Below are 115,343 nucleotides of genomic sequence, written 5' to 3'. Positions count from 1 at the left end.
TCATCCGACACAATCGCCTTAACTTCCAAAAGAAATCTTTGAACTGAACCCAACCACCGGCGTTTCCTCGTACAGACTAGCTGTAATTGAGTCGTCTCACCTGGCTTCAGGTCTGCCACTTCAGGGATGATCTGCAAATGGAATCTCCGCCGATCTTCCGCATTGACTTCGCAACTTACTTGCTGAGTTAAATTGCTGGCATTCTCAAAATTGAGTTTGTAAGTTGCGGAGTTAGACTTCCATCTCGGCAGCCAATTTCGCGATGGAGGGATTTGCTGTAAGGCTGGGGTGCAACTGAAATCTATAAATCCCGCAGCAACAACCTTAATGGCTCCTGCATTCTTTGATGGAGGACCATTGTGCTGAGTACATTCAACGGAAAAAGGGTATACCTGGCTGGGAGCAAGGGTGGCAATGGGTATTTGGCATAAGAAACTTGTTTCTACCTTGCTACCGGGTGCAACTTGCAGCCGTCGTTCGGCACTCTCGGCTAGCCAAGTCGGCTCTATGCCCGCAAAATGTAGCACGACGTTGGTGGACAGTTGGCTGGGATTGTATACCCAGACTGGTATTTCGATCAAATCTGTCGGATGAACAACAAATTCTCGGACTGGCAGTTCAACCTGCATGGGGATAGAGCCAGTTCCCTGCTCAATGGATATCCTCAGAAGTTGTCTTTCTTCTTCCCGCAGTTCCATTGAGAAGATGCGGACGGTGATATTCATTTTGCCGACAAACCCAGGAACGGGCGTGTCAGTAATCGCTACATAAAACTTTGTACTATCTCCAGGGGGTGTTTTGGCGCTAATTCCTGGAGATAGTTTATACCAGGAATTAGCTAAACTAGAGTCAGCACCAGCGGCTAGTAGTTCTACTTGAAAAGTTGCAAATTGATTGCTTTCATTCGTAACTGTTACTTCAAAGGCAGCGGGTATCCCTCCCGGTTTGTATCGAAGTAGCTGGGTGGATAATTTAGCGTAGATTAAACTTTTATTTACCATCGAAAATATACCTTTTTAGCGATAGCAGTCTTATTTGATTGAGGAGAGCTACCTTTTTTATGAACCGAGAAGACACAAATAGCGCTAAGGAAGAAGGAAAGAAGAGAGAATTTTATGAGTTCATTAGAATTACTTTAGTACCTAAATATCTAAATAACTGTTATCCGTTGCTAGCAAAAAATAAGAACACCGGAAAGATGCCTAGTTTGTGTTTGGAGTAGAGAATCTTTTAAAATTGTAGTTTGTCAAAAATCGCTTGTTTGACAGAGGGTTTGGCAACGGTTGACACAGGATTGTCTGCCCTTAATAATTGGGTGATTTGCCGTTTGCGCCATGCGAAATGCAGAAGGTTTATTCCCAATTCTTGGGCGGTACGAATCGTTTCTCGCGGTAGTAAAAGCTTGTCATCTAATCCCCATGCTGCTGAGAGATTGCCAACGACTAAGATAATTCCTCCTCCATAGCCGAGTTGAATGGGCTGTTGATTTAAACTAGGTAAGGCTGCAAACAAGAAAGGCTGTGTCCGCAAGGGATGATTTCGGCTCAAGCGTTTGATATCCTTTAAGGGAGTTCCGAGTTGTTGAGCGATCGCCATGATGCTCTCAATCAGTTCTATGGCATCGGTGGCAGCATCGACTAGCAGGATACCCCCTGTCTCTAAATAATTTTTCAGGGCTTCAAATTCTCGATCGTTCAGATAGAGTGCCTGACGACCCGTGAAGTAAAGTAGGTCATAGCCTAAAGCGGCAAGCGGCAAAGACTTTTCGGCACCCAAAAAGGGAACTTGTCCAATCAGATCCGCTCCCTGTAAGCTTGGGTAAAGTGCAGGAACCGAATTGAGTAAGTACGAAAGATTGGAAAAACTGCGCCCATCGGCAGGTTGCTGCTGCGTGACTTGGGCAACACGGACAACTGCTTGAGGACGCGATCGCGCGATCGCTCGATAACGTAAATCTAAGCTATTAACTGTCGGAAAAAATACATCCTTGGGATTCTCTAATTCCTCGGACTCAGATTGCAGAAAAATTCGGCACAATTCCACTTCCATTTCACTCGGTGGAGTGGTCTTTTCATCTAGCCGGAAGGTTTCCTTTTCAAATTCACGAGACTCTTTCCGGCGCAATTTCTCCGGATCGACATAACTAATCGCTAGATAAACCATCTGAGGGTTCTCTGTCAGCGTCTCACCCGACACCCGAAATTCAATCGGTTCGGAAACAACAATCGGATTCCCCGCTAAATCAATTGCAATTCCCGGCTGAATTTGTACCCAACGTCCATCCCGGAATTGCGGCGCGACTTCCGCTGGTGCTGCGATCAAGCGCACGCCTAAACCGCAGACAATTCCTGGCTGATTGAGCGACTGATAATGGATATTCTGTCTCTGTCGGTGGTACTCATGTGCCCGACGCCAACGGTCGGCATTCATCAACAGACCATCAGTAACTTGAAGACGTTCTAAAGGATTCGTTGGGGGTGGTGGAAACATAATGATTAATGGCTAATTAATGATTGCTAATTATTAATGACTCATGGTTTTTTTACTCAGATTACCCACTACCGATTACCTCTGCGATATCCAGATCGTAAGTGCAGAAAGCCGGTTTTTCTTGGTCGATGATGTGCCGCACCAATCCTTCATCAACTTGACCAGGTCGCTCAGGTCGCAGGCGTACAATGAAGTGATAAGGACGCCCACCGCCCAACATGGAGTCTTCGCCAAGGCGGGTTTCTCCTAACAGGAAACCTTGACCAAAAATTTCTTCAATACTAATGTGCTTATCAGCTTCTTCAGGTAGATGGTCGTCTAGGGGCAAGTCTGTATACAGATGTAGATAGAGCCGCAACCCCCGTCGCGTTCCTCGCCAGCGATAAAGTTCTACCGCCTGACGAATTAGATATCGCTGCCGATTTAGACTCCAACGGGCGTCCATCGGCCATGCTACCCAGTGGGCAAGAAAGGGTAACAGCGTCGCTGGCGCAGTTAACGGATCTAAATAAGCCCACAGGAGATCCATTGACTGCACTGCGGGTTCAAAAGTCTCCTCAAAAATCTTCAAAAAGCGACCAATAAAGTCTACTTCCCGATAGAGACTGGGTAAGAAATCTAGGTAGAGACTGCGGGGACGGATATAGAGGTTGAAGGCTGCGGATTCGATCAGTTGTCTGGCTGGTGTGACAAGCCCGCCCGTGCCTCCTTGCTCTGTATAGTACACATGAAGGCGGCTATGATAATCGACGACTAGGGTTCCACCCGACTCTAAAGACTGGTTGTTTTCAAAGAAGTTGGCTGGAATTTGGAAATATAACACCGCATCCATCTGCTGACCTGGAGCAATTTCATGACCCTCCATCCCAATGCGATACCACTGGCTTGGGAAGTTGCCCTCAAGTTGCAGGTTCACCTGTAGAATTCGGGTTCCCAGGTTTTTTAGCTGCACCACCATTTCACTGGGTTCGCCTGGATACACAAGCAATTGATTGCTCGTCATGCCCTCGGTACTTACACTGCCACTGAGTGCCAGCGCATTGGCAGTGCTACTCGCCCCCACCGGCTGAACTGCCTCGGCAAGCTGCATGGGGGTGAGTGTCAGGTGTAAGATTTTACCGTGCGACGTGCTTTGAGTCATAGTCAGTGGTAAGTGCTGAAAATCAGGAGTAAGGGATGAGGAGTTAGTGAGGAATCAGAAAGTGAAAAGCCAGAAGTCAGCAGTCAAAAAGCTAGAGGAACTGATACTACTTTCTCATTCTCTTCACGCTTGCACTTAATCCGGGCTTCGCACCGCTTCGTTAACAGTCCTGCACCCCTCAGTCCTTTATTGAATCAAGTTGACAACATGACCAGAGCGCAGGCGACTGTTCAGCCAGGAACAGACTAGCCCTAAAGGACCGGGATCGATGACGGGGTTTTGAGGCAGTGTCCGAACCCAGGTTTGTTCCTGCTGACGCAACTCAAACAGCTGCACCACACCTAAATAGCGAACGCCTGGAATTTGCTGGAATAAGGTAACAATGTCTGAAGGATAAACGGGGCGTCCGAAGGGCCAACCTTTCCCATCCATGCCGCCAGTAAGTGGGTTGAGGAAACGGTACAGCGCTACCCGTAATTTCAGGAGAATTTCTTCTTGGGCGCGGGGGTTATTGTACTCTGGCTCCAATGCCACTTCAGTTTGAACAGACACTCCGACATATTCGGGTGCTTGCAGACGCACTTGCACTCCCAGCAGCCGTCGCTCATTCAGGTAAGCGTGGATTTGCTCGCTCAGTTGAGGGCTGAGGGAAAATAGGTCTGGGTGAATGCCTTCCCCCCGCGCGATCGCATCCGTATTCGCTTGGGGCACCAGCATCAGTCGAACGGTTCCTGCTTCGCTACTATCGGTAGGAGTCAGACAACGGGCACGAGCAACGCCACCACCTGCTGCCTGTAGCGCCAGTACCTCAAAATCTTCGGGGGTGACGGCGCGATCGCGGGTACGGAGCATTGCAGGCACTCGGATGACAGCGTCTTCCAAAGATTCGGCGTCGGCACCGTTGCGGGCGGGGGTATGGTTAATGACTCTGGCAACGTAGGGAACGGCTGACTTGGGGATAGTAATGGTTCCCCGTTGAACATTGCCTTTTCGACCTCCTCCCGTGCGGTAAGCGACCATCCGAATCGCAGAGCCTTTGGGCGGCACCGCACCATATTGACGCTCTAGCGATCGCACTTCTTCAGGACGGGCGCTAGCATTCAACAGGCGATCGCTCACAAGGTTCTGCATCTGCGTTCTTGCGCGCAACTGAGTCTGCTGCTGGAGTTGGGCGGGTTCTCGAATCAGGGGGCCAAACTGAACCATCCCAGTCCGCGAGTCAATCGTGTAGTGAAGATCCTGAGGGCCAGAATCAGCAAAGTCATTGACTTCTGTCCATATTTGAGGCAAGGCTCCAGGCGGACTTACCAAAATGTATTCATCTTCCCGCCGTGTCAAGACAGGAACGCCTTGCAATTGGAAAGTTTGACCAGGCGTACCCTCGCTTTCTCCCAAAAGTTCATTTCTAATCTGTTCGCATTGAGAAGCAAGGACGGTGCCACCAATCGCCCTCGCCGACAAACTCACAATCCGCGGAGAACTACTGTAACCTGGTTGCGTAGGGTCGATGTGACTATAAACGCAGCGCAGCCAGCGACCCTGGTAGGTGAGGAAGTGGCTCACAGGCCAGCGTTGGGGCAGATGTAGCACGACGTCCCCACTTTGGAGGGGATTGCTTCCAGTCCGAGCGAATTCGCTGAAACTAAATCCTTTCGTGCCATCATCAGCTTCCTGCAACAAAACCGGCTGCCAGTACGCGCCATTCCAAGCTTCCCAGCGGCGAGGAGGCGCGTCGGGATTAATCCCAGTAGATGTCGCAACTTCTCCTTTAAACTTGACTGCCAAAACATTCCCTTCGCATTCGTCCTCCGGGTCGAATACCAGATAAAAGCAATTTCCCGACTGGGGTTGCTCATCAAAAAAGGCTAATTCTCTGCCCATCCACTCACCGTCAGGGCGCAGAGTCCAAAGGTTCGTGAAGCGATCGCGTAACATTTGGGGAGTATCTTCAACCGTCTGAGCGGTTAGAAAATGTCGGATACTGGGCTTGCCAATCACCAGCGGCTGGTTGGTACTGAAGACAATCGCTTGCTCAGTTTCTGTCCTGACGGTCGCAATTTCTACCCCAGATGGAATCGTATATGGTTCGGGCAAAGCAGCACTCAGATAAAAAGTCAGGTCTGTCTGAGCGGGAACCGGAGCTTGCAGGCGAACCCCTAGTAACTCTAAAAAAGCAACATAGTTGCGACGGGGAACTTGATTGAACCGCAGCAACATTTGATCGGTCAGCCACGCAAATAGCTCAATCAGCGTGATGCCAGGATCGCTAGGGTTATAATTCGTCCACTCCGGACAATAGCGAGGAATCCGTAGAATGCACTCATCTACTAAATCTTTGAATGTCCGATCATCTAAATCAGACTTCGGTAACTTGGGTAAAAAATCAAAGTCCATTATTAATAAATAATCGGTAACTAGGAATTGGTAATTAGTAATTGGGCAAAAGTTATAGAAATGCGATAAATGAGTAGGGATTTTGAATTAAAGAATTCTCTTGTTACTCAGAACCCTCATGAACCATCACTCCTCTTTGCCGTTCAGATAGAAAGGATAGACCAAGCTCCGAGCATCATAAGTGCCCTTAGGATGGTATTCCACAATAATATCCACTCGGCCTCGGATGGGATCGGGGTCAGTCCGCACCAAATCGATGACAATGCGCGGCTCCCACATTTCTAGAGCTTCTTGGACGTGCAAGCGCAACAGGAGAAGGGTTTGAGTATTCATGGGCGCAAAGACCATCTCCGATAAGCGCGACCCAAAATTGGGTCGATACACCCTTTCTCCGATTTCAGTCCGCAGGATAATCCGAATAGATTCTTCAATATTCCGTTCTGCCGAACTGAGTTGAAGCCCTCCCTGTACGTTCACCCGTAGTGGGAAAGACCATCCCGTACCCAAGTGGCTGCGCTGCTTATCCGATCCTTCTGGCATAAAAGTGACTCTGTGCCTAGTATCGCAGCTACTTTACTAAAGCTGAAAGTCCCCGACTATTCGCCAAAAGTCGAGTTATCCCAAGCTGGCTGTAGCCCTAGGTTCTAGGGGCGGTGCCCTTCCGCCTCAAAGCGGGTTGTAGCCGAAGGCAACAGTCGCCAAGCGCAGCACATACAACATTGCTTAAATGACCTGAATCAGTTTGACACTGCGGGGTCTACCCCGTGTTTAATGGCTGACTAATCGTTGACTCTCTACCCAGTATCCTGATTTTGATGGAAATGGAGGTTTTACAAAACCGGGATGCTCCTTGTATGCGAGGCATACTCCAAGAATTAGTAATGTAATAAGTCGTGCTTGGACAGCACCCCAGAGCAAGTGTTTAGAGCGAATTGGTTAGCAGTTGAAGACAGAGGCTATTGTAGATCGGGATGCTTTTGATCGCGCAGCGTTTAAGGTTTAGGACGGGAAACTTTAGCGACTGAACAAGATTTTTGAGAAGTGATTAGAAGAGATTCTGCTGAAAATTAACACTAGTCTTTGGGAAAGTGCAAGCTCAAATATGTGGTTTTCTTACAGATATGATTTAGACCTCGAATTTAAGGTTTTTTTATTGTTATGACAGAACAAATAAGGGAAAAATTCGTCTATAACGGAGAAACCTACTATTTAGCTGGCTTAGAGCCTTCTTTAAAATATCCGGTTGATAAAATTAATGCTACAGCAGAAGAATCTGTAGATTTCGATAAAATAAAAGATAAAATATTTGATTTGTTGAATGAGGAATCAGTTCCCTCAAACGTAATACAAGAAGGAGTTTTAATTAGACCACGCGACTATGGAATGAAAGAGATTCTATTTTCTACAGCTTGCCGGAGAGGATTTTATTCAACCTATGAAATTGTTAATGAAGAATTGTTTTTGAAGGAAATGACTGTCGGTGGTGTTACGGGCGGTCATAAACCTATAGAAGGAGTTATGCCAACCTACGATAACTGTAGTGGTTTTTGTTATCGGAATCTTAAAATTTTTACCCGTTTTACTGGGAGAATCACCTTAGGTAAAGACTTCATTGATGGAATCTTCTTAAAACCTCTTTTGGGGATGACATTTTATCAAGGCAAATTAGTTGCGATTCAAGACCTTTCATTAGACATTTCCATTAGTCTTGCTGTTATCTTTGGCGGGTTAGAAGCTGTTAAGAGACGCTTGGCTAGAGCAGTGTCAGCGCAAAGAATTCTTGCATTAAGCGGTGCCCTCTATTATGGCGAATCAGGCTTGGATTTGGTGATTCCTGCTTTGCTGGATGAATCGGCACAGGTAATGTGGGCTGCGTACTCGCTACTGCGGACAAGGACAGAAACGAAAGTCAAAATTGCCTTGCAAGAATTCAATCCTTATCAATTTTTTGAATGTCTTTGTACCTTTGAGGGGCATTCTGACTATGTTAGTTCGGTAGCGATCGCGCCGGATGGTGAAACCATTGTTAGTGGCAGTGGCGATATGAATATCAAAGTGTGGGATATTCTGACGGGCAAGTGTAGGGGCACCTTCGAGGGGCATTTAGCCTCGGTTGATTCCGTAGCAATCGCGCCAGATGGTAAGACTTTTGTCAGTGCTAGTAGGGACAACAACTTCTGTGGTAGAGGGGGCTTAAAGAGTATCAACGTATGGGATATTCTGACGGGCAAGTGTCAGCGCAGCCTACAAATACTAGGAATATTCCCAGATGGTAAAACTTTGATTCATGGTCGTCAGTACAAAACCATCAAAGCGTTGGATATAGAGACGAGGGAGTGCCTCCGCATGGTAAATAAGTTTTTATGGGATGTTTATTTCGTAGCAATAGCCCCGAACGATCAAACGATTGTTAGTAGCAATGACGACAACATCCTCAAAGTGTGGGATATCGAAGCAGGTAAGTGGAAGGGTTCGCTACAGGGGCATTCACGCCGAGTTTATTCCGTAGCAATAGCCCTGGATGGAAGGACGATTGTGAGTGGCAGTAAGGACAATACTATTAAAGTGTGGGATCTCGTGACGTGCGAGTGTAAGGGCACGCTAGAGGGACATTCAGACTATGTTCTTTGCGTAGCAATAGCGACGGATGGTAAAACTATTGTCAGTGGCAGTAAGGACAACACCATCAAAGTGTGGGATCTTGAGACGTGCGAGTGCAGAGGTACGCTAGAGGGGCATTCAAACGCAGTGAGTTCCGTAGCAATAACCCCAGATGGAAGGACGATTGTTAGTGGCAGTTACGACAACACCATCAAAGTGTGGGGAATTCGATAAGGAAGTTTAAAGTATTCCCTGTTGAGGATGATTTGGGCAATTCAGGGATGCGTTCGTCGGGATTTGCCGACACACCTTAAAGAATAAGCGATCGCTAACCCAAACTAGAAATAACGAATTCTACCTCTTATAGTTGCTCATTAAGGAGCAACTAATACAGTGACTCCTGTGGCAATCACAGGTAAAGAAATGGGAACTGGAGGCACAGTAGGAGTTGCTCCCACTGCCATTGTGCCCATATGCGCCACTGGACGCCCGCAAGCCAGAACGGTTACAGAACAAGGCATCGCGAGAGCGCCAGCAATTGACGGACCCGTGACAGCATCTCCCAGACAAGCGATAGGTCGCCCCATAACTAAAACGGTTGGTGCCCCCGGTCCGATAATGGGGCTACCACTAGCGACATCGCCCAATACGGCTACTGGTAACATAAAACCTTCCTTAATCGTTAATCGAGAATGGCTAATTGTGTACCACGTTCCTATGGTTAGGCATTAGCCATTGGTCGCGATCGCAATTTCTTCTTTCTTGCTCCTTTTAATTGTTAGCAATTCAGCCGAATCAGCGGTGCGGTCATACTCGCTGTGGCAGCTGCCATAATCGCCACCGCAGCACCTGCTTGCAGGTTCAACGCTGCGCCAGACTGTACGCTTACAGCAGCAGCCGACTGCGCCGACAAAGCACCGCCGGATTGTAGCGACAACGCCGCACCAGCTTTCATAGTGGCAGCACCCCCAGACTTCAAGTCTAAAACTCCGCCTGCTTGAGCGCTTAACTTGGCTGCGGTTTGAAGTTCTATGCCAGCAGGTGCGAGTTTTATACTACTAGGGCCTGATTGCAGCAGAATTTCCATTGGTGCTGAAATACTCACTTTTTGCACTGCCTGCATCGTGATGGTGTTGGTCATGTCATTCATCAGCAACTTCTGACCGCCAGTTGTTGTGATATCCAGCTTCTTATTGAGATCGTCGATGAGGATCTTATGACCGCCTTTGGTTTTAATTTCGATCTTCTTATTTTGATCGTCTAGGCGCACATAATGACCGTCAGTCGTTTTAATTTCCACAAACTTTTCGCTGTCATTCATGTGACATTTATGAGCGCCTATCGTCTCAATGTAGACACCAGCCTTGCTAGTATCTTTATCCTCTTCCACAAACTGTAATTTATGCCCGGTACGGGTTTTAAATGTCCGCAGGCGGACTTTGCCTTCACCTGAAATTGTATTATCCACATCTTCCGGCGGTGCATCTGTACCGTTCCAGACACCGCCAATGACGTAGGGGCGATGAATATCGCCGTGTTCAAAGGCAACCAATACCTCGTCATTGACCTCCGGCAGACAGTCAAACCCGCGATTTACACCAGCTCCGGCTCCCACCACTCTTGCCCAGTTACTTTCGTGTTCCTCTGTTAAAGTGGGAAACTTTACTCTCACTCGACCCCATTTTTTGGGATCTTTGTTATTCGTGACAATTCCTACTAACAATGTTTGCCCTGCTTGGAGATGGGTTCGGGGAGACAGGGTTGCCAGAAGATCGTCTCCCCGCAATCCACGCACGCTAAATTCGGTAGTGTAGAACCGTTCCTGATAAACGTGACGGGTTGTCGTGACGTAATACTTGCCGCTGTATTTGCCCATACTTGCCAAGTCCACGACCCGTCCCGGTCGAATTCGAGGATCGCCTTCAGCTTTGGCATCAGCGTAGACAAATTCCCCCGATAACTCGTTATACAAAGCTTGCGCGATCGCGTCTGATTCTTTCTGAGAAGAGACTGGCTGATCGACAACAATCATCTTGGGGGTACTGCTAAAGCTAGTGCTAGTTGCTTTGCCCTTGCCTTGTTTGGTATCGGTAATGACTTGTGTTGTTTGACTGCTTTTAGTAGATGCAATCACCTGTTTACTTTTATAATCCCAAGCTCTTACCTCAACAGAATCTACCTGTTCGGCACTTGTTACCCGAACTTGGAAACTATGTATTTCTTGTAACCACTTGAGAGCCAAAGAAGCACCCGCTACCGGCTTGCGGAAGTGCAGTTTCCCATCTTGCACAAACAACTCAAAACCGTTCCGGGCTGCCCGTTCTCGCAAGAATTCCATGTTGGTTTGATTTTCTTGGAAAATATAGCCAACGGGATCGCCAAAGCCATAAGGCCCGCCACTTTCGTCAATGGTGCCTGCTGTAATCCCCAATTCACCGATAATTTGCCGAACAATATCGGTGTCGGTCATGTTTTGGAAAGAGCGGTTGTAGCGTCCCCGATGTAGGCGATGAGAAACGTCATACCCGCGAATCACGACCGGAGCTTGAGAACCACTGGTAAAGTGGGTTTCAATTGCTGTAATCTCGCCATTCAGAATGTTGCCCTGCTGTGTATCGTCAAAATCAGCATCTTCTGTAGTGCTGGATTTAAAGCCAATCTGGACGGGTTTACCAATTGTTAATAAGTTTTCGTAGCGCCAAAGTTCATCTCCTTCGCGCCCCGGAAAGTAGTCGTTCCGGATAACTAGGGTAAACATGGCTGGAAGATGGAGGCTTTCTTCTACGGAGATTTGAAGAATATCTTCCATCAAACTCGCAGGAGCATCATCTCCATCAATTTTTATTTGAGGATAGGATATATACTTTGGCATTTGTAGGCAACACGTAAATGATTTTAGCTTCTAAATTTTAGATTTTGGATAAAATCCTGACTGGCATTTTTTTTCAAATTTTTTATTCTTTGGTATTTGAACTATAGGGGTCTTTTGCCTTGTTGCCTGACAAATCTCGAATTTTTAGGCTAGATTTTGTAATCTCAAATTAGAACTGTGAGTTTAGTTGGGTAAAAAAACTCTCTGTCAAAACTAAGATTTTTTAAAATTATCAGGCGTTTTGTTAGTCAAGCAAGGTAATCTACACGCGGATAATTTCTCAATCACCGAGAGGATATTTAAACCCATGCAGACGTTCATCCAAATTCAAAATTTAGAACGCAAGTTTCAGCTAGTTTAGAAGAAACTCTACGCCCCCGCCCATTCTCCAAAGGTCGAACTACAATTTTTTTCTAACCTTCTGGTTCAGCGCAATCCAACAAATGATGACCGTTCATGTAGCTTTTCGAGTCTTGCTGCCTCGACTTTCCCCGACGCGATTCACGCTAGAAGGAGCTTCTGGAGAGCCTGGGGGGATAAGTACATCTACTTCGTGGAGGGTCAGGCTAGCTGAAGCACGCACGGGAGTCCCATCAGGTAGAAACATGGTCAGTTCGTAACTGAGTGATTGCACAAAGCAACGGAGGTATTCTTGGGCACCCCAAGTAAAGACATAGACGGGCGGGACATCTTGACCATCGGGAAACTCAACAGCTTTTTTTAGTTTGTTGATGTACCAGAGGACGCTGGTGCCTTCTTCATAGGTATCAAACAAAATTTCTGAGATAGTGAGTTTGTAAGGATCTATACTTTGGAAGCTGACTTTCGGCAGTCCTTTAGCAGTACGTGCGCCTTGAGGAGAATTGATTTGAACACTCCTGCTGAAGGAAAGCTTGGTGGGGTTGAACATGAACTCGATGGTGTCCACACCCTGTGCTGGAACCTTTGGAATAAGTTTTGCTTTGACCAAACGAGTGGTTGACATATTATTCTCCTTAATAATGGCAGTGACTTTACCAGGGCAGGCGTCCAGAATAGTTATTTCCTCGACGCTCTCGCTCTATTTCCAACCGTTGTCGGATAAAACTATAGACTTCACGAGCTAGAAGCTCTAAGTTGTCGGTGGCTTCTTCACTAGAGGAATCATCAACGGTAGATACGCTTTGATCGATTGCTCCTACTTGGCTATCAGCGTCCCCGATTAACTGTATAAGAGCTTCCATTCCAGAGGCTGATGTGCGACGCGAGGGCATGGAATAGGTCTGAATAACATTGCCCAAACTATTGTTTTGTGGGGAATTTATCAGGGGCTGGGAAACATTTGATTGGGAGCTGTTAGAGTCGGATGGTTTGGAAATTATCGGCTTTTGCGGTGCCTCCCACGTCCTCTGTTCTGAGAGAGGTTGTACAACGATTGATTCGCTTGCTTTAGGCGTATTCTCCCCTATTAATTCAGAAATACTTGACCAAGATGTTGGTATCTCTCTGGTGTTTGTAGAACTGTTTGAGGAAGGTAAAGTTTCAGGGGAAGAGGAAAAGGAAGAAGGTGCCATTTGCACTTGTTCTACACTGCTTGAAAATGCTGTAGCTTCTTGGTTATTCTGCCCTGAATCTTCTGGCATTCTCTGGATAGGAATAGGCGGCTCCGAAGCAGACGAGAAGTTTGAGGAGAGCGGTGCAAGAAAGGATTCCTCAACCTTATTGCTGCCCATGTCTGGAAATGGGGAAGCGAGAAGACTGGATTGTTGAGCTAGAGGGCTGAGAATGGATAGATTAGTCAGCACTTGAGGCAATTGAGGCAGTTCTTCGCTCTCGTCAAGCGACTCTGTTTCCACCAAAGGTTGTATAACGGTGGGTTCTGTAATTTGTGTGCTTTGAGGCACCTCTACAGGGGGATTGGCAAAGGATGTAGAAGCGATCGCTGTTGGTGCCAAGCCAGCCAAATTTTCACGTGCTGGTACGGTTTCTAATTTCGGTTGAATGAGTGTAGCGTCTGGCGTTGTTGTACTTTCAGGGACTTCTATGGAATCGGTGAAAGCGATCGCTTGTTTTGCCTCAAGCGGGAAATCTTCACTTGCCGGTTCGGTTGCTAATTTCGGTTGAATGACTGTAGCATCTGGCGTTGTTGTACTTCCAGGGACTTGTCTGGAATCGGTGGAAGCGATCGCGTCTGGTGCTAGCCCAGTCACCTTTTCACTTACTAGTTCGGTTGCTAATTTCGGTTGAATGACTGTAGCATCTGGCGTTGTTATGCTTTCAGGTACTTGTCTGGAATCAGTGGAAGCGATGCCTTGTTTTGTATCAACCGGAAAATCTTCACTTGCTGGTTCGGTTTCTAATTTCGGTTGAATGAGTGTAGCGTCTGGCGTTGTTGTACTTCCAGGGACTTGTCTGGAATCGGTGGAAGCGATCGCGTCTTGTGCCAATCCAACCACATCCTCACTTGCCGATTCAGGTTCTAATTTCGGTTGAATGAGTGTAGCGTCTGGTATTGTCGTACTTTCTGGTACTTGTATGGAATTGGTAAAAGCGATCGCTTCTGGTGCTAACCCAGTTACATCTTTACTTGTCGGTGCGGTTTCTAGTTTGGGTTGAATGGCTGTAGCATCTGGCGTTGTTATGCTTTCAGGTATCTGTATGGAATCGGTGGAAGCGATCGCTGGTTTTGCCAACTCAGTCAAATCGTCACTGATCAATGCGGTTTCTAATTTCGGTTGAATGACTATAGCGTCTGGCGTTGTTGTGCTTTCAGGTACTTGTCTGGAATCGGTGGAAGCGATCGCGTCTGGTGCCAACTCAGTTAAATTTGCATTTACTGGTTCAATTTCTAATTTCGGTTGAATGAGTGTAGCATCTGACGTTGTTGTACTTTCAGGTATCTCTATAGAGCCGGTAGAAGCGATCGCTGGTTTTGCTTCAAGCGGAAAATCTTCACTTACTGGTTGGGGTTCTAATTTCGGTTGAATGAGTGTAGCATCTGGCGTTGTGGTACTTCCAGGTACTTGTATGGAATCGGTGGAAGCAAGCGCGTCTGCTGCCAATCCAGCCAAATCTTCACTGACTGGTGCGGTTTCTAATTTCGGTTGAATGACTATAGCGTCTGGCGTTGTTGTACTTCCAGGTACTTGTATGGAATCGGTAGAAGCGATCGCTTTTGGTGCTAACCGAGTCAAATCTTCACTTGCCGATACGGTTTCTAATTTCGGTTGAATGACTGTAGCGCCTATAATCGGCGTACTTTCGGGCATCTGTAGAGGAGAGTCGGTTGATTCAGTAGGTGAAATCGCCAAGTTGAACGCTTCAGGTTCTTTTGCCGATGATTCTATTGACAATGGTAATTCAGCAATGGGTGCCAAGAATTCCGGCAACACTTCTCCCTTTGTTTGTGGAGATAATTCCCCCATCGGTTGTATTAGCGTGGATTCTGTAGGCGTCGTTTCTTCGCGTACAGATTTTGGAGCGATCGCAGAGGTGGAAATCGGGGGAGATGAGCTTACCTGTGATGGAAATTCAGCCTTTAACTGCACCGTAGGCTCAAATGGTTCCAGGACTTCTGGCACTGGTGTTGTTGAGTTAGACGGCTGTGAATTTAAGCTGGCTTGTACAAGGGTGGATATGTCAGGTGTAGTTTCAGGTAGTGCAGTAGCTGGTGTGGAAATCGAGGGTGTGGGGGCGAAGTTGTCAGTCACTTCTGAAGAGAAATTTTCCTCCATCCTTTGTAGCAGTGGGGGTTCACCTGGTTCTGTTGCTGTTGAAAGCGCTGGTGCCTTTTGAACTAGGGATTCTACCTTTGTTACAGGCGCTGTGCTGTCCGAGCGGTCAACTGTTATATTCTCAGAAGCGATCGCTGGCATTTCAACTGATTCCGCCTCTGTCACCCCAGAAAATGACATTGGTGACTCAATCGATTCCGTAACCTTCGATAACGTAGTTTCTGTGTGGTTTGCTGCTTTTGTTTCCGACAGAGGTTGTACAACAACTCGATCTGTAGTGACTTCTGGCACAGCCTTGGAAGTGGTCAAATTAGAGACTGCGGCTAAGTTTTCGTTTACGGCTGAAGAAAGTTTTAACTCAGTCTCTGGTGGCACCGATGCCGCTTGCGGTGCAGTTAACGGAGGCATTTGTACCTTTTGAACTTGCAGTTCAGCTTGTAACAGCGGTTGTTCTACGGTTGGTGCGATGGCGGCTGTATCTGGCTGCACAGATGAAGGCATAGTGGGTGAGGACGAATCAGCCAGAGGGTTTTTCACCTGAGTCATCTGTTCTGGCGCTGGTGCTGTAATAGATGACGTGAATTCCTCAACCGCTGGTGCCCTTTGAACTTGTGGTTCTGTATGCGAAAGGGTTTGTCCCAAAGTTGGTTGGCTATCAATGGGATCTCGCTGGCTAGCAATGGTGTCTCGGGGTGCTGATGCTACATTTGGTGCTATTTGTTCGTTAATTGCTGGTGCTTTTTGAACTTGTGGTTCTGTATCCAAAAAGGCTTGTCCTAACCTTGCTTCGGTTGCGGCTGTCTTAGTTGGCACCGATGAAGGTGTGGTTGAAGAGGGTGAACCGATCTCGTTGCTTCTTTCAGTTCCTAGTGCTGCATCTGGTTCCGTGGCAACCTCAATCGCCGCTGTCCTTTGAATTATGCTGGCTGAGGGTGAACTAGCGATCGCATTGCTTATCTCAGTTGCTGGTGCTTCAATGGGTGCCGTGATAGCGTCAATTGTTGGTGCCCTTTGAATTGTCCTGGGTGAGGGCGAACTAGCGATCTCGTTGCTTATCTCAGAAGTTTGTGCTGCGATAAGTGTTGTTGGTTCGTTAATTTCTGCTGTCCGTTGAATTGAGCTGGGTGAGGGCGAACTAGCAATTTCATTGCTTATTTCAGTTCCGGCTGCTTCAAGGGGTGCCGTGATAGCCTCAATCGCTTCTGTCCGTTGAATTGTGCTAGCTGAGGGCGAATTAGCGCTCTGATTGCTTATTTCAGTTGTTGGTGTTACACCCGGTGTGGAAGCCTCAATCGCTTCTGTCCGTTGAATTGTGCTGGCTGAGGGCGAATTAGCGCTCTCATTACTTATTTCAGTTGCTGGTGTTGAATCTGATGCCGTGGAAGCCTCAAGCGCTGCTGTCCGTTGAATTGTTCTGGCTGAGGGCGAATTAGCGCTCTCATTACTTATTTCAGTACCTGTTGCTTCAAGGGGTATTGTGCTGGCTGAGGGCGAATTAGCGATCGCATTGCTTCTCTCAGTTGTTGGTGTTACATCCGGTGTGGAAGCCTCAATTTCTGCTGTCCGTTGAATTGTGCTAGCTGAGGGCGAATTAGCGCTCTGATTGCTTATTTCAGTTGTTGGTGTTACACCCGGTGTGAAAGCCTCAATTGCTGCTGCCCTTTGAATTGTGCTAGGTGAGGGCGAATTAGCAATTTCATTGCTTATTTCGATTCCTGCTGCTTCAAGGGGTGCCGTCTGTTCGTCAATTGTTGCTGCCCTTTGAATTGTGCTAGGTGAGGGCGAATTAGCGCTATCGTTACTTCTCTCAGTTGTTGGTGTTACACCCGGTGTGGAAGCCTCAATTGCTGCTGCCCTTTGAATTGTGCTAGGTGAGGGCGAATTAGCAATTTCATTGCTTATTTCAGTGCCTGCTGCTTCAAGGGGTGCCGTGAGAGCATCTATTGGTGGCTGAATTGTGTTGGGTGAGGGCGAACTAGCGCTCTCATTGCTTATTTCAGTTCTTGGTGCTGTAATGGTTGCTGGTGTTGAATCTGGTGCCGTGGAAGCCTCAATCGTTACTGCCCTTTGAATTGTGCTGGGTGAGGGCGAACTAGCGATCGCATTGCTTATTTCAGTGCCTAGTGATTCAATAGGTGTCGTTTGTTCGTCAATTGCTGGTGCCTTTTGAATTGTGCTGGGTGAGGGCGAACTAGCGATCGCATTGCTTATTTCAGTGCCTGCTGCTTCAACGGGTGCCGTGAGAGCATCTATTGATGGCTCAATTGTGCTGAGTGAGGGCGAACTAGCGCTCTCATTACTTATTTCAGTTGCTGGTGTTACACCCGGTGTGGAAGCTTCAATCGCTGCTGCCCTTTGAATTGTGCTGGGTGACGGCGAACTAGCGATCTCGTTGCTTATTTCAGTTGTTGGTGTTACATCCGGTGTGGAAGCCTCAATCGCTGCTGCCCTTTGAATTGTGCTGGGTGAGGGCGAACTAGCGATCTCGTTGCTTATTTCAGTTGTTGGTGTTACATCCGGTGTGGAAGCCTCAATCGCTGCTGCCCTTTGAATTGTGCTGGGTGAGGGCGAACTAGTGATCGCATTGCTTATCTCAGTTACTGGTGCTGCAATGGGTGTCCTGATAGGACCAATCCCTACTGCTTTAGCTGGTGGTTCGGTAGCTAAAACGGGTTGCACTAATGTTGGATCGGTTGCCCGCATAACTGGCAAAGCAGCATTTGCCGAGATCGGTGCCGTGTCAACATCGACCGATTCACTTAATTGTGAGCTTTGAGATTCTGCGAAAAAGGGTGAATTCTTGAAAGGATTATCTGGCGGAAATTCATTCGCCACTTCCTCAGAGAAAAAACCGGAAGGATTGAAAACGGTAATCGATCTTGCTCCCAGCGGGTGCAAAAATTTAGGATTTAGTAAGTTCTGCCCTAACGGATTAGGTGGAAGCAAGGGGTTTTTGATACCAAGGGGTTCCTGGGGTATCGTTTCTCCATCGGGAAAATTGTTCCTTGGTTCTGTGCCCTCATGTTCCGCCATATTTTTGTTGTGTTAATTTCTAGGCAAAGTATCCCAAACTATCGCGTCCACCGGAAATTGAAGAGCCGCCATTGCGTGACTTATCAACCTGTAAACTCTCGTATGAAAGTGTTAACTCTTCAATTGCAACTGCATTGGAATCCGCGCTTAATGAGGCTGACTTCCAGGCAACAGGAACGGCACCAATTAGTGTCCAACACTGCATTGTTTCTCCTGCTGGGTTGAATACCAAAATATTAATGTTACGACGTTCTTTTTTCGGTAGATTATTGCCTTGATTACGCCCAACATCGCTTAATATTTTACTAATCCAATCCCAAAAAACTAAATCATTAGTGATACCCCGCTTGAGGGTCACATCTGAAAATTCTGCCTGACCTAGAAAAATTCTCTGTTGATCGTTGACACCGCCTTCATAGTGTTTTTGAGCCTTGATCGTCACGCCCAAGCCTTGGCACTCGGTGAAACAGGCAGTAATATTACTTTGAATTTCTACATAAAAACGATTGGCAGTAACGTAGTTTAGTTCGCGGACGCTAGTGCCATTTTTGTTCTGTCCATTATTGCGACTTGACGCAGACGACTGTGCTGGTGGCAGTGGGGCGGGCATCAGAAGTATCCTCCGTAGTTTCTACTGCGTTCCCTTTGACGACGTAAATCTTCAAGCATCAATTCATAAACGCGATCGCTCAATTGCCTCAGCAATAAAGGATCGCGCAGAACTTTAGCGGCTGTCTTTGATACCGCAGTTTGGTTATCTTTATCGTTACTGGGAACTAAACCCGGTGCTGCGTACCCAGCCGGACGAGTGCTACTCCCAATGGGTTGTAGATAAGATTGTGTCCCCAGATTAGCGATCGCGCCGGAAACCGCTTGTTGGGAAGAATACCTGTTCATAAAAAAACCAAAACTTCCTGTTATTTTAGGGCATCCGTTTTTGGCTGATTGCTAGACAAAGGTCTAAATTCAGCTAATAGCTATTCACCATTAACCTCTAGGAATCTAACCCACTCTAATCCAGCAGGTAATTATCTAAAAACTATTCTAGCGGTTGTAACGGGACCAGTCCGGCTTTGCTCAACAATCGCTGTGCCTCAAGAGTTCTCAGCAGCTCGGCGAACTTTTGACCGGCAGGGATAAGGCGGTTATCTCCAGAATAAATAACGGTTATCGGATATGCCAAGGGGTAGGTGCTATTTTTGAAAAATTCTATATTAGGATGATAACTTCCTTTATCATCACAGAGGTCTGTTGTTGGCTCTACAGGCTTCCCATTATCTTGAATTAACGCCTGGATTGCTGGTTTATTTCCGTCTTTTAAAGCTAAGGGATAAGCCGAACATTGACCGAAAACTTTGCTGATTGTGCCAAAGGCAATTCCTCCAACCTCATCATCCTCAAAATCCCGAATTACCTGTCGTAGAGTCTCGAAGGTTGACAGAGGCTTAATTTCTGGCTCGAAAGAGTTTTTAAACAAAGGAGGTGGTTGCTCGCTCTTTTGAATTAATTTTCTAAATAGAGCAATTTTTTGCTCATCTTTAAGAACTCGTTGCTCAAATATTCGTACCGCCTCAGTTTCTTTCGGAATATAGAGTTTTACAGGTAAATCAGGCCCTCCTAAAACTTGCCAATTAGTAATTTCGCCAGTGTAAAGCTGACGCAATTGCTCAAAAGTAATTTGACCCTTGAGAGACTGAGGAAGGCTTTTCTCTCGTTTGGCGTAGCTGAAGGCAACAAACACGACCAGCCCATCGTAGGCAACTGGTTTATACTTCAATTCGCTGGTCAAATCACTCACCAAGCTAGAAATCGCAAAGTCTACTTGCTGCGAACTGACTTTCGCGATCGCTTCCTCTCCGGAAGGCTCAGCTTGATAATTCAACTCTAATTTCGGCTGACGTTCTCGGAGCTTGTCTTCTAAAGTTTTGTTCTTTGAGATGAGATTAGCGTGGCGCAGGATATAGCTCCATGTTCCGTCTTTTTCTGCTGTGTAAGTAAACTTACCCGCAGGAATACCAGGGATTTCCTTGATGCAACAAACCAGAAAATCATCATCGGCGGCACGATTACCCGCTTGGGACTTCGGAATCAAAAACCAGATGAGTATTCCCAACAAAGTCACTCCCAAAGCACCCAACAGCAGCCAGGGAAGACGGCGCAGCTTGGTTTTTTGCTCTTCTAGCGGCACTGTGTCTACAACTACTAGATCGACTGGTTTCTCTGGCGGCAACTTCAACAGTGCTTGTCGTGCTTCCTCAGCACTCTCAAAACTGACATCTAGCCCTAAAAGGCGAAAAATGAACATTTTGAGGTGAGGTTCCACGACAGGCCATTGCTGTTCATCCTTGGGGTCAAGCAGCTGACCGGAAACGGGGTGAGTAGAGCGTCCTACTAACAGGTAGAAAGCCACGTATCCCAAAGCGATTAAGTCTTGGGTAACTGTAGGGATAATGGTTTGGGCAGTTGGCAGGTCGAACAGACGTTCCCAAAGCGCCAAATCGCATACATGGATAAAAAATTTCTGGTCGTCTGCCACCATCAGCAGACTATCTAAACTAATATTGCCGTGAGGAATTCCCTGCTGTACCTGACCGGAGGGCAGACTGAACTTTTGACCGTGAAGAAACTCCAGGGTTTGCAGGACTTGGTTGAGGACTTGGCGCACTTGCCGACTGGTCATCGCACCATTAGCGGCAAGGCAGGCGTTTAGAGTTGGATGCGTATCTAAATTGCTCGTGGTAACAAGATAGCAGCGTTCCTGAATCGGGTCAGAAATAGCGTCCCAAGGGTGACGCAAGCGAACATCTTGGACTCTTCCATCTGCTAGAGTCAAACCGGCTGCTAACTCGAAGGTTTGCTGACGCAGGCGGATTTCTTCCTCGTTGAAACAACGGTCGGGAAGCAGGTACTCTTTAATCACAACTGGCTGCTGATCGGCAACCTGAATTCCCTTGTACAGTCGTCCCATTCCCCGGCGTCCCAATAAGCCTACGATTCGATATCTTCCCCGACGTCCCCGGATCTCACTTTTCTCGGCTAAGGTAGCTGGGAAACTACATTCTGAGCAATATTTGGCGGTTGGATCTTGCTGAACCGTTTGTAGCGGTAAGGTGCAGCTTAAGGCTTCACTATACTTGCAACGGTACTGTCTGTAGAGGTGGTCAACTCCCTGAACCTGCGGGGTAAATTGAGGCGGCGGTACTTCTGTTAGGTCTGATGGAGTCGTTGGTTCTTCTAGCGTTAGCGGATCGAGTTCGGTTTTGATTTCATCAACGACAGGCGCAATCCATTGGTATTGACTCAACCAACCGTATTGGTGGAGTCTGAAATGGGGGGGGTTCCGCCTTAGATACTCCCTCAGAACAATTTTGGGAATGTTTGTCAGTGCCACCGAAAATTCTCCGGATAAGCGATAGGTGGATGGTAAGTTAACATTGATTTAACGTACTGGGAATATAAACTTATGGCAAAAGAGGAAGTAATAAAACTTTTTAGAGCTGTTCAAACTGACTCCGGCTTACGGGAAAAGCTCAACTCTGCACCCGACTTGGAAACATTAGTCAAAATGGCTGAAGAATGTGGTTATCACTTTACAGTTGAAGAATGGAAAGATACAACCGGATTTAAGGTAGAAGAGTTGGAAGGGGAATTGTCAGAAATCCCTGGTTTATAAGTTTAATCAGCTGTAAAGAATAATTAGCGCGATAGCGTTAGCGAAGCGAGGCGTTAGCCTAGCGCCGACCTGTCGGTTCGCTTTCTTATTTCACACCCAGCCTTTCACTTCCGCATCGGTGAGAGGTCTTTCCAGTTTGACATATTCGCTTTTTGCTGCTTGCAAAATGTGTTGCATCCCGACCGGCTCATTGGCATCTGCGGCGATAAAGGCTGCATTGAGGGCAATATTGCGAATGTTTCCCCCGGCGACGTTTAGCCGTGCTAGCTTCACAGGATCTAGCCCTTCAGTCGGTGTTTTTCTGGGGAAGATGCGCTGCCAAATCTCGGCTCTTTGGGTGGCATCGGGGAAGGGAAACTGAACGATAAAACGAATCCGGCGCAGAAATGCCTGATCGAGAGAACCTTTTAAATTAGTCGTCAAAATCGCTAAGCCTCGGTAAGCTTCCATGCGTTGTAACAGGTAGGCAACTTCAATATTGGCATGGCGATCGTGGCTGTCCTTCACTTCAGAACGCTTGCCAAACAGGGCGTCAGCTTCGTCAAACAGCAGAATTGCTCCCCCAGCTTCTGCGGCATCAAATACGCGCCGTAGGTTCTTTTCTGTCTCCCCAATATACTTACTGATGACAGAACTCAGGTCGATGCGATAAAGGTCTAGCTGCAATTCTCCAGCCAGTACATCTGCTGCCATTGTTTTGCCAGTGCCGCTGCCTCCGGCAAATAAGGCGCTAATGCCCAAGCCGCGTCCGCTGCCGCCAAATCCCCAGTTTTCGTATACTTTGGCACGTTGCCGAACGTGAGCGGCAATGTCGCGCAACACCTGTCGCTGTGCCTCTGGCAATACCAGCTCATCCCAACTGGCTCCTGGGATAATGGGTTGAGCCAGGTCGTTGAGTCTCTGGCGAGCTTGTGAACGGCATGTATCCCACAAGAGGGTGCTGAGCGTTTCTTGAGGACTGAGGGGTGAGGACGGAGGGATGAGGACTGAGGACTGAGGACTGAGTGAACAGAGAGATTCTTTATTATCTCCTCTACCTTTTGCCTCAGTACAAACAGCGTAAATAGAAGGGGCGCTAAGGCTGAAATGGGATACCAGCGTATCTAGATGTCCGTTCAAGCTTTCTGCTGCTTCACCCAAAGCATCTTGCCAGATAGCCCGTTGTTCGGGGGCAGTTGGCTTGCTAACATCAATCGTAATTGAGGGACGCTGCCGCGATCGCCGTCTTTCAGGACTGATGACGATTACCGGACTGGTAATTCCTTCAATCAACGTGGCAATGATATTTTCTCGTGCTGGATCGCTTGTGTCTACATCGTCGCAGTCGAGTAACAGGACACTCTCACTGAGAATCGCTTCCCGATTCCATAGCCGCAGAATGCTATTAAAGTCGCTAGGACTGGTGGGAATGACTTGGGCGGACATCGCATTTAAGTTGAGCTGCAAAAGAGCGCAAGTTGCAGATGCGATCGCTCGTTTGCTGGCAGTCTCATCTCCACATAGCTGCACGACAGGTAACGCCGAACCTTGTTGCGACGCCTGCAACCACGTCCCTGCCAGTTGTTCTGCAACTTGTCGGTGCGATGGCACCAAACTTTGAACCGATCGGTGCAATGGCTCGATAATCCCCATGAGCCGTTCATCTAGATGTTGCACGCCAGCGATGTAGTGCAATATTCGCTCGTCAATTCGCAAGGGACTGGAGGTGAGTGTAGTGCCTGTCCCAACTTCAATCAGTTGCCAGCGACGCAAAGATGCCGTGGGGGTTAGTGCATCCCAGTGGGAGGCAGGTAGAATCGCCAGCGCTAAACTCATTGTCGGATATGCCTGCCGCTCGTTGCCTTGAGCGATCGCGCATAAAGAAGGAAAACTGGGGTCAAGTTCCATCCCCACGCACAACAGCAGGATATCCCGCTCAAAATCTGACAAACCGAAGGTTTTGCACAGTTGTTCTAGTGTTGCTGGAGGCGAAAGGTTCGAGGTCAGAGGTGAAAAATCTTCTTCCTGGCCTTTTTCCTCTCCTTGCATCTTCGCAGCTTGGCGTTCTAACGCCTGACGCACGCGAGCAACTTCTCCCATGAAGTAGCGCTGATTAGCTGCTTGCCAGCGATCGCTAGTCGTGGTCATCATACAATCGCTACCTTTGGGTCAATATACTGCTGGAAGGTCGGGCTGTCTTTGTCCGTATCTACGCTCAACATACTTTCCGCTCCATCTACGTGTACCCGCACCAAATACTCTCCTGGCTTCACATCCCGAACCGGAATGATTACCGAGGTTGTATCGGCTCGACGCGGTAAAGCATCAAACAGATAAGCGCCTGGGTTATCGATTGACCGTTCGTTCAGCGCCACCACAACTCGCTGCTTGTTGCCGATAGTAAGATTTACTTGCAGTGTCAGGTTCGCCGAGCGCAGTTCATCTCCACTTCCCTGAATGTCGGTAATACTTACTTCTGTAATCGTTGGACGCAATACAAACGGTGCCACATTCGACTCCACACTGCGCTGGAGAGCAGGCTGGAGGCTTAACGCAGGGGTCGAGTTGCCTCTGGATATTGCGCCGTTAGATTCGACTCCACCGTTCGTCCTAGGGGCACTGGGGCTTGAGAGGTGATGAATCACCTGTAGACTTTGTACGCCTGCGCGGAGCGACTCGGCAGAGAAGGCACTTAGGGGCAATGTGACCTGGGTTTCGTGAACTTCTGAGGGCGTCGCTTCCACCTCACCAAGACGAACCCGCGTGATGTTGCTATTCAAATTTTTACCCCGAATCAGCAACGTACTGTCTGCCAAGATTGCCTGAAACCTGCCCGCTTGAGATACTACTTCCTGAATCACCGGCTGATTGGAAAACGGTACCACACCGCTGAACCTGTACTCGCGCACGGGTAAAGCTTTCTGGGCTGCTTCTTCCCCTTCTATCATGACTACGGTCGCTCGGTAAGCAACTGATAGGGTGTATGGGGTTTGGAAGAATACCGACCAAACTTTAGATAAATCTTCTAAAGATAAATCCATTGGCACGAAGCTAATTTCTTCGAGCTGTTCGGAGAGGTTAGAGTCCGCTAAGTAGGTAAAGTTAGAATCAGCGATCGTGTCCCAAATCATTTCCTGGGTTAGAGTTGAGCGATCTTTAAGGGTACGGACGACGCTGCCTAAAAGTCGTTGCGGTTCTAACTCAACCTCATTGCCATAGAGACTGATCATGTAATGCAGATCGAGAGCATTGTGCGATCGCTTTGCCATTTCGCCCTTACGATTGCGATTCCGCACATCTGCACTGCTGCGCCACACGGGATTGAGACTCACTTGATACAGGTAGATGTTCACTCCCGTCTCTGGGGTGCCACTCCCTAAGTTACTGGGTCGCACCGTTGTCACTCTTGCGCCATCCAGGTCTATTTGTACAACAGCTTGCAAAGTTCTTTGCAAAGCAGCAGTGACAGTAGCGATCGCTAAATAATTGCTCATAAAAAAAATTCAGCAATCAGCTTCGCAAAAAGCTGATTTATTCGTTTTCACAGTTTAGCTTGACAAAGGTTTCTTTTGATAATGACCAGATTCTGACCATTAAGCACTAACTAATCCCAGTTTTAAGGCTTTTACAATTGCTTGCGTGCGGCTGGTGACACTGAGTTTTTCAAAAATTGCTGTTAAGTGAGCTTTAACTGTAGCGACTGTGATGTAAAGGCGGCGGGCAATTTCTTCATTAGAAGATCCTTCAACGAGCCAGTGTAAGACTTCTCGCTCTCGTTCGGTTAAGTGAATGCTCCGACCGGAAAGATGCGATCGCCCTGCATAAAATTGAAACAATCGAAAGAAGCAAGCTGCAACTTCTGGCGATAAATACACTTCATTTTTCATGACGGTGTTAATTGCTTCGCACAGTTGAGTTGCCACCCGGTCTTTAAACACGTACCCGCTAGCACCCGCCTGCATCGCCCGAAACACCCATTCGTCTTCCCGGTGTCCTGAGAGAACTAACACTTTCCCCTTATAGGACATTTCTCCCAAACCAATCAAGGCGGTAATTCCATCTCCAGGGGGCAATTCCATGTCCAGCAAAATCATCGCTGGCTTTTGCTCAGCGGTTAATTTTAACGCTTGCTCTACAGAAGCCGCCTCTCCGACAATCTCAAATCGAAAAGAGCCGTTATTACTCAAGAAGTCAAGTAGAGTCCGTATCCCCGCTCGGAAGCGTGGTTCATCATCCACGAGTAAAATCGAAATTGGCGCTGGTGCGGACATTTTAGAGAACCTCAAGGCGACTGTTCGTTTTAGAGGGTGAGTAACTCATTTATCATTCCCACTGACTCACTGAAAATTGCTATCGAGGTAGGGTGAAGGAAAACTGTGCCCCACCAGAAGGCAAGTTTTCTACCCAAATGGTTCCTCGATGGTCGAGGATAATTTTTTTTGCGATCGCCAAACCCAAACCAGTACCGCCTGGACGCTTAGAATAAAAAGGTGTGAATACTTGTTTCAAGTCTTCTTCAGAAAGCCCGGAACCGCAATCGGAAACTTCAACGATTACTTCAGATTGAAAGACTTGCCAATTACAAGTAATCATTCCCCCAGGGGGGCTAAAATGAACTGCATTACTCAACAGGTTGTCAAATACCTGTTTCATCTGCCATCGATCCCCTGCCAGCGTGACCGGCTTCTCCGGATAGCGGATATGCAGTCGTTTTTCTTCTAACCAAGGTTGCAGACCTTGGATACTTTCAGCCAATGTTTTCCGCAGCTCATAAGGTGCTACCTGTAGTTTTGCCTGCTGTCCGCAATAAACCAAATCCGTTAAGTTTTCAATTAACTCATTCACGGTTTCGCGAACAATCCCAGCCTGCTCTTGCAAGCAGCCAGATGGCAACCCTAAACATAAATTTTCGGCGTAAAGACTAATCAGTGCCAAGGGATTTCGCAGTTGATGTTCTGTACGACCTAGCACTTGCTCAAGTAATTGAATCTCAGCTTTTTGACGGGAACACTCGCGAGACATCACCAGGTAGTGACTCAGTAATTGAGCCTGTTTTTCTACGCCTTGTTGTTGCAGCGAAGAAAGGGGATTTTTACTCCATAACAGCAAATACCCAACTTCTTTGGCTTTCTGCTCGCTGAGAGGGCAAACATAAGTGTTGTAGCTACAAGTGGCGTCAGCAGATGCACTTTTAGCGCGCTTGGTTATTTCGCTCAACTTCAGCGCAGGTAGGGAATCTTCCCACCCCACCTCAGCAAAAAATTTGGGCAACTCTGCGTAATTTCCTTGGCGCTCGTCTGGATAATAGGCTACTAATTGACGCTTTTGGGTATCTGAATCTTGGTAAACAATCCAGGCGGCTACAACAGGTAGTTGTGCGCCTATCTGTTCGAGATGGAGCTTGCAAATACTCCTAAGATCGGGAGGGTACGGTGTACCTAGCGAACCGAGTGTGGAGGAAGGTGGATGCACCTGTACAGCAAACCGTTTTATTCCAACCTTCATCTGTAACTCCCCGCCATACAGGATATTTCAGTAACGTTGAATCGGATGTAAGCACCACTGAATTTTCATTTTGCGGAGCTTGTCATCTTCCGCAAGAAATAAATGACAAATCTAGCTTAGTCGGGGATTTCAGTCTTCATCCGTATTTACACACATTTTTTAAAGTTTCGACCAAAGTCTAATAAACACTCTGGGGTTGTCTTCCTAATCTAGACCTATACAGCCTAAACACCCAGTCTTATGATCCCTGCTGCTGCCCAGACTTTGGCAGAAATCCTGGCTGAAGGGACTTCCCTGCTCAGTACAGAGCAAATTGATTTCAACCACCCTAGTATGCGGCAGGATGTAAGACCAGCACTGAACCTGTTCTGCTACAACATCGGGGAAAACAGTCAGGTAGACCACAGGATTAACCAGGAAAAACCGCATCCACCCACTTTTGGGAAGTATTCCCCATTATGGTTTGACATTTCCTTCCTAGTCAGTGCCTGGGATCGTACCGTCCTGGGAGAACAGCGTCTGCTGTCAGAAGCCTTGATGCTGTTGTTACGTTACCGCTGGCTGCCAGAAGAGCTGCTAGCGCCTTCACTACGGGGTTATGGCAACTTGTCAATGACCATTTCTGCCGTTGGGCTTATTGATGCCGTCGCTCTATGGCGTGCGCTGGGGGTTCCATTACGTCCAGCTTTATATGTAACCGTGACAGTTCCCTTTAACCAGCTAGGACAAGGAGAACCAATCACACCTATAGAAGTAGTAGGGAATGGGGTAGTAGGTAGTAGGTCGTAACAATTACCTACTACTCTAGGGGCGATCTAGCAGGTCGCCCCTACCAATTACCGATTACCAATTACCGATTACCCACCACTAATCAAGGAAGACTACGCTATGCCAATGGATTATTTTGCTCCTGGTGTCTACGTCGAAGAAGTAGACCGTGGTAGTCGCCCGATTGAAGGCGTAAGCATGAGTGTTGCTGGGTTTGTTGGCTTTACCGAGGATGTACGTGGTGATGCCGAACTGTTCAAACCCATGATGATTACCAACTGGAGCCAATACCTAGAGTATTTTGCCAAACAAGGCTCCGATGGTTACACAGACTTCAACGCCTACCTCCCTTTTGCCGTCAATGGCTGGTTTATGAACGGCGGTGGACGCTGTTGGGTGACTAGCATTGGTACCAAACTCCCCGGTTCGGAACCACCAGCACCGGAGGAAACAGCCACAAAGCTCAGAACCTCTGGAAATCGTCCCTCTTTGATGTTTGCGATTAAGGCATCCGAAGGCGAAGAGGATGGTAGCTCAGCTCTTGCCTTACCCGGTGGACGAGTCAATGTTTCGATCCTTCCCGATGAACCCAAAGCTCCTGAAGATCCAGAGGCAGAACCCCCACTCAACACGGGTGAATACTTTAAAGTCATCGTTAGTCGCGGTGGAGAGAAACTCGAAGAGTACAGCCACCTGACCATGAACCCGGACGTCGAGGCGCAAGTGGGTACCTATGTCATCACTGCGATTAATGAGGGGATTGGCGACCAAGAGGCATCTCAATTTTTGTCCGTCACCGATATGTCCACCAGCGGACAACCCCTGTCTCGACGACCTGTCAACGGCACCTATGAAGTCAGCCCTCCACCCGTCATTTCTAGCCCTGAGCGCTTTCCACGGGATGTAAATGGGGTGCGCGATGACCGCACGGGCGTCCAAGGGATTTTTGAAATTGACGAAGTTTCGATGATTGCTTGCCCCGACCTAATGCTGGCATACCAACGCGGCCTGCTGGATTTGGATCAGGTTCACGGCATCATGGAAATGATGGTTAGCATGTGCGAAAACAACGCACCCAGCCCCAACTATCGCATGGTGGTTCTCGACCCACCACCTTGCAAGGGAGGCGGCGAGCCTGTACCCCCTGAGCAACAAAAGCCTCAGCACGTAGCTCAGTGGTTAAGTAACTTCAATCGTCGTTCCATGTTTGGGGCGTTGTACTATCCCTGGATTAAAGTAGCGAACCCACGCAATGCCGGACGACCGATTTTGGTTCCCCCCTGCGGTCACATGATGGGGATTTGGTGCCGCACCGATGAGACCCGTGGCGTTTTTAAAGCACCCGCCAACGAAGTTCCTCGCGGTGTCTTGGGTCTAGCCTACGAAACTAACTTCCGCGAACAGGAACTGTTGAACCCGGTGGGGATTAACTGTATCCGCAACTTTGCTAACTACAACCGAGGTTTCCAAGTTTGGGGCGCACGGACTCTGGTAGAACCGGCTAATGTCCAGTGGCGCTATATCAGCGTCCGCCGCCTGATTAGCTACATTGAGCGCTCGATTGAAATCGGTACCCAGTGGGTTGTGTTCGAGCCTAACGATCAAGATTTGTGGGCGCGAGTTACTCGCACGGTCAGCAATTTCCTCGAACGGCTGTGGCGTGCAGGGGCGTTATTCGGTGGTTCGCCTGGTGAATCCTTCTACGTGAAGTGCGATGCCAGTATCAACACCCATGAGACGGTAATGCTGGGTCGTTTGTATGTCGAAATTGGAGTTTGCCCAGTCCGACCAGCGGAATTTGTGATCTTCCGCATCAGTCAGTGGTCTCCTAACCAGTAGGTTAAAACTCTCAGATATCAGCTCTTGATGAAGAGCTGATGTCTGAGCTGATATTGAAAAATTTGTAAGGAGGTTTTGAATAATGGCGATTATTACCGTTGAGAATTTTGAATTAGAAATTAAGGGCGTAGGTGACGGTTTACAGTTTAAAAGTGTTGACTTACCAGCATATAAGACTGACGTTCAACACGGTGATGCCCTAATGTCTGGTGCCAAGGGAGCTGTACGGCAGACTCTTACTAAGAAAAGGGAAGCCGCGGTTCAAATTACTTTAGTAACCCTAGCGAGTGGAGATGCAAAAAGCACTAGCTCACTGATGCGAAAGTGGTTGCTACAGTGTATGCCAAAAGCAGAGGATGGTGGCGGTTTTCCAACGAGTGCCAGGATGGCAGAAGGCGTAATAAAATCCTATAACTCAGCCGGAGAAATGGTGGACTCTTGGAAGATGAGCGGAGTTTGGATTTGTAAATATCAAATCGGGAAACTCAGTGCAGATGGCGGGTTGCTTGAAGAAACCTTTACGCTACAGGTTGACCAATTTGATCCAGCTTGATCTATCTAAGTCTGGGTGTTTGAGACAATATTCTTAATTTTGTTCGCTTTAAGAAGCGATCGCAAAAATCATTCCTTTGCACTTTGTAATTGATTGGAAGGTTATTTATGGCTGATGCTGTTGAGTTACTATCTAGTGATAACTACGATGTAGCAATTGGTGATATCAAAGACATCATTATCAAAGAAGTCAGTGGGATGTCAGTAGATATGTCCCCAAAGGGTGCTGATAATGCCATCGGTTCTGGTCCGAAGGGAAAATCGCTGGTTCTCAGTGTTCCAAGTCAACCGAAGTATGGCGAGATAACGCTCGTTTTGGTGCCAGGAGCGCATCAAGGCGGAAATGACGATAAGCTGTGGGAGTGGTACAAGGATTGTGCCTCGAAAGCTAACCTTGGGGAAGCTGCAAAAGCGCGAACTTTACGCAAAGAAATGACAATTAATGTCTATTACTCCGGTTCAGAGGGGAAGGTGGGGTTAACGTACAGCTTTGTAGGCGTGCTTCCCAATAGTTTTGATGTTCCTAAGCGGGACGCAGGAAGTAGCGAACTGGAAACTTGGACGCTTAAGCTTAACTACGAGCGGATGAAGTTTACTGTATCGGCGTAGAAAGAATTTTAAAGTCAACTCCCTGTAAAACTGCGCTGGTGAGGTGAGATGTTACACAGTCTTATTCACCAGTCATTGATTTATCAGCTCGAAAGCTCATTAGTTGTAAGGCGGTATCAACTGTGACAGACTTCCCTGAAATTCTCACCACTTGCCGATTTTTTCTAGAACTAAAACTAAATGGCAGCAATGATGCAGTAGACGGCTACTTTATGGATTGTAGCGGTTTTAAGTCAACCCAACAGGTGATAGAAATCTCAGAGGTGACACCTCAAAAGTGGGGAAAAGATGGGGAATCTAAGGGTCGAATTGTCAGTACAAAAATTCCGGGTAAGGTGAGTTACAGCAATATCACTTTGCGCCGGGGGCTGACTTGTTCGATGACGTTATGGAACTGGATTCAAGCTGTCCAGGATGGAGATTGGGCTGAACAACGACGAGATGGTTCTTTGGTGATTTATAATCAAGCGGCGGAAGAACAGTTTAGATTTGAGTTTCAACGGGCGTGGCCTACTAGCTATAAAATTTCTGATGTGAATGCGGCTGGGGGTGAGCTGGAGATTGAAGAAATAGAAATGACAGTTGAACAGTTAAAACGGATTCAAGTAGCAAGGAATGATTCAAACTGAGTTTGAATTTACTTTACCGAAGGGATATCTCGATGCGGATGGCAATCTGCACCGCAAAGGTGTGATGCGTTTGTCGAGGGCGATGGATGAGATTGTTCCTTTGCGAGATCCGCGTGTTAAATCAAATCCTGCCTACGCTACAGTGATTATTTTGTCCCGCGTGATTGTCCGCTTGGGAGCGTTGGAGGAGGTCACGCCTTCAGTTGTTGAAGGCTTTTTTGCTTGTGACCTGAATTATCTCCAGAAATTTTATCGTCAAATTAATGACCTAGAACAGGAAAATGCAGGATTGAAAGAAGCCACGAACCCCTCTGCAAATCCTGCACTGGCTTCTGATTCCGAGTAACCCGACGAGATGGACAGCGATCGCATCCAAACAGAATTTGAATTTGTCCTCCCTAGAGGATTGGTCGATGCTCAAGGGGGCGTTCATCGCCAGGGGGTGATGCGTCTGGCAACGGCAAAAGATGAAATGTGCGTCCAAAAAGACCGGGGCGTTCAGGATAATCCAGCTTATGGAGTCTTGGTAATGCTCTCGCGGGTGATTACCTGTATCGGTACTGTAACCGAGGTAACGCCTACACTGTTAGAGGGTCTTTTCTCGCGAGATCTGGCATATTTGCGGGAGTTTTACAATCGCATTAACCAGGAGGGGGAAGCTTACATTCCGGTTCAGTGTCCCCAGTGCAATCGTCAATTTCAGGTGGAGCTTTCTCTATCGGGGGAATTCTAGGCTACCCCTCGGACGTACTACGCCAAGAGGTAGCCTTGATAGCTTTTCACTTTCACTGGTCTTTAGAGGATATCCTCAATCTAGAACATCGCGATCGCCGGGATTGGGTGACAGAAATTAGTCAGCTGGTGCAGCCAGAATAAAGCAGGGGCAAGGGGAGAACCCTTGCCCCTGCTTCATCTACAATGCTTTATTTTAGGGCGTTGGATTCTGGCTGATGTCTACCTTCACTAAGGGTTCTTCAGCAACTGTGCCGAGATTAACTGACTTTAACAAGTCTTTCCAATCGCTAATTAAGCTGGAATCTTTAGGATTGGCGTTACGTAAGTCAGCTAGAGAGGCGACGGTATCAAGCCACATCCCCGCATCTGCATAGATTGCTGGGCGATCGCGCGGTGCTGCTTTCTTTAGATCATTCCTCAGGGCAACATTTGGTTGGACTCGTTGAATCCACCCTTCTACAGAAATATCTGCTCCCCGATCTTCAGCATCGCAAATCATTGATAACGACCAACGGTATTTTTTGCCAGCAACTAACGAGGGTGCATCCTTTTGAGGAAGGCTAACACTCACAACACCTCCTGTGCTAGGAATCGGCAATGTTGTTTCGTATATTACCTGCTGACTTGTTTCGCCGTCATACAGAATAAACTCTGCGTCCTGGGCGGAAGTTTTAGGAACAGCAACAAATAATGTCGGGCGAGCTGCTACAGTCAAACCTACATTTGTGCTGGGTAACAATGCCATGAGCGACTTTCCTTGGGCGGCGCAGCTGCTGCTACCACGCGATGCTCCCGGTTCTCTAGTTTTGGGTGCCCCAACCCTTGGCAGCCTAAATCTTAAGCGCCCTGCCACACGCATTTCCCTACGGTTCAGGCTGGGTTGTTGAATCGGTTTGCTTTTTGTGGTAGCGGTGGCTGGAAAGCTGGTAGCGATCGCACTAAGCCCCACAAACAAGGCTAAGGAGAGTGTTGTGAAATACACAGAAGACTTGTTCACCATAATCTTTAAGTTGTTGCAGTGGGTTTACCTAGCAAGCAGCAAGCGGAGTGCATACAAAGGGATCGAAACACTTTCCAAAGGGATCGCCTCCATGAGGCATCGTGCTTTGTAAATAAACTCGATCGCGACCGTAGTGGTTTTAGACAAAGACTCTTTAATCTTCAACAAAGTTTCCCACTTTTCCTGGCATATCTCTAGAAATTAGCGATTAATTTTGTCATGTTTCTTGCCTTAGTGGGTACTTAAAAGCGCTGGTTTTTGCTTAGTACAAAATTTGATGTTATAACTACTATAAAATTATCTCTCAAATTGGCACTTTTTCTTTTCTCAATCAAAAAAATTATCTATTTGTCCGATTTCTTCTCAAAAGCTTCATAAAGTTTTGTAGTCAATTAATTTTTTGGTTCTTGACGGCTCAATTTGCGGCTTAAACAATTTTCAAGGACACAAGGATACATACAAATTCTTAATCTTAATTTCCTCTGTTTAAGCTACACATTGAGCGAAGATTAAAACTCTAGCCCCTAGAGAGGAGGCGGCAATTATATGGTTTCTCAGCTCACTTCAAAGATTCGCTCCCTGCTATCAAACACAAACAACCTACGCACAGCAGCTTTAAATTTTGGTGGACAAGTTGTTCTCACCAGTGTGGTGGCGACAAGCTTGGTCGTGGGAGCTAGGCAACTAGGGATACTCCAAGGACAAGAGCTGGGTGCTTTTGACCAGCTGACTCGGATGCGTCGTGATGAAGGTCCAGATAATCGCCTGTTGCTGGTGGAGATTACTGAGGGAGATATCCAAACTGAGAAAGGGTGGCCTATCTCGGATGCCACAATTGCCAAAGCGTTAGAGAAACTAGAGCAGTATGAACCGAGAGGCATCGGTATAGATATTATTCGGGATGTTCCGGTCAAAGAGGGGAATGCCAATTTATTGAAGATCCTCAAAGGAAGCGATCGCATTATTACGATCTGCCAACTCAGTGATGGTAAACAGGCAGGATTTCCGCCACCGCCTGGAATCTCACCAGACCAAGTGGGATTTGCTGATTTTGTCAAAGAACCTGATGGATGGGTTCGCCGCAGTCTCTTAGTGGCAAATCCTCCAGTCCCGAATGCTCCCTTAGAGAACCCCCATCTTTGTAGCGATCCCGAAGAGCAACTCACCTCCTTGGATTTGACCCTAGCACTCATGTACCTGCAAGCTGAGGGAATCGAAGCAGAACCTTCAGATGACGGGAATCTGAAGATCGGTTCCATTCTCTTCAAAAGCCCCGATCCGAATGCTGGCGGATACCGGAAAGCCGACACGGAAGGGTTGCAGATGTTGATTAACTACCGTTCGGCAAATCTGCCTGCCCAAAAGATAACGCTTACAGATGTACTCAAAGGCAAGATAGATCCAGCTTTAGTCAAAGATCGGGTTGTTTTGGTTGGCTACACCGCAGTTAGCGTGAATGACGACTTCAACACGCCCTATAGTGCTGCTCAAGAAGGCACTCAGAAAATGCCCGGAGTGGTCATTCATGCTCAGGTTGTGAGTCAGATCCTCAGTGCAGTTCTGGATAAACGACCGCTATTTTGGTACTGGAATGAGTGGGGCGAAATTGGATGGATTTGGGCCTGGTCGTTGGTGGGAGGCTTAGTGGCATGGCGAATTCGGCGTCCCTTGCTCTTGGTGATTGCGGGAGGGGGAGCGATCGCCCTCTTGTTTGGAACTTGTTATGTTTTGTTTCTCAAAGCAGGATGGATACCCCTCGTGCCCCCAGCATTGGCACTGGTGACAACGGCAGTCGGCGTCGTTTTGATAGATAGAGGATACGCCAAAGCCATCTATCAAGGCGTCAAAGGGTTTTTAAAAATCGATATTGAGATTGACCAGGAAAAGAAAGAACGCCAAGTAGCGGAAATTACAGAAAGTGACTACTTCCAAGAGTTGCAAGAAAAGGCGAAAAATCTCAGGAGTCGAGAAAGCAATTCTTCTGAAAAAACAACTTCTAAATTAAAAGTCGAGAGGGCAGAAGCGGCTGAAACAACGGCAGAAACCGACTACTTACAACAGTTGCAGCAAAAGGGAAGAAGTTTCAGGAATCGATCCAATGATGGGGAAGCAGAAGCTACCACTGAGTCAACCGTTGAAATCCCAGAAGCCGCTGAAACAACCACAGAAATCGACTATTTACAGCAGTTGCAGCAAAAGGGGCAAGAGTTAAGAAATCGATCCAATGATGGGGAAGCAGAAGCTACCACTGAGCCAACTGTTGAAATACCAGAAGCTACACAGGCAAGCCAAGCCACTGAAACAACAGCAGAAATCGACTACTTACAGCAGTTACAGAAAAAGGGTAAAAAGTTAAGAAATCGGCATCATGATGGGCAAGCAGAAGCTGTTGCGGAATCAAACGTTGAAATACCAGAAGTTGCATTGGCAAGCCAAATTACTTCTCCTGTCGAAGAATTAAGCAATCAGCAGGACGGACAGGGAGAAGCCGCAATTGAGCCAAATACCTCCACCCCAAAAGTCCTCCAGCCAAGCCAAGAAGTTGAAGAAACCGAAGAACTCGACTACTTCCAGCAGTTGCAGCAACGAGCAACCTTGAGAAATTGGGAGGAAGATAGGCAAACCCAAGCTGCTACTGAGTTAAATACCTCAATAGCAGATGTCACACCAGCAACCCAAGAAACTGAAAGCGAAGAACTCGATTACTTCCAGCAGTTGCAGCAACGAGCAAACTTGAGAAATTCGAGCAGCGACGGGCACGCAGAAACCACTACCGAGTCAAATTCCTCAACAATAGAAGTTCTAGAGACTAGCCAGGAAGCTGAAAGCGAAGAACTCGATTACTTCCAGCAGTTGCAGCAACGGGCAAAAACCGTGAGGAATACAGAGACTGAATCTACCTGATGGCGGCGAGATAAAGCGCTATTAGAGGACATCTACCGATACATCGAACTGAGTATGCTACGCCGGATGCGTAGGCTCGCGATTCACATCATTAGCTGATGAACAAGGAAGGAAAAGATGAATCAGGATCGAATCGATCAATCACCCACCGATTCCAGCGGACACCAAACTGATATTGGTCTGAATATGCTTGATATGATGAATTTGCCCGATGACCTGCAAAAACTCGTCAACTGGATGATGCGTCAGAAAAACGTGACCTTGCCGGAAGTGGCAGCTCACACTGGCGAAAGTGAGGAAGTTGCCCGCACCCAGTTAGAAGCTCTAGTCGCTCAAGGCGTCGTGCAAGAACTAGAAGAGGGAGAAACACTCCGCTACCGACCTCGCCTTGCCTCTAAACAGCGAAGCAAGCTATCTACAAATATCTGGCAGAACCTGGAGTGAGTAAACGAAATAAGCGTCTATCAAGCTGTGGGAATTAGCCTAAATGCAAGTTTCTATTACCTTGATAAGGTTGTAATCCTATTTGGGTTGTGAGGCGCTAGATTAACACTTCTTCCAGCCCCTCCCTAACGCTTGAAAAAAGAGCAGATGAGAATCTATATGTTGCAACCAAAAGACAAAATGGTATAGCGTATAAGCCGCACGGTTCATTCCCCACGCCCTTGAGTGGGCTTTCTCGATTGTTTTCTGTTAAGGATGAAGAATCCTCTCACATATTGAGGTAAACCATGTCAAAAATTGTGTCCATCCACTCATTCCGGGGTGGCACCGGCAAATCAAATTCGACGGCGAATCTGGCAGCTTTAGTGGCTCGCTTTGGGTATCGCGTTGGTATCGTTGATACCGATATTCAATCGCCAGGAATTCACGTGCTTTTCGGTTTCGATGAGCAGAAGATGGTACACTCTCTCAATGACTACCTGTGGGGTCGCTGTTTAATTGAAGAAGCTGCTTATGATGTCACCTCAGTTTTAAGAAAAACTGGCGTTAAAGGCGGCAGCATTCATCTGATTCCTTCTAGTATCAAAGCAGGGGATATTACTAAAGTTCTGCGCGAGGGATTTGATTTTGGTCTCCTCAATGACGGTTTCCAAGAGATAATGGAAACCTTGAATCTGGATTACTTATTTATTGACACCCACCCAGGTCTTAACGAAGAAACTCTACTTTCTATTACTATCTCTGATATCTTGGTGCTAATTTTGCGTCCAGACCGCCAGGACTTTCAGGGGACTGCTGTGACGGTGGAGGTAGCTCGGAAATTACAGGTGCCTAAGATGTTGCTGCTAGTAAATAAGGCGCTACCCGTTTTGGATTTTGATGCCTTGAAGCAACAGGTAGAAAAAACCTACAATGCTCCGGTGGCTGGAATTTTGCCGCTTTCAGAAGAGATGATTCAAATGGCAAGCAGCGATCTCTTTTGCCTGCGGTTTCCAGATCATCCCTTGAGTAAGGTGATGGAAAAGGTTGCCAAGATGATTATGGCTTAATAGGTAATTGTCAGTGCAACCGAAAAAATAACTGAATTTGTAGGGACGGGTTTGACAAAATATTGGTGATTAGCTAAGCATATTGATAAACTCCCCTACACTATGGACTTTTGCTATTTAATTAATTGCCCGTAACCATTCGCAGAATAGTTTGGGGAAGTTGGGTTATCTGCTGCCAAAGGTCTTGGGGGCCAATGCCAAAGAAGAGTTGTAAAACGAGAACAACTGCCGCAATTAAAATGGCTGTGCCGATGCTGGCTTTCACTACCTTAATGAGTAAGGTGAAGACTAACCAGGATACGATGAGTGCGGCAATTAGAATGATTAAGTCTACTGGCATGGACGTTACTCTCAAAGGTATTCATCAGGCTGGAGAATTTTGACAAGGTAACAGAATCTTTGCTTTGCTAGCTCGAAAATACAGAGATAGTTTTCGTGAAGTCACCTTTGCGAACTTCATTTACCAGGCTTCAAGCTTTAGTCTGTAGGAAACTTGCTTTTAATTCCCGATCGCCTGTCTAATTTTCCCCGAAATAGCGATACTTTTACTTTGATTTACTCTCCACCGGGCATATAAAGCAGACGCCATTGCGCTTTTACTGTGCCAAAGACGGCTTGATATTCCAGGGGAGAATAAGCAAAGCGATTGGAAATGTAGCCCGGTTTTCCATTTGGCAAAATTACGGCAGTCCACCCGTTGATGGAACTGTAATCTTCGCCTCGTTGCGCCCGTTCTCTGGCCCGTTGTTCTTCGATTTGACGATTGACTTTGACGACTTCGTTTGAGAGTAAGCCGACTACTGGACTCTCTAGGCTGGGTTGCGATCGCACGTTCACATTTTCACCTACAACGATGACGCGGCTTAATTCGTAGGAAACGCCATCGGCAGAATTTGGTGCGGGATACTGTCGAGCAAAATCGCGCGGTACGGTGTTACAAATCCAACCTGGCGATTGGGGGTCAACGTCCGGTTGCCCCTGGTTAGTGGTTTGAAAACAACCGGCAGCTAGGGCTTTTTCTAGCCATCCCCAGATTGGGGCATTGTGATTTTCTAGCTTCAAATCGGGGAGGGTGCTGATGCCGTGACCAATGCCAATTTGGTTGAGGGGCAAAATGGATTGCACAAACTCAGCATCGCGCGATCGCACTGCTTCCCGCAACTGTTGCCGAAATTGAGCGAAGTCACTTTCTGGGTTTACTTCATCTACCAGAACGATGCGTTGATGGGGAAAGTCATCCAGCTTTGGCTGTATTGCCACATTCGTTTGAGTCGTTGTTTGTGGCGTTGTGGCTTCAACTGCATCGTTGTTGGTTTTAACGGTGGAAGCGATCGCAGTTGCTTGTGAGGTCGAAGTTGATTCCGGTATATTTGTTTCTATGCTTTGTTGGTTCTGTGCCCCAGTTTGGCGACCGGCTGTTGCTAGAGTGGCACCAGTAATTGCCGAAATCGCAACTGCCCCCATAATCAAAAAGTATATTTTTTTCATAACTAATGCCGATAACGTCTTTTTGTTACCTACAGTTGAGACGCTAGGATTTCAGGCAAAGTTATTAAATTTTTGTTTTTAAATACATGAATATGCCGGGAGGCTGATGATTGGCGCTCCCAGCAAAGGTCGTATATTATTTCTCTTCTACATACATTGGAGGCTCAATCGCAAAATTGTTTAGCTGCCCCGCTTCATCCAGGATGTAACCCTCGGTCGTATCTAAACCAGTTCCTTCTTCTTGTTCTCTAGCTGCTTCAACTTGGTGTTTATTCAGCTCTTTGTCCACATTAGATGGAATCACCGCATCTGCTGCATTCACGCCCAATACTGATTGCGATAATTGAACTCCAATGTGGTTGTTTCCTGGTGCCCCTCTTCCCGGTTCTGCTTCGCTGGGATCTTCTGGCAATACTGGATTTTGTTCGTCGCTCATGAATTTTTCTCCTATGTTATTTTAAGTTGAGCGTAGTCTGTTTATTACGATGTTTCTATTTATGAAGGTAGCTTAGTTAGTATCGCTCTTTACTCTTTCGCGGGTATTAAATTGGTAAAGGCAAAGGTAGAGAGCGCAGCGGCATTGCTTGATAGCAGAGGCTTGGCTTGACGCTGGATAGGCGAGATTTCCTCTGACACGGAAAAGACGCGATCGCATTGAACTCCTCTCAGCACGTCGGTAATTATAGGGAAATCGCAGCCAGAACCCAGCTTAATCCTTTCACAGTAAAATAAATTTAAAAAATCCATCTTAGTGCGGATATATCGGTAAGCACAATGAATAGGATTAGCAAATCTGATTGTTCTAAGAAATCGGGTTTGGGGTACTGTAACGCAATTTTCAGTTTATTTCGCTCGTTTTGCGGAAATTGTCTTTCAATTTTCCGGTTTTATAATAAACACGCTAGTAAACAACTCCTTTCATGGCATCAATCGCCCGCAAAAACCTATTTGAGGATATTCCCCGCTTCCTGGCAGCTCAGGCGGGGATTATGTTTGCAGTTAGCTTAGTCACTATTCAAACGGGTATTTTCAATGGATTTACTCGCGCTACGACTTTGCTAATCGACAATTCCAATGCTGATATCTGGGTATCCTCAGCGGATATGATTCACATGGAGCTGACACTACCCATACCCGCGCAGCGAGTTGTTGAGGCTCGACGGGTAGAAGGCGTAGAACAAGCTGAACCGCTGATTGTCCAAGCATCTTTGTGGCGAGATTCTCGGAACAAGATTTCACCGATGAGAATCATCGGATTCAATCCAGCCGGAGAATTATTTAGTCCAGGGAAAGTTATTCAAGGAAGTTTGAGTGCCTTAAAGCAGCCTTACACGGTGATGCTGGATAAATCTAATTTGCGTCCTTTGAACATCAAACAAATTGGCGATGTTGCTGAAGTTGGCTCATTTAAGGCACAGTTAGTTGCTCTGACGCAAGACACTCAATCAATTACATCGAATACTTTTTTGTTCACCTCGTTGGAGACTGCCAACGCTTACGCAAATTCCCGCGTAACGACGAGTTTAAACTGCAAGCTCCAATCGGGTGACATAAAGTGTACCAGTGCGTCGGCGAGTTTTAATAACCCACCCGCTGCGAATAATCTATCTGCTCCTGCACCCCAGAAATTAACTCCTACTGATTTAATCACCTATGTATTGGTGCAGGCAAAGCCCGGTCAAGATTTACAGCAACTCAAGAAAAAGTTAGAAGCAGCACTACCAGATACCCGCGCTTATACGAAGGCTGAAATGGCATCGCAGACGCGGGTTTTCTGGCAGCAGCGCACGGGAATTGGGTTTATTTTGGGCTTGGGTGCCGTTGTTGGCATTATTATCGGGATGGCGATCGCAGGTCAGATCCTCTACGCTTCTGTATCTGACCACTTAAAGGAGTATGGTACGCTCAAGGCGATGGGAGCTTCTGATTGGAAAATTTACGGTGTGATTGTCGAGCAGGCTCTCTGGATGGCGGTTCTGGGCTATATTCCCAGCATGGTTCTTTGCCAGGGGTTGGGAGCTTGGACGTTTGCTACTCAGGGAATCATCATTTTAATCACGCCTGGAAGTGCGATCGCCATCTTTGGGATTACGACTCTGATGTGTGTTGGTTCAGCTATCTTCGCTATCCAAAGAGTGACTCGTGTCGATCCGGCTATTGTTTTTAAGGCATGATTTCAGAATTTTGCCGCTTTAGGATAATAGTCGATGGTTTTCAGGAACCTGATATACTCAATGACCATCAATAATAAATGTAGATGTCTGTTTTATCCTAACTGATAGTGAGTTGAACTTTATATTGGCAACAGGGCAGAACAATTAGAAATTAAAACATTATACAAACCTATTTTGGAGAGTATGCGTACTTTAAGTAGGTGAGTGTAATTCAATCTCACTTGAAACGGTGAGGGGAGCAGGGTTCGTACTACCTAAAGTCACACCTACTATTTAGTCTCTAATGTCAATCTCTATAAAATAGATTGATTCCTGCTCGCTATTCAATAGTCGAACAGCCTTTATCTAGAGTAGGAGGCATTAATGTTCGGTTTCTTCTTAAAGTCTGCATCTGATTCTTTCCTTCGATGCTTCCGTTGAAATTTTGTCCGGAGTATGGTTACTTAAGACAGATTGCATTTAGTAACTCGTTGTAGTTTAGACCTAACGAATAGAAATTTTGATGATTCTTTCCCAAAGCAACCGTACTCAATTTGCCAGTGTCCGAAATCTAGATGCTATTCCTTCTATGAGTTCGCTTCAGGCTCACAGAAAAGCCATTATCGGCATCGGAGTAGAAATGGTATTCCAGTCGGGAGGATCGCGTTTCCAAGCCCTTAAAAGAGTCAATCTGGAAATCTTCAAGGGCGATATTCAACTATTGATGGGGCCATCTGGATCGGGTAAAACGACCTTACTCTCAATTTTGGCTGGGATTTTGACGCCGACTGCTGGCAGCGTACACTTGCTGGGGGAAGAGATTACAAGGATGTCTCGGAGCCAGTTAGCAAAGTTCAGACTGGAAAATATTGGCTTTATTTTTCAAGGATTTAACTTGTTTCCGGCGCTGACTGCGGCTGAGAATATAGAAGTAGCGCTGAATCTGAAAGGGATTCGGGGACGAATGGCACGGCAACAAGCACAAATTTTGCTAGAACAGGTGGGATTGGCGGATAAGGCGAAAAATTTACCCCGCGATTTATCTGGGGGACAAAAACAACGGGTAGCGATCGCTCGTGCTTTAGCTGGCAATCCTCAGTTGATTATGGCAGATGAGCCTACGGCGGCTTTAGATTCTCACTCCGGACACGCTGTGATTGAGTTACTGCGTCAGCTCGCCAAGGAAGGCGGTTGCACGGTTCTGATGGTGACACACGATAGTCGAATTATGGATGTTGCCGATCGAGTGTTGCATCTAGAAGATGGAAGGTTGAAGGCATAACATCTAATTTGTGAATCGGGTCATTGATAGTTTGTTGCTGTTTGGGAATGGGGAATTGGAAATGACATTAGGCGTGCCTTCTTTCCAATTCCCCATTCGTTTTAAGAATTATGAGAGCGATCGCAACTTTAGATTTAGATGAGAAGGCAGCTGAGGTTGGATGCGATCGCTTCAACCGAGTAGTGTCCCTGATGCGATCGCCTTAAATATTATTTCCTGGGAAAAACTCTTTGACGACTGCGGCAACTCCCAACGCCGCAGCTGCTACAGCGCCCCATTTAACCGGCGGATTCTTATCCAGCCAGTCAGTGAAGGAGGGAATCGTTAGATTGCCAAAATCTCCTTCTACTTTGTCATGGCTGAGAATCGGCTCGTAAAGATTATCTGGCGCATCTTCAGACTTTGGCTCGTTGGTTTTCTGAAAATTGAAGCCGATGAGAACCAAAATTTGATCGACCAGTCCCGGTGAGATGCGCTGAACCACATCTAACAGCTTGCCCACATCCCCCACAATAAAGTCACGAGTGGGGTGTTCGGCTACGTAGAGGATCGCATCAGCAACAAGGTTCGGCTCATAGTACGGCGGTATTCCCGTCGGCTTGACGCCTAATTTCGTGCGACCGTTGTTGTAGAAGGGCGTGTTGATCACGGATGGCTTCACACTCGTCACACTGATGGGGATTCCCTCATGTTGCAGCTCGACGCGCAGAGATTCTAGAAAGCCCTCAACCCCGTGCTTTGCTGAGGAGTAGGCACTCTGGAGGGGTAATGAACGCCTGCCTTCCATTGAAGAGATGTGGATCAGCGCCCCGCGTCCCTCGCGCTTGAGATGGGGTAGCGCCGCCATTGCACCGTATACCTGCCCCATCAGGCTAATATCGATGATCCGCTTAAACTCTTCCGGTGTTGTATTGTCGAAAGTGGCAAAAACGCCCGTGGCGGGGCAATGCACCCAGGTATCGAGTCGCCCGTATACCTGCACGGCTTTATCTGCGATCGCTTTTACTTGCTCGAAATCTGTGACATCAGCAACGACTGCGACTGCTTCACCGCCTTGTTGCTGTATCTCATCCACCAAAGACTTTAACCCTGGTTCGCTGCGAGCTGAGACGACTACTTTTGCGCCTCGGTGGGCAAACTGCAAAGCTGTCTCGCGCCCGATGCCGCTAGAAGCGCCAACGACGGCGACGACTTGCTCTGTGATTGGCTTTAATTGCATTGTTGCTCATCCTTTTATTAAAGTTGCTGACGACAAACCATTCACCTTTGCAGCTCAATTGCATCCAGGAACGTTGCCTTAGTTGTCAAATGTTAAGTTCTATTAACTAAATTAATCGACTCACGGCGGGTTACATCAGTCTCAGGGTTGACCTCAAGGTTGACAATGGGGATGGGAGTAGCGCCCTTTGCCTAGATTTTGCGATCGCTGGATAGCTGACTTTTACAGAAGTCAGCTCCGAATTCGTGCAGGTAGTCCACGACTGAATTTTCCAGAATGAGAAAAAAAGAAAACAATTTATTTAGCGCCAATACAGAAGCAAGAAGAAGCGAACAAATTTTATAACAGAGCGATAATAGACTAAAAAATATAAGCAAGTGAATACTTTAATAACTTTATGAACACAGCAACAATTACTTTACCTTCTACCCTCAAATTAACAATTGACTTGACAGACGAGCAGTTTTTCCAGTTATGTCAGAACAATCGGGATTTAAGATTTGAGCGCACAGCATCGGGCGAATTAATCATTATGCCCCCTACAGGTAGCGAAACTGGAAATCGTAATATCGATTTATCGTATCAACTCCAAGCTTGGAGCCGACAAAACAATTTAGGGCTTGCCTTCGACTCTTCGAGTGGCTTCAAACTGCCGAATGGTGCAGATCGTTCACCTGATGCGTCTTGGGTAAGACACGATCGCTGGGATGCTTTAACCCCTGAAGAACAACAGGGATTTGCGCCGCTATGTCCTGATTTTGTGGTTGAGTTACTTTCTCCTAGCGATTCAGTGAAAATCGCACAGGCGAAAATGAGAGAGTATATGGAAAATGGCGCTCGATTGGGTTGGTTAATTAACCGGAAAAACCAGCGAGTAGAAATCTATCGCCAAGGTCAGGATGTGGAAATTCTAGAAAATCCGGCAACTTTATCAGGAGAAGATGTGTTACCTGGGTTTGTATTAGATTTAAAACAAATTCTGTAGTTTTAGACGAGATCGTGCAGTTTTGGTGGGAAAGCGATCGCAGTCGTATGTGAATAAATGTGATCAACAGCCGTGAGTGCTTACAGGCGATCGCAAAAAGTCTTGTAAAATCTTGCCATTCGATATAATGAACAGATGTTGGACTTTAATTCCCTCTCTGAGTTTTCACGCGCCCACTGTATCGCCATTTGCGCGTTTCTGGTTCCAGCCAACTTGGGTGCTACCATCTGGACAATGATTCTGGCTGCACTCTGTCGCCCTCAAGTTCAGGTGTGGCGGAGTGCTGGAGTGGCAACCGTCTTTGCTCTGGTGATGGTGCTACACGTCTTTACTTGGTTCCAGGTTGGGGTAGTGCTGCCTCCCACCTATATCCTGCTATGTTTGGGAAGCACCTGCCTGGTCATGAATATTCTAGCGATCGCCTACAACTACAATACAGTTGTCCTCCGCAAACGCTACCCTAATGCTTCTAGCGCTATCAACCACCCCTGAAACAGCTTCATGTCGTCAGTATTGCCTCCCCTTTGGTTTGATGCTTGTAGTAACAACGTTAGGCAATGCTGGCTTCTGATGGATGTGCGCTCACACAGATATCATCCCAGGTTTTGTTAACAAAGAAAGATATTTTGTAGCTTGCTAGCCAAACTCCAGGTACTCATCAAAGATTAGTTTATACCTGTGGATTGAATGGCGATCTTAACCAACTGGCAGTAGTTGCTTAACTTTTTATAGCTCCATTTATTACTTAATGATGACTCATGGTTAATTGCTAAGTGTTGAAAAGCAATTAGCCATTTGTTGTTTTTTGTTCAGAAAAACAGTGTTTTTTAAAAGTCTGTAAAAACACCTTAGAAAATTATAAATAAATGTAAATGCTTGTCAATGCCTTTGGGTATAATTCTCTTGATAGATCACAAAAGCATAGAGGATGAATTAGCTTTGTTATAGTTATCACCGAGAAAACTATGCTAATTTCATCCAGGCCAGTAAAAGATGTATTCTATTGCCCAGAAGAATCTAATTTTTATTCTCAATGTTTAGAAAGTTTAGTTTTAAATGAGGGCGCTCATGGTAAAACTATTATCGAATTTGGTTCAGGAGATGGAACCCCAGTCATTAACTCCTTAATGAGAACCAGATTTGATGGAATTATACATGGCTTTGAACTCAATGACTTAGCCTGGAAAACTGCTAAATCAAATATTCAGGAATACGAACTTAGCGCCCAATATATCATCCACAATACTTCTTTCTTTGAGGCATCTCTTCCCAAGGCCGATTATCTGATTTCAAATCCACCATACCTTCCAGCGCCAGATGAGAATATTTATCAACCCCTGTTACATGGGGGTACAGATGGGTCTAAAATTGCCAAACGGCTTTTATCTTTAGATTATGAAAACGTCTTACTAATGCTCTCTAGTTATTCTAATCCGGAGGGCTTTATTAATTATGCAATCATGCAAGGCTACTCGATTGCTAATTTTATCGTCTCCCCTCTAAACTTTGGTTATTACAGTTGTGAGCCAAAGGTTAAAAACACAATTAGAGAGTTGCGAGAAAAGAAGATGGCTTTTTACTCAGCGAACATCTATCTTTTAGCTGGTGTTTTGTTTAGGAAGCAGCAGAAATGTCAAGTGGATTTATCTACTGAGCTGATTCAGATCATGACATCTTTGTAAAAGCTTAAACAGGGAGGGGGAGAGCGATCGCTAAAGAATCTTTCCTAAACCCAAAAGCCACTTTAGACGGGAACGAATCAAGGGTATTGAGAAGTTAACAGTTCTCAGTGCCCTATTCTTATTGTTTAATTTCTAACTAAAACTAGAAAAATTCAAATTTATTCTCGTTCTCTAGGTTGAACCCTGAGAACGAGAATGGAAGACGACTGACTGTTAACAAGTCGGCAAGTAGTTTAGGCAAAATGTATTTTATCGATTGGCCTCTCGCTCCGCTTCTCTTGCCGAACGCGCGATCGCTACACCAGCGCGATCGCCCATTAGCTTCTCTTGGTCATATCCCAGGACAATTTCCCAAGCATCATCCGGGTACTTGTCAACCAACGGCATTGCCACATCATCTAACATCCATTGACCGTGACGTTCGTCTTCCCGAATGTGCAGTTCCCAGTAACCCATTGCTGCATCAGAAAGTTTCAACCGTTGTGCTGCGGCTAAATAGGTTTTGTATGCCGCAGGACCTGCCACTTCAAAATAAGTCAATCCACCGCAGTAACGCAAGAAATAAATTTTGCGCTCGGTAACGAGAAAGTTATGATTGGCGCAGGCTAGCACTTCCCAAGGTACTAAATCGAAGTAGCCCTCTGGCTCTGTGTTCATGCCAAACTCGTCAAGCATCTGGGCAAAAAAGGTAGAGTGCTTGCGGGAAAGGCGACCGTTGCCGTACTCTTCCAACAACACTTTGACGAGGGTACATTGTACTGCGTTGGCGGTGCCTCCCAGAATGCGCGACAGGCGGCTGCCTTCAACTAAGCCATCAAAGGAACCAATTGCCAAGATTCGGCGATAACCAGCCTCTGTTGTCTGCTCCCGCAAGTAGCGACTACCTTCCGATAGGGGAGGATCTAAGTCGGCTGCACCCCGCTCGCTCAGCGCTTGCTTAACATCGGCTGGGGAGAGTTTTTGGAGTGCTTCTACATCAAAGTGTGCCAGTTCCCACTGCTGCCAAGCGGACTCGATTTGGTTGCGAACTTTTTGCAACCAAATTGAGCGTTCGTTGGTGTAATGGCGCAGATCGTCATACCAAAACAGCTTGAGCCGATTGATGCGATACAGCACGCGCTGCAAAAAGAGGTGTGCGGCTTCAACTGGCTCATCACCACTTCCTACCTTGTAAGCCGCCTCAATTGCGGTAGCGATCGCACTTTCAACGTCGCTTGCTAGTTCAGGCTGTGCAGCCAGCTTGTTGTCTAAATCTTCCATTTCGAGCAGTTTTACAAATTGCTGCTCAGATTCGTTGTAGTTTGTGGCTGTTCGTTGACTCGTTGCCGTATTTGTCGGTTGAAAATCAGTAATCGCGACCATAATTGCCCATGAATTCCGTCTTTGCACTTTTTTGATGCTAGTGCTGTCTGGTTGGAACAATTGTCGGTCTGTGGGGGGAACTTGCCACAGCCAAACGTATTTCTACCTAAATATATAGGTGTTTGAAGATTAACCACAAAGACACGAAGACACAAAGAAACTTCGTGCTTTCTTTGTGTCTTTGTGGTTCAACAAAACATTTTTTGCTATGGCACTATGCGATCGCTGCCACCGCAGACAGTAATCCTTGGAACAACCCCATCCCATCCGTACCGCCTAAAATCGGATCTGAGGCGCGTTCTGGATGAGGCATCATTCCCAGCACGTTGCCTTTTTTATTGCAAATACCCGCAATATTATTTAAAGAGCCGTTGTGATTCTCGCCGTGATAACGGAAGAGAATTTGATGGTTATCTTCCAGGCTTGCCAAAGTATCGGCATCGGCGTAGTATCTCCCCTCACCGTGGGCAATCGGGAGGGTAATGACTTGTCCGGTAGAATAGGCTTGCGTCCAAGGGAGATGAGTGCGTTCGACTTTCAGGGGAACGCGATCGCAAATAAAATGCAACTCTTGATTGCGGGTAAGCGCCCCTGGCAAGAGTCCCGCCTCTGTTAGCACCTGAAACCCGTTGCAGATACCCAAGACAAACTTCCCTTGCTGGGCGTGTTTAATCGTTGCTTGCATCACCGGAGAGAAACGAGCGATCGCGCCACAGCGCAGATAATCGCCGTAGCTGAAGCCACCCGGAATCACTACCACATCGAGATCGGAAATATCCGTGTCTTCATGCCAAACCATCCGCGTTGGCTGATGTAGCAAATCGCGAGTCACATAGGCGACATCGCGATCGCAATTAGAACCCGGAAACACAACAACCCCAAATTTCATATTGCTAATCGCTAATGGAAGACTGGCTAGCCAGAAGTCATCAGTAGCGATTGGTTCTTCACAAATGACCCATCGCTACTAACTACCAACTACCTAGCCCCTATTATCCTAAAAGAATATCTCCGTCTCTATCTGACCCGACATCTCAGTTAGGTCAAACCGATAGTTTTCGGTTACCGGATTCGTCAACAACTGATCGCACATCCGATCTAATTGATGCCGCGCCTCATCCTCACTCTCTGCCATCAGAGTCAGTTCAATATACTTTCCGATTCGCACCTGCTCAACATTGGCATATCCCATATGCCCCAACCCAGACTGTACCGCCGTGCCTGCTGGGTCTAAAACTGAAGGGCGCAGAGTCACGTAGATTTTCGCTTGATATTTCCGATTCACAGCCATTCCTATAAATTATTCCCTTAGATAGGTGATATTTGTTTTATTCTAAGGGGGGAAGGGTGTGAGCTGCGTGAAGTTCTCGCAATTTAAGCTGGAAAGAGATAAAGGTATCAGCGACAACCTGAAACATATTAAGGATATCTAGCAAAACTGAAGACCATGAAAGCCCAACGCACCCGCAGTCAAGAGCGTATTTTGAATCTGCTCAAGACGATGAACCGAGCTGTCTCAGCTCAAGATATTTATGTAGAACTTCGCAATCGTAGCCAAAGCATGGGACTAGCAACCGTCTATCGTTCCCTAGAAGCCTTAAAACTGGATGGTGTCGTCCAGGTACGGACATTGGCAAGTGGCGAATCGCTCTACAGTTCCGTGCAACAAGACAAGCATCACCTGACTTGTTTGCAGTGCGGAGACTCGATTCCCATCAATCAATGTCCAGTCCATGAATTAGAGAGCCAGCTGCAACAATCGCACTCGTTTAAAATTTTCTACCATACTCTGGAGTTTTTTGGACTGTGCGATCGCTGCTGTGTTGCTCAAGTTGCTAGCGATGCCCTGGATTAACTGTCCTCATCTAAATCTAAAAATTGAGCTTGGTTCGTGTCTCCAACAATCGAGCGAATGCCTTCCAACGTAGCTGGGATAGTGCGCGGGTCCATAAACATAACCTTGCTGCTACCGCTCTTGCCAATCGCCATCCCCATTTCTAGATAATTCTGAGCGAGTAGGTACTGAAGAGCTTCCTGGGCGTTGGGGTCGGTTTTGAGCGTTTTAGAAATCACTTGCAGCGCTTCAGCAGTAGCCTGAGCCTTGAGAACTTGCTGCTGCCGTTCCGCCTGCGCTTTGAGAACAATCGTCTTTTGTTGCCCTTCTGCCTCCAGAATCGCGGATTTTTGACGGGCTTCTGCTTCCAAAACTTGCGCCTCAGCCTTACCTTTAGCAGAGTTCACGGCTGATTCGCGTTCGCCCTCAGAGGTGAGAATTGCCGCCCGCTTGCGACGTTCCGCCGACATTTGCAATTCCATCGATTCTTGCACAGCCTTGGAGGGAACGATATCTCGCAGTTCTACCCGTGTCACCTTCACTCCCCAAGGATCGGTAGATTCGTCCAGTTCTCTGAGCAAAAGTTCGTTAATTTGAGTCCGGGCAGTAAAGGTTTCATCCAGTTCCAGTTTGCCCATTTCCGAGCGAATCTGCGTCAGCACCAAATTCACCATTGCTGACTGGAGATTTTCCACTTTGTAGTAGGCTTTCTCCAAATCCAGAATGCGCCAGTACACGACAGCATCAGCGGTAATCGAAACGTTGTCGCGGGTAATACATTGTTGGGGAGGAATATCGAGAACTCTTTCCCGGACGGTTGCTTGGTAAGCGACTCTTTCGTAAACCGGGATCACGAAATTCAAACCGGGTTTTAGTTTTTTGCCGCTATATTTACCTAAAGTTTCGACTAAAGCTTCGTTTCCTTGAGTAACCACCTTGACCCCTGAGAGGGCAGATCCGCCTAAAACTAAAGCGATTAGTAACCCAAAAAATCCTTCCATTGTGAACCTCGTTTTTACAATATCGCAGATTGATAAACCCTAAAATTAGGATTTCAATAGGTGTTCTGGCAGCACGATGAGAGTTGTGCCTTCCCGTCTGACGACGTACACTCTTTGATTGGGAGCGATCGCCAGTTTCTCATCTTCACATCGTGCCTTCCAAGAATTTCCTTCGTAGAGTACCCGCCCCATCTCTCCTGGCAAAATCTCTGTTAAAGTCTGACCCTCGGTTGCATCTTCCATCGAAGACACCTTTCGCCTCGGCATCAAGCGATGACCCAGGTAAACGAAAGCAATTGAAAACACTAACCAAAGCACCACCTGTAAAGCCGCCGGTAATGGGAGCAGCATGACTAACAGTGCCACCACGAAGGCGCTGATTCCCATCATGAAAGCGGTAAAAGCTGTTGGTACAACTAGCTCTATCGAGCAAAGGATCGCTCCTATCAGTAACCACAACAAAGTTGGGCTGAATCCCAAAGGCTGGAGCGCCAGCTGAATGAGTAACGGAGAATCAAACAACCCTGCTAGAAACCAAATCGTCATAAAACTCAATCCCTTCTTGATATCCCGGTAAGGATAGTTATCAAGGTAAGATGAACTATTCCAATGAAAGCCAGTTAGGATTGGGAAGGCATCTTGCCTTTCTGTTTACTACAACATTTCATCTATAAATTTCCTAGAACCCAGTGGAATTTTTCCTTAAGAATCTCTTGGAAGCTTTTTTATAAAAATTTCAGTTTATGAACAGTTCCCAGTTAAAGAGCGATCGCTATCTTTGGGCAACTGGCTCAGTTGCTGCAACGATCCCGGTCGGAGAATTCGTGCAAGACAGATATCAAGTTGTTGCACCTCAAGTTTGGCTCGATACTCAACCGACACAGCCGCCTCAGATCCCCGAACAGTTCCCGGACAATCTTTACCCTTACCTGCGCTTATATCCCCAGCGGTTTCATCTCCCCGAAGTCTATGGATATGCAGCAGTGGGAAATTCTCCATCCCCGACTGAGATTCTGTTGCTAGAAAATGTCCCGATGGATGCCACAGGCAAGCTATTTCCTTCCATTTTGGACGCTTTGCCCCAAGCCTCGGCAGTCCGCCAGATTTACTGGCTCTGGCAAATTCTGGAACTTTGGACGCCACTGGCGGAATTTGGGGTAGCTTCTAGCCTTTTAGTTGCGGACAATCTCCGAGTTGAAGGGTGGCGGTTGCGGCTGTTAGAACTTTACGCCGACCCAGTCACCGACCCAGAGATGGAAGTTGCCCATACAAACAATGGGAATGGGATCTCTGACCACAGGCAAGTTGGAGGAAGTCGGCGGGAAGAGAAAAAATTTCTGCCTCTCACCTTGAGCCTTGAGCCTTTTGCCGCTCACGCCTTAGCGGAACCGACCGGGGATCAAATGGTCGCGGGGTTTGGCCCAAGTCTCCGGGATCTGGGTCTTGTTATCGCGAGTTGGTGCCGATTAATCCAGGCATCAGCGGTGACGCCACTGTTAGAAATTTGCGAACTGATGCAAGCCGAAGATGCGACCGAAAGCGCGATCGCCGAACGGCTAAATCAGCTATTACTGGAGCAGGCAGCAGAACTCCCCTTGCGCTTGCGGGTTGCCGGTGCTACCGATACGGGTCCCCAACACGATCATAACGAAGACACCTGCTATCCCACGGCGCGGGATTTGCTAGCCGCAGACTTCACCCAAACAACTGACCCGCTGATTCCCCACTTGAGCATCGTTTGCGATGGGATTGGCGGTCATGAAGGGGGAGAAGTTGCCAGCCAGCTAGCAGTACAATCCCTGAAACTGCAAGTGCGGGCGCTTTTGGCGGAAGTAGCAGAGCAAACGGAAATCGTGCCACCGGAACTGGTGAAGGAGCAACTTGCGGCAAGTATCCGGGTAGTCAATAACCTCATTTGTGCCCGCAATGACGAACAAGGACGAGAGTCTAGGCGGCGGATGGGAACGACGCTGGTGATGGCTCTCCAGCTGCCCCAGAAGGTGGTGACGGCTAACTCTGGTGTGGGGAATGCCCACGAACTCTATATCGCCCATGTTGGGGATAGCCGCGCCTACTGGATTACCCCCCATTCTTGCCAGATGCTGACAGTAGACGATGACGTTGCTGCTAGGGAAGTACGCATGGGGCGCAGTCTCTACCGCGAGGCGTTACAGCGACCCGATGCCGGGGCGCTCACCCAAGCGCTAGGCACGCGGGATGCCGAGTTTCTTCGTCCGAATGTGCAACGCTTCATTGTGGAAGAAGACGGACTGCTGCTGCTGTGTTCTGATGGTCTGAGCGACAATAACTGGGTTGAGCGTTCCTGGGTAGATTATGTGGAGCCGGTGCTTCAGGCTAAAATTCCCCTGGAGGCGGCAGTCCAGTCCTGGATTGACTTAGCGAATCAGAAGAACGGTCACGATAATACTTCAGTCGTGATTACTTACTGCCGCGTTTCCCCAGAGTATCCAGTGCTACTCAATTTTGGCGAGATCGGGAATCTCACCTTGATGCCGAAAGCTACTCTGCAAGCTGAAGCTGAAGACGTGAAGTATGCTGAAGCGGTGCCGGTAGAGATCGTTCCGGCAAAGCCAAACCGACTGCGCCGAGGGAAAGGGTTGGTCGTCGCACTGGGAGTCTTCCTCCTACTGCTGGGGGGCAGTGCTGCTGGGTTATATGCTTGGTGGAAATACAATCCTCAAGGGTTCCAGCAAATACGCGATCGCTTGTTCAACCCCGCACCGTTGCCCGTTCCAGTCCCCGAAACTCCATCTCCCGCGTCGAGTGTGCCACCATCGCCGCAGAACTCTCCTTCTCCATCCACACAAGTGCCGCCCCCTCCCGAAAATTCAGCGTCACCAGTTCCCTCAGTACCCCCTCCCGAAAATTCAGCATCGCCAGTTCCGTCAGCACCCCCTCCAAGTCCATAAAGAGGAAGTTACCGTCCTGTGCAAGAATATTAAGGTTGTTCACAATAGCACAATGCTTGGGTACTGGTAAGAGCCAAGCGTCTTGATAGGCAACGCTCCCAGCTCACGCTTGGTGGAAGCAGTTATTCCTCAAAAGAAGGCTGCACCAGTTTGACTCAGATACCCAACCGGAGATCAAGAAATGAAAGTAGGCGATCGCGTCCGCGTTATCAAATCTGTGATTGTTTACCACCATCCTGAAAATAAGGGTAAGCCTTTTGATGTCAAGGATCGGGAAGGAGAAGTGGTCTCAATCATTCACGAATGGCAAGGCAGACCCGTCAGCGCCAACCTTCCAGTTTTTGTCCAGTTTGACAAAAAATTTAAAGGTCACTTCCGCGAGGATGAGCTAGAAACTCTAAATTAGGCTCATGGTCAATGGCTCATATTCGCGATTAGCTATGAGCCATTGACCATGAGCCATTGACTATCATCGCCTACCGCGATTAAACCAGCCGAATATATTGATGTCACCCCGCATTCTCTGCAACTCTTGCCGGTTAGCTTCCGCTGTCATCTGATACCACTGGCAGTAACGCTCAAGTTCCTTTCGGTACTCGGCTTCCCGGTAAAAGTCATGAGTCATTTGGTAGGTGGCAAAGATGTCCGCTACGGGGGGAGGTGCTGGAATAAAGTGTGGGAATTCTTTTGGCATTTTTGAAGGTTGGAAGGTTGAAGGTTGGAAAAATAATCGCTTCAAACTACTGTCTAAACTTTTTAAAGCCAGCCTTTAAGGCGATAGATCCCTGTTCCAATGTATTCTTTTAACGCTCTGGTTGACCTGTGTAACCGCTCGGCATCTGGTAAAACATTTAGGATTCGAGCTTGCAGGCTCCTGTTGGATTCGAGAAAGTCTGCTTCTGTCACCAAAAAGTCGGTGGGTGCGGGGATGGCTTGAATTCCCTGACGCTTGAAAATCAGGAGCGAGCGCGGCATATGCATTGCCGAAGTCACTAATAATACTCGGCGAATCCCCTGCTTTTCTAAAATTTGCCGCACATTCACCGCATTTTCATAAGTGTTCAAAGAGCGAGGATCTTGAAGAATGGCAGATTTGGGGACGCCTAATGTTTCTAAAATTACAGCCATATCCGCAGATTCCGGTGCCCCACTGCCCCGCCAGTCGATGCGTCCGCCGCTAGCAATCACGACAGGAGCTTTGCCTTCGCGGTATAACTGGGCACCATAGAAGACGCGATCGCCTTCTTCGCTCAAATCTACACTCGGTCGAGGCGGCGAAGCCGATTTCGTGGCACCGCCCAAGATAACAATCGCCTCAGCAGTTGGGAGTTCGGCTGGTGGGAGATTTTGCCATTCTAGCGATCGCAATAACGAGTTCTCCACCCAGCCATTACTCCCCACCAGCAAGGCAATCAATGCCAAAACAATCGGCACCGCCGCCCAACGAGGGCGTTTCCACAGTAATACCAGTGCCACAATCATTAGCACGCAGGCAATTCCCAAGGGATAGATAAATAGCGGTAGCAGTTTTGAGAGAAACAAAAACATAGAACAAGGTAATTAGTAATTTCTATACCATTTCACCTTAAAGCCGCTAAAAATCCATGCCTCGGCGTGTCTATGGACACGCCCAGTACGAGCCAAAATCTAAAATCCAGAATCTAAAATCCAAAATCTAAAAGAGGATAACTTCCTGTCCCCCTTTTGCGCCTCTGCTTTTCATCCCCAGCAGAATCATTCTTCCCGGTTATCTTCTGTGTTGTCTTCCCGGCTATCTTCTGTGTTGTAGGCTGTATTGTTTTGTTGGTTATTTCCTAGGTTGCTCCGGTCGCGACGACCACTTAAGCCACGATATTGTTTTTTGGGTTTACCATAGCGTTTTCGGTTTGCCGAATTATTCCGATTCCGCCCATTGGAACCTTCTTTCGTCTCCTCTGAGCGTACCTGCCGGGGTTCATCTTTGGCTTTTGACCAGGCAACCACCCATGCCCCTGCAAAACCCCCAACCGCCCCTAGAAAGATGCTCAAGGGCACCCGATACCCCAGCATTACAAAGCAAATCAGAAAAAACAACCAGTACTTCAACCCAGCAGAGAACCCACTTGAGAGTCCCAGGGATCTGAACCCATTGCCTTTGTTCGTCATAAGTGTCTGGCTAATCCAAGAGTGGCTAATCGAAGAGTGGTTGAATCCTTCAATTAGCCACTTTTCGATTAGCTATTTAATTGTGACTCCCAATCCTGAGTCGTGTCTAAAGTTTTCACGTAGGCTTGTTCGGATTGAGTAAAAGGTTCAGCAGTGGCTTGTTGCTTCGCTAATAGGTCAACGGTAGCATCAGAAACATCACCAGTACGGGAGGCGAGACGATTCTGGCAAACTTCCATTGGTGCCGTGCAGTGGAGGATTTGCAAAGGGATTTGGTGAGCAGTGGCTTGAGCGATCGCATCTTCTCTCAACTTCTGCCGATCGTACTTCGCATCCAAAATCACCGACCAACCTTGGCTTGTCAGCATTATCCCCAATTCCAACAACCGGCTGTAGGTCTTCTGAGTCATTTCATCGGAATAAAGGTCTGCCCCCCCTGATTGTTCCAAGGGAACGCCTCCTAAATGTTTCCGCAGCGCATCCGAACGGATGTGAATTGCTCCCAAGCGCCGCGCCTGGAGCCGCGCTACCGTACTCTTCCCAGAACCCGATAGCCCCGACATCAAAAACAGCTTTCCTTTGCCTGAGGAGCCACTAACAGGAGCATACGCTGGGGACGGCGATCGCGTGTATTCCCACGCTAGTTGGTAATATTGGGCAGCAGTGGCGGCGGCTTTTTCCTTGTCTGCTGCGGGAACAGCCGGATCGTTCAACAAGAAAGAAGTCACCTTTGCCCGTACATAAGCTTGACGACTCAAGTACAAAGGCAACACCTGCAACCCTTCCCAATCTCCCATCTGCTCAACATAAGTATTCAAATAGGCATTGCCGAGGTCTGGACGCGATCGCGCATCCATATCCATCACTGCATAGGCAATGTCGAACATGACATCGACAAAGCGAAACGGCTCGTTAAATTCAATGCAATCAAATAGCAGAATCTTGTCTTGCCAGAGACAAATATTTCTCAAATGCAAATCCCCGTGGCATTCCCGAATCCAATTATTTTGAATTCTGCTTTTAAATAACTCCTCTCGCTCAGCAAAGAACGAGTCTGTATACTGCCTGGTTTCCTCGTAATGTTCCTGAGTTTGCGGTCCACCAATATAGTTTTCAGTTTGCCGATAATTTTCATCAATGGCATCCCGAACTTGAGCCACTTCACCAAATTTACGAATATAGTCATCTGTGTGCGCTTTTTCATGGAATTTGGCAACAACCCGTCCCAAATCCTCCATAAGTTTTTCCGTCAGCAAGTCTTGCTCAAACAGATTGCTGAATAAGCCATCTTGGGGAAACTGGCGCATTTTCAGCACATATTCCACCGGCTCGCCCGAGCCATTTAAATGAAACTGGTCGTCTGTCTGAGTAATGGGCAAAATTTCTAAATAAATTTCCGACGCACCGCGCTGATTCAGGCGGATTTCTTCATTACAAAAATGCTGCCTTAGCTCTAAGGTTGAATAGTTTAAAAAGCCAAAATTCATCGGCTTTTTAACTTTATAAACCAAATCACCCGTCAACAACACATAAGAAACGTGTGTTTGAATCAGCTCAATTGGTTGCGTCACCGGATGAGGATAAAAACTCGGCTGCAACATCTGCTGAATTAAAGGGGGAAAAGAAGCTTCTGTCATATTTTTTTGCGTTCTATAGCGCGATCGCGCATGGCTTCACTAATGTGTCTTTACGGTTAAAAAAAAGCCAGGGGCTTAACCCCTGGTTTTCAAGGCAATGAGAAACAAACTGGCAAAAAGCCATCGTCTCATGCTTCAGATTCAGTTTCCGACTCAGTTTCTTGATCTTCAGCTTGGACTTGAGGTTGGAGGACACTTACAGTCACTTGATCTGGCTCACCAAGCGCTGTCACCCCAGGTGGCAAAACGAGTTCGCCGATATGCAATTTATCTCCAATATGCAAATTAGAGACATCAATCTCAATCGAATCAGGGATGCTTTCGGGCGCACACCGTACCTGAAGTTCGTTGAGTACGGGGTCTAATACGCCGCCTTCTTGCTTAACACCATAGGCTTCTCCTACATAATGCAGGGGCACTTGCACATCCAGATCGCCATGAGCCGCGACCGCAAAAAAGCTGAGGTGATACAGGGAGGTTCTTTTCCAAGGATGCGTCTGCACTTCTTTGAGCAGTGTTTTACCACTCCAAGAAATCTCAGGAATGTTGAGCTGAATCAAGGTGTTATTAACAGAGGCACCTTTGAGTAAGGTTTCAGCCTTTTTGGCTTCCAAAGTCAACTCAATAGATTCAGTTCCTTTGTGCCCGTATAGGACGGCTGGGACTAATCCACTGCGACGAAGGGCATTCGGCTTGCTCCCTTCAGGGCGCTTTTGACATTCAACTGTATGTTCCATCTTCGTTGTTTGTGAGTTGCTAATAGTGACTTGGTAATTGGCATCTTCATGAAAAATTAGAAATTAAAAATTAGAAAATCGTCTTTCTTCAATTTTTAATTTCTAACTTTTAATTTTTTCGCCTATTACCGATGTGATGTTACCGGCGTGCCATTGGCGTGCAATAGCGCCCGCTTGGGTCCGTGGATCGGATCTTCTACTATAATCGTTTGATCGCGGCTAGCACCGAGGGAGACGATCGCAATTGGGACATCCATCAGCTCTGCCAGGAACTTGAGATAATCCAACGCCTGCTGGGGTAAGTCTTCCAGGGTACGGCAGTCAGCAGTGGATTGTTTCCATCCGGGCAGAGTTTTGTAAACCGGCTGACAGCGGGAAAATTGACGAGAGTTGGTGGGGAAGTCTTCGGTGCGATCTCCATCAATTTCGTAGGCGACGCAGACGTTAATTTCCTCTAGTTCGTCGAGAACATCTAGTTTGGTGATCGCGAGACAGTCGAGACCGTTAATTCGCACAGCATAACGACCGATCACCGCATCAAACCATCCACAGCGGCGCTTGCGCCCTGTGGTGGTGCCAAATTCCGCCCCGCGATCGCACAACATTTCTCCGACGCTGCCATTCTGTTCGGTGGGAAATGGCCCTTCACCTACCCGCGTCGTGTACGCTTTCGCGACCCCAATCACGCGGTCGATCATCGTTGGTCCAACCCCAGCACCCACGCAAGCTCCCCCGGCGACTGGGTTTGAGGAGGTAACGTAAGGATAGGTTCCGTGATCTAAGTCTAAGAGCGTTCCTTGGGCACCCTCAAACAAAACATTGCGCCGTCGCCCAATCGCGTCGTAAATCTTTAGGGAACTATCCACGATATGCGGACGCAAACGCTCGGCGTACCCCAGGTACTGCTCGATCACGATTTCTGCATCCAGGGGCGGTAAGTTGTAAAGCTTTTCTAAAATGACGTTTTTATAATCGATCGTCCATCGCACCTGTTCGCGCAACCCTTCGGTATCCATCAAGTCTAAAACCCGAATGCCGGTTCGCTCTGACTTATCTGCATAAGTGGGGCCAATCCCGCGTCCGGTGGTACCGATTTTATAGCTACCGCGTCGCTCCTCGGATGCCTGGTCAATTAACCTGTGGTAAGGCATCGTGACGTGGGCATTCTGAGAAATCAGTAGATTACGGGTAGATATCTTCAGAGCTTCTAATTGATCCAGTTCTTCAATCAGAACCTGCGGATCGATGACCGTCCCACAACCAATAATGCACTCGGTGTCCGGATATAAAATTCCAGAGGGAATCAGGTGCAGTTTAAAGGTCTGATCCTCCACCACGACGGTGTGCCCAGCGTTGACACCCCCTTGGTAACGTACTACGACATCTGCTGATTTACTCAGTAAATCAGTTATCTTACCTTTGCCTTCATCGCCCCACTGGGCACCGATCACAACTACGTTAGCCAAGGGTTTATTAAAAGAGCTAGAGTTTTCACAAATTACAATTATTAACAGATGGTGCTACCGCTGTCAACTTCAGATTAACAATTCGCAGCTTCACATCTACAAGGGGTGCACCGCGCACCCTTAGCAACTAACAAGATAACAACTCCACAATTACTGGCAAGAGGTTCCTGTGTCTTTATATGCTGAATTACATCGCCATCTTGGCGGTTCTGTTGTGCCTCGCATTCTTTGGCGGTATTTCCATCGCAGCGATTCTGAGCTGGCTCAACGATTTCCGAATTACCCAGAGTTTGAAGAATTTTACACGCGACCCCGCAACACGCTGGATGAGTATCTAGAACTACATACGCTGGTGGAAAGTACGCAAACGGCAGAAACTTTGCCCTACTTCATTTATCGGCTGATTCGGGGTGCTTATATCTTTGAGAATTTGGCTTATTTGGAATTGCGATATACACCGTATCTGCGAACGTCCGAGCATTTAAGCCAATCAGAACGAATTGACCAAATGGCGACAATTGTGGATATTGTCGGCAAAGCCAGTCGGGTGCCTGAGTATCCGATTGTAACCAGTCAAATTCTGTGTATGCACTCGCGGCTCCCTTATGAGGTGAACCGGGCGATTGTTGATTTGGCAGCACAGAAGAAGGAGTATGTCTGCGCGGTGGACATGGCGGGAGGAGATGCCCAAATTTCCGAGCGTTTGGATGAGTTTGTCCAATTGTATAAGGATGCGCGATCGCTCGGTATTAAAACCACGGGTCATCTCTACGAAACCCCTTCTGGCTGTTATCCGGAACTGCTGCCGCATTTGATGCGAATCGGTCACGGCATCCAAATCCCCCTGCAATACCCAGAATTATTACCACAATTGGCTCAACAAAATCAGTGTTTGGAAGTATGTCCTACCACGTACTTAAAAACAGGCACGTTGGAGGATATGCGTCAACTCAAACTGGTGTTTGACCGCTGTTTTGAAGCGGGTGTAGATATTGCCATCTGTACTGATAATGCTGGATTACACAATGTGCGTCTGCCTTTTGAGTATGAGAATCTGCTGACACTGGATATTATTGATTTTGAACAGTTGCAAGCTTGTCAAGAGGCGGCATTCCGTCATGCCTTTGCTTGGCCTTACAGCCAACGTCCGGCATCACTTTTGACAGGATTGCTGCACCCTGCATCCACGAATGTTTTAGCAGCCAGTAGTTAGGACATTAATCGAGAAATCGATAGCAATTCTCATTTGAATTAAATACGGCACAAGAACCTAATTTATTCTTCTTCTCGATGCTGACTTATCTCCAAATCGCTAAAGTCGAGTTGTCAGAAATGAGTGAATTCAATACTTGCGAGTTGGAGGAATCAATGAGTGTTTGAGCTGGCAATGAGCGCTCGCGCCGTGTCAGCATCGACCGGCTTCGAGAAGAAATATCCTTGAGCGTATTCACATTGAAGCGATCGCAGTTGAGCCAGTTGCTCTACGGTTTCCACACCCTCTGCGATCGCATTCATTCCCAGATTGTGAGCTAGCATCACGATTGTCCGGACAATCTCCAGACTCTCATTATCCCCTGCCATCTGGGTAACGAAAGATCGGTCAATTTTCAGCTTATCGATCGGAAAACGCCGCAGGTAACTTAAGGATGAATAACCTGTTCCGAAGTCATCCATATATAATTGAACGCCCAGCTTTCTCAGTCGCCAAAGCATCGCTGATGCAGATTCAACATTTTCCATAATGGCGCTTTCAGTAATTTCTAGTTTTAAACTGCTAGCATCCACACCAGTTTCCGCGAAAATCTCAGCGATGCGTTCCACTAAATCTGGTTGAGAAAACTGTTTACCTGAAAGATTTACGCTGATACTCAAAGGGATAGAACTCGGAAATTGCGTCTGCCATTCGCGCAATTTGGTACAAGCTTCGCGCAGTACCCACCAGCCAATCCGAGTAATCAATCCGGTTTCTTCTGCAACCGGAATAAACTCTCCCGGAGAAACGAGACCGCGTTCGGGATGTTGCCAACGTAACAGGGCTTCAAAACTAACAACCTGGTTAGTTTGTAGAGATACAATCGGTTGATAGTGAAGGAGAAATTCTCCCCGTTCAGTCGCTCTTTGCAAATCAGTTTCTAACTGAAGCAGCGCCACTGCACGGGCATGCATATTTTTATCAAAGACCTCATAACGAGCCTTTCCCAGTGCCTTCGCTCGATACATGGCGATATCGGCATCGCGCAGGAGATCCTCTGGATGCTCATAACCCCCATAGTCGGAGCAAGAAGATCCCGCGCCTACAGCAATACCAATACTGGCGGTGGTAAATACTTCATGCCCGTCTAAATTTAAGGGCAAAGTCAGTTCCTGATGGATGCGATCGGCAACATGGGTAGCATCGCCGATCCCATTGATATTTTCCAGTAAAATCGCAAACTCATCTCCACCCAGACGCGCTACCGTATCACCGTGGCGAAGGCTTTTTTCTAAGCGTTTAGCGATCGCAATCAGCATTTGATCGCCGACAATATGCCCAAGGCTGTCGTTGACATTTTTAAATCGGTCAAGATCCAAAAACAGGACGGCAAATAAATAATTCTCGGAATGCTTTGCTCGCTCAAGCGCCCGATGCAAGCGCTCCATGAACAAAGCTCGGTTGGGCAAATCGGTAAGAACATCATAAAACGCATTGTGCAGCAGTTGCTCTTCCGCTTGTTTGCGCTCCGTAATATCCATTTGAATGCCAACAAAATGAGTAACAACACCCTCGCTGTTGTAAATCGGCGAGACATTTAACTCATTCCAAAAATGGGTGCCATCTTTACGGAAGTTGCGTAAAACAACAGTCGCAGCTTTACCTAACCGCAGCGCTGTTCGCAGTTCCTGTAACCCCGATTGATTGGTTTCTTCTCCTTGCAGAAAACGGCAATTTCGTCCGGTGACTTCCGCCGCCGTATAACCTGTAATCCGCTCAAAAGCTGGATTCACATAGATAACAGGTAAATCGGGCAGTCTGGCGTCAACGATAACAATCCCATTACTACTAGCAGCGATCGCGCGATCGCGCAATCGGGAAGTTTCCTCGACCCGCTGGCGTTCTGTCACATCCCGAATCACCAACACCCAATTGCTCGTTCCTAAACCCGCCTTGGCGATCAACGGTTGAGCGACGACTTCAAAAACCTGGCGCTGTACTCCCTCCAGCACCACCTCATGGCAAAACTTTCCCTCGCTCGGTGGCTGTAGCAGCATCTCCAAAGACTGCTCTCCTAAAAAAGTCACAATATTGCTCGGAGTAGAACTCTGGTTTTGTAAGAGCGCCAGATACTTCCAAGCCGCCTGGTTTGCCAGAACAATCCGCTGGTTGGCATCCAGTAGCAGCACTCCCTCCGGCAAATTTTCTACCAAGCTCTCTAAATGTTGTTGTTCAGCAGCCAGCAGCGTCCGCAACCGCTGAATAGAGGCAGAAGCCTGGTTCGCCACCGTGTACAGCAATCGTACCTGCTCTTCAGTAAATGCTCCCTCCGCTTGAGCTGCCACGAATAGCAGTCCCACCACTTGGTTGCCTTCAGCATTAATAATCGGCACTTGGAAAGACGAACCCAAACTGCGAATGGGCGATCGCGTTCCATCAAATCCCTGTGGCTCTATCGTTGTAATTGGGCATTGCTCCGCCTCTAGTTGGGTATTTTTCCCCCTCATGCGGACAAAAGTTTTGAGCAGCCGCTGTTGGATTTCCTCCTGAACTTCCGGCACGAGGGTGCAATTCGGTTGGATGAAAACATGGCACAAGTCTTCAGTCATCAAGATGCTCGCTGAGACATCATGGGGCACGGCACGATGCAGGTGTGCCAACATCAGTCGCACCAATTCTTCGTAGTTTAAGGTGTAACCCAGTTGCCAAAAAAGCTCGTACAGCATCTCCAAAGTGCGGAAGCGCATCTGACTCGCCTCCAACTCTCGTGCCTGCTGTTCCAAAGCACTGACCAAACGCTGTCGCTCCATCACGGACTCTATATACTTCAACTCGGAGCCATCCACGGGTTGCAAGACCCGATAATCCTGAATTTCTATTGGATCTATCTTTAGGAGGAGGTCTTCCTCATCGATTTTTTTCAACATAATACGAGGCTTTTTATAAATCAGCAAAAATTTTAAGGAAAGCAGCAAAGCTACAAGCAGTTAGTCCTCAAGCAAATAAGAAACAGCATCAAGGGCGCTCTTCGCTAGATGCGAAGAAAGCGATCGCCAGTCCGCAAACGTGCGGCAAATCATGGCTAGCAATAGATGCAGCCAAAAATCCCAGAATTTAGCAGACACCCTTGGCGTTGTCTTTACGGAATAACTCCCCGATCGCGGTATTTATCCTGGCAGGTACTCCCTTAGCGCTTTCCGGGAGAGCCTACCAAAGGCTTTTTATTGATTTTGGCGCTTCAACAATCTGACCACGGTCAATTTGTCTAATGATATTGTTCCCTGTTTTGTAGTATTCGTCGATACACTATGTCAAAGATGGGGGGTTCTACCCATACCAGAGGTTGATCGATTTGGTGGAGTAGGATACAGCTTTCCAGCCTTCTTTCTCGTTATCCGTAGGAAGGCTCTTTTTAGTAAAAGCAACCAGATATAAATTTAAATTTCTCCGTAAAAGCCTTCTTGGACGCTAACTCCCTTCCCTTGGCGAATCGTGTAAGGATAGGGGCGGGTGTCAGAGTGAGTCCCTCTAGATTTACGGACTTGAAGTACCCGAAAACCTTGCCCCGTCTGACCCATCTCACCCCAGTTCGGAACGTACACATCCAGAACGACATCGTAACTATTAAGCAAGCTGTAAAGAATGCTCTCATTGAGCGTTTTGGGGAGAATTGTGTCAAATAATGCCACATCCAGTTGCCGCAGCAGACGGTTCTTGCGTTCGATGAAGGTGATGAACTCATCCGGAGCATATTGGACAGCAAGCGGGGTCAGAGAATCTGTAATCAACCGACAGGGTTTGGGCATTGCCCGCAGGTGACGCTCAATATCGTAGAGAAAGCGTTCCATATCAGTCAGGTCAATATATTCTTCGCTAGAGAAAGGATGAGTATCTAAAATACGCAGGTGTTGCGATCGCAAATAAGACTCGATCTCGACTCCGAACACTTCCATTTGTTGGCGTAGCAAGTAGCTAGGAGCCTCTGTGGCAATAAAAAGAGCGCTTTCCCCTCGTTGCAATCCCTCAATCGCAAATTGCTGAGCGAGTGTCGTCTTGCCGACTCCCTGTTCTCCCCGCACCAACCAAGCAGAACCGTAGAAAACTCCCTCCCGTGCGATCGCGTTTAACGGCGAGAAAGCCAGTAGCGGCGGTGTCTTCATTCCGCTAGTTTTTTGCTCAGTCGGTGCCAGATATAACACCTCAATGCCCTGATGACCGATTTCCATGCGGTGGCGACCTGGCACATGGTCGGCGGCTCGCATTTTGTAAACTTCTATGTAGCGTCGGCGCTGAAGACCATTGACATCTGTGGAAAGGACAATCGTCCCATCCACCACGGTTTCTTCCACCCCAAAGCGAGAAAGGCGGTTCACTTCGCCTGCGGGAATATTCGAGATGAGAAAACCCACCGCACCAACCCGCTGCACCAGCGTGGACAATTGGAAAGTTTTTTCCCGCTGCACTGCCAAATCTTTCACTTTGTGCAGGAAGACAGAAAAAGAATCAATGACAAAGCGCGAAGGCTGGAAACTTGCGATTTCCTGTGCCATGTACTCTAAGTGTTCCTCGACCCGAATCTCCGTCTGGGGAATAAAAATGATCCGTAACAAGCCTTTGGCTTCCAAATCTTGAGGGTTCCAGCCGAAACCCTCTGCCATTCGGAACAAGCGATCGCGCGTTTCTTCAAAAGAAAACAGCAGTCCCTTCTCTCCCTGAAGAGCGCCATTAACTAGAAACTGCATGGCAAGCGTCGTCTTACCCGTTCCAGAAACACCGGAAAGGAGGATAGACCGCCCCTGAGGGATGCCGCCCCGAAGAATGCTATCTAGTCCAGTAATTCCTGTCGATGCCGTCTCGCTCTCCTCCTCCAAACTTGTCTCCCGACGTTTGAGCGTCAGCATTGAACCCAAAACCTGAACCCCCCCATCTGTGAGCGCAAACGGGTAAGGCACCATCTCCGTCGCTCGACCGCGCATTTTATATACCTGGAGAAAACGCTGCTGTTCCCCCTCCTGGAGTGCAATGTTCAGATAAACAATGCCATCAGCTACCGCAAACTCTGCCCCTTCGCCAATATCCGAGCGGTCATACTCCCCTAATAAAAAGGCGGTACACCGCGCACTCGCTAGACGAACGGAGAGGTCATAACAGAAGCGACGAAAATCGCTCACGTCGTCAGACAAATCGCGGATGGCTTTAAAGGAATCAATCGCCAGAATTTCCGGTTGGTGTTTTTCTACCCTGGCGAGAATCTCGTCAGCTAATTCGGTCAGGGAATGCTCGCGGATAAAAGGCCCGATATCCTGAAAAAGTACCTGTTCGCCAAAAACTTCTACATCAAAGAAGCTGAAGCACTGCATATAGCGCACCACCTTCAACGTCGGCTCCGAAAGGGTTGTCAGGTAAAGAACTTTGGCAGTGCTGTGATTCCGGATGTGGTTAAAGAGCATTTGCTGCACCAGGATTGTCTTACCTGTCCCCGGTTGTCCAGCAACAATATTCAGTGAATAAACAGGGATGCCTCCGCCCATTACGGCGTCTAAGTTGGGAACACCTGTCGGCATTAGTTTAATATTGCTCATCCCTCAGCCCTTTTCCAGTTGTTGTTTTAACTGCTGCACGAGGGGTTCCACCTTCCGCAACAGAATTCCACCCGTTAAATCGATTAGTAGAGCCATTACGTTATCAGTAAAAGCCATCAGTCCGGCTCGGACGGCTGTACGCTCGAAGGCATCCAAATTGTTCTTCAGTTGCTTAAGGCAAATTCCATTGCTATCGATATTAATTTCTTGGCATAGCGGATGGTCGCGACTTGCTTCTAAGAGGGCACTCCGAAAAACAGCAACCGTCGCCGTCTCGCCAATTAAACCGACAATGCGTTCCCACAGCCGCTCTAAAAGTTCGCTAAAGATGTCTAAAGTCTCCTGTTTGCCTGCTTCTAGCATCTCTGCTTGGGCTTGACGCAGTGTTGTCTTTTGGCTATCTTCATCCGTGGATTCTGTCATCTCCAACCTTCTCACGGCTCCTGTTCGCCGACGCCAGACTCTCAAGTAGACTCCTGTTCAGTCTGCTTGAGAGTCTACAGAACCCTAGCCTGGTGGCGTTTTTGTAAAACTTACCGTGCTTGTTATTACTGGTTTCTACCATAGTCCTCACCGCTAGGGTTAATTTAACGGTGATTTCTTTATTTTATGCTCAAAATTCTATCGGAAATGGCAACTGGCGGTGGTTGTGGGGCTGGCTTTGCCTGAGTAAGGAGAGGTAGAAACCCCTCAATTTCCTACTTCTCAGGAGAATTGAGGAGCTTCTCAGTAAATCTGCTCAATTGAGATGCGCTTGATTGGTGGAATTAGATGGCTTGAATCCACTCTTTGACATCGTATTCAGTCCAGATGCCGTTTTGCCAGTAGGGGTCAGCTTCAATTAACTGGCGCACGGCGGCTTCATCTTCCGCCTCATAGATGCCGAAGACTTTAGTGATGTCCTTCGTCGGGCCAATCGTCATCAGAATACCCGCTTCTTTTTGGGCAGCAAGACCGTCTAGATGCGCTTGCCGGTAAGGCGATCGCTTTTCTAAAACATCTTCGCAATAGCTTCCCCACATTACGTATTTAGGCATGGTTAATAGCAGTAAAGTTTTGATGTTTTGAGTTTTGAGGGTTAAATCAACATTCAACCCTCAAAACTTTATTTAACTTCTCAGATTAACGCCGAATTTTTCGACGAGCGCGTCGCGGACTTTTTGATGCACTGGCTCGACATCTTCATCGGTAAGCGTGCGATCGCTAGCTCGGTAAACTAAGCGAAACGCTAAGCTGCGTTGTCCTTCCGGGACATTTTTCCCTTGATATTCATCAAACAACTCGACCGATTCTAGTAGGGATGTCCCCTTGTGTTTGTCCGCAATGGCAGCTTTCGCGATCGCTCGTTTCAAGTCTGAGACAGAAACTTGAATCGAAGCGAACAAAGCCAAATCCCGGCTGGATGCGGGGAAGGTGGAGTAAGGCTTGAACAGAGGCGTCCGGTTTTCCTCTGCATCCAGGTAATCTAAGACAACATCCAAATCCAGCTCAAACACGTAGACTTCATCCGGCAAATCCCGTTCTTGCCGGAGTTGGGGATGGAGTTGCCCAAACGTTCCTAATCGGTTTCCCTGTACCCATAAAGACGCCGTGCGTCCGGGATGCAGCCGTGGATCGCGGCGGTCTGGTTGATATTCTACTGGCAGGCTGAGTTGCTCAAATACACTTTGCAACACTCCTTTGGCTTCAAACCAAGTCATCGGTTGTGGCTTTCCTCCCCGCGTCCAAGTGCCTTGGGTAAAGGTGTCGCCTCCTAAAATTCCAGCAACGGAATCAGCTTCGATCAGTCCATCCTCTTCCCGCCAGAAGATCCGACCCATTTCAAAACCGTTCAAGGGGCCGTTACCTTGTTCTAAGTTGTACTGGAAGGAGTCAATCAAAGCGGAGATCAGCTCAGTTCGCAGAGACGAATATTCTGCAAACATGGGATTTGCGATCGCGACTTCTGTATCGTTCTTGGTTTTCGCTACGGAGTAAGAGTAATGCATGACTTCTGTCAATCCTGCTGCGCGGAAAGCTTCCCGCATCTGACGCATCAGCATCTGATCGACCGAAAGATACCCCGGTTCAGTCTTGTCGGGTAGGGTATCGCAGAATTTGTTATAGCCGTAGAGGCGAGCTACTTCTTCAATGAGATCGATTTCTCGCTCCAAGTCTCGGTAGCGATAAGGCGGTACTTTCACCATCCACTTCAGGGATTCCAAAGGCTGAAGCTTAGAATCTTCTCGATCCGTCCGCATTCCACCTTCATCCTGCTTCGTCACTGGCTGTAGCTGACACCCTAGTGCCGTTAGGATGCGCTCAACATCTTCAGCGTGAACTTCCCCTGTAGTTTCAGTGTCTCCCATCTCTACTGGGCCTAAAACGTGATTTACCCGGTCTAGACGCAGTTCAATCGAACGACTCCAAGTTGACGGATCGGGTCTGGTGTCGGCAATTTCTTGTGCTACGGGAGTGCCCCCTGCAAACTCCGAGAGCAGCGCGATCGCTCGTTGACAAGCAATTCCCAATTCTGCCTGATTGACGCCCCGCTCGTAGCGCCCAGAGGCTTCTGTCCTTAAGTTTTGACTGCGTGCCGACCGGCGGATTGCCACCGGGTCAAACAAAGCGGCTTCTAAAATTAAATTTTCAGTCCCCTGATAGACTTCTGTTTCTTCACCGCCCATGACTCCAGCGAGTGCTACTGGTTGGTCGTTGGCAGTAATCAGCAGATTTTGCGGTTGCAAGGTACGGGTTTGACCGTCCAGGGTTTTGAGGGATTCCCCTGTATTGGCAAAGCGTACCCCGATCTGGAGCGGTGAAGTTCCCCCACCACCACTTGCCACGGATTGCAAGCGATCGCGGTCAAAGGCGTGCAGCGGCTGACCCCATTCCAGCAAAATATAGTTGGTAATATCTACCACGTTATTGATGGGTCGGACTCCAGCGGCTTGTAATCGCCCTTGCAACCATGTCGGAGAAGGCGCAATTTTGACCTTTTCGATGACCGTCCCGATGTAAGCCGGACACGCTTGACCCGAAGCAATTCGCAACTTCAGACCGCCATCCCCTTTCGGAATTGACACTTCTGGGGCTTGTGGAAGTCGCAGGGCGGCACCCGTCAGCGCCGAGACTTCCCGTGCAACGCCAACCATACTCAAAGCATCCGCACGATTCGCGGTAGATGTCAAGTCTAAAATTACATCATCTAAGCCTAGGAGCGATCGCGCATCGCTACCCAGTTGAAGATTTTCCTGCCCAAAAATATGAATTCCTGCGGACTCTTTTGCCAAACCTAATTCAGCTAAAGAGCAAATCATCCCCTCGGAAGGAACGCCCCGGAGTTTAGCCGGTTTAATTTTCAGATCAACAGCAGGTAGATAAGTCCCGATGGTGGCGATAGGCACATAAATATCTGCTCTGGCATTGGATGCCCCACAGACAATATTTAAGGGGGACGTTGCCCCCACATCGACCGTACACACCCTGAGTTTATCTGCATTCGGATGGGGTTGAATCTCTAGAACTTTCCCGACCACCACCCCATCCGCCCAAGTGCGGCGGTCTTCAATATCTTCTACTTCAAACCCAGCCATTGTTAGCGTGTGCGCCAACTCCACCGGAGTCATCGTCAAGTCAACCAATTCTTGTAGCCAGTTCAGAGAAATACGCATTTACGCTTAAGCTTTTACTTACCTCAGCCCGATCATTTTACCGTTTTGTACAGCTGAAGCATTCCGGCGACGATTGGGGAAAGCCTAAGATAGTAATGCCCGCAGACGCAGCCTTCTAGGAGGGCCTTCGGGGAGGGTGAGTGCGATCGCTTCTCCAGGTGAGCGTGTTGCTTAGCACCATCCCCCTCAGCTTCTTTGTTCCTTTGTTCTGCCAAAATTTTGCCCTCACTTCCAGATGGCATGAGTGTTTTAGGGGTAACACCAATCACATCTAGCGCTTCCGGATGTGCTATCAAAGATATGGAAACAATTTTTGTGCTTAATCCCGATCCGCTTCTTCTGTTCGCTAGTTGTTTGATTACAATTTAATACCGTCTCTAACTGCAATGTTTGAGAAAAATCTTGGCAGTTGCAGGAGTACATCGTTTTTCAATTCTTTAAGCAAAGATTAATCGTCTTTAGCAACTCTTTAAAGAATTGTCCGTAAATGTACCATGCTTATTGTTTATTAATGCCTCGATAATTTAAGTTAGGGTAGCAATATCCGGTTTCAGCATCCCGGTGAGTCTGAATGAGCTACTGCCTCAATCCCGCCTGTCCAAATCCGCAAAACCACGACCACGCCGAAGTTTGTCGGTCCTGTGGCTCAGAACTCCTATTACGAAAGCGCTATCGAGTCAGTCAAGCGCTGGGGCAAGGAGGTTTTGGAGCGACCTTTTTAGCTGAGGATGAGTCTTTGCCTGGGGAGCCAAGTTGCGTAATCAAGCAACTGAGACCAGCAACGACTGTAGCCCACGTTTTACAAATGGCACGCGAGCTATTTGAACGAGAAGCCAGAACCTTGGGGAAAATCGGCAATCATCCCCAAGTGCCACGGCTGCTGGATTACTTTGAAGACAACCAGCAGTTTTACTTAGTGCAGGAGTATATCAGCGGCTTGACGCTACAGCAGGAGGTTAAAGGATCGGGACCTCTAAGCGAAGCTGGTGTCAAGCAATTCTTAAGCGAAATTTTGCCCGTCCTGCACTACATCCACAGCCAGCAGGTGATTCACCGGGACATCAAACCCGCCAACTTGATTCGCCGCGAACAAGACCGCAAACTGGTTCTGATTGACTTTGGAGCCGTGAAAAACCAAGTCAGTCCAACAACGGCAAACAGTAGCTCTGAGCAAACCGCTTTGACGGCTTACGCAATTGGGACACCCGGATTTGCCCCGCCCGAACAGATGGCAATGCGCCCGGTTTATGCGAGCGACCTGTATGCATTGGGAGTCACTTGCGTTTATCTGCTGACTGGAAAATCGCCAAAAGACTTAGATTACAACCCGTCAACGGGCGAAATGCTCTGGCGAAAGCAGCTTCAGATCAGCGATCATTTTGCCGATGTTCTCAAGAAATTGCTAGAGGTTTCGGTTCGTCATCGCTATCAGTCTGCTGAGGAAGTGTTGAGAGCGCTTGACCTTGAACCGTATCTCGACAGCTTGGAGCAAGGCTTAACGACTAAACCCAATAGCTCCCAGCGACAACCACAAACAGGCAATCGCTACACCAACTCTGGAGACTTAAGCAGTCCAACGCTTTCCTCAGCCCCTTCGACTGGCACTTCCGCCTCAGAACGTCTGGCGATGGCAATTCGAGCACGTCGAGAAAAGTTAGGCATGACCGGACCGCAAACCGGGGGAAGTATGTATAAACCAAGTCCTGCTACCGGCTCTGGTTATCCGCCGACGATGCTCAAAAATAGCGGTTCTAACGGCAATGCTAAGTCAAAACTTCCTGCCAAGTTGGATGCTGTTGGCGTGTTAACTGCCTACACCAAAGGTAGACGAGACTTTGCCTCTCAAGATTTAAGCTCGCTGAACCTGCAACGGGTTAACCTATCAGGAGGCATTTTTCATCAGGCTAAGTTAGCTAAAACCAACCTTCAGGGCGCTGACTTGTCTAGTGCCGATTTTGGCAGGGCGAATTTAGTTGGGGCAATTCTGAAGGAGGCAAATTTGGGCAGGGCTTACTTCAGCACGGCAAATTTGGAAGGAGCTGACCTACGCGGTGCAGATTTGAGCTTTGCCTATCTCAATCATGCGAATCTCCGAGGTGCAAATTTGTGTGGCGCTAATCTCACGGGGGCAAAAGTTAGCGAGGAACAGCTATCGCAGGCAAAAACGAATTGGGCAACCGTTTTACCCACTGGCAAAAGAGGTTTTTGGTAATTGGAAGGAACTAAGCGCAATAAGTTTTGAGTACGAAGAGAGTTCTGTAATTCAAAACTCAAAACTTTAAAGTTTTTACCAATGACTCTTTGGGTTAACCAATTGGTAAAACTTGCACCGGATCTCCAGATGCAATGAAGGTTTGACCTGCGGGTAAAACAGCCAGACCATTAGTTTGAGCAAGATTAATTAAATTACCGGAACTGTGACTACCGCCAGCCAAATGAAATTCATAAGCACCGTTTACTAAATTCATTTTGCCCCAAAGGTAACTTTCTCGTTTACCGTCTGAACGCAAATCGTGATGCGATCGCGCTTGTACAAACTTTGGCTCCCAGCCATCAGCAAGACCCGCAAGTTTTCTCACGGCTGGCTGTACAAATCGCCAAAAGCTCACCAAAGAGGAAACTGGATTGCCCGGTAGACCGAAGTATAAAACAGGACGCTGGGCGTTGGGAAATCTGGCGACAGTTAACGGTTTACCAGGTTTAACCGCAACAGCACGGACATGAATCTCCGCACCGAGTTGGGCAAGAATTTCATCCACATAATCGTAGTCGCCTACGGAAACGCCGCCGGAAGAAATGACCACGTCAGCGGTGGCGACAGCTTGCGCGATCGCTTTCTTGAGCGCCTCTGGTTCATCCCTGACAATCCCCAGCATCTGAGGTTCTGCGCCCGTCTGTGCCACTAATGCAGCGAGGGCGTATTGATTGGAGTCCACGATCTGACCGGGCTTCAGGGGTCGATCCGGTGTCACCAATTCGTCGCCAGTGGACAGAATTGCCACGCGAGGGCGTCGATAAACGGGTAATTGAGTACACTGGGCGGCTGCCAAAATCGCGATTTCGGGAGCATTGAGAACGATGCCCGCAGGCAAAAGAGGGGTTCCCGCCTGGTAAAAAGATGCCCGATGACGGACAAAGGCTCCTGATTCTGCTGGAGCAGCGAAGATAAACACTTGCTTTTCCTCCCGTCGCGTCACTTCCTGCATCACTACAGTATCAGCGCCCTCTGGCATCACAGCACCTGTCAAAATGCGGGCGGTTTGCCCCGTTTGGAGCGATCGCTGCGGTTGATATCCGGCTGGAATCTCTTCTACAATTTCCAGCACCACTGGCTGTTCGGCGCTAGCTCCCTGCACATCGGCAAATTGCACCGCATACCCATCCATTGCTGAATTCGTCCAGTGGGGAAAATCCAACTCGCTCGTCACCGCAGCCGCTAGAATCCGACCATTGGCACGAGAGAGGTCTACAACCTCAGCATCCATCTGGTTATCTAGAGGTGGCACTAAATCGAAAATGATTGCCTCTGCTTCTTTAACCAACAACATCGCCATCAATCCAGCCTCTTCTCAAGAATTGTCTAAAAAATTGTCAGTTAGTAGAGACGCTGATTCATCGCATCTACAGGTTAGTTGCATTGCCTAGCGGCTCTTTTAACCAAGATATCGGTGAGTCGCTTTTGTCTATCCAATGAAACCCGCCGATGCCAGTTAGTTGGTGGGCACTGTTTGGAGAGCCGTACCCCTAGAGTCGTCGCTATCAACACATTCACGGACAACAGACAAAAAGCGGTTAGGTGAAAGCTTAATATGGAAATAGACCGTCGGAAAAGCTATTTTTCATGCGTAACGAACTGACCAACCGCCGATTACCTAAGGTGCCAATTGAGCGACGGTGTATTGCTTTTGCGATTGATTTTCTAATTATTTGGCTCTTTAGCTTGCCCTTTGGGGCAAATACTCCGGGTATCCCGATTGCACAAATCTTGGTTTTCATTATCGCATGGCTAGCTGGGCGAGTGCTTCTGGTTGCACGAAATCAGGGACAGAGTGTGGGACGCTGGGCTTTGGATATGAAAGTCGTCGATCCCAAATACCGCAAAACTCCTGGGCTTTTTGAGTTATGCAAGCGCGAAGGGATTCTGGGATTCGCTGCTGTTTTGGCGATGGTGGGACTGACCATTGGGGTGTCGAACGGGGTCTCTTTACTGCTGCTGATCAGCCCTCTAGCAGTGGATTGTGGAGTGGCTTTTGCAGATGCTGAGTGGCAACAAGCTTTTCACGATCGCGTTGGGCGAACTTGTATCGTGCAGACGCGCCGAGGTTATTCTTTAGATATCCGCGTCAAAAAATTACTTGCTCAAGTGACTCGTCGTATGAAATAATATTGGTTTGTGTTTAATTTTGTCCTCTTGAATTTTGTAGAAATAGCATTATGGCAAGTAAGAAGGGGGCGCGCCTGATTGTGACGTTGGAATGCACCGACTGTCGCACCAACATCGCCAAGCGATCGCCGGGTGTTTCCCGATACACAACCACCAAGAACCGCCGGAACACGACGGCGCGGATTGAACTGAAAAAGTTTTGCACCCACTGCAACCAACATACCGTCCACAAAGAAATTAAGTAATCATCAGTCCTGAGTCATTAGTTTTTGATTAATGACCAATGACTGCTGAGTGCTGAGTGCTGACAATTAACAACGAATCACCAACGATGACTTACTTCCGTCGCCGCCTTTCCCCAATTAAACCAGACGAACCCATCGACTACAAAGATGTCGATTTGTTGCGGAAATTTATTACAGAGCGGGGTAAAATACTGCCTCGCCGAATTACAGGTTTAACAGCAAAGCAACAACGAGATTTAACCGTAGCAATTAAGCGGGCACGCCTTTTGGCTCTGTTGCCCTTTATTAACCCTGAAGGTTAACTCAATTTTGGATTGGGGATGGGTGGATTTTGGACTTAGATCGAAAATCTACAATTTACAATCGCCACGCCGCTAAACTGGTAGATAGATGGGCTGTCCAATGAATGCTACTGCGTAAGCCAAAAACTTGTGGAGAAAGGAACGTTAATTGAGTTTCGGCTGCATGGAGAGCGGCGTCTTGCTGTTGCAGAACGTCAAGAAGGCAAAACGCACTGGATTGTGGTAGACGAGAAAGGTCAATCCCACACCATCCATCCCCGACAAATGACCTATAAGATTGCAGGTGAAAGCTATAAACCTGCACAAATTTCCAGCTTCCTCCAAGAGGTACAGCGCTATCTGGACCCAACTGGCTTGGAGGTAGCATGGGAATTATTGGTAGAGGATGGAACGAGCGTTACAGATGTGGAAATGGCGTCAGTGCTGTTTTCTGACAAAAGTGCCCCCCTATGTTACGCAGCGTACTATTTGCTATCTGAAGATAGACTTTATTTCAAGCAAAAAGGCGATCGCTACGAGCCGCGTCCTGCTACTCAGGTAGCAGAACTAAAACATCAGATAGAAGTCGAAAAAGAACGGCTCTTGCGGCGGCAAGAATTTGTAGAGCGCGTGCAAAAGGCGCTCTCTGGCGAACAGGTAGAGTGGGAACGCCGCGAACGTCAACGCCTGGAAGCCATTGAAAAATATGCGGCTCTGTTGACAGATGTCGTTCGTGCTGGACTCAATCAAGAATCTCTGAATCGCGCCTATCCCCCTCCAGCACCTGTTTTGGAAACAATGAGCGAGCTTGGACGCCCTGGAACTCCCCAAGCTGCGTTTCAACTGCTGGTGGATTTGGGATTGTGGAGTCCTCACGAAAATCTATATCTGCGGCGCAGTCAGATCCCCGTTCACTTTCCAGACAAGGTGATAGAAGTGGCTAAGCAGTATGCTGAGTTCGCGCCGAACGATTCGGATGAGCACCGATTAGATCTGACTCATTTGAAGGTGTACACGATTGATGATGAAAGTACAAAGGAAATAGACGATGGATTGAGTATGGAAACCCTCGCCGATGGGCGTCAGCGGCTTTGGATACACATTGCCGACCCCTCGCGCTTGGTTTCCCCAGGAGATGAATTAGACTTAGAAGCTAGACGGCGTACCACAACGTTGTATTTACCGACGGGGATGATTCCGATGTTCCCGCCGAGTTTGGCAACCGGGCCGATGAGCTTAGTGCAAGGAAAAATTTGTTGGGCGCTGAGCTTTGGCGTGCTTTTGGATGAAAAAGGTGCCGTAGAGGACTATTGCATCAGTGCCAGCTTAATTAAGCCGACCTATCGCCTGACTTACGACGATGTGGATGAGATGCTGCAACTGGGTATCCAGGCAGAACCAGAGATAACAGCGATCGCTTCTTGGGCGAAACGTCGCCAATCATGGCGGCAGTCCCAAGGCTCGATTAACATCCATATGCCAGAGGCGATGATTAAAGTAAATGGTGACGAAATCATCATTGAAATTTTGGAAGACTCACCCGCACGCCAATTGGTAGCGGAGATGATGATTCTCACGGGTGAAGTGGCTGCCCACTACGGCAAAACTCACAATATTCCTCTGCCCTTTCGCAGTCAACCCCAACCCGAACTTCCCTCAGAAGAGGAACTATTGCAGCTGCCCGCAGGACCTGTGAGATTTTGTGCAATGCGGGGATGTATGCCTCGTAGCGAAATGAGCCTCACGCCGGGACGACACGCCGGTTTGGGGCTGGAAACCTACGCTCAGGTAACATCTCCAATCCGCCGCTACAGCGACTTGCTGGCGCATTTCCAAATAAAGGCGCATTTACGCGGCGAACCCACGCCATTCTCAGCGCAAGAGTTACAAGAAGTTATGCTGGGTATCGGCACCGCCTCCCAAGAAGCAAGGTTAGTGGAACGCCAGACAAATCGTTATTGGGGGTTAGAGTACCTGCGGCGTCATGGCGATCAGGTTTGGCAAGCGCTGATGCTGCGATGGTTGCGAGAAGATGACCGATTAGGATTAATTTTGTTAGAAGATTTGGGATTAGAGTTGGCGATGCGGTTCACCCACTCAGTGGCACTTGGCGATCGCTTAGAAGTCCGAGTCAGCCATGCCGACCCCCGGCAAGATGTCATTCAGTTCCGCCAGCTTATCGATCAGGAAGCTCAGCCAGCTGGCACGTAAAAAAATAGTGCAAAGGATTGATTCGACAGGACTGAGTGAGAAAATAGTGCTGAGGACTACCTCAAGAGGAAGAAACAGAAAATAGATTTCACGTTTCCCCTGATGTTTATTTTTTACCTCAACGATCGGTCTTCAGCTTTCAGTCCTCAGTCCTTTCCAGCGGGGCGAGAAAAGACAAGCTATGAATAACATTCGCAAAACTATCGCCATTGTCGGAATCACCACAGTAATTGGTGGCATTCCTACTGCTGTCTACGCTCAGTTGCCGCCCAGCCAGTTACTGAGTGCAGCTGATAATAATAAGGCAACGATGAGCGCGGTTGATTTATACAACCGGGGCGTTGATAAACTAGACGCCGGTGATTATGAGGGGGCGATCGCAGACTTTGACGAAGCGATCCGTCTTGCTCCCCAGGATGCAGAGTCTTATTACAACCGGGGGTATGCCCGTCACATCCTCGGAGCTTATCAGCAAGCGATCGCAGATTACACTGAGGCGATTCGGATTAATCCTGAGTACGGAAATGCTTACGGCAACCGGGGATATTCCTACTATCTTCTCGAAAATTATCAACAAGCGATCGCTGATTCTACGGAGGCGATCCGACTCAATCCCAAAGATGCAAGTGTCTATATTAACCGAGGCAATGCTCGCGACGATCTAGGAGAAACTCAAGCCGCAATTGCCGATTTTAACCAAGCTTTACAAATCGACCCCAAGAATGCCAGAGCTTATTACAATCGGGGTTTAGCTTACAACCGGCTAGGACAACATGCCAAAGCGCTTGACGATTATACTCAGACGGTAAATTTAGATTCTAAATTTGCTGAAGCCTATTACAACCGCGCAATCACCTACTTACGATTGAATAATCGTCAAGCGGCAGTTGCAGATTTTCAGAAATCCGCAGACCTTTTCAAGTCCCAAGGAAGAACAGAAAGTTACCAAGACGCCCTAGAAGCGACAAAAAACCTTCAACGGTAAACCTACGTTCAATTCAAAGTAGAAGGCAAAAGACAAAAAACGAAACTCTGTTTCTTTTTACGTTTAACTTTTTACTTTTGCCTTATTTCACCCGTTCCTGAAAAGTATCAGGTGGCGGCTTAGCCTACATTGGATGCCGAAATAGCAACAAATATTAAGCTGCTAAGCAAAGCGATCGCGCCAATTCCCATGAAGAGATAGTTGCGCTTTTGATCCTGGGTTGGCGGTTCTGCTTTGTAAACTTTTGGTTCTACTGCAAAATTGTTCAAACGTCCGCCGTCTTCGGTTGTATATCGCATGAATGATATCCTTATCTAGGATTTATTTTGTAAATAATTGTAACAAAGAATCGGGTCAATGTACTCTATCTTTTGCATGAATTATTTACACTACTTCCGCCAGAGGAGAGAATCTTGGTACCGACTAAGTGCAGGGGTGCCAAGGAGAGGTTGAACTTACATTCTTCTCAGCCCCTTTAGCCTTTAACTGGTAATCGTGCCAGTCAGGGGAGAACTGGGGTTGGCGTAGACTTTTACAGGGATTCGTCCGGCTTGATAGGCGAGACGCCCAGCCTCAACACCCAGAGCCATTGCGCGACCCATCGCGGCTGGATTTTTTGCCCCAGCGATCGCACTATTGATCAACACAGCATCAGCCCCCATCTCCATTGCCTGCGCTGCCTCACTGGGCGTAGCCAGTCCGGCATCCACCACCACCGGCACCCCAGCATTCTCAATAATGATTTCAATATTCGCTGCATTCTTGATGCCCTGTCCGGAACCAATCGGAGAACCTAAAGGCATCACCGTCGCACAGCCAACCTCTTCCAATCGTTTAGCCAGTAGGGGGTCAGCATTGATATAAGGCAGAACTGCAAAGCCTTCCTTCACCAGTTGCTCTGCCGCTTCCAAAGTGCCAATTGGGTCGGGCAGGAGATACTTTAAGTCAGGAATCACCTCTAACTTGACAAAGTTATTGTCTTCTTGACCCAAAAGTTTTGCCATCTCCCGCCCCAGACGCGCCACTCGAATCGCCTCTTCAGCCGTTTTGCAGCCAGCCGTGTTGGGTAGCATCCAGATTTTTGTCCAATCCAGCGCTTCAGCCAGCCCTTCATGTCCGGGCGCTTTTGTTTGTACCCGGCGCACCGCCACTGTCACAATTTCGCAACCGCTAGCAGCAATACTTTGCTGCATTTCTTCGATGCTGCGATACTTGCCGGTACCAGTCATCAGGCGAGAGCAAAAAGTCCGACCCGCAATAATTAAAGGATCGGATGGCAGCCTTTCTAAGGAATGATTCATCTGTAGGGACGAGCCTTGTAGTCTCCCAGATTCAGAAGGATGGCTTATTTGAAGCATTTTGGGGGTTGCATTGATGGGTTTAGATCCAGCGTAGAACCTGGAGTAGTGAAAATGGTCTAACAGGGGATCGGACTTTTGCTCCCAAATCAGGTCTGCCAGCAAGGAAGCCGTTACGGGTGCCAGCAAAATTCCATTGCGGTAATGACCCGTCGCCAGCGTTAAATTCTCGCAGGCGCTAGAACCGAGAATCGGTAACTCATCGGGTGTCGCCGGTCGAAATCCCCACCAAAATTCTTGGACGGGAAAGTTCTGCAAAGCGGGATAAAGCCGAATCGCGCTTTCCAGTAAGGTTCTGATTCCGGCTGGAGTGTTATGGGGTGTGAATCCCACATCCTCGCTAGTGGCTCCCACGATCAGTTGTCCATTCCGACGCGGCACGATGTAGATTTCCTCACCAAACAGCACCCGCTTTAGAGGCAATCCCTCTTGGCTGCCCCCAGGCACTTGCACTGATAACATTTGACCCTTTTTCGGGCTGACCGGAATTGGCAAAAATTCATTTGACCAAGCGCCGGTGGCTAAGACATAGTGTTGAGCGCGAAAATCCCCAGATGCTGTTCTGACGCAGTTGATTCTCCGGTTCTGTTGTTGGAGGGCTTCAGCTGCCACGCCTTCACGGATATCTACACCTAATTCCCTCACTGCCACCCGCAAGGCTTGAACTAAAGCCCGATTGTCTACTTGACCATCTTCGGGATACCACCAACCACCAACAACATCTGAACCCAGTCCGGGTTGAATTTGATGGATTGCATCTTTATCTAACCAATGTGCTGAGGAGTGAGGACTGAGGGCTGAGGACTGAGGATTGAGATAAACGGGTGCCAAGATGCCACTAGGCCAGTAGCCGATAGATACCCCTGCGATCGCTTCCAGTTTGCTTGCCCAGTCCGGATACAAATCCCGACTCCGCAGACATAAATCCAGCATTGCGCCCGTCGGAATCCCTTCTGCTTGGGGTGCTAGCATTCCAGCAGCAGCATAAGCCGCTGCGGAGTTGAAGTCGCGGCACAAGACGGTGACGGTTGCCCCCCGCAAGCGAAGTTCGAGGGCGATCGCTAAGCCAATCGCACCGCCGCCGATGATGAGAATGTCAGTTTCTGTATTCATATAGATATAGCCGCTTTCACTAAAATCCGACTCTAAGGCTTTCCATAAATCAACGCATACGCCTTAGAAAAAATGGCGTCCTAATTTAAGCCTAGTCAAGAAGCGTTGCCAATGAGCGGTAGCGATCGCTTTAGTCTTGGTCATGGCGACGGATTGCTTCGGAACACCAGGCGCTCCGCAAAACCATCCCTCCTCCCCTTTCGGTGATTGATGTTAGCCTCTTCCCGCCCCTCTGCGATCTTCTCCCTGACTGTGAACTCAACTCGGATTCCTAGAAAACAGTCTCTCAAAAATTAATAATTATTCATCAAAATCCCCACTTTACTTGCAGATGCCTCTGTGACCCTTTTGATTAGCCATCTGCTTCAGGCAGTGTAGCCGATTAGGCGAAGTCAATCCGAGTTATAGGTACAGTTTAAGACTTTCTCGACGAGCGCCGTTGTTCGCAGAGTCCTAAATAGCCTCAAATTATCGGTTTCACGTTGTAGCGTGAGCGTCTTCTCTTCGCCCCGAGCTTTTTGTCTTTTGTTCCACATTCTTAATTAAGAGAGTACAAAACCTCTTAAAAATTTAAATTGCAGTTTTATCAGCATTTTTAGCAAAATAAAAACATTAAAGAATTATCTATTTTCTCAATAATCGCGATTAGTACCTAATCCATTCCTCCATCCCCTTTATTTTCTGCGGCAGTTGGACAATAATGCAGTTCATACCCAGATAAAAAGCAATCTACGGCTGGCTTTCTTCGGCAGCGACTTTATTCATGCCCTGCCTAACACCAAAGACAACCATCCTGGTTTGAAATGAAACTATAGGAGACGAAGCGCGTGAAACTGTCAGTATACGGAAAAGGCGGAATCGGCAAATCCACAACCAGCTGCAATATCTCTGTGGCTCTAGCCAAGCGCGGCAAGAAAGTCCTGCAAATTGGCTGTGACCCCAAGCACGACAGCACCTTCACCCTGACCGGCTTCCTGATTCCCACAATTATCGACACGCTTCAAGAAAAGGACTACCACTACGAAGATGTCTGGGCTGAAGATGTCATCTACAAAGGCTATGGCGGCGTTGATTGCGTAGAAGCAGGAGGTCCCCCAGCTGGTGCCGGTTGCGGCGGTTACGTGGTAGGCGAAACCGTGAAGTTACTCAAGGAACTGAACGCCTTCGATGAGTACGATATCATTCTGTTTGACGTACTTGGTGACGTGGTATGCGGTGGCTTTGCAGCTCCCCTCAACTATTCGGACTACTGCTTGATTGTCACTGACAACGGCTTTGACGCCTTGTTTGCAGCCAACCGGATTGCCGCTTCTGTCCGTGAAAAAGCTCGGACTCACCCCCTGCGTCTCGCCGGATTGATTGGCAACCGCACTGCTAAGCGCGACCTGATCGAGAAATACATTTCTGCGGTACCGATGCCAGTGCTGGAAGTGTTGCCGCTGATTGAAGACATTCGCGTTTCCCGTGTTAAGGGCAAAACTCTGTTTGAAATGGCAGAGACTGACCCCTCGCTCAACTACGTCTGCGATTACTACCTCAACATTGCCGACCAAATTCTGGCGCGTCCAGAGGGTGTTGTGCCGAACGATGCTCCAGACCGCGAGTTGTTCTCCTTGCTGTCTGATTTCTACCTCAATCCCACCAAGCCAGAGGTGAAGACTGAAGAACAAGAGCTAGATATGATGATGGTTTAGGGAGCTAAGGATGGAGAATGGATCAATGCTTTTAGTGTCAATCTTGACGTGCGTATTGTTATGCACCATTCTCCAAACCAAATTATTTTCACCAGCATCAGCATCAAGCCCAACTGTGAACACCGAGCAGCTATGTCCTGAGCAGCTACGTCCTGAGCAACTACGTCCTGAGCAGCTACGGGAATCGGTCAGAGCCAAATGGCTAGACTACTATCGAAAAAATCACCACTGGCTCAATCGTCTGCAAGTCTGGGTGACATCTGAAGGACAAAGACGCCCTACCTCCAGCTTCATTTTGGCGACGCTATCGACTCTAGACCCGCAATTTAATGAGATGCTTCCCCTGATTGTGGACCTCAATGCAGACCCCGACCGAATTGTGGCGAGCTTTGGGCTAGACTTCGATCCCGACGATGAGCTAGAGGCAATACCGGCTGCTCCCGACGATGAGCTAGAGGCACTATCGGCTGAAAAAACAGATACAGAGGAAGTCAGAATGCTACCTCCGGCTGCTCTCAATGTTGCTCAATCAGCCAGTCGTATCGCTGCTAAGGTGGATGAATCTTGCGAGGGAGTTTATAAAAAGCATCGCTTTCCTTGGCAGCGTTAAAAGTTAACATCAGTATTGGCAGGATGAGCTAACAGAAAGTATGACTTTATTTTGAAAACTTTACATCTGCTTTGAAGCAGAAGTGCTTGGAATATTTTCAAGCGAATCGTTCCTGGATCGCTCTGCAAATGAAGCTTAAGGATGCAGAGATTATCGCTCTAATCCCAGCTCCTGAGTAATTTGTCAATAGTTATGAGTCATTAAGTCAGAATTTCTTGGTCTCTGGAATGACTAATAACTAATCACCTTTTGACTAACAATCAATTAAAAATTTGAGAGGAAACCTTTACTATGACCCTTGCGAATACAGAACCGGAAGCGCTTAATTTTGAGTGTGAAACTGGAAATTATCATACATTTTGTCCCATCAGCTGCGTAGCTTGGTTGTACCAAAAGATAGAAGATAGTTTCTTCCTAGTTATTGGTACAAAAACCTGTGGCTACTTCTTACAAAACGCGATGGGGGTGATGATTTTTGCGGAACCGCGCTACGCGATGGCGGAGTTGGAAGAAGGAGATATTTCGGCTCAGTTGAATGACTATGAAGAGTTGAAGCGGCTGTGTTTGCAAATTAAGCGCGATCGCAACCCCAGCGTCATTGTTTGGATTGGCACCTGCACCACCGAAATCATCAAAATGGATTTGGAAGGCTTGGCACCCAAGCTAGAATCCGAAATTGGCATCCCCATTGTGACGGCTCGCGCTAATGGTTTAGACTACGCCTTTACTCAAGGGGAAGACACCGTACTGGCGGCGATGGCTGCCCGTTGTCCCGATAAAGCACCCGTGGTAGAAACTGAGAAGAAAGAAAGGAATGCGATCGCTTCTCTGCTCAACTTCGGCAAGAAAAAAGAAGATGTTGCCGCCGATGAATCGGAATATGTCAAGCATCCGCCACTGGTTCTCTTCGGTTCTCTCCCCGATCCAGTTGTTACCAATCTGACACTGGAACTGAAAAAGCAAGGCATTAAAGTTTCTGGTTGGTTACCATCCAAGCGTTACACCGAATTGCCAGTTCTGGAAGAAGGGTACTACGTCTCTGGCATGAACCCCTTCCTCAGCCGCACTGCTACCACCCTGATGCGTCGCCGCAAGTGCAAACTCATTGGCGCACCCTTCCCGATTGGTCCCGATGGCACCCGCGCCTGGATTGAGAAAATCTGCTCGGTGTTCGGGATTGAACCCAAGGGGCTAGATGAGCGGGAAGCGCAAATCTGGGAAAATCTGGAAGACTACGTCCAGTTGATTCGCGGCAAATCTGTCTTCTTCATGGGCGATAACTTGTTGGAAATCTCTTTAGCTCGTTTCCTGGTGCGCTGTGGCATGACTTGCCCGGAAATCGGCATCCCCTACATGGATAAGCGCTATCAAGCCGCTGAATTGGCGCTGCTAGAGAAAACTTGCCACGAAATGGGTGTACCAACGCCTAGAATTGTGGAGAAGCCGGACAACTATAACCAAATTCAGCGTATTTACGAACTGAAGCCAGATTTGGTGATTACTGGTATGGCTCACGCCAACCCGTTAGAAGCACGCGGTATCAACACTAAATGGTCGGTTGAGTTCACTTTTGCTCAGATTCATGGCTTTACCAATGCTCGTGACATTCTAGAGTTGGTGACTCGTCCGCTGCGCCGGAATAACAATTTGAAAGATTTGGGTTGGGATAAGTTAGTGAGGGAAGAAGCGAAGATTTAAGAACCTCATCCCTTGCCTCTCTCCGCTTATAGCTGAGGGGTGTAAGAGATAATCAATAGTAGGAGCGATCTAGATGCGATCGCTCCTATTACTTTTATCAGTAAAGTTAGGTCATCTTGATAGAAGGGTCGAATTGCGATCGCTTTTTTACCCAACTACAGAGGACGCGAAGGAAGAGAGGAAGCGATCGCAAACACAGGATAACTATATGAGTTCTTTAACTAATAACTACACCAAACTTCAGTAAGATTCTGGGTAGGCAATCATCCAAATTCTTAATATGTTCATCCGATAATTCGATTAAGTTGAGCTGGTACTTCTGATATAGCTCCTGCTTAACTCGCTTACGTGCCGCATACTCTTGATCGTTGTCGTATCCCCAATACTCGATATACACTCTCCCTGATGGAAGATAAAAGTCACAGTACGCTTCTTCCTCAATGGGTAGTCGTCGTTCGTAAGCATGAACGATTCCCGAAACATACAACCAATTATCAATCAGAGCTTCAGCCTTTGATCGAACCCAATGTCCATCAGTGGTGCGATGCTGGGCGCTAGCCCGAAACTTCTCGCGAAACCCTTGTTCGCTGGTTGCTTCCTTGGTACTTGTTTCTAAACTATCACCATTGATACTTTGGATAGTCGTGAGGAACGCTTGATTCGTCAGAATCGACTCAGACCAGAGAACGTATAGCATGCCGTCTTGCGAATAAGTTTTTTGCACCGCACCGAAGTTAATTCCTAACTTGGTAGCAACCCAGCCGTTCTGGTCTTTGCTCAACAATCCTAATTCAGCCAAAATGGGGTTAACTTTGTGCTTGGGTATTGCCAGTTTCTCGCTGATGCTGGTAGCGGACAACAGCGATGGGGAAGACGATGGCTGAGGCTTCGGTTTAGGTTTTGGTGTGGGTGACGCTTGAGTGTTGTTAGCCTTCCAATGCTCGTAACACAATTTATGACCTGGTTTAGAAACTTGTTTAGTACATTTTGGTTCAGTACAAATTTCCATTGATGAAAGTTCATTAAGCTTAGATACGGCATTGGCTAGCTTCATGAGCGATCGCTCTAAGTTCATATCAATATACACAGCTAAACTGCTGGGTATTTTAACAGTCCTCAAAGACGCTCCGATTCAGGAGTAATACTGAATTTCAACCTAATTGTATGGCACCATCAATAAATGCTTTCCAAGTTTTTGTTAGTTCTTCAGTTTTCAGTTGGTAGTTTGACTGTGCGAATTAGATAGGAAAAGGCATTTTTGTCAGAAAACGTACTGGCTTGAAATGCTACAAAGGCTTCCGGAAGGGTTGTGCAGTTACAAAAACCACTTTAGTTTTAGCTTGTCTGAGTTAGAGCGATCGCACTCCCCTTTTTTTGCACTTGCGTAGCATTCCACCCCAGTTTAGTCAGAGGCAGCTAGAATTAAATGAAACTTTGCGCGATCGCTCAGGATCGTTCCCTGCACTAAAACGCGGTAGGAGAAAAAACTGTATGAAAACAAAATTATCTTTGGTTACGATCGCTTCTAGCACTGCGATCGCTAGTAGCATTTTGTTGGGTTCAGTCAGTTCCGCTCAACCCTGTTCGCTTAGGTCTACTTATTATCGAGAACGGTACGAGCAAGCGAGTTGGTTACGTTCTCCATTGGCAGCAGTCATTACATTACCTGGAATCGCCCTCGCAGCAGCACTCTATCTTGGCGGTCGTTCCTACCAGCGCTAGGCAAATTTGAACTGTACCGCAGGCATCTGGCATTGGGTTTTTCGGAGCAAAATTGCTTGAGAAACAAAAGACGCGATCGCTATCCTAGCTCCAACCCAAACCCCGATCGGAACAGCGTTAGAAGCAAGCGATCGCCCCAAGCCCTAACTAAAGACGGCTTTCTCTATGCCGTTGTCAGATAGCACGTTATACTGTGTCGTGTTATTCCTGCTCCACCTGACGCAGCGAGGCTGTCATGGGCGCTACTTTACGACAGATTGCCACGTATCTAGACAATCAAGGTTGGAAATATCATATTGACGAAGAAGCGTACCGGATTCTGACGGGTGTACAAGCTGAAAACGTAGACGAATTCTTGATTGTTGTCCAGCTGGATGAGGATGGGGAATTTTTCAAGGTATTTGCGCCCCAAGTTATATCTGGAGTTAAAGATCATCCTTACAAAGAAGCGATCCTCCAGACAATGCTGTGCATTTCCTGGGAAACCAAAATGCTGCAATGGGAATATGACCCAAACGATGGCGAAATTCGTGCCATCATTGAGTTTCCCTTAGAAGATTCAAGTCTTACCGAAAAACAATTCAACCGTTGTTTGTCAGGTTTAATTCAAATTATTGATAATGTAGCGATGCCTCGACTGAAAGAGGTGATGGAAACCGGCAAAGATCCAGGCGATCGAGAATTGGGAGAAAGGCTACTGCTTACCCTTCAAGAAGAAGCTCCTGGATTACTGCAAATGTTGGAGAGAGCGATGGAAGCGCGTAAGAAGCGGGGACTATTCCCGTCTGAGTGAATCTGAATCCGGGCACGAAGATCGCTATACTCCAAAGTAATAACCTTACGATTGAAAAGCGAATTTCCTGGGGCTGGACGACTATGACATCCTATGCAACCTCTTCTGCTAGAGCTGAGATGAGCGAACTCCGGCGGTTAAAAACCTTACTGCCGCCAGAATTGCAAAGCTGGGTAACAGTCGAAGGAACGACTGAAGTGAATCCACCCCTGATCCGCTGTGAAGAAATTGGCAAGGATCAAATTGAGGTTCAAATTGATCTAGTGAAATGGGATCAGCTAGCACTCGATCAGCGGAATTTACTGTTTTGGCACGAAGTCGCCCGAATTCAAAACGACACCATCCCTAGAGATGGCTGGGAAATGGCAGCGCTTGCAATTGGTTTAGGCGGTGCTGTCGGCGAACTGTGGGTGCAGGATGGCTTGCTGTTGATATTAGCCTTGGCATTGTGTGGTGTCTCAGGCTGGAGATTGTATCAAAAAAATAGTGGAGAGAAGCAGGTAAAAGAGATGATTGAAGCGGATGAAAAAGCGATCGCGCTTGCCACCCGCTTTGGTTATTCCCTCCCCAACGCCTACAAAAGTTTGGGTAGCGCTTTGAAAGCTTTGCTAGAGCTAACCCCAAACAAAAGGCAACGGAGCAAATACGAAACGCGGCTTTCTGCCCTCAAGCGTAGTGCTGCCAAAGCCAAAGCTAAAGTCAAAGGCGCACGCGAGGACTCAATATAAAGACTCTTCGGATGCGATCGCATCCAAATCTTCGTTACCAGGCGTAAGCTGAGTAACGAGATTGAAGAATTGTTCTGTTTTACATGAGTGCCTGTCTTTCCCCAAGTTCGGGTGTACCAAAGCTACACCCGAATTTGGGCACCGTTTATATTGCCATTGCCTTTTTATTGCCGCCGCTTAAGCAACAAACCGCCAAAACCCAGTAGCATTAATCCAGCCGTTGCTGCTGGTTCTGGCACTTTTTCCGGAGGTACAAACCCCTCTAACTCTGTAGCACTAGCTTTGAACGAGTAGAGGTAGCCTGGAAGTAATTTTTGTCCGGCGGGACAGCCGCTATCAATAGATACGAGAGTAAAGGCTGTACCATCTGTGCAAACATCCTGCTGACCAGCATTCCCCTGAGTCACACTAAAGTCGTTATCCGTGCCAAGGATAATTGCGTAGGAACCATCCGTTAGCTTAGGCCCGATTGTCAAACCTTCCAACTTCTCAGGGATTACTTGACCACTCGCCTTCAGCTGCGCTGCAACATCTAAAAACAGAGACTTGCTAACAGGTATTACGCCAGATGGTAAAGTATTTGTACCTATCAAGCTGATGTTGCTGACATCTGTGGCACCTGTGAGATCAATTTTGTAAACCCGCTTACTGGCGACTGGGGCTTTACTTAGAGGATCGGCTTCGCCCACGCCGCGATTATCGCGTTCCAGTACTAGGAACTCATTGTTATTAAGGGCGGTAATGGCGCTAATGCCAATATTACGACCTTGAGAATTCTGCCCAAAATCGTCATCAGTTCCGGGAATGCGATCGTTAATAGCGGCAAGACTTTCTAGCTGGTAAATATATTGGGCAACGCTATCACCTGTTGCCGTATTAAACTCCACAATTCTCAAGTTCTGGCTGCGTCGTCCATCGGGACTTCCCTCAGTTACGAGCGGGTCTTGCAGCATCGCATACAGTTTTTTACCGTCTGGGCTAAGAGTCACTCCCTCAAAGCCTCGGTTATCCTGGCGACCGCTAGTAAGGATTGGGCGACCATCGACATAGTTGGGAACACTTCCAGCTAGAGGAAGTATGTTGCTTGGAGTGGCAAAGGCCCGGATGAACGAACCAGTCGAAGTGAACTCGTAAACAGAGGGTCCATACTCGTCTGAAACGTAGAAGTTGCCGTTGGGTGCAACTGCAAAGCCTTCTGGATCGAAGCTAAGACCCAGAATTCCGGTATCGCCGTTGAGTAACTGGGGGTTCAACCCGTTGAAGTTCTCACCGTCCTTAGTAAATAAAATGGTCTTCAGCAGCTTAAAGTTGCTAATCGTCCCCGTGTTTGGGTCAACATCCAGCGAAAATTTCTGAACTCGCGTTTCGTAGGAAAGTACACCGCCTCCTGCACCGCGATCGCCCAAACCGTAGTACACATTCTCGTAGCGATCGTAATATAGATCCGAGAAAAAACCTAAGCGATTGATGTTAGCACCACCATTGCCGCCATTAGTCGGGAATAGATCCGTACTTTCCCCCGGAATCGCCAGAGTATTAACCAGGGAAGCGGCATAAGTAGAGGTGGTATTTGCCGTGATAGAGAGTGTAGATAGTGCCAGCGAGCAACTAACCGTCCAAAGCCAATGCTTTGCTTTCATAATGTCTTAGCCTCAGAACTTTTACTATCACGAGCATCAGACGGTTACTTTAAAAGCTGGTTAAAGATAACTTTAAAGCGGTCTTCCACACAGTAATTTCACATAAGTATTCCGGTTCTTCATCAATTCTTTATTCAACTACACAAATTTACTAATCAGGATTCGTAGTTCCTGAGAATTCCTGATGAACCATGAACAATTCTAAAGTTGACCCAGCATTTTGTGAGTCTGTGGCACAACTCGCACTTGTTTGAGACTTCGCTTCATTAATGCCTGCCACTCCAGAACCTGCGCGGGGGTTGGAGCAAACACTGGCAGATGATGGGGCATTTGTAGGGGTGTCACTGGCTGTAAAAACACCGGGATAGCAGGGCTAACTGCTGCCACCAATTCAGATGCCTGTTCCAGCTCAGATGGCTCAGTTTGGCTAGAAATAATTAATTTGACAAAACTATCAACCCGTGAGTCATGGCAAAGCTGGAGAAATTCCCTGTGCGCTTCCCACCTTTGTTCTCCACTGACGCTAGGCAGCTTCATATCCATGCCTACAGAGTCCAGGAAGGGCAAAATCGGGGCTAGTTGTTCTGGACGATGACCGCCAGTTTCTAGGTAGAGTGGCAACCCTGTGGAGTGGCGCAAAACAGGCAGAAATTTAGCTAGGAAGGGAGCATGAAGCAGCGGTTCGCCACCCGTGAGGCTGATGCTGTCGTGCAAACCGGGTTGATTTTGCCGTTCAATCCATTCTAGTAACACCGAGCTAGACACTGGATTGGAGTGGGTTTCAAAGTCTCTTTGACCAGGTGTTTGCTCCACAGTACATTTATCTGGAGCTAACCAGGTGTGGGCACTGTCGCAAAAATGGCAGCGCAGGTCGCAGATGGCAAAGCGGATAAATATTTGGCGGGTGCCTACATTCAGTCCTTCCCCTTGAATGGCGGAGAAGACTTCAATTAGCCGCGCAGTGGGATAGTCGGCAGTTTTAGGGGTCATTGTTGCTCTGACTTGAGATGCGACTGATTCGCTCCGGACTGGGTTTACTCTAAGGTTTCTACTAATCCCATTATCTGCCTTGAATTCCTAGATTAACCACGCGGGAAGGATGCTTGAATCTCCGCGTGCTGCCAACAACTGCCAACAGCGATCGCTCTTAGCAGGGGGTTCCCCAGTCAGCCTTCTCACCGCTTGATAATTCTGTCAATATTGATGATTCCGGTCGGTCACTGAGAATAACTCACGATAACTACAATTTTTAACCACCGCCAAGCTGTTTGCTCCTTGGTATCCTTAGAAGCAGTTTAAAAAATTCTTGGTACAATTCGCTATTTCAGTGCTATTATGGACACTCGATGAATTTGATTCTAGGTAGAATTATATCAAAACAATAAAATAATTCTTTACAAAAACTTTTAATGAAGTTGAATTGACTAATCTCAAATATTTTTCAAAATATAAGATGGCACCTTAGCACTAGGTTTACATGGTTGGACCGATCCCCGATGCAGATTTTCGGATTACGTTCTTCAACGACACTCCTGTAGTCCAGCTACCCCCTCGCCTTACTGTTCTTGAGGCCGTGGCTTTTAAGAAAAGCTGTCAGCAATTCTTACAAGAGAGTGCCGTTACCCAGCAATTAGTTTTTGATTTGAGTCAGACCACATTTATTGATAGCAGTGGTATTGGTGCGCTAGTCAGTAATGTAAAGCTAGCACGGGAAAAACAAGTCGAATTAGTACTTCGGGGTGTCCATCCTCAAGTGATGGCAGTGTTAGCGATGACGGGGCTGGATCAAGTTTTAACGATCGAGCCGCCAAGCCAAAGCGCAACCACAACCCCTGGGAAAAAATCAGAAATTCAGCTACCAACGACTCATCCTTCCGTGCGCTCGTGGATTAAACGTGGTATTGATGTGGTGGGATCGCTGGTGGGTTTAGGGATTACGGCAATTTTATTTATTCCCATCGTCATTGTGATTAAGCTCGACGATCCAGGCCCGATTTTTTTCAGTCAAATCCGTTGCGGTTGGATGGGAAGACGGTTTCAGGTGTGGAAATTCCGTTCGATGTGCGTAAACGCGGAAGCACTGAAAGACAAAATTGAGAATCAAGCCAGCGGTGCCTTTTTCAAGAATGAAAACGATCCGCGAGTAACACGGGTGGGTCGAATTTTACGGAAGACAAGCCTGGATGAACTGCCGCAGTTTTGGAATGTCCTGAAAGGGGAGATGAGTTTAGTCGGTACGAGACCCCCGACACCCGATGAAGTAGAACGATACGAAGTTCCGGAATGGCAGCGTTTAGATGTGAAACCAGGAATGACGGGTGAGTGGCAGGTAAATGGGCGATCGCAAGTACGCAATTTTGAAGATGTGATTCGTTTAGATTTGCGCTATCAGGAGAACTGGAGCCTGATTTACGACCTCAAGTTAATTGTTAAAACAATCCTAATTTTATTTCGCAAAAACAGTGGTGCTTATTAGGAAACCTCAATTACTTCTGTTAATGACAAAGGAACAACCAATAGCACAATCCCGCCTTCAGGTGGAGACGGATCTAAATGCTTTAACAGAAGTTTTGCAATGGTTTGAGCAACTTACTCTACCGCTACTGCCCTATGAATTATGGTGGCAGTCCCAGGTAGCCTTGACTGAAGGGTTTACGAACGTCATTCGCCACGCTCATTCTTCATTGCCCCCAACCACCCCAATACAGATTGAGGTGAAAGTCTATATTAGCTATCTGGAAATGCGGATTTGGGACTACGGAAAACCGTTTAACTTGCAAGCCAAGCTGCAATCAAAGTTGCAAGTGGTGGGTCAAAAGGATTTTGACCCCCTGGAGAATGAAGGAGGTCGCGGGTTGATATTTATGCAACAATTCACAGATGAACTCGATTACACGCGGATGCCTGACGAACGAAATTGCTTGCTGATGCGAAGAAAAATTCGCTAAAACTGGAGAGTATTCGCTTTCTCCTAGATGTGCTGCTGCTTCTGACAACTGGGAATAAATCTCATCTACAAGCGCGATCGCACTTATAGACCGAGAAATAGACCGAGAAAAAGCCACATTATTCCTCAAAGAAGATGCGCGATTGTACCAACATACCGCAACCCCCGATTAGACTAGGTAAAAGCTTGGTGCTAAATATTTGGTAAGACCTAGATCATGCGGATATTGATTTACTCCTACAACTACCATCCCGAACCAATCGGCATTGCCCCCTTGATGACCGAACTAGCGGAAGGTTTGGTAGCACAAGGTCATCAAGTGCGAGTTGTCACTGCCATGCCAAACTATCCGCAACGGCGCATCTACGAGAAATATAAGGGGAAATTGTACCTAACAGAACTCGAAAATGGCGTAGCCATTCAGCGCAATTATGTCTGGATTCGCCCCAAACCGGGTTTGATAGATCGAATTCTATTGGATGCTAGCTTTGTCCTGATCAGCTTAGTCCATGCCCTCAAAGGCAGGCGACCAGATGTAATTTTGTTAACCGTACCGCCCCTGCCAGTTTCCGTTCCAGCCGCGCTCCTGGGATGGTTGCACCGCTGTCCGGTAGTCTTGAACCTCCAGGATATTTTGCCGGAAGCCGCAGTTCATACGGGGTTGCTCACCAACAAACGGATGATTGCCATCTTTGAAAAGCTGGAAAATTTTGCTTACCGAACAGCGACGAAGATTAGCGTCATTGCTGATGGATTTGTTGATAATTTAGTTGGGAAAGGAGTCCCAAAAAGTAAAATTAGGTTGATTCCTAACTGGGTTGATGTTAACTTTATCCAACCTTTGCCTAAAGAAAATAATTATTTTCGAGCCGTTCACCAACTCGACGGCAAATTTGTGGTTCTGTATTCCGGTAACATTGGTCGCACCCAACCCTTAAAGACCCTGATCGATGCGGCGACTTGCCTGCGACATATTCCCGACATTGCTGTGGTGATTGTGGGAGAAGATAAAGCCTTACAAGACCTGGAGCTTTATTGTCAAAAAGTGGATGCGCCAAACGTTTTGCTACTGCCATTTCAACCCCGCGAAAAATTACCGGAACTACTGGCAGCGGCGGATGTAGGGTTGGTGATGCAAAAGGAAAACGTGATTTCCTTCAATATGCCTTCTAAAATTCAGGTGCTGCTAGCCAGCGGTCGGGCAATTTTGGCTTCTGTTCCTGCTAGTGGTACGGCAGCTAAAGCGGTGCAGCATAGCGGCGGCGGTGTCGTCGTTCCCCCAGAAGATCCTGAGGCTCTGGCAGCAGCAATTTTAGACTTATATAAAAACCCTGACAAAGCGGAAAGACTGGGTCAGCAAGGCAGACAATATGCTACCGAAAATTACTCCTTTAAGCACGCCTTGGAGCAGTATGAGAAGCTGTTTGATGAGGTTAGGCTTCATTGATCTAGAATGAAAGCAAAATGGTTGTCGGTTTGAAGTAGCGATCGCGCGATGCCTAGCGTTTATTATCCTGGGAACTAGCGATCGCCCAAAGCCTTAGGCTTTGCCCTTTGCTTCTGTCCCGATAGCCCTATGGAGTTCCTCGCCCAATGCGCGAACAGGTCTTAGCCTGGTTAGCAGATCGTGTCCCTGCCGCTCGAATCAAACATATATTAGGCGTCGAGCGGATGTCTATTGAGCTAGCGCTGCATTATCAACTCGACGAGAAAAAAGCAGGGACAGCGGGGTTGATGCACGATCTCGCAAAATACTTTAAGCCTTCGCTGCTGTTACAAATGGCACGAGAAGAAGGATTGGAATTAGACCCGGTGGATGAAGAAAATCCGCATTTATTGCACGCAGATGTTAGTGCAATTGTTGCTAGAGACAAATTTGGAATACTTGATGAAGAAATTTTGCAGGCAATCCAGGATCACACCTTAGGCAGACCAGGAATGAGTGAATTGAGTTGTATCGTGTTTTTGGCTGATACTCTGGAACCAGGCAGAGGTAACACTCCTGAGTTAGAAGCTTTAAGACAAGTTGCTTGGCAAAATCTCTACAAAGCTGTTTGGCTAACTTGTGATTATTCCCTGAAATATCTCCTCGAAACTCGTTGCTTAATTCACCCTCGAACGATCCGTAGCCGTAATTGGGCACTTCAAATCGCTAGCAAAAAGCAGCAACCTGAAGCTGAAAGGATGAAGGATAAATGAAATGAAAAGTTAAAAAAAGCCATAAAAAGCTGAGGCTCGAAACTTCAAAAATTAAAATAGAAACTTCAGCATCTCTCTAGTACAGTGCTGTGAGTTGAACCAACTTTGAAGGAATTTATAGGTGTTTTTGAACAAGGAAATCAGGATTTAATGTCAGAACAGTTCAAGATACAGTCCTCCTCTACTGGGAACGAAGCATTCATCTCCAACGGAGACGACGCGAATGCTTCTGCTCGACTGGCTGTCAATGCAGATAAACAAAAAGCAAGCAAAGAGCTGGCTTTAACGGCTGCCAGAGCTGCTGATGACCGCAAAGCGGCTGACATCGTATTGCTACAGGTAGGAGAGGTATCCTATCTGGCGGATTACTTTGCGATCGCAACTGGCTTCTCCAGAGTCCAGGTGAGAGCGATCGCCCAATCCATTGAACAGAAAGTAGAAACGGAGTGGCAACGCCTGCCTCTGCGCGTGGAAGGAAAGGCAGAAGGTAGCTGGATATTGTTGGATTACGGGGATGTCATCATTCACATCTTGTTGCCTCCAGAGCGGGAATTCTATAATCTGGAAGCATTCTGGGGTCATGCTGAAAAAATCGATTTCTCAGCATCGTGAGCCGATGGGAGAGTAAAAACATGATGGAAACTCCAGTTTCAGTTTGCCCAGTTCCCGCCGAACAACAACCGCTCAATGAGTACCAGGAGTTGAAGGATTCTTGGTCTTTTCGCTGGGTGACGCTGGAACTGGGAGGATACATCAAAAAGCTGGCTTGGATTTGGGGTCTCGGCTGGTTTGTCGCAGGTCCAATGGCAGCAGCAAGCTTTGCGCCAGGAAAGTATCCGAGCAAGTTTATCCTCATGGGTGCAGCAGGAGCGAGCTTGGGAGTGGTGTTGGCACTGGTGCGACTGTACTTGGGTTGGTCTTACGTGCGATCGCGCTTAGAGAATCAACAAGTATTTTATGAAGAATCCGGTTGGTACGACGGTCAGTGCTGGACAAAGCCAGAAGAAATTTTGACACGCGATCGCTTGATCGTCACTTACCAAGTTCAACCAATCCTTCAGCGGTTACAGCGAACCTTTGTCTTGCTTGCCTTATTTTTCTTTGCAGGTAGTCTAACTTGGTATTTTCTGTAATGAGCCATTAGGCATTAGGTCATTGAGCGAGAGGTAGTGGATAGTAAGGAAAGGCTGCACAGTCTACCGAAGACCTCAGAACAAGCGATCGCAGGCTACTGAACAACTAACAAAAAGTGATAAAGTCTTACCCATGACAAGGGGAAAAAGAAATCAATCCGCAGAACTGGAAGTTCGGTTGCTGCGAGAAGGCATTATTGAATCAACGCATCGTGCCCAAGCAGTCGTCTGTGACAACCGAGGGCGCGTCCTATCCGTGGCAGGCAGTTCGGAAACCGCTGCTTTTGTTCGTTCCGCCCTCAAGCCATTCCAGGCGTTGGCAATTACGACTACCGGCACCCTAGAACGCTACAAGCTAACGGATCGAGACTTAGCCATTATCTGTAGCTCCCACCAAGGTACGACTGCCCAAGTCCGACAGGCTTTTAACGTTCTTTGGCGCTCGGATGTTGACCCATCAGCACTTCAGTGTCCAATTCCAGAAGGTAAACGGAGTCCGCTGGAGTATAACTGTTCCGGGAAACACGCTGGAATGCTTGCCGTTTGCCAAGCAAGGCATTGGCCTCTGAATACCTATTTGCAGCGCAACCACCCCGTTCAGCAGCTAATTTTAGGCAAAGTTGCCGAATTGCTGCGAATGCCCGCTGTAGAGTTTATCAGTGCCCACGATGATTGTGGCGCTCCGACTTACTTCATGCAGCTGGGGCAAATGGGTACCTTGTACGGTCAGCTTGCCTCTGGGAATAATTTGGATATGGAACGCATCGTCCGAGCCATGACCCATCACCCAAATATGGTGGCAGGAGAAGGTTTATTTGATACAGAACTCATGCGTCTGACCGAAGGTGAAATCATCAGCAAAGGGGGTGCTGAAGGGATTCAGTGTATCGGTCGCGTTGGCGAAGGGATGGGACTAGCAATTAAGGTGGCAGATGGAGCAGGACGGGCAAAGTGTGCCGTTGCCATTCATTTACTCAAGCAAATGGGTTGGATTAGTCCTACGGTGGCGGAAACCCTGTCGGAAACCTTTATGAGCTTGAGCAAATTCAAGCGTTTAGATGTCGTTGGGGAACTTTCGATGTTGTAGTTGCCACATTCTTGAATTTGCGTTATAGTAAATAAGTTGGCAACGACGCGGGATAGAGCAGCCTGGTAGCTCGTCGGGCTCATAACCCGAAGGTCAGTGGTTCAAATCCACTTCCCGCCACCAAATACAAAAGTAAACAATCCCTGCAATCCCAAAAGGTTGCAGGGATTTGTTGTAGGCTGGTTAGCAGCGATTCGGTTACATTTAAATATTTATGGCTGTGAATTTGCGGCGTCCGATTTTAGTCGGGGGAATTGGTCTATCATTCTCACTTTGGCTGTTGCAGAGTTTTCATGACTCAGCAGGGACAGTCGGTGAGTTTAGTGTAATTGGCGCGATCGCACTCGGCGCTGGTTTCTGGTTATTTCAGAAACAGACAGCCAAAGAGCTTCATCTGCCAGATGTCAGCCAGATGGACAGGGAAACGGTAGAAAAAGCGATCGCTCAAACCGAAGGTACGATTAGCCAGCTAGAGGCAGAGGCAGAAAACCATCCGGCAAATGCCCCGCTAAGAGAACAACTCGCCAAAATTACGACTGAAATCGACCGCCAGGAGATGCATCTGGCTGTCACTGGCGGAAAGTCAGTCGGCAAATCCACCTTAATTCAAGTTTTAGAGTCCAACTGGGTTTCGCAACAGCCGCAAAAACTCGGCTTGCAAGAGACACCCGCTTTATTTACTGCAATTGACCCCACCTCCCCGCCCCCTTCCCGAATCGGGGAGAGGTCAGATTTGGTGCTATTTCTTACCAATGGAGATTTGACCGATCCGGAATATCAAACCTTACAGCAACTAGCGGCATCTAAACAGCGTGCAGTGCTAGTGCTTAACAAGCAAGATCGGTATTTACCTGAAGAACGCGCCACGGTGTTGCAGCAATTGCGGCAACGAATGCAAGGAACGCTGAACGGAGAAGATATCGTGGCGATCGCTGCTTCTCCTACCCCCATCAAAGTGCGTCAGCATCAACTGGATGGTTCGGTGCGGGAGTGGATGGAAACCCCAGCGCCTGAGATGAGTGCGATCGCAAGTCGGTTAAGCCAAATTTTAGCTCAAGAAAGTCAACAGCTTGTTTGGGCAACGGCTTGGAGAGCAGCTTATGCGCTGAAAGCCGAAGCGAAATCCGCCTTAAATGAAGTGAGACGCGATCGCGCCCTTCCCGTTATCGAGCAATATCAGTGGATTGCCGCCGCCACCGCCTTTGCGAACCCCGTCCCCGCCTTGGACTTGCTAGCAACTGCTGCCATTAATGGTCAGCTCGTCATGGATCTCGGTAATCTATATCAGCAAAAATTCTCTATTCAACAAGCGCAAGCGATCGCTGGGACAATGGGTAGCTTGATGCTCAAGCTAGGTTTAGTTGAACTAACGACTCAAACCGTAGGTGGGGTTCTCAAGAGCAATGCGATCACATTTGTCGCCGGAGGAGCGGTTCAGGGGGTCAGCGCTGCCTATCTAACCCGGTTAGCGGGTTTGAGCTTGATTGAATATTTCCAAGCGCAGGAAGCCGCTACGACATCCGAAGGGCGTCCCTTGAATCTGGATCAGTTGCGCGAAACCCTGCAAAAAGTGTTTCAGCAAAATCAACGAGTTGCTTTCTTGCAAGGATTTGTCAAGCAAGCTGTGGCGCGTCTGGTGCCAGAATCACCCCAGCCTGCGATCGCGGGTAACGAGATTGCTAGTTATTAGCCAAGTAGTAGGTTAGCCCAACAGTAGGGTGAGCAATGCCCACCCTACTATTAAAATGTTTTATTCATATCGAAATCTGTACTAGCTCGAAATCAAGACATCATTATATAGTAATAGTCACTAACGTTCTTGAATTTCCTAATTTAGTCGGAACACACATTCCTTTTGAATTTTGAAAGAAAGTTCAGGAAGCCGAATGTGTAGAATCGCAATCGGCAAATCGAAAAACATCTGGAAAAACTTCTTTAAGCTTATGAATAATTTTTTACCCATTGCTTACTTTCAGAATAAATTTGTCCCTTTTAACGAAGCCAAAGTTTCTATTGCTACCCAAGCTTTGCACTATGGAACTGGCGCAATTGGGGGATTAAGAGGGATTCCCGATCCTCAAAATAATAAGCAAATTTTACTATTTAGATTAGACCGTCATTGCCAAAGGTTAAGTGATAGTGCTAAGTATTTACACTACGATATACCAGCCTCTAAAATTCGAGAAACTATCGTTGATTTTATTAGAAAAAATCAACCAAACAAGTCTTTTTATATCCGCCCTCTCGTATATACTTCGGGGTTAGGAATCGCTCCTAGGCTCCATAATGTTGAGAAAGATTTTTTAGTTTATGGAATTGAGCTAGCAGATTATTTATCTCCGGAAGGAGTCAGCTGTCGAATTAGTTCCTGGTATCGACAAGAAGATCGCAGCTTGCCTCTGAGAGGCAAAATCAGCGCCGCATATATTACTTCTGCCTTAGCGAAAACTGAGGCGGTAGAGTCCGGCTTTGATGAGGCAATTATGATGAATTCGCAGGGAAAAATTTGCGAAGCCTCTGGGATGAATATATTTTTAGTGAGAAATGGGCAACTGATTACCCCTGGATTTGAACAGGATATTTTAGAAGGAATTACCAGAGATAGCGTCCTAACAATTGCCAGAAATCTAGGAATTAAAACGATAGAAAGACCCGTTGATAAATCAGAGCTTTTTATCGCTGACGAAGTTTTCTTGAGCGGGACGGCTGCCAAGGTTGCGCCCATCAAAAAAATTGAAAACTATCAATTACCAGAGAGCAAACCGATTACTACAAAACTGCGAGAAAAACTCATCGCGATTACGGAAAATCGAGATCCCGATTATCAAGATTGGGTAGACGCGATCGTGCTTGAATAAGAAAGTCCGTCAGAAGGCGAAACGTGATAACCCTTGTCTCTACAAACCAAACTGCCTTCGCAGGTTACAAGAACAGCATCAGCGGCGAGACTCGAAGGCGATCGCAACCTTGGTATCTGATTGCCACACCCGCGTCACATCCAAGGCTTACGCTTTTATTTGTATCAATGAAACTCCTCAAATCATAAAAGCAATGCTGCCCTCTCACCAGAGAGGGCATTTTTGTTAGCAGAGGAGATCCGCTCATAAACCAACCCTCAATAAGCGCTACGCCTTAACGCCCATCTGTCGCAGGATAGCAGTACACAGATCGCTATTAACATCGAGAAAACCATCAATGGCAGTAAAGTGGTTTTTACCAGGTTGGGGTAGATATTCGCCTTTTAAACCTTTCGCTTTCCAGGCTGCTAGAAACTCATCGGACTGGCGTTGAAATTCTTTAGATTCATCCCCGCCGTAGGTGACAATCAGCGATCCGGCTTTGTCGGGAATATGCAGGATGGGGCTGTTGCGGAGAACTTCTCCCCAAGTTAATTGTAAAGCGGGTTGCAGCCAGGTGTAGGGAAAGGGCATCAGGTCAAATAAACCACTAATCGCGCAGCCTCCTTTAATGATATCGGCGGGTAAACCGTAGGTTCCTTCCCAGTCAGTTGCCATCAGCATTGCTGTTAATTGACCGCCCGCCGAGTGACCAGAGACGTAAATGCGATCGCGATCGCCTCCAAAACTAGAAGCATTTTGATAAATCCAAGCAACCGCTGCTCGACTCTGACGCACGATCTCATCCATTGTCACGGTAGGACACAAAGCATAGTTGGTGACGACTACTGTAACTCCCGCTTCCACAGGTGCTTTGGCGACTAAACTAAAATCCTGGCTGCTGAGCAGTCGCCAGTAGCCACCGTGAATAAACACCAAGATGGGGGCATCCGGTTGAGCTGCTGGAAAGATATCCAGATGTTCGGCTAGAGTGGGGCCAAAGGGAACCTGGAGTTTGCAAGACAACGCAGAGCGCACGCTAGCGCTTGTTTTCACGTAGAAATCTGCGTACACAGTGAAATCTGGTACTGACTTTTCTACGTTATATTCAGCATCCAGCTCGGCTTGCGTTGAGAAATTACGATAGAGCATAGAGCGTTTCTCGGTTGGGTGGAATAGATTGCGGTTCTAACGTTCAGTAGCGGCTTTTTGAATGTCATTGTAGGAGCATGGCATTCAAAAAGCCCTTACTGATGTATCGCACCCAACCCTTGAATGGCTATAGTAGTGAGCCTTTGAGCCTTCTGTTTCTCACAGTCGAAACGTGCATCTATTGTAGTTTGACACCGCGTTGACGAGTGCGAATCAGGAACAAGGCGATCGCTACCAACCCGATAATCGCAGAGGGTTCGGGTACACTAGCGCTAAAACGATTGTTCTGTTGCCTCAGTTGCTCTTTTCCATCTTCAACCGAACGGTTAAAACGGTCTTTCTGAGCTTCCGCAATTCTAAGTGCCTCTCGTTGCTCGTCATTGACCAGTACAATCATGGACGAGTAGGGAGTGACAATTTTGTAAGTTTTAGCGATCGCATGAATGGCATCCAGTTGAGCAATCTGCTTTCCATTCAGCTGTTTGCTTAACCCCAAAACCATTTGCCGCGCCGCTAGAGGTTCAAAACCTTGAGTATTAAAGTTTTGAGTTGCATCAGCACTCTGAGTATTTTTGGGGGTTTTTTCCAAAACCCAAGCATAGCCATCCACTACGCTGACGACAGATGACCCTAACGCTGCCTTCGTTGCCTGTTGCTGCAAAACTTCGGAAATTTCAGTACACACACCGCCACCACTGTCTTGAATGGCTTTAAGAGTTGCATCATCGTAAGCAGGTGGCAACGCTCCTAGATGCACCACCCACAACGGTGCAGGCATTACTGGCACATCTTTGCGATTGTCTGATAACTCGTAACCGCTTTCATCCGTCACCAATAAGATGCCGTCGTAAGGCGTATTCCCTCGCAGTTGCGTAAACTGCCGCAGCATTTCCTTGGGTTGTATGCTGCCGTAGAATGTCATCTTCATGGCATCGAAGCGACTGATATCATCGATGCGCTGCGGTTTTGCACCAGGAGACGCACTGATGTACAAATCAGCATCATTATTCGCGAAGATGTTGTCAGCAAAGCCGTGTTGTTCCAACCAGCTCAATGTTTCCGTCAGTTCTTTGGTGCGTACTGCCATACTCCGCGAAGCATCGACAATGACTGCAAACCGCTTCCCTTGGGGCATCAAGTAATCTTTTGCAGCTAAGGGTTTGGCTGAGATTTGGTAGCCATCTGGCAAGTTAACCTGATGTAGACTTGGCTGGTATTGCCCATCTGCTGGCAAAAATGGTTCCAACCATTCATCGCCAACCCGTGCTAAAACTTCTCCATTGCGGATACGCTGGGTGTCTTCATTCCAAAAAATGTTACGCTTCTCTCCTAGCTGAGGTAACGCCCACCCCTTCTCTTGTCGCATGACTTTATAGGTCAGCCACAGATGCATTTCGGTTGGTCGATCTTCTGACTCCGCTTGTTCCTGCGGTGATAAACGGGGAGGAATGGGAAAGGCTCGCAAGCGATATTGAAGTGGCCCAACTTGCTCAAGTAAAGCTGGATCGACGGGACGCCAGCGCCTTACCTGTGAAGTATAAACTTTCTGAGCGGCACCGCGTGGCGAAACTTTGAAAGGGAAGCGCTTGGCTAAGTTCTCGCTGTCGCCCAACCAAACTCCTGTAATTGCCGCGCTTTCTGGCAAAGAAAAGGAATAGAAAATTTCCTCAACATCAGTGGTTTTGTTGGCATACACTTCATAGAGTTCCACATCGGCCCAATCGCCCTGTGGTTTAACGATGACTTGTTGCGATCGCAACCACACCTTTTCCTGGTTAATATTCAGCAATCCTGCCTTTGCATCGTCCAAATTACCACTAGATTGCAAAGCGTGTTGAATTGCTTGTCGTTCTGCTTTTTGAATCGGCTTGTCAAAAAACTGGGCGTACAGCTTTCCAGCTTTTTCCATATCTCTCAGGGAGCCGTTGTATAAAAACGGCGACATCAGGTGATTGTAGCTGTCTTGGAAGAACTGGGAAAGCGGCTCTGGTGAGCCAAAAACGCTCTCATACATAACGCGGATATGGTCATTTTCTTCTGAAGTGCCCAGATACCGATAAGAAGAAAAATAAGCGTTCAGGAGTCCATCCCGAATCAAATCGGACTTCGCTACAAGTGCTGCCTTTTCGCTATCTGATGGTGCTGGGTTGTCTAACAGTTTAAATGCCTGAATCTGAGGCTGGGCATTGAATGAGAGGCACAGAATCATCCAAGCAGTCACCACCGTCCCCGAACCAATAACAGTGCGGTTTCGCCCATGCTGAGCCGCAAAAGCACGTAAGATTCGCTGCCCAGATTGAATGTAGTAGCTTGCCAATATCCAAGGCATGAACAGGGATAGGATAACGCTTACGCAAAAGAGCATAAAAGAGACGGGCATCCACCAGTTTCCGGAAGCCCATATATACCCAAAGTCCCTTATCCACTGAAATTGGAAGAAGTTGTACACGAGAAAGGCGGCTGCGGGTGCGGCATAAAATAGCAGCAGCAACCCTAGGTACACACCAACCCCCGGCATCAGACTGTGAGCCATCATTTGCAACCATGCGATCGCTCGATGACGTTTTGCATAGCCATACAGCACTTCCAGGTAAAAAGCAACGATACAAACGCCCACCGTGCCCAAAATCAAGGCACTTGCGGGGGTGAGTTCCGCAAGCCGGAGGCGGAGTCCCTGTCTAAGGAAAAACAATAGTAGGCACAGGAGAAACAGGGGTGCTTCCACGCCATAAAACAAACGCATCAGCTGTAAAGGTTGCTTACGGAAACGCCGCAGTCCCAGCACCGTACAGATAATCGATATCACAATCAGAACTGCAAGGGTGATGAAAAATTCTCTTTCGATCGGACTATTCGACGCAGCCTTAATGATTTCGCCTGTATATGCAGGCCAATACCCAGCGCAGACAACCAGCAAAAATGTAATATTACAGAACCAAAATATGCCGTGATATGTGGCATGAAGCAGATTCTTCATAATGGAAGTACACCTAGGAACAAATTTTCGATTATTTAGAAAATGATTGATAAACCATTGATAATTTTGGTTTCAATCAACCCGAAATTAAATTCTCATTAACCATGATTTCTTCAACAGCGATTCTGAATATTTCGTAAAACCCTTTTCGGTTTCTTTCTTGGTGCCCTTGGCATCCTAAAGCGCTAACGCGCATGATTTGCTAATGCAGTTCGTTAATTCTTCAATTCCTTATGCACGCTAATCCCAATCTGCAAAGATTCATTGAGTAAGCGGCTATATTCATCTACGCGATCGCTCAAGTTAAATGACATCAAGCAAATAAGATTTTCTTCAAGGTTTGCAAATAACTCATAATGATTGCTCAGGAATTTACGATGTTTCTTCATGAGCATTTCCGCTTGTAAAGCGCCGCTCAAAGTTTCTTTAGTAATGCTCAAAGCTTGAATGACTTCTTTTCTAGTGCTGAGGCTATTACACCTCGAGGCTGAGCGGCTTGCTGATTCTAGTTCGTCGATGAGAGCGATCGCTTGAATTACGCGATTGTACTTATCGACTTTATCTAGTAACCTCGATAAAGATTTGACTTGTTTAACTTGTTGCCAAAAATAAGCATTCCAAATCAAGACACCCAACAGAGAAATACTAGAAATGATGATTAATAATCTGGTAACACCATCTGTATTTCCCGGTAAACTTCCAGCGTTGCGAAGTAAAATTAGACTTACTGGCATAACAAAAATTAAGACCAGCATGAGTATAAATAGTTCCGTCAGGAGAACTGATAGCATCTGCTTGGGATTTTTGAGGATAAACCCTCTATAAGCATCAATGGCTAGAGCAGTGCTAGGATCTAAATCAACCAAAGTCTCCAGATCTTCTTTTGTCATCTGTAAATTTTCTAAGTCAGCTTGCATATCAGTTGGTTCCTGTTACGTGCTTAACGAAGACCTAGTGCGTCAGAAACTATTTTCAAAAGATGAAAGTAAAAGTTACTTTCTAGAGGGCGAAATAGCTCGAAGGGGCTACCAGGATTGCCAAAAAAGGGTCTGAGCGTCCATCCTAGTTGGCTTCCGACAAAGCCATATAACACTAACCAGCCTCGAATCATCGCCGTGCGGTTACTTGGCTTGTCAGAATCTTTCTCGTTGATATATATCAGGCTTCGATAAAAAACATTAATCCCAATCAAACCTGTAATGGTAAAGACCAGTACATTCAAGAGTTTAAAAAATTGATAATCGTTAATGGAAAGACGAAAAAACAGGGTGATTGGTGCAAAACTGAAAAGCATTACCCCAATGATTGACATTGAAGCTAATAGTAAAACCAGGTATTGTCCAAAGCTGCGCCTAGAGCCTGAAATTACATCAAAGAAATATAAATTAGGTAAACAAACAGCTAGAGTGATTAAATATAAGGCTGGTAGCTTAATGGCTGAAGCAACCATTTGCAATCCGCCACTAAACGAGCCGATGATTGCTCCATAAAGTGCAAAAAAGACTGAACTACTAATTAACAAGGAAACAATTTTGGTTTCAATTCTTATCCCTTTACTAATCTCTTCCAGAAATTCCTGGCGATCGCGCAAAAAGTACATTAGGATTGCGAAGTGATTCATGACATCTTCTCCTATCAATTCAGGTATCGCTCTACGGATCTCTCAGGCACCTGCCTCAAAGTTGTGGGGATATACCCAAAATTTGTTACAAAACTTTACAAAAACCGTGAAGAGCGAAGATGGTTTGGATAGGCTGACCCGACAGCAAGAGGAGAGAATCTTACTTAATTCCCTGCTATGAACGAACGGGATGAGCGGCTAGGCAAACTAATTGAAGCAGTCCGTCAGCATCCATCTGGGAGCCTTAGCTGGCGAAAAGCGATGAATCAGCTGTTGATAGAAATTCAGCAATTGCCAGGATTGGCGAGATCCGCTCACCCGGATTACTTGGAAGCTTTGGATGATACATTGCTGAAATTGGCTGATGAAATACACGAATTTGAACCCAGACAGCCTTCTTTAGAGAAGAGTTTGGTGGCTTGGATTAACCTGAAATTACGCCTGAAATATGAAGTGCGCGACTTGCATTCCTCCCAGCAGACTCGCGCCAAAAATCCCAAGAATCCTCAAGCGGAATTTCAAGAACAACTGAGGAAACCACCCCTCTCGCTTGATGTGCCCTTGGGGGATGAGGGGAGCGAAACTTTTGGCGATCGCTTGGCGGCTTCAGTTCCCTGTACGCTTTTAGAAATAGAAGCACAAACCCGGCGAGAACAGGAACAGCGGAAAAATCAAAGAATTGGGGTTCAGCTAAAGCAATATATTGACCGAGATCCGGAAGGCAAACTTCGGCGTTGCCATCCCCAAGCTTATCCAGAGTGTAACTGCCAAATCCTCAGCCAGCGCTTGCTCTTAAAGTATCCACCCGACAAACTCGCTCTTGTAGCACGGGATCTCAACATTAATTACAACACCCTGAACTGGCATTGGAAAAACAAGGGAGTCCCGCTTCTCCAAGCGATCGCTAGAAGTTTGGGCTATCAACCAAATGTAGAAGAAGACTTATGAATAGCACCGCACCTGTTTCTCTTAACGTTCCCCTCAGCGACACCGCCCATCAGCTGGCGCGACAATTTGCACAAGAGCAAGCGACTCCTGAAAAAGGGGTACGGGTATATCTCAATACCCTGGCTGTGTGGGCAGTTCACCGCTATCTAAAATGGCTGAGATACGAGCCGGATCTCACCTCAAGCGACAGCTGGCATCCTGGTATGCGAGCCATGTTTGATGTAGCGGATCTGGTGTTGCCTAACTTAGGTAGATTAGAGTGCCGTCCCGTCCTGCCTGGGGAGACATCAGTTACGCTACCGCCAGAAGTGATGCAAGATCGAGTTGGCTATGTGGCAGTTCAGTTTGGATCGCGTTCTACTCCCACAGAACCAGTCTACTTGCAGGAAGCACAGCTGATTGGATTTGCTCCCGCTGTTGCTACTATCGATCCGCCAGAGGAACTGCAACTGGCTGACTTGCAATCTTTGGATGCACTGATGGAGTATCTAGATCAACTCGAATCGGCGCTGTCAGATGCACCCGACAAGACGCGATCGCACTTAAACAACTGGTTACAAAATCTCTTCGAGCCAGGTTGGCAGACAGTAGAAGAGGTGTTGACGCCACAAACGCCCCTTTTAGCATTACGCAGATCGACTGTAAGACGGGCAAAGCAAATTGAGTTACAAACAAAAACAGTTGTTTTAATTGTCACCATCCAGCCAGAAAACCAGGAAAGGTTGGGCATTCATCTGCAACTTCGTTCTGTCAATCCACAAATGGCGCTGCCACCTCAACTGAAATTGATGGTACTTACAGAATCTGGGGAAGTGTTCCGAGAAATTATTGCTAGCAGGACTGATACCTTTATGCAATATGAGTTCAGCGGACAAGTGAGGGAACAATTTAGTATCAAAGTAGCGTTAGGAGATATTAGCATCACAGAAGCCTTTGTCATCTAGCAGGCAGCAATGGAAAAGTTAGTCATCTTGGATATCGATGGTGACTTGCATCAGGGAGCAATAGCAACGCTGGAAATTCGGGGAGAAGGCAACCATGCTGTTACCACCCGTGCCAAAGGTAAATTGCCCCCAGCAACTCAGTTCCTGGAACAATACGAACACTGGCAGTCTATTTATCGCAGTCTGTCGTTCCTGTTTCGCTTGGAAGAAAGAGGAGGACAAATTATTCAGGGTTCTCCAAAAGATTTACTTGACGCTTGCCGCCAGTCTGCTCAAACCTTAGCAGATAGTTTGACAATCTGGCTCAAAGCTGAGTCATTTCGCCCCATTCGAGAAAAATTACTCGAAAAATTATTACCAACTGATACAGTGCGGTTGATTCTGCAAATAGAAAACAACCAACTGCGACGACTCCCTTGGCATTTTTGGGATTTTTTCGAGCGTTACCCCAAGGCAGAAGTAGCGCTGGGAGCAACTGCTTACGAATGGGTAGAAACTGATGCACCATTACGGAAAAAACCCAGAATTTTAGCGGTTTTGGGGAATGGGACTGGGATTGATATTGAAGCAGATCGAAAGCTACTTTCAAGTTTGCTTTGTGATGCAGAAATTGTCTTTTTAGTCGAACCGCAACGCCGCCAGTTATACCAACAACTTTGGGACTCATCTGGGTGGGATATCTTATTTTTTGCCGGACATAGTTCCAGCCTTGCTTGTGGGGAAACGGGCGAGATCGAAATTAATGGTAGCGATCGCTTATCCATCACCGAGTTAACCTATGCTCTGAAAAGAGCCATAGAACGCGGCTTACAACTGGCAGTTTTCAACTCCTGCGATGGACTAGGCTTAGCACGTTCCCTCGAAAGCCTCCACATTCCCCAAATCGTCGTCATGCGGGAACCAGTCCCTGACTTGGTTGCTCAGGAATTTCTCAAGTATTTTCTCACTGCCTTTTCTAGGGGTGAGTCTTTTTATACCTCTGTGCGAGAAGCACGAGAACAGTTGCAAGCTTTAGAGGATCGATGTCCTTGCGCCAGTTGGTTGCCAGTAATATGCCAAAATCCCACAGCGGTGCCCATAATTTGGCAAGGATTACATGATAGAGGAAAAGGGTCTCTTGAGGGGTACGGACACGGCAGTGCCGTGCCCGTACAAACTGGGCAAGATTTCCCCTGTCCCTATCGGGGTTTGTCTGCATTTCAAGAAGCCGATGCACCGTTTTTCTTTGGTAGGGAGGCTTTCACTGAGAAACTGTTGAAAGCGGTATATAATCAGCCACTCGTTGCTGCGATTGGTCCTTCCGGTAGCGGTAAATCTTCCGCAGTCTTTGCAGGTTTAATTCCACGTCTGCGTCAGATAGAAAACTGGCTAATTGTTAGCTTTCGTCCGGGGAATCGTCCTTTTTTAAAACTGGCAGAACAACTGATTCCCCTATTAGAACCGCAGTTGCGTGAAACGGATCGTTTGGTTGAAATCAACAAACTAGCAACAGCAATTCAGCAGGGTGACTTGCCATTAATCGCTGTGTTAGAGCGAATTCTAGATAAAACTCCCACAACTGACCATCTGCTTTTATTTGCCGATCAGTTTGAGGAATTGTACGCGCTTTGTCAGGAAGCTGAAATCCGTCAACGCTTTCAAGATGAATTATTAACTGCTGTCAACCAGATACCCAGTTTTACCCTAATTCTCACTTTACGAGCAGATTTCTGCGAATACGCACTTTCTTATCATCCCTTTGCCTCTGCGTTGCAGCGCTTCCCCCCAGAATTTTTAGGGCAAATGAGCCGCTTAGAACTGCAAGCAGCGATCGCAAAACCAGCCCAGAATTTAGGCGTACAGATCGAGGAAGGATTGCGATCGCGCATACTAGATGCCGTTAGCTGCGAACCCGGTTCTTTGCCTTTACTGGAGTTTGCCCTAACCTTGCTGTGGGAACAACAATGCAATGGTATCCTCACTCATGCTGCTTATGATGCCATTGGCGGTGTCGAACAAGCACTCGCCAGTTATGCCGAACAGGTGTACGCGGCACTCAAACCGGAAGCACAGCAACAGGCAAAGCGTATCTTTCTCCAATTAGTGCATCCCGGTGAAGGCACCGCCGATACTCGCCGCATCGCCACCCGCACCGACGTAGGACAAGACAATTGGAACTTAGTTACGCGCCTAGCAGATGCGCGTTTGGTTGTTAGCAGACAAGATGAGGCAACCAGGGTTGAAACCGTCGAAATCGTCCATGAAGCGCTGATTCGAGAGTGGCAACGCTTGCGCCAGTGGCTAGAAGATGACCGCAGCTTCCGGACTTGGCAGGAGCGATTGCGGATAGCTTTGCGACAATGGGATAGCCAGCAAGATGAGGGTGTACTGTGGCGAGGTGCGCCGTTATTAGAAGCCCAACATTGGTACGCCGAACGTTCGGCGGATCTGAGTTCAACGGAGCAAACTTTTATACAGGCAAGTTTGGCGCTGCAAGCACGAGAGCAGAGAGTACGCGATCGCCAACGAAGACAAGTTATCCTGGGACTCACCAGCGGTTTGATAGGACTAGGATTGCTAGTGGGAATTGCCACAAAGCAATGGCAGCGAGCCGAAACGGGTGAAATCGATGCCCAACTCAATGCTTTAAGTGCCTCCTCAGATGAACTTTTAGCCTCAAATAAAGAACTAGAAGCATTGCTGGAAAGTTTAAAGGCAGGTAGACAGCTACAACAATCTATCGAAGCCAAACCCGATACCCGCATTCGAGTGGTAACGGTTCTACAGCAAGCCGTCTACGGCGTCAGAGAGTATAACCGTCTGGAGGGACATCAAAGAACAGTCATTAGCCTCAGTTTTAGCCCGGATGGTCAAACCATCGCGTCTGCGAGTGATGACGGTACAGTTAAACTTTGGCAACGGGATGGCAGGCTGTTGACGACGCTGGAAGGACATCGAGACAAAGTAAAAAGCGTCAGCTTCAGCCCAGACAGCCAAATGGTGGCTTCTGCAAGTTATGACAAAACGGTGAAACTCTGGCACCGGGACGGTACACTCATAACTACTCTCAAAGGGCACGCTGGCAAAGTCAATAGCGTTGCTTTTAGCCCAGATGGTCAGTTTCTCGCCTCTGCCAGTGCGGATAAAACGGTGAAACTTTGGCGGCGGAACGGCAGCCTAATTGTCACCTTAAAGGGTCATCGCTCTTGGGTAACAAGTATTCACTTCAGCCCAGACAGCCAAACCTTAGCGACAGCTAGCACCGACAAAACAATTAGACTGTGGCACCGTAATGGTAAATTGCTAGGGATTCTAAAAGGGCATACCGCTTCAGTCAATAGCGTCAGTTTCAGCCCCGACGGTCAGACTTTGGCTTCTGCCAGTGCAGATACTACAGTGAAACTCTGGCGTCAGAATCGGAGTCTGGGAGGGTTTGAAACTCGTCCCTACAGAACTTTCACCGAACACAAGGATCTCGTTTGGGCGGTTAGTTTTAGCCCAGACGGTCAAACTTTGGCTTCTGCCGGTGCAGACAAAACGGTGCAACTTTGGCGTCTGGATGGCACGCTTGTTTCTACTCTCAAAGGACACAGCGCTTCGATTTACAGTGTGAGTTTCAGCCCCGATGGTCAGAGTTTGGCTTCTGCCAGCGCCGATACTACAGTTAAACTCTGGCACCCTAACGCTGAGAAACTTCCCACTTTGCAGAAGCATGATTCTGAGGTGCGGGGTGTAAGTTTTAGTCCAGATGGTCAGACTTTGGTTTCCGCCAGCGCCGACAAAACAGTGAGGCTTTGGCATCAAGACGGGAAGCTGCTAAAAACTCTCAAAGGACACAATGGGGAGATTTCCAGTATCAGTTTTAGCCCGGATGGACAGACGTTTGCTTCAGCGAGTGCTGACAAAACGATAAAATTGTGGCACAAAGAGGGCACGCTTCTGAAGACCTTCCAGGGACATACTGCTAGTGTCTTGAGTGTTCGTTTCAGTCCAGATGGTCAGACTTTAGCCTCAGCGAGTGCCGACAGAACTGTGAAACTCTGGAATCGGGATGGAACTCTACTGGATACCTTGATCGGACATCAGGATTCGGTAACAAGCGTGAGTTTCAGCCCGGATGGACAGACTTTAGCTTCTGTGAGTGCTGACGAAATGGTGAAGCTTTGGCATAACGGAAGTTTGCTCAGCAATCTACCGGGACATAGTGCTGGTATCTTAGATGTCAGCTTCAGTCCCAATGGTAGTACCTTCGCTTCTGCCAGTGCTGATGGAATCGTAAAACTTTGGAGCAACGGTCAGTTGCTCCAAACCTTAACCGGACATACCAATCGAGTCAATAGCATCAGCTTCAGCCCGAATGGTCAAACTCTCGCTTCTGCCAGTTCTGACGGAACGGTGAAACTCTGGAGCCTGAGTGGGAAATTGCTCAAAACCCTCCGTGGGCATACTGATAGCGTTTTGGGGATAAGTTTTAGCCCAGATGGTCAAACAATCGCTTCAGCTAGTAGCGATCGCACGATCATTTTATGGAATTTGGATCTGGATGCCCTACTGGTTCTAAACTGTGCCTGGATGCGGGATTATCTGCAAACAAACAGCCTGTCGATTTGCCAGTAGTCGATTTGCTAGTAGAGTTGCACAAAATCCAGATTAATTGCGATCGCGATATCTGCCTCTTTGTTGCTTCCAAATTCCTGGTTTAAAATCAGTGGTTCCCCAACTGAATACACCGAAATGCCAGACCCTCTCAAACTGACACAAGATTAATGACCTCAGACAGCACTTATCTACAAATCAAGAATCTCGCAATTGGAGAATCTGCGAGTGTAGCCAAGAATTGCTCTTCCTTCCCAGAATCTTGCATTACTACAGGTGCCAGTCATGCCGTTCAAAGTTGAAGTAGTTCCACACAATCTACAGTGGCGAGATGCGTTTGAGGCTGAGTCGCAGCAAGTTGCTGAGGCAATGGGTGAAAATATGGTTGCACTACATCATATTGGTAGCACGGCAATTCCTAATATTTACGCAAAGCCCATTATCGATCTGCTGGTTGAAGTGAAAGACATTTCTCGTGTAGATGAGCAGAGTGCAGCAATGGAGTCACTGGGTTATGAAGTGATGGGTGAATATGGAATTCCCGGTCGGCGATTCTTCCTTAAGAATAGCCAAGCAGGTATCAGAACACATCACATTCATACATTCGAGATTGGTTCAGCACAGGTAAAGCATCACTTAGCATTTCGAGATTACATGATTGCTCATCCTGACGATGCACAGCAATACAGTAACCTTAAGCGGAAATTAGCCGAGATGTATCCCGATGATATAGAGGGATATATGGACGGGAAAGACGACTTTATCAAAACCATTGACCGAAAAGCAGCAGGGTGGCGTGTGTCTTCAGTAAATGAGTAACAGTGTCCCTATCCAGACTTATATTTTGCTTGCGAGGAGAAACCTCTATGAAATCCCATATTGCGATCGCTGAATTTAGCTGTTAGGTATCCAGTAAACCATCTGAGGGTTACGAACATGGTAGACAAGAAATCTTTAATTTTGCGGCGTCAACAAATTGAAGACAATATGCAAACATTCTCGCACCCCTGGAATCCGAAATCAGAAATCTCAGGGACACAAATGGGGCGTTTGCTCGGGCTAAAGCGCACCGGAGTCAACTTCGCAAAAGTCCCTCCAGGAAAAGAATCGTTTGTCTATCATTCCCACTACCGCGAAGAAGAATGGATTTACATCCTATCGGGTTGCGGAATTGCGGAAATTGACGGGGAAGAATTTGAAGTTGGTGCAGGAGACTTCATGGCATTCCCGACTCCTTCAGTCGCTCATCATCTGAGGAATGCAGGCGATGAAGACTTAGTTTACCTAATGGGAGGAGAAAACCTTGATGTAGAAATTGCCGATTTCCCGCATCTTGGAAAACGTATGATTCGCCGTGAAGATGCTATTGAAATCTTTGACCTGTCAGATGCCAAACCGTTTGGAGCATTAGACACCTGACTTCTCGCTCAATCAGGATATCTGCACGTTAGCTTGCTTAAGTTATTGGTGGGGGCATCCTTGTAAGGTAATTTTTAAAACAATCATTCAGGCTGCACAACCTGCCAGTGTGTTAACGGGACTTAGACAAAAATTGATAAAAATGGCTTCAAACCTAGATAGAGAAAGAGCTTTAGCTCAAACGAGCACAAATCCAGTATTCGCTAAGGGTTTTAGGCATTTTTTGTCATCGACCTCTTTCCCTTACGCAGAGGCATTTTCAGCCCCTTTAGTGGCTAGAAAATGCCTAAGTTCCAATAGAGGTTCGACCGCAGGTGCAGTTGAATATATAGTTAGGTGGATAATTAGTAGGGTAGTTTGCTTTTTGATATATATAACTGATGATTAAGCCATCCAAATCGCTGTGCTTATTCAACAATAGATGTAATGAAGTTCTTCAGCAGCTTGAAGTTGTTGATGCTGCTATTGAAGTAATACAACGTGAGATTAAAGCTCATGATAATCCAGATGAGAAAATTTCTACAATTCTTAAAGTATCCCCAAAGACTTATAAAGCCCTTAATGTGAAAGCCAAGCAACCATCCTCAATCCTCAATCGGGTTCGCCGCAATAATCAAGAATTAGCTCTGTGCCGTAACTACACTCATTTCGGTGAGTACTGCAAAAACCTGCTTCGTGAACTCTACAATCACAAACCATTATTGGTTGTTGGTAAAGCGCCAGGTGCTTTGCAGTATCAAGAAATTGTGAAGTTGGGCAGTTACAATGCGATTGCAGACTTCATGGTAGAGCAAGTTTTCAAACGGCTCGAAGGTGGACGAAATACAAGTAAGACAATTGATCGTCTAATTGCTGATACTGGCGTTGACCTTGAGCGAGCGATTCTCGACGAGGCTGTTGCATTCTTTGAAGTTCGACATTTACTCGTACACCAATCAGGATTAATTGATCAAGCATTCTATGATCGCTATGCATCATTTCTTCGGGTTCCAAGTAAAGTGGGCAGTGCATTGCCTCTTACAGTTGGTTTTGCTCGGCGTGGCGTTGATGCGATACAAACTCTTGTTGAGTCAATTGATAGTCAACTCGTCCAGAAAGGTGCGATACCCCCACACACCACCTAACAAAGTCATGCAACGCATGGATTGGCAACCTCCGGCTTTGTTCTAAACTACTTGCCGCAGTGATATCAGCAGCCGTTAGTGCAACAATAAAGCGAGCGCTGTGTACTCCTACGATGCCTCGTAGCGCGATCGCTCATCGTCATAGCTTGGGTTTCCTTGCGTCAATCCAAAATCTATTTCCAAAGGCTACCACTTCCTATTCAGGCGATCGCAGCGAGCTAACTTTGCGATTAACTTGACCGAAACGCCGTATTTTTGGCAATGAGTAGGACAGCAGAACATTAAACTTCTGGCATAAATAGGGAAGAAAGAGGTAATAAATCTTACAGCTACAGAGTAAAAATCGACTTTTGCAAGAACTCTATCGGCTATGACCTACTTATTACACACTGACCGTCTGCGCCTGCGACCTTGCCAGATGGACGATCTAGACTCCCTGCACGAGTTGTGGATCGATACCGATGTGCGGCGATTCCTCTTCGACGATCGCTTAATTTCCCGCGAAGAAGCGCGATAGCGAAGCGCTGATACCAGTTTCCAATGAAGATGCACTAAATTGAAGAAAGCAACAGGGTAGGTGTAGCAATGGCAAATCAGTTCAAAGTGGCAGTCCAAGAGACAACGGAAGAACTGCAACATC

General features: G+C 47.4%; 100 protein-coding genes, 1 tRNA gene and 1 pseudogene (1 of these 102 running past the window's edge). 53 read left to right on the top strand and 49 right to left on the bottom strand.

Annotated features, from left to right (window positions below; translation table 11 throughout):
* The 5 genes from NC994_RS06735 to NC994_RS06715 form a co-directional block, all read right to left on the bottom strand.
* Window positions 1-1,001, bottom strand: the start of a protein-coding gene (locus NC994_RS06735) for a hypothetical protein (RefSeq protein WP_190436981.1). It extends 1,165 nt beyond the left edge of the window; the window shows 1,001 of its 2,166 coding nt (coding positions 1-1,001); the start codon lies at window positions 999-1,001; its stop codon lies beyond the left edge, outside the window.
* Window positions 1,002-1,230: 229 nt separating this feature from the next.
* Entirely contained in the window at window positions 1,231-2,490 is a 1,260-nt protein-coding gene (locus tag NC994_RS06730; RefSeq protein WP_190436978.1) for a DUF4159 domain-containing protein, read from the bottom strand.
* Between the two features lie 61 nt (window positions 2,491-2,551).
* Entirely contained in the window at window positions 2,552-3,631 is a 1,080-nt protein-coding gene (locus NC994_RS06725; protein WP_190436975.1) for a phage tail protein, read from the bottom strand.
* Between the two features lie 186 nt (window positions 3,632-3,817).
* Window positions 3,818-6,025, bottom strand: coding sequence for a putative baseplate assembly protein (locus tag NC994_RS06720; protein WP_190436970.1), 2,208 nt, complete (start codon window positions 6,023-6,025; stop codon window positions 3,818-3,820).
* Between the two features lie 126 nt (window positions 6,026-6,151).
* The gene (locus NC994_RS06715; RefSeq protein ID WP_190412625.1) at window positions 6,152-6,565 is read right to left on the bottom strand and encodes a GPW/gp25 family protein; all 414 of its coding nucleotides are present in this window, start codon (window positions 6,563-6,565) and stop codon (window positions 6,152-6,154) included.
* Between the two features lie 618 nt (window positions 6,566-7,183).
* Between NC994_RS06715 and NC994_RS06710 the strand changes: the two genes are divergently transcribed.
* Window positions 7,184-8,860 (top strand): WD40 repeat domain-containing protein, encoded by a 1,677-nt coding sequence (locus NC994_RS06710; protein WP_190436968.1) that lies wholly within the window; start codon window positions 7,184-7,186, stop codon window positions 8,858-8,860.
* A 140-nt stretch (window positions 8,861-9,000) separates the two neighbouring features.
* Here the strand turns inward: NC994_RS06710 and NC994_RS06705 are convergent, their stop codons facing one another.
* The 7 genes from NC994_RS06705 to NC994_RS06675 form a co-directional block, all read right to left on the bottom strand.
* A complete protein-coding gene (locus NC994_RS06705; RefSeq protein WP_190412623.1) occupies window positions 9,001-9,291 on the bottom strand; it encodes a PAAR domain-containing protein in 291 nt (96 codons plus the stop codon).
* Window positions 9,292-9,404: 113 nt separating this feature from the next.
* Window positions 9,405-11,498 carry a VgrG-related protein gene (locus NC994_RS06700; protein ID WP_190436965.1) on the bottom strand — a complete coding sequence of 698 codons (2,094 nt, stop codon included), beginning with the start codon at window positions 11,496-11,498 and terminating at the stop codon, window positions 9,405-9,407.
* Between the two features lie 454 nt (window positions 11,499-11,952).
* Entirely contained in the window at window positions 11,953-12,483 is a 531-nt protein-coding gene (locus tag NC994_RS06695; RefSeq protein WP_190436962.1) for a hypothetical protein, read from the bottom strand.
* Window positions 12,484-12,511: 28 nt separating this feature from the next.
* Window positions 12,512-18,244, bottom strand: coding sequence for a hypothetical protein (locus tag NC994_RS06690; protein ID WP_190436959.1), 5,733 nt, complete (start codon window positions 18,242-18,244; stop codon window positions 12,512-12,514).
* A 19-nt stretch (window positions 18,245-18,263) separates the two neighbouring features.
* On the bottom strand, window positions 18,264-18,854 hold the full coding sequence (locus tag NC994_RS06685) for a phage tail protein (RefSeq protein WP_190412619.1): 591 nt from the start codon (window positions 18,852-18,854) through the stop codon (window positions 18,264-18,266).
* On the bottom strand, window positions 18,854-19,141 hold the full coding sequence (locus NC994_RS06680) for a hypothetical protein (RefSeq protein ID WP_199299674.1): 288 nt from the start codon (window positions 19,139-19,141) through the stop codon (window positions 18,854-18,856). The genes NC994_RS06685 and NC994_RS06680 overlap by 1 nt, the downstream gene beginning before the upstream one ends.
* Before the next feature lie 142 nt (window positions 19,142-19,283).
* Window positions 19,284-21,635, bottom strand: coding sequence for a substrate-binding domain-containing protein (locus tag NC994_RS06675; RefSeq protein WP_190436956.1), 2,352 nt, complete (start codon window positions 21,633-21,635; stop codon window positions 19,284-19,286).
* Window positions 21,636-21,707: 72 nt separating this feature from the next.
* On the opposite strand from NC994_RS06675, the gene NC994_RS06670 reads away from it, so the two are divergent.
* Window positions 21,708-21,917, top strand: coding sequence for a Nif11-like leader peptide family natural product precursor (locus NC994_RS06670; protein WP_190412617.1), 210 nt, complete (start codon window positions 21,708-21,710; stop codon window positions 21,915-21,917).
* Window positions 21,918-22,007: 90 nt separating this feature from the next.
* Here NC994_RS06670 and NC994_RS06665 read toward each other — a convergent pair whose 3' ends face one another.
* The 4 genes from NC994_RS06665 to NC994_RS06650 form a co-directional block, all read right to left on the bottom strand.
* Window positions 22,008-24,047 (bottom strand): ATP-binding protein, encoded by a 2,040-nt coding sequence (locus NC994_RS06665; protein ID WP_190436953.1) that lies wholly within the window; start codon window positions 24,045-24,047, stop codon window positions 22,008-22,010.
* Window positions 24,044-25,390, bottom strand: coding sequence for a DUF4255 domain-containing protein (locus NC994_RS06660; protein ID WP_190436950.1), 1,347 nt, complete (start codon window positions 25,388-25,390; stop codon window positions 24,044-24,046). Before NC994_RS06660 ends, NC994_RS06665 begins: the two co-directional genes overlap by 4 nt.
* Window positions 25,391-25,489: 99 nt before the next feature.
* Window positions 25,490-26,167: a response regulator transcription factor gene (locus NC994_RS06655; protein WP_190412614.1), complete on the bottom strand. Its 678-nt coding sequence runs from the start codon at window positions 26,165-26,167 to the stop codon at window positions 25,490-25,492.
* Between the two features lie 79 nt (window positions 26,168-26,246).
* A complete protein-coding gene (locus NC994_RS06650; RefSeq protein ID WP_190436946.1) occupies window positions 26,247-27,401 on the bottom strand; it encodes a HAMP domain-containing sensor histidine kinase in 1,155 nt (384 codons plus the stop codon).
* 240 nt (window positions 27,402-27,641) lie between these two features.
* On the opposite strand from NC994_RS06650, the gene NC994_RS06645 reads away from it, so the two are divergent.
* The 8 genes from NC994_RS06645 to NC994_RS06610 all read left to right on the top strand — a co-directional run bounded on the left by NC994_RS06645 (window position 27,642) and on the right by NC994_RS06610 (window position 32,674).
* Window positions 27,642-28,190, top strand: coding sequence for a Pvc16 family protein (locus tag NC994_RS06645; protein ID WP_190412612.1), 549 nt, complete (start codon window positions 27,642-27,644; stop codon window positions 28,188-28,190).
* Window positions 28,191-28,289: 99 nt separating this feature from the next.
* Window positions 28,290-30,008 carry a phage tail sheath C-terminal domain-containing protein gene (locus tag NC994_RS06640; RefSeq protein WP_190412611.1) on the top strand — a complete coding sequence of 573 codons (1,719 nt, stop codon included), beginning with the start codon at window positions 28,290-28,292 and terminating at the stop codon, window positions 30,006-30,008.
* Between the two features lie 82 nt (window positions 30,009-30,090).
* A complete protein-coding gene (locus tag NC994_RS06635; protein ID WP_190412610.1) occupies window positions 30,091-30,561 on the top strand; it encodes a phage tail protein in 471 nt (156 codons plus the stop codon).
* 107 nt (window positions 30,562-30,668) lie between these two features.
* Complete coding sequence (locus tag NC994_RS06630; RefSeq protein ID WP_190412609.1) at window positions 30,669-31,169, top strand: phage tail protein; 501 nt, start codon at window positions 30,669-30,671, stop codon at window positions 31,167-31,169.
* Window positions 31,170-31,291: 122 nt separating this feature from the next.
* Window positions 31,292-31,798, top strand: a complete 507-nt coding sequence (locus NC994_RS06625) for a phage tail protein (RefSeq protein ID WP_190412608.1) — start codon at window positions 31,292-31,294, stop codon at window positions 31,796-31,798.
* Window positions 31,785-32,144, top strand: coding sequence for a hypothetical protein (locus tag NC994_RS06620; protein WP_190412607.1), 360 nt, complete (start codon window positions 31,785-31,787; stop codon window positions 32,142-32,144). The genes NC994_RS06625 and NC994_RS06620 overlap by 14 nt, the downstream gene beginning before the upstream one ends.
* A 9-nt stretch (window positions 32,145-32,153) precedes the next feature.
* On the top strand, window positions 32,154-32,531 hold the full coding sequence (locus NC994_RS06615; protein WP_190436942.1) for a phage tail assembly protein: 378 nt from the start codon (window positions 32,154-32,156) through the stop codon (window positions 32,529-32,531).
* Window positions 32,516-32,674 carry a DUF6760 family protein gene (locus tag NC994_RS06610; RefSeq protein WP_347276133.1) on the top strand — a complete coding sequence of 53 codons (159 nt, stop codon included), beginning with the start codon at window positions 32,516-32,518 and terminating at the stop codon, window positions 32,672-32,674. Before NC994_RS06615 ends, NC994_RS06610 begins: the two co-directional genes overlap by 16 nt.
* Window positions 32,675-32,726: 52 nt before the next feature.
* Here the strand turns inward: NC994_RS06610 and NC994_RS06605 are convergent, their stop codons facing one another.
* Window positions 32,727-33,533: a DUF928 domain-containing protein gene (locus NC994_RS06605; RefSeq protein WP_190436939.1), complete on the bottom strand. Its 807-nt coding sequence runs from the start codon at window positions 33,531-33,533 to the stop codon at window positions 32,727-32,729.
* 546 nt (window positions 33,534-34,079) lie between these two features.
* On the opposite strand from NC994_RS06605, the gene NC994_RS06600 reads away from it, so the two are divergent.
* From NC994_RS06600 to NC994_RS06590, 3 genes are all read left to right on the top strand, one after another.
* Window positions 34,080-36,437, top strand: a complete 2,358-nt coding sequence (locus NC994_RS06600) for a CHASE2 domain-containing protein (protein ID WP_190436936.1) — start codon at window positions 34,080-34,082, stop codon at window positions 36,435-36,437.
* 117 nt (window positions 36,438-36,554) lie between these two features.
* Window positions 36,555-36,881: an ArsR family transcriptional regulator gene (locus NC994_RS06595; RefSeq protein WP_190412603.1), complete on the top strand. Its 327-nt coding sequence runs from the start codon at window positions 36,555-36,557 to the stop codon at window positions 36,879-36,881.
* A gap of 287 nt (window positions 36,882-37,168) precedes the next feature.
* On the top strand, window positions 37,169-37,930 hold the full coding sequence (locus NC994_RS06590) for a MinD/ParA family protein (protein WP_190436933.1): 762 nt from the start codon (window positions 37,169-37,171) through the stop codon (window positions 37,928-37,930).
* A 121-nt stretch (window positions 37,931-38,051) separates the two neighbouring features.
* On the opposite strand, the gene NC994_RS06585 is transcribed toward NC994_RS06590, so the two are convergent.
* The 4 genes from NC994_RS06585 to NC994_RS06570 all read right to left on the bottom strand — a co-directional run bounded on the left by NC994_RS06585 (window position 38,052) and on the right by NC994_RS06570 (window position 40,165).
* Complete coding sequence (locus NC994_RS06585; protein ID WP_190412601.1) at window positions 38,052-38,270, bottom strand: hypothetical protein; 219 nt, start codon at window positions 38,268-38,270, stop codon at window positions 38,052-38,054.
* 215 nt (window positions 38,271-38,485) lie between these two features.
* Window positions 38,486-39,418, bottom strand: a complete 933-nt coding sequence (locus tag NC994_RS06580) for an SH3 domain-containing protein (RefSeq protein WP_190436931.1) — start codon at window positions 39,416-39,418, stop codon at window positions 38,486-38,488.
* 136 nt (window positions 39,419-39,554) lie between these two features.
* Window positions 39,555-39,854, bottom strand: coding sequence for a hypothetical protein (locus NC994_RS06575; RefSeq protein WP_190412599.1), 300 nt, complete (start codon window positions 39,852-39,854; stop codon window positions 39,555-39,557).
* An 89-nt stretch (window positions 39,855-39,943) separates the two neighbouring features.
* Window positions 39,944-40,165, bottom strand: coding sequence for a hypothetical protein (locus NC994_RS06570; RefSeq protein ID WP_190412598.1), 222 nt, complete (start codon window positions 40,163-40,165; stop codon window positions 39,944-39,946).
* A gap of 173 nt (window positions 40,166-40,338) precedes the next feature.
* Here NC994_RS06570 and NC994_RS06565 point away from each other — a divergent pair, with 173 nt between their 5' ends.
* Window positions 40,339-41,592 (top strand): FtsX-like permease family protein, encoded by a 1,254-nt coding sequence (locus NC994_RS06565; protein WP_190412597.1) that lies wholly within the window; start codon window positions 40,339-40,341, stop codon window positions 41,590-41,592.
* Between the two features lie 568 nt (window positions 41,593-42,160).
* The gene (locus NC994_RS06560; protein WP_199292335.1) at window positions 42,161-42,853 is read left to right on the top strand and encodes an ABC transporter ATP-binding protein; all 693 of its coding nucleotides are present in this window, start codon (window positions 42,161-42,163) and stop codon (window positions 42,851-42,853) included.
* A gap of 202 nt (window positions 42,854-43,055) precedes the next feature.
* Here NC994_RS06560 and NC994_RS06555 read toward each other — a convergent pair whose 3' ends face one another.
* On the bottom strand, window positions 43,056-44,072 hold the full coding sequence (locus tag NC994_RS06555) for an SDR family oxidoreductase (protein WP_190436927.1): 1,017 nt from the start codon (window positions 44,070-44,072) through the stop codon (window positions 43,056-43,058).
* 397 nt (window positions 44,073-44,469) lie between these two features.
* Here NC994_RS06555 and NC994_RS06550 point away from each other — a divergent pair, with 397 nt between their 5' ends.
* The 3 genes from NC994_RS06550 to NC994_RS06540 all read left to right on the top strand — a co-directional run bounded on the left by NC994_RS06550 (window position 44,470) and on the right by NC994_RS06540 (window position 46,739).
* A complete protein-coding gene (locus NC994_RS06550; protein WP_190436925.1) occupies window positions 44,470-45,057 on the top strand; it encodes a Uma2 family endonuclease in 588 nt (195 codons plus the stop codon).
* Window positions 45,058-45,192: 135 nt separating this feature from the next.
* Entirely contained in the window at window positions 45,193-45,549 is a 357-nt protein-coding gene (locus tag NC994_RS06545) for a hypothetical protein (protein ID WP_190412593.1), read from the top strand.
* Window positions 45,550-46,022: 473 nt separating this feature from the next.
* Window positions 46,023-46,739: a class I SAM-dependent methyltransferase gene (locus NC994_RS06540; RefSeq protein ID WP_190412592.1), complete on the top strand. Its 717-nt coding sequence runs from the start codon at window positions 46,023-46,025 to the stop codon at window positions 46,737-46,739.
* A 249-nt stretch (window positions 46,740-46,988) separates the two neighbouring features.
* On the opposite strand, the gene NC994_RS06535 is transcribed toward NC994_RS06540, so the two are convergent.
* The 3 genes from NC994_RS06535 to purS form a co-directional block, all read right to left on the bottom strand.
* The gene (locus NC994_RS06535; protein WP_190436922.1) at window positions 46,989-48,101 is read right to left on the bottom strand and encodes an iron-containing redox enzyme family protein; all 1,113 of its coding nucleotides are present in this window, start codon (window positions 48,099-48,101) and stop codon (window positions 46,989-46,991) included.
* A gap of 214 nt (window positions 48,102-48,315) precedes the next feature.
* Window positions 48,316-48,990, bottom strand: a complete 675-nt coding sequence (gene purQ, locus NC994_RS06530; RefSeq protein ID WP_190436920.1) for a phosphoribosylformylglycinamidine synthase subunit PurQ — start codon at window positions 48,988-48,990, stop codon at window positions 48,316-48,318.
* 108 nt (window positions 48,991-49,098) lie between these two features.
* On the bottom strand, window positions 49,099-49,386 hold the full coding sequence (gene purS, locus NC994_RS06525) for a phosphoribosylformylglycinamidine synthase subunit PurS (RefSeq protein WP_190412878.1): 288 nt from the start codon (window positions 49,384-49,386) through the stop codon (window positions 49,099-49,101).
* A gap of 162 nt (window positions 49,387-49,548) precedes the next feature.
* Here purS and NC994_RS06520 point away from each other — a divergent pair, with 162 nt between their 5' ends.
* Entirely contained in the window at window positions 49,549-49,956 is a 408-nt protein-coding gene (locus NC994_RS06520) for a Fur family transcriptional regulator (protein ID WP_190412589.1), read from the top strand.
* Here NC994_RS06520 and NC994_RS06515 read toward each other — a convergent pair.
* Both NC994_RS06515 and NC994_RS06510 read right to left on the bottom strand, forming a co-directional pair.
* Window positions 49,953-50,936 carry an SPFH domain-containing protein gene (locus NC994_RS06515; RefSeq protein ID WP_190412588.1) on the bottom strand — a complete coding sequence of 328 codons (984 nt, stop codon included), beginning with the start codon at window positions 50,934-50,936 and terminating at the stop codon, window positions 49,953-49,955. The two genes, NC994_RS06520 and NC994_RS06515, sit on opposite strands and share 4 nt — an antisense overlap.
* Window positions 50,937-50,981: 45 nt before the next feature.
* Window positions 50,982-51,482: an NfeD family protein gene (locus NC994_RS06510; RefSeq protein WP_190436917.1), complete on the bottom strand. Its 501-nt coding sequence runs from the start codon at window positions 51,480-51,482 to the stop codon at window positions 50,982-50,984.
* Between the two features lie 197 nt (window positions 51,483-51,679).
* Here NC994_RS06510 and NC994_RS06505 point away from each other — a divergent pair, with 197 nt between their 5' ends.
* Together NC994_RS06505 and NC994_RS06500 are read left to right on the top strand one after the other, a co-directional pair.
* Entirely contained in the window at window positions 51,680-53,866 is a 2,187-nt protein-coding gene (locus tag NC994_RS06505) for a protein phosphatase 2C domain-containing protein (protein WP_190436914.1), read from the top strand.
* 181 nt (window positions 53,867-54,047) lie between these two features.
* A complete protein-coding gene (locus NC994_RS06500) occupies window positions 54,048-54,272 on the top strand; it encodes a ferredoxin-thioredoxin reductase variable chain (RefSeq protein WP_190412587.1) in 225 nt (74 codons plus the stop codon).
* 63 nt (window positions 54,273-54,335) lie between these two features.
* On the opposite strand, the gene NC994_RS06495 is transcribed toward NC994_RS06500, so the two are convergent.
* From NC994_RS06495 to NC994_RS06470, 6 genes are all read right to left on the bottom strand, one after another.
* Complete coding sequence (locus NC994_RS06495; RefSeq protein ID WP_190412586.1) at window positions 54,336-54,560, bottom strand: hypothetical protein; 225 nt, start codon at window positions 54,558-54,560, stop codon at window positions 54,336-54,338.
* A 62-nt stretch (window positions 54,561-54,622) separates the two neighbouring features.
* Window positions 54,623-55,414, bottom strand: coding sequence for a YdcF family protein (locus NC994_RS06490; protein WP_190436911.1), 792 nt, complete (start codon window positions 55,412-55,414; stop codon window positions 54,623-54,625).
* Window positions 55,415-55,600: 186 nt separating this feature from the next.
* The gene (locus tag NC994_RS06485; protein WP_190428850.1) at window positions 55,601-56,011 is read right to left on the bottom strand and encodes a hypothetical protein; all 411 of its coding nucleotides are present in this window, start codon (window positions 56,009-56,011) and stop codon (window positions 55,601-55,603) included.
* A gap of 68 nt (window positions 56,012-56,079) precedes the next feature.
* Complete coding sequence (locus tag NC994_RS06480) at window positions 56,080-57,648, bottom strand: AAA family ATPase (protein WP_190436909.1); 1,569 nt, start codon at window positions 57,646-57,648, stop codon at window positions 56,080-56,082.
* Window positions 57,649-57,776: 128 nt separating this feature from the next.
* Complete coding sequence (locus NC994_RS06475; RefSeq protein ID WP_190412582.1) at window positions 57,777-58,385, bottom strand: 50S ribosomal protein L25/general stress protein Ctc; 609 nt, start codon at window positions 58,383-58,385, stop codon at window positions 57,777-57,779.
* Between the two features lie 125 nt (window positions 58,386-58,510).
* On the bottom strand, window positions 58,511-59,851 hold the full coding sequence (locus NC994_RS06470; protein ID WP_190425281.1) for an adenylosuccinate synthase: 1,341 nt from the start codon (window positions 59,849-59,851) through the stop codon (window positions 58,511-58,513).
* Between the two features lie 169 nt (window positions 59,852-60,020).
* Between NC994_RS06470 and NC994_RS06465 the strand changes: the two genes are divergently transcribed.
* Window positions 60,021-61,064 carry an adenosine deaminase gene (locus NC994_RS06465; RefSeq protein WP_190436905.1) on the top strand — a complete coding sequence of 348 codons (1,044 nt, stop codon included), beginning with the start codon at window positions 60,021-60,023 and terminating at the stop codon, window positions 61,062-61,064.
* A 152-nt stretch (window positions 61,065-61,216) separates the two neighbouring features.
* Here the strand turns inward: NC994_RS06465 and NC994_RS06460 are convergent, their stop codons facing one another.
* The 6 genes from NC994_RS06460 to NC994_RS06435 form a co-directional block, all read right to left on the bottom strand.
* A complete protein-coding gene (locus tag NC994_RS06460) occupies window positions 61,217-63,970 on the bottom strand; it encodes a bifunctional diguanylate cyclase/phosphodiesterase (protein ID WP_190436903.1) in 2,754 nt (917 codons plus the stop codon).
* 510 nt (window positions 63,971-64,480) lie between these two features.
* Window positions 64,481-66,625 (bottom strand): ATPase domain-containing protein, encoded by a 2,145-nt coding sequence (locus NC994_RS06455; protein ID WP_190436901.1) that lies wholly within the window; start codon window positions 66,623-66,625, stop codon window positions 64,481-64,483.
* 3 nt (window positions 66,626-66,628) lie between these two features.
* Window positions 66,629-67,048: a hypothetical protein gene (locus NC994_RS06450; protein ID WP_190436898.1), complete on the bottom strand. Its 420-nt coding sequence runs from the start codon at window positions 67,046-67,048 to the stop codon at window positions 66,629-66,631.
* A gap of 344 nt (window positions 67,049-67,392) precedes the next feature.
* The gene (locus NC994_RS06445; RefSeq protein WP_190412575.1) at window positions 67,393-67,662 is read right to left on the bottom strand and encodes a YciI family protein; all 270 of its coding nucleotides are present in this window, start codon (window positions 67,660-67,662) and stop codon (window positions 67,393-67,395) included.
* A 72-nt stretch (window positions 67,663-67,734) separates the two neighbouring features.
* Complete coding sequence (gene pheT / locus NC994_RS06440) at window positions 67,735-70,278, bottom strand: phenylalanine--tRNA ligase subunit beta (RefSeq protein WP_190436896.1); 2,544 nt, start codon at window positions 70,276-70,278, stop codon at window positions 67,735-67,737.
* Between the two features lie 32 nt (window positions 70,279-70,310).
* Window positions 70,311-70,574, bottom strand: a complete 264-nt coding sequence (locus NC994_RS06435) for a hypothetical protein (RefSeq protein ID WP_190436892.1) — start codon at window positions 70,572-70,574, stop codon at window positions 70,311-70,313.
* A 275-nt stretch (window positions 70,575-70,849) separates the two neighbouring features.
* On the opposite strand from NC994_RS06435, the gene NC994_RS06430 reads away from it, so the two are divergent.
* Window positions 70,850-72,490 carry a serine/threonine-protein kinase gene (locus NC994_RS06430; RefSeq protein WP_190436889.1) on the top strand — a complete coding sequence of 547 codons (1,641 nt, stop codon included), beginning with the start codon at window positions 70,850-70,852 and terminating at the stop codon, window positions 72,488-72,490.
* A 94-nt stretch (window positions 72,491-72,584) separates the two neighbouring features.
* On the opposite strand, the gene glp is transcribed toward NC994_RS06430, so the two are convergent.
* Window positions 72,585-73,826, bottom strand: coding sequence for a gephyrin-like molybdotransferase Glp (gene glp / locus NC994_RS06425; protein ID WP_190437154.1), 1,242 nt, complete (start codon window positions 73,824-73,826; stop codon window positions 72,585-72,587).
* Between the two features lie 293 nt (window positions 73,827-74,119).
* On the opposite strand from glp, the gene NC994_RS06420 reads away from it, so the two are divergent.
* From NC994_RS06420 to NC994_RS06400, 5 genes are all read left to right on the top strand, one after another.
* The gene (locus NC994_RS06420) at window positions 74,120-74,662 is read left to right on the top strand and encodes an RDD family protein (RefSeq protein WP_190412571.1); all 543 of its coding nucleotides are present in this window, start codon (window positions 74,120-74,122) and stop codon (window positions 74,660-74,662) included.
* Window positions 74,663-74,712: 50 nt separating this feature from the next.
* Entirely contained in the window at window positions 74,713-74,907 is a 195-nt protein-coding gene (gene rpmG, locus NC994_RS06415; RefSeq protein WP_190412570.1) for a 50S ribosomal protein L33, read from the top strand.
* 86 nt (window positions 74,908-74,993) lie between these two features.
* Entirely contained in the window at window positions 74,994-75,209 is a 216-nt protein-coding gene (gene rpsR, locus NC994_RS06410; protein WP_190412875.1) for a 30S ribosomal protein S18, read from the top strand.
* A gap of 129 nt (window positions 75,210-75,338) precedes the next feature.
* The gene (locus NC994_RS06405; protein WP_190436886.1) at window positions 75,339-77,399 is read left to right on the top strand and encodes an RNB domain-containing ribonuclease; all 2,061 of its coding nucleotides are present in this window, start codon (window positions 75,339-75,341) and stop codon (window positions 77,397-77,399) included.
* Window positions 77,400-77,580: 181 nt separating this feature from the next.
* The gene (locus NC994_RS06400) at window positions 77,581-78,384 is read left to right on the top strand and encodes a tetratricopeptide repeat protein (protein WP_190436883.1); all 804 of its coding nucleotides are present in this window, start codon (window positions 77,581-77,583) and stop codon (window positions 78,382-78,384) included.
* 119 nt (window positions 78,385-78,503) lie between these two features.
* Here the strand turns inward: NC994_RS06400 and NC994_RS06395 are convergent, their stop codons facing one another.
* Both NC994_RS06395 and thiO read right to left on the bottom strand, forming a co-directional pair.
* On the bottom strand, window positions 78,504-78,683 hold the full coding sequence (locus NC994_RS06395) for a ssl1498 family light-harvesting-like protein (RefSeq protein ID WP_190412567.1): 180 nt from the start codon (window positions 78,681-78,683) through the stop codon (window positions 78,504-78,506).
* A 183-nt stretch (window positions 78,684-78,866) separates the two neighbouring features.
* Window positions 78,867-80,855: a glycine oxidase ThiO gene (thiO, locus tag NC994_RS06390; protein ID WP_190436880.1), complete on the bottom strand. Its 1,989-nt coding sequence runs from the start codon at window positions 80,853-80,855 to the stop codon at window positions 78,867-78,869.
* 827 nt (window positions 80,856-81,682) lie between these two features.
* Here thiO and bchL point away from each other — a divergent pair.
* From bchL to NC994_RS06375, 3 genes are all read left to right on the top strand, one after another.
* The gene (gene bchL / locus NC994_RS06385) at window positions 81,683-82,549 is read left to right on the top strand and encodes a ferredoxin:protochlorophyllide reductase (ATP-dependent) iron-sulfur ATP-binding protein (protein WP_190412565.1); all 867 of its coding nucleotides are present in this window, start codon (window positions 81,683-81,685) and stop codon (window positions 82,547-82,549) included.
* 10 nt (window positions 82,550-82,559) lie between these two features.
* Window positions 82,560-83,159, top strand: a complete 600-nt coding sequence (locus NC994_RS06380; RefSeq protein ID WP_348225576.1) for a DUF5331 domain-containing protein — start codon at window positions 82,560-82,562, stop codon at window positions 83,157-83,159.
* Window positions 83,160-83,450: 291 nt separating this feature from the next.
* The gene (locus NC994_RS06375; protein ID WP_190412562.1) at window positions 83,451-84,857 is read left to right on the top strand and encodes a ferredoxin:protochlorophyllide reductase (ATP-dependent) subunit N; all 1,407 of its coding nucleotides are present in this window, start codon (window positions 83,451-83,453) and stop codon (window positions 84,855-84,857) included.
* 217 nt (window positions 84,858-85,074) lie between these two features.
* Here the strand turns inward: NC994_RS06375 and NC994_RS06370 are convergent, their stop codons facing one another.
* Window positions 85,075-85,944, bottom strand: a complete 870-nt coding sequence (locus tag NC994_RS06370; RefSeq protein ID WP_348225575.1) for a hypothetical protein — start codon at window positions 85,942-85,944, stop codon at window positions 85,075-85,077.
* 404 nt (window positions 85,945-86,348) lie between these two features.
* Between NC994_RS06370 and NC994_RS06365 the strand changes: the two genes are divergently transcribed.
* The 4 genes from NC994_RS06365 (at window position 86,349) to NC994_RS06350 (ending at window position 88,100) form a co-directional block, all read left to right on the top strand.
* Window positions 86,349-86,579, top strand: coding sequence for a hypothetical protein (locus NC994_RS06365; protein WP_190412561.1), 231 nt, complete (start codon window positions 86,349-86,351; stop codon window positions 86,577-86,579).
* 56 nt (window positions 86,580-86,635) lie between these two features.
* On the top strand, window positions 86,636-86,761 hold the full coding sequence (locus tag NC994_RS06360; RefSeq protein ID WP_277877557.1) for a hypothetical protein: 126 nt from the start codon (window positions 86,636-86,638) through the stop codon (window positions 86,759-86,761).
* A gap of 53 nt (window positions 86,762-86,814) precedes the next feature.
* Window positions 86,815-87,372, top strand: a complete 558-nt coding sequence (locus NC994_RS06355) for a hypothetical protein (RefSeq protein WP_190412560.1) — start codon at window positions 86,815-86,817, stop codon at window positions 87,370-87,372.
* 83 nt (window positions 87,373-87,455) lie between these two features.
* Window positions 87,456-88,100, top strand: coding sequence for a DUF3318 domain-containing protein (locus NC994_RS06350; RefSeq protein ID WP_190429385.1), 645 nt, complete (start codon window positions 87,456-87,458; stop codon window positions 88,098-88,100).
* A 164-nt stretch (window positions 88,101-88,264) separates the two neighbouring features.
* Here NC994_RS06350 and NC994_RS06345 read toward each other — a convergent pair whose 3' ends face one another.
* Together NC994_RS06345 and NC994_RS06340 are read right to left on the bottom strand one after the other, a co-directional pair.
* Window positions 88,265-89,743 carry an esterase-like activity of phytase family protein gene (locus tag NC994_RS06345; protein WP_190437148.1) on the bottom strand — a complete coding sequence of 493 codons (1,479 nt, stop codon included), beginning with the start codon at window positions 89,741-89,743 and terminating at the stop codon, window positions 88,265-88,267.
* A 198-nt stretch (window positions 89,744-89,941) separates the two neighbouring features.
* Window positions 89,942-90,730, bottom strand: coding sequence for a 7-carboxy-7-deazaguanine synthase QueE (locus tag NC994_RS06340; RefSeq protein ID WP_190436871.1), 789 nt, complete (start codon window positions 90,728-90,730; stop codon window positions 89,942-89,944).
* A gap of 487 nt (window positions 90,731-91,217) precedes the next feature.
* Between NC994_RS06340 and NC994_RS06335 the strand changes: the two genes are divergently transcribed.
* From NC994_RS06335 to NC994_RS06290, 10 genes are all read left to right on the top strand, one after another.
* The gene (locus NC994_RS06335; protein WP_190436868.1) at window positions 91,218-92,216 is read left to right on the top strand and encodes an anti-sigma factor antagonist; all 999 of its coding nucleotides are present in this window, start codon (window positions 91,218-91,220) and stop codon (window positions 92,214-92,216) included.
* 22 nt (window positions 92,217-92,238) lie between these two features.
* A complete protein-coding gene (locus NC994_RS06330) occupies window positions 92,239-92,688 on the top strand; it encodes an anti-sigma regulatory factor (protein WP_190412556.1) in 450 nt (149 codons plus the stop codon).
* A gap of 216 nt (window positions 92,689-92,904) precedes the next feature.
* Window positions 92,905-94,134: a glycosyltransferase family 4 protein gene (locus NC994_RS06325; RefSeq protein WP_190436866.1), complete on the top strand. Its 1,230-nt coding sequence runs from the start codon at window positions 92,905-92,907 to the stop codon at window positions 94,132-94,134.
* 146 nt (window positions 94,135-94,280) lie between these two features.
* The gene (gene yqeK, locus NC994_RS06320; RefSeq protein WP_190436863.1) at window positions 94,281-94,886 is read left to right on the top strand and encodes a bis(5'-nucleosyl)-tetraphosphatase (symmetrical) YqeK; all 606 of its coding nucleotides are present in this window, start codon (window positions 94,281-94,283) and stop codon (window positions 94,884-94,886) included.
* A 150-nt stretch (window positions 94,887-95,036) separates the two neighbouring features.
* The gene (gene rsfS / locus NC994_RS06315) at window positions 95,037-95,498 is read left to right on the top strand and encodes a ribosome silencing factor (RefSeq protein WP_190412872.1); all 462 of its coding nucleotides are present in this window, start codon (window positions 95,037-95,039) and stop codon (window positions 95,496-95,498) included.
* A 20-nt stretch (window positions 95,499-95,518) separates the two neighbouring features.
* Window positions 95,519-96,019 carry a CGLD27 family protein gene (locus tag NC994_RS06310; RefSeq protein WP_190412553.1) on the top strand — a complete coding sequence of 167 codons (501 nt, stop codon included), beginning with the start codon at window positions 95,519-95,521 and terminating at the stop codon, window positions 96,017-96,019.
* Between the two features lie 133 nt (window positions 96,020-96,152).
* Window positions 96,153-97,106: an asparaginase gene (locus tag NC994_RS06305; RefSeq protein WP_190412552.1), complete on the top strand. Its 954-nt coding sequence runs from the start codon at window positions 96,153-96,155 to the stop codon at window positions 97,104-97,106.
* A gap of 46 nt (window positions 97,107-97,152) precedes the next feature.
* A tRNA-Met gene (locus tag NC994_RS06300) sits at window positions 97,153-97,229 on the top strand.
* 91 nt (window positions 97,230-97,320) lie between these two features.
* Window positions 97,321-98,796, top strand: a complete 1,476-nt coding sequence (locus NC994_RS06295; RefSeq protein WP_190436859.1) for a DUF697 domain-containing protein — start codon at window positions 97,321-97,323, stop codon at window positions 98,794-98,796.
* Window positions 98,797-99,049: 253 nt separating this feature from the next.
* Window positions 99,050-99,964: a branched-chain amino acid transaminase gene (locus tag NC994_RS06290; RefSeq protein ID WP_190436856.1), complete on the top strand. Its 915-nt coding sequence runs from the start codon at window positions 99,050-99,052 to the stop codon at window positions 99,962-99,964.
* 267 nt (window positions 99,965-100,231) lie between these two features.
* Here NC994_RS06290 and NC994_RS06285 read toward each other — a convergent pair whose 3' ends face one another.
* The 4 genes from NC994_RS06285 to NC994_RS06270 form a co-directional block, all read right to left on the bottom strand.
* On the bottom strand, window positions 100,232-101,095 hold the full coding sequence (locus NC994_RS06285; RefSeq protein ID WP_190436851.1) for an alpha/beta hydrolase: 864 nt from the start codon (window positions 101,093-101,095) through the stop codon (window positions 100,232-100,234).
* A gap of 178 nt (window positions 101,096-101,273) precedes the next feature.
* Entirely contained in the window at window positions 101,274-104,072 is a 2,799-nt protein-coding gene (locus tag NC994_RS06280) for a TIGR02921 family PEP-CTERM protein (RefSeq protein WP_190436848.1), read from the bottom strand.
* Window positions 104,073-104,287: 215 nt separating this feature from the next.
* The gene (locus NC994_RS06275) at window positions 104,288-104,962 is read right to left on the bottom strand and encodes a hypothetical protein (protein ID WP_190436845.1); all 675 of its coding nucleotides are present in this window, start codon (window positions 104,960-104,962) and stop codon (window positions 104,288-104,290) included.
* Window positions 104,963-105,012: 50 nt separating this feature from the next.
* Window positions 105,013-105,693 (bottom strand): actin-binding WH2 domain-containing protein, encoded by a 681-nt coding sequence (locus tag NC994_RS06270; RefSeq protein WP_190437145.1) that lies wholly within the window; start codon window positions 105,691-105,693, stop codon window positions 105,013-105,015.
* On the opposite strand from NC994_RS06270, the gene NC994_RS06265 reads away from it, so the two are divergent.
* The 8 genes and pseudogenes from NC994_RS06265 to NC994_RS06230 form a co-directional block, all read left to right on the top strand.
* Entirely contained in the window at window positions 105,692-105,874 is a 183-nt protein-coding gene (locus tag NC994_RS06265; protein WP_190667003.1) for a hypothetical protein, read from the top strand. The two genes, NC994_RS06270 and NC994_RS06265, sit on opposite strands and share 2 nt — an antisense overlap.
* Window positions 105,871-106,641 carry a hypothetical protein gene (locus tag NC994_RS06260; RefSeq protein ID WP_190412545.1) on the top strand — a complete coding sequence of 257 codons (771 nt, stop codon included), beginning with the start codon at window positions 105,871-105,873 and terminating at the stop codon, window positions 106,639-106,641. The genes NC994_RS06265 and NC994_RS06260 overlap by 4 nt, the downstream gene beginning before the upstream one ends.
* Window positions 106,638-107,585, top strand: a complete 948-nt coding sequence (locus NC994_RS06255) for a DUF1822 family protein (protein WP_190436842.1) — start codon at window positions 106,638-106,640, stop codon at window positions 107,583-107,585. Before NC994_RS06260 ends, NC994_RS06255 begins: the two co-directional genes overlap by 4 nt.
* Before the next feature lie 9 nt (window positions 107,586-107,594).
* Window positions 107,595-112,181, top strand: coding sequence for a CHAT domain-containing protein (locus NC994_RS06250; protein ID WP_190436838.1), 4,587 nt, complete (start codon window positions 107,595-107,597; stop codon window positions 112,179-112,181).
* Between the two features lie 264 nt (window positions 112,182-112,445).
* Window positions 112,446-112,979 (top strand): GrpB family protein, encoded by a 534-nt coding sequence (locus NC994_RS06245; RefSeq protein WP_190436835.1) that lies wholly within the window; start codon window positions 112,446-112,448, stop codon window positions 112,977-112,979.
* Between the two features lie 117 nt (window positions 112,980-113,096).
* A complete protein-coding gene (locus NC994_RS06240; protein ID WP_190436832.1) occupies window positions 113,097-113,579 on the top strand; it encodes a cupin domain-containing protein in 483 nt (160 codons plus the stop codon).
* 380 nt (window positions 113,580-113,959) lie between these two features.
* Window positions 113,960-114,703, top strand: a complete 744-nt coding sequence (locus tag NC994_RS06235) for a hypothetical protein (RefSeq protein ID WP_190436829.1) — start codon at window positions 113,960-113,962, stop codon at window positions 114,701-114,703.
* Window positions 114,704-115,073: 370 nt separating this feature from the next.
* Window positions 115,074-115,217: pseudogene (locus tag NC994_RS06230) on the top strand (N-acetyltransferase); the annotation flags it as partial.
* Window positions 115,218-115,343: the final 126 nt, after the last annotated feature.

The sequence above is a fragment of the Trichocoleus sp. AS-A1 genome, assembly GCF_039962015.1.
Lineage (GTDB): Bacteria > Cyanobacteriota > Cyanobacteriia > Cyanobacteriales > FACHB-T130 > FACHB-T130.
This window is presented reverse-complemented; position numbering and strand designations above follow the sequence as displayed.

Excerpts from the sequence above, each read along its gene's own strand:
- NC994_RS06635 (WP_190412610.1), top strand. The coding sequence starts at position 30,091 with ATGGCGATTATTACCGTTGAGAATTTTGAATTAGAAATTAAGGGCGTA.
- NC994_RS06275 (WP_190436845.1), bottom strand. The coding sequence starts at position 104,962 with ATGACAAAAGAAGATCTGGAGACTTTGGTTGATTTAGATCCTAGCACT.
- NC994_RS06725 (WP_190436975.1), bottom strand. The coding sequence starts at position 3,631 with ATGACTCAAAGCACGTCGCACGGTAAAATCTTACACCTGACACTCACC.
- NC994_RS06640 (WP_190412611.1), top strand. The coding sequence starts at position 28,290 with ATGCCAATGGATTATTTTGCTCCTGGTGTCTACGTCGAAGAAGTAGAC.
- NC994_RS06695 (WP_190436962.1), bottom strand. The coding sequence starts at position 12,483 with ATGTCAACCACTCGTTTGGTCAAAGCAAAACTTATTCCAAAGGTTCCA.
- NC994_RS06245 (WP_190436835.1), top strand. The coding sequence starts at position 112,446 with ATGCCGTTCAAAGTTGAAGTAGTTCCACACAATCTACAGTGGCGAGAT.
- NC994_RS06560 (WP_199292335.1), top strand. The coding sequence starts at position 42,161 with ATGAGTTCGCTTCAGGCTCACAGAAAAGCCATTATCGGCATCGGAGTA.
- rpsR (WP_190412875.1), top strand. The coding sequence starts at position 74,994 with ATGACTTACTTCCGTCGCCGCCTTTCCCCAATTAAACCAGACGAACCC.
- NC994_RS06720 (WP_190436970.1), bottom strand. The coding sequence starts at position 6,025 with ATGGACTTTGATTTTTTACCCAAGTTACCGAAGTCTGATTTAGATGAT.
- NC994_RS06280 (WP_190436848.1), bottom strand. The coding sequence starts at position 104,072 with ATGAAGAATCTGCTTCATGCCACATATCACGGCATATTTTGGTTCTGT.
- yqeK (WP_190436863.1), top strand. The coding sequence starts at position 94,281 with ATGCGCGAACAGGTCTTAGCCTGGTTAGCAGATCGTGTCCCTGCCGCT.
- NC994_RS06340 (WP_190436871.1), bottom strand. The coding sequence starts at position 90,730 with ATGACCCCTAAAACTGCCGACTATCCCACTGCGCGGCTAATTGAAGTC.
- NC994_RS06495 (WP_190412586.1), bottom strand. The coding sequence starts at position 54,560 with ATGCCAAAAGAATTCCCACACTTTATTCCAGCACCTCCCCCCGTAGCG.
- NC994_RS06240 (WP_190436832.1), top strand. The coding sequence starts at position 113,097 with ATGGTAGACAAGAAATCTTTAATTTTGCGGCGTCAACAAATTGAAGAC.
- purQ (WP_190436920.1), bottom strand. The coding sequence starts at position 48,990 with ATGAAATTTGGGGTTGTTGTGTTTCCGGGTTCTAATTGCGATCGCGAT.
- NC994_RS06710 (WP_190436968.1), top strand. The coding sequence starts at position 7,184 with ATGACAGAACAAATAAGGGAAAAATTCGTCTATAACGGAGAAACCTAC.
- NC994_RS06455 (WP_190436901.1), bottom strand. The coding sequence starts at position 66,625 with ATGAGCAATATTAAACTAATGCCGACAGGTGTTCCCAACTTAGACGCC.
- NC994_RS06700 (WP_190436965.1), bottom strand. The coding sequence starts at position 11,498 with ATGCCAAAGTATATATCCTATCCTCAAATAAAAATTGATGGAGATGAT.
- NC994_RS06235 (WP_190436829.1), top strand. The coding sequence starts at position 113,960 with ATGATTAAGCCATCCAAATCGCTGTGCTTATTCAACAATAGATGTAAT.
- NC994_RS06590 (WP_190436933.1), top strand. The coding sequence starts at position 37,169 with ATGTCAAAAATTGTGTCCATCCACTCATTCCGGGGTGGCACCGGCAAA.
- NC994_RS06670 (WP_190412617.1), top strand. The coding sequence starts at position 21,708 with ATGGCAAAAGAGGAAGTAATAAAACTTTTTAGAGCTGTTCAAACTGAC.
- NC994_RS06555 (WP_190436927.1), bottom strand. The coding sequence starts at position 44,072 with ATGCAATTAAAGCCAATCACAGAGCAAGTCGTCGCCGTCGTTGGCGCT.
- NC994_RS06615 (WP_190436942.1), top strand. The coding sequence starts at position 32,154 with ATGGACAGCGATCGCATCCAAACAGAATTTGAATTTGTCCTCCCTAGA.
- NC994_RS06535 (WP_190436922.1), bottom strand. The coding sequence starts at position 48,101 with ATGGTCGCGATTACTGATTTTCAACCGACAAATACGGCAACGAGTCAA.
- NC994_RS06685 (WP_190412619.1), bottom strand. The coding sequence starts at position 18,854 with ATGCCCGCCCCACTGCCACCAGCACAGTCGTCTGCGTCAAGTCGCAAT.
- NC994_RS06335 (WP_190436868.1), top strand. The coding sequence starts at position 91,218 with ATGGTTGGACCGATCCCCGATGCAGATTTTCGGATTACGTTCTTCAAC.
- glp (WP_190437154.1), bottom strand. The coding sequence starts at position 73,826 with ATGTTGTTGGTTAAAGAAGCAGAGGCAATCATTTTCGATTTAGTGCCA.
- pheT (WP_190436896.1), bottom strand. The coding sequence starts at position 70,278 with ATGCGTATTTCTCTGAACTGGCTACAAGAATTGGTTGACTTGACGATG.
- NC994_RS06545 (WP_190412593.1), top strand. The coding sequence starts at position 45,193 with ATGTTGGACTTTAATTCCCTCTCTGAGTTTTCACGCGCCCACTGTATC.
- NC994_RS06660 (WP_190436950.1), bottom strand. The coding sequence starts at position 25,390 with ATGAGCAATTATTTAGCGATCGCTACTGTCACTGCTGCTTTGCAAAGA.
- NC994_RS06365 (WP_190412561.1), top strand. The coding sequence starts at position 86,349 with ATGAAAACAAAATTATCTTTGGTTACGATCGCTTCTAGCACTGCGATC.
- NC994_RS06665 (WP_190436953.1), bottom strand. The coding sequence starts at position 24,047 with ATGATGACCACGACTAGCGATCGCTGGCAAGCAGCTAATCAGCGCTAC.
- NC994_RS06730 (WP_190436978.1), bottom strand. The coding sequence starts at position 2,490 with ATGTTTCCACCACCCCCAACGAATCCTTTAGAACGTCTTCAAGTTACT.
- NC994_RS06600 (WP_190436936.1), top strand. The coding sequence starts at position 34,080 with ATGGTTTCTCAGCTCACTTCAAAGATTCGCTCCCTGCTATCAAACACA.
- NC994_RS06485 (WP_190428850.1), bottom strand. The coding sequence starts at position 56,011 with ATGACGAACAAAGGCAATGGGTTCAGATCCCTGGGACTCTCAAGTGGG.
- NC994_RS06285 (WP_190436851.1), bottom strand. The coding sequence starts at position 101,095 with ATGCTCTATCGTAATTTCTCAACGCAAGCCGAGCTGGATGCTGAATAT.
- NC994_RS06430 (WP_190436889.1), top strand. The coding sequence starts at position 70,850 with ATGAGCTACTGCCTCAATCCCGCCTGTCCAAATCCGCAAAACCACGAC.
- NC994_RS06520 (WP_190412589.1), top strand. The coding sequence starts at position 49,549 with ATGAAAGCCCAACGCACCCGCAGTCAAGAGCGTATTTTGAATCTGCTC.
- NC994_RS06290 (WP_190436856.1), top strand. The coding sequence starts at position 99,050 with ATGAATAATTTTTTACCCATTGCTTACTTTCAGAATAAATTTGTCCCT.
- NC994_RS06460 (WP_190436903.1), bottom strand. The coding sequence starts at position 63,970 with ATGTTGAAAAAAATCGATGAGGAAGACCTCCTCCTAAAGATAGATCCA.
- NC994_RS06395 (WP_190412567.1), bottom strand. The coding sequence starts at position 78,683 with ATGCGATATACAACCGAAGACGGCGGACGTTTGAACAATTTTGCAGTA.
- NC994_RS06580 (WP_190436931.1), bottom strand. The coding sequence starts at position 39,418 with ATGAAAAAAATATACTTTTTGATTATGGGGGCAGTTGCGATTTCGGCA.
- thiO (WP_190436880.1), bottom strand. The coding sequence starts at position 80,855 with ATGAATACAGAAACTGACATTCTCATCATCGGCGGCGGTGCGATTGGC.
- NC994_RS06505 (WP_190436914.1), top strand. The coding sequence starts at position 51,680 with ATGAACAGTTCCCAGTTAAAGAGCGATCGCTATCTTTGGGCAACTGGC.
- NC994_RS06265 (WP_190667003.1), top strand. The coding sequence starts at position 105,692 with ATGACATCTTCTCCTATCAATTCAGGTATCGCTCTACGGATCTCTCAG.
- NC994_RS06500 (WP_190412587.1), top strand. The coding sequence starts at position 54,048 with ATGAAAGTAGGCGATCGCGTCCGCGTTATCAAATCTGTGATTGTTTAC.
- NC994_RS06655 (WP_190412614.1), bottom strand. The coding sequence starts at position 26,167 with ATGTCCGCACCAGCGCCAATTTCGATTTTACTCGTGGATGATGAACCA.
- NC994_RS06450 (WP_190436898.1), bottom strand. The coding sequence starts at position 67,048 with ATGACAGAATCCACGGATGAAGATAGCCAAAAGACAACACTGCGTCAA.
- rsfS (WP_190412872.1), top strand. The coding sequence starts at position 95,037 with ATGTCAGAACAGTTCAAGATACAGTCCTCCTCTACTGGGAACGAAGCA.
- NC994_RS06445 (WP_190412575.1), bottom strand. The coding sequence starts at position 67,662 with ATGCCTAAATACGTAATGTGGGGAAGCTATTGCGAAGATGTTTTAGAA.
- NC994_RS06515 (WP_190412588.1), bottom strand. The coding sequence starts at position 50,936 with ATGGAAGGATTTTTTGGGTTACTAATCGCTTTAGTTTTAGGCGGATCT.
- NC994_RS06310 (WP_190412553.1), top strand. The coding sequence starts at position 95,519 with ATGATGGAAACTCCAGTTTCAGTTTGCCCAGTTCCCGCCGAACAACAA.
- NC994_RS06690 (WP_190436959.1), bottom strand. The coding sequence starts at position 18,244 with ATGGCGGAACATGAGGGCACAGAACCAAGGAACAATTTTCCCGATGGA.
- NC994_RS06375 (WP_190412562.1), top strand. The coding sequence starts at position 83,451 with ATGACCCTTGCGAATACAGAACCGGAAGCGCTTAATTTTGAGTGTGAA.
- NC994_RS06260 (WP_190412545.1), top strand. The coding sequence starts at position 105,871 with ATGAACGAACGGGATGAGCGGCTAGGCAAACTAATTGAAGCAGTCCGT.
- NC994_RS06540 (WP_190412592.1), top strand. The coding sequence starts at position 46,023 with ATGCTAATTTCATCCAGGCCAGTAAAAGATGTATTCTATTGCCCAGAA.
- NC994_RS06355 (WP_190412560.1), top strand. The coding sequence starts at position 86,815 with ATGGGCGCTACTTTACGACAGATTGCCACGTATCTAGACAATCAAGGT.
- NC994_RS06570 (WP_190412598.1), bottom strand. The coding sequence starts at position 40,165 with ATGGATTTTTTAAATTTATTTTACTGTGAAAGGATTAAGCTGGGTTCT.
- NC994_RS06420 (WP_190412571.1), top strand. The coding sequence starts at position 74,120 with ATGCGTAACGAACTGACCAACCGCCGATTACCTAAGGTGCCAATTGAG.
- NC994_RS06380 (WP_348225576.1), top strand. The coding sequence starts at position 82,560 with ATGGAGAATGGATCAATGCTTTTAGTGTCAATCTTGACGTGCGTATTG.
- NC994_RS06350 (WP_190429385.1), top strand. The coding sequence starts at position 87,456 with ATGACATCCTATGCAACCTCTTCTGCTAGAGCTGAGATGAGCGAACTC.
- NC994_RS06595 (WP_190412603.1), top strand. The coding sequence starts at position 36,555 with ATGAATCAGGATCGAATCGATCAATCACCCACCGATTCCAGCGGACAC.
- NC994_RS06715 (WP_190412625.1), bottom strand. The coding sequence starts at position 6,565 with ATGCCAGAAGGATCGGATAAGCAGCGCAGCCACTTGGGTACGGGATGG.
- NC994_RS06605 (WP_190436939.1), bottom strand. The coding sequence starts at position 33,533 with ATGGTGAACAAGTCTTCTGTGTATTTCACAACACTCTCCTTAGCCTTG.
- NC994_RS06490 (WP_190436911.1), bottom strand. The coding sequence starts at position 55,414 with ATGTTTTTGTTTCTCTCAAAACTGCTACCGCTATTTATCTATCCCTTG.
- NC994_RS06330 (WP_190412556.1), top strand. The coding sequence starts at position 92,239 with ATGACAAAGGAACAACCAATAGCACAATCCCGCCTTCAGGTGGAGACG.
- NC994_RS06270 (WP_190437145.1), bottom strand. The coding sequence starts at position 105,693 with ATGAATCACTTCGCAATCCTAATGTACTTTTTGCGCGATCGCCAGGAA.
- NC994_RS06295 (WP_190436859.1), top strand. The coding sequence starts at position 97,321 with ATGGCTGTGAATTTGCGGCGTCCGATTTTAGTCGGGGGAATTGGTCTA.
- NC994_RS06630 (WP_190412609.1), top strand. The coding sequence starts at position 30,669 with ATGGCTGATGCTGTTGAGTTACTATCTAGTGATAACTACGATGTAGCA.
- NC994_RS06475 (WP_190412582.1), bottom strand. The coding sequence starts at position 58,385 with ATGGAACATACAGTTGAATGTCAAAAGCGCCCTGAAGGGAGCAAGCCG.
- NC994_RS06575 (WP_190412599.1), bottom strand. The coding sequence starts at position 39,854 with ATGAGCGACGAACAAAATCCAGTATTGCCAGAAGATCCCAGCGAAGCA.
- NC994_RS06325 (WP_190436866.1), top strand. The coding sequence starts at position 92,905 with ATGCGGATATTGATTTACTCCTACAACTACCATCCCGAACCAATCGGC.
- NC994_RS06705 (WP_190412623.1), bottom strand. The coding sequence starts at position 9,291 with ATGTTACCAGTAGCCGTATTGGGCGATGTCGCTAGTGGTAGCCCCATT.
- NC994_RS06480 (WP_190436909.1), bottom strand. The coding sequence starts at position 57,648 with ATGACAGAAGCTTCTTTTCCCCCTTTAATTCAGCAGATGTTGCAGCCG.
- NC994_RS06510 (WP_190436917.1), bottom strand. The coding sequence starts at position 51,482 with ATGACGATTTGGTTTCTAGCAGGGTTGTTTGATTCTCCGTTACTCATT.
- NC994_RS06250 (WP_190436838.1), top strand. The coding sequence starts at position 107,595 with ATGGAAAAGTTAGTCATCTTGGATATCGATGGTGACTTGCATCAGGGA.
- NC994_RS06400 (WP_190436883.1), top strand. The coding sequence starts at position 77,581 with ATGAATAACATTCGCAAAACTATCGCCATTGTCGGAATCACCACAGTA.
- NC994_RS06255 (WP_190436842.1), top strand. The coding sequence starts at position 106,638 with ATGAATAGCACCGCACCTGTTTCTCTTAACGTTCCCCTCAGCGACACC.
- NC994_RS06550 (WP_190436925.1), top strand. The coding sequence starts at position 44,470 with ATGAACACAGCAACAATTACTTTACCTTCTACCCTCAAATTAACAATT.
- NC994_RS06305 (WP_190412552.1), top strand. The coding sequence starts at position 96,153 with ATGACAAGGGGAAAAAGAAATCAATCCGCAGAACTGGAAGTTCGGTTG.
- NC994_RS06620 (WP_190412607.1), top strand. The coding sequence starts at position 31,785 with ATGATTCAAACTGAGTTTGAATTTACTTTACCGAAGGGATATCTCGAT.
- NC994_RS06650 (WP_190436946.1), bottom strand. The coding sequence starts at position 27,401 with ATGAAGGTTGGAATAAAACGGTTTGCTGTACAGGTGCATCCACCTTCC.
- NC994_RS06585 (WP_190412601.1), bottom strand. The coding sequence starts at position 38,270 with ATGCCAGTAGACTTAATCATTCTAATTGCCGCACTCATCGTATCCTGG.
- rpmG (WP_190412570.1), top strand. The coding sequence starts at position 74,713 with ATGGCAAGTAAGAAGGGGGCGCGCCTGATTGTGACGTTGGAATGCACC.
- NC994_RS06565 (WP_190412597.1), top strand. The coding sequence starts at position 40,339 with ATGGCATCAATCGCCCGCAAAAACCTATTTGAGGATATTCCCCGCTTC.
- NC994_RS06680 (WP_199299674.1), bottom strand. The coding sequence starts at position 19,141 with ATGAACAGGTATTCTTCCCAACAAGCGGTTTCCGGCGCGATCGCTAAT.
- NC994_RS06645 (WP_190412612.1), top strand. The coding sequence starts at position 27,642 with ATGATCCCTGCTGCTGCCCAGACTTTGGCAGAAATCCTGGCTGAAGGG.